The following is a 115,343-nucleotide window of genomic DNA, read 5'->3' as shown; positions in this document are numbered from 1 at the left end:
CCCGCGTTCGACGGTCAGGACGCTGTGATCCACCTCGCTGCCCAGTCTGATGCCGGTGCGACGTTCGAAGAGGTCATTGAGCCGAACATCGTCGGCACAAACAACGTAATCGAGGCCGCCGCGGATGCGGGCGTCGAGAAGGTGATCTTTGCGTCCTCCCAGCGCGTGATGGGTCTCTACGAGGAGGATCATGCGCCGGCCCTATTCGATGAGGAGTACCCATTGGTGCTCGACCACGAAACGCTCCCGAAACCCGACGGCTACTACGGCGCGACGAAAATGTTCGGTGAGCACATCGGTCGGGTCAAGGCGCGCGAACCGGGCCCGCCGTCACAGTTCTTCTCAATCCGCATCTCGAGCGTCCGTCCGGACCCCTATGACCATCCCTATGGAGACGCCGAACGTGGCGTCGGTCGTGGGGACGACTCTTCAGTTGACCCCGAGGACGGCGCGTGGGACCCTTCGCAGACGGGGTCTTGGGAGCGTGGCAGCGAGGAGTACGAGCGGATGGTCAAGCGACTCAAGGCTTCGTGGACATCTCAGCGTGACTTCGCTCACCTCATCGAGTGCTGTCTTGAGAACGGAACCGTCACGTACGACACGTTCTACGCTGTCAGCGACAACACTACCGGTTGGTTCGACGTCGAACATGCGAAGGCCGTACTCGGCTACGACCCCCAGGACGACGGCTCTGAATGGGAGCAGCCACCAGATGTCGAGAACACAGCCAACTTCTGACAGCGTTGAGGCCCGTCATTTAGGGACCGGACCGCAGGTATGCGCTCCCCGCAGCCACGCCACTGAGCGTGATCGAAGTAGCCGAACCGGCGATGTTACCACTATCTCTCTCACGTCAATGGACCGAGCGACTACCTAGGGGATTTCTTTCCGGGGTTCAAAAAGCTTAAGCGCGAGTTTTCCATTACTCGAGATAGAATGGGCGACTGCCACACCGACTGTGCCGTCGAGCAATCCGGCCCGAGCCGACGGCGCGTCCTCAGTGCACTCGGCGGGACGGGGATCGCGGCGACTGCGGGCTGTCTGGACGAGCTTACTGAAGAAGAGGACTGGCCGTCACGACAGGTCGAAATTATCGTTCCCTGGGCGGCCGGCGGCGGCGCCGACACGACGAGCCGCGCTATCGCAGACGCCGCCGAGAATGAGACTGATATTGCCTGGAATGTCACCAACCAAGAGGGCGGCTCTGGCTCTATTGGTAAGAGCGTCGTATCCGACTCTGAGCCGGATGGGCACACTCTAGGTGTCGTCGCCCCTGAAATCGCGCTTTTTGAACACCTGGATATTGCCGATCTCGGTCCTGATGACATTACTCCGCTCGTCCAGTACGTCGAGATGCCGGCAGCGCTCATTGTTCATGAGGACTCCGCCTACGATTCGCTCGAAGAATTCCTTTCCCACGCTGAGGATAATCCGGGTGAGATCCAGATGGCGAACTCAGGGACTGGTTCGTCATGGCATCTCGCCGGCGCCGGGTTCGCCGACGAAGCCGATATCGAAATTGAACACATCGCGTACGACGGTGCTGACAGCGCGATTACAGGGGTCATGAATGGCGAGGTAGACTGTACGACGGTTGGGGCGACTGAGGTCAGGTCGAACGTTGTTGACGGTGACCTCATGGCACTAGGCGTCATGGCCGAGGATGTTCTTGACGCGCTGCCTGAGACGGAACCAATGCATGAACAGGGCGTCGACATTGAGATCGGCTCCTGGCTCGGGCACTTCGCACCTGAAGGAATGGATGAACAACGTCAGTCAGAGATAGTTGACACCTACCAGTCTGCGCTCGACGACGACGCAGTCTCCAACTATTTTGAGGAGAACCACTTTACGCCAGTTGAACGCGGTCCGGACGAATTTCTTGAGTTCATCTATGACCAGTACGAATACTACGAAGGCCTAGTGGAGGATCTTGATGTTGAAATGTGATGACTACGCAAATGCGGAAGCAATAGTTCGAAGCTTCAATTATTAACTTGCTTACACCGATTCTATAGTACTCGTCAGAGGAAACTGCCCACTTTGGAAGTGAGAGTTGATCAAGGGCGGTATTAATCGCTGTTGAGAGTCAAAGAACCGGTTACTAAGTGCTGATTGAAGTTGTCCCCACCACCCCTCGACCGGATTTAGTTCAGATGAATACACTGGTGACCCTACGAAGGCGAGATTGTCACGAACCTAGCAGCTCGTGACGGCCGACGCCTGAAAATACGGCGAGCCATCCAGCGATCGTGTTTAGTTAAGATTGAAACTTGAGGCGAGACGAGTTTCGGCTGGTCAATGGCAGAAATCGCTCGCCTCAGTGGTCGTAGCGACTGGATCAACTTGGAATTTGTGGAGCGAGAGCGGACACTGTGCCGACTAATGGAACTCGGTATTCGACTGCACCTTGCCGAACTATCTCTTTCAAATACCGTTCGAAAACTATAGAAGTTCGGTATCGAACGCTCGCGGACAGCCGTGCACGACTGGGTACACAAGGCCGATCTACAGCCCGCCAACGGTGCGAGTCCGGATCATGTTGCACTCGACGAGACAGTGATCCGAATCAACGGACAGCAGTTCTGGCTGTACGCGGCTATCGATCCCCAGACGAACGGATTCTTGCATGCACGGCTCTTTACGACGACTACAACAGCACTAACGCAACGATTCTTGAGAGAGCTTTGTGAGAAACACGACGTCGAGGACGCCGTGTTTTTCGTCGATCATGCCCAGCATCTAGCAACAGCAATCCAGCGAACCCGGCTCCGATTTCGACCCGAATGACACGGAAATCGGAACGCTGTCGAACGTATCTATAAAGAGGTAAAATAACGCATCTCTTCGCTCAGTGATAACTTTAGTCACGTTGATCCAACAACCGCCCAAACGTGGTTACAAGCCTTCGCCGTCTGGTGGAACTCGCTTAACTAAACACGATGGCATAATCTCAAACAACGAAGTTCTTCCAGTATATAGTGACAAGCAATATCCAGTCGTGGGTGGCTTGACAGCAGGCCAAACTATCGACATCATCCGTCTGATTCGCCATTCCCCTGAATAATAGCGAGCCAAAAGTCCTCGACTTCTTTGGCAAATTTGACGAATTCTTCAGCCTCAACTGGTTTTTGGATATATTCGTCCGCCTCGAGGCCATGAGATTTCACGATCTCTTGCCCGACTTCTGAGCTCGTGAGAACTATCACTGGAATCTCTTTCAGTTCCGGCTCGTTATTCAGCTCCGAGAGGACTTCCATGCCACTTTTTCCAGGCAGCTGGGGCTCAAGTAAAATGAGGTCCGGTTGTGGCACCTCTTCATACTCGCCACGCTGATTCACGAAATCAAGCGCTGCTTCCCCATTAGAAACGGTATGAATAGTATTGAAGATCTTTCCTTGCTCAAAGTTTTCCTCAAAAAGACGGATATCACCATGATTGGGTTCGACTAATAAAATATTGATCAATTCTCCTGTTTCATTGTCACTTCCCCCACTTGGTGAACCCATACCACTGCATTAAGCTGCAAGCTTAAAAGATAAACGTTGATAATTTCTTCGGAGCAACTCAGTTTGTTTTGTTCTGAAGGCGGTGGCAAGGCTTTGTGTCACATGCCGGTGCCCTATGTATCGATTAGCTCGAAGTCAGTTCCGTCGCAGAGAGGACATGAATCCCAGTTTTTGGGAGTGGGATCAGTATCGCTCACCGCTTGTAGAACAAATCCACAGCCTTGGCATTCACTAAAGATGTCCAAGCAAGAGTAGTTATGGTGTCAATTGACATCCTTCTTCTCCCCCAGTAATTTGGTAACAGGAAGCGATGAAGAGAACAGGTTTCATTCGCACAGCTACGGATCGACTGGCTCTCCGAAATCCAGTCGTAATCAATTATCAGTCAACAGGGAGAAAACCAGTATCAGTCAACGAATGAATTCGCCGGTACAGGTAAACCAGACCTGCGAACGTTGCGAGAAACGGTGTGAACGCGACGACAGCGTAGAGGTACCACCAGTAGCGCCGCTCGTGAATCTGATTGAGATACATTCCGTCGAGTGCGAGCGCGATCGGCAAGCCAGGCCACGCGATCAGGATTGCTAGGCCTGCGATCACGCCGAGACCGAGCGGTGGCTCGATGAGAAACATAATCGCCGTCGCGATCGCCCAGCAGCCGGTCGTAATCGCAACCCAGTGCCAGCGAGGTTTGAGGCCTGGCACCGATGGAAGCGACGAGAGAAGGCCACCTTCGTTAGTTGAATCGGTGGATTTGGCGGGCGAAGACGATGGCTCAGACCCACTCTCGTCACGCGTTGGCAGCGGGAGGTATTCCGCGACGAGGTCCTCGGCGCCTTCTTCGCGAATGATGTGAACGAGGCCATCGCCGTCGATCGTTTTGACGTTCAGGTCCCGTGCAAGCTCGAGGCCCTGTCGTGAGAATTCGTTAGTCGTGACGACCAGCACCTTGTCGACGCCGTTCTCTTGATGAGCGAGAGATGCATACTGTTGGATCTCCGGTGAGCCAACGGTCGTGTTCGGTCCGTATCGCTTCGCCTGGATGAGCACCTTCGACTCGTAGGGGTAGGACTTGGTGGCCCGGACGTCGACGCCGCGATCGTGTGTGCCGCCATCGACTGCAGCGTCCCATCCCTTTCGCTTCCAGAGGGCCGCAACGAGTTCTTCGAACTCGAAGGGGTCCATCTGCTGGAGGTAGCGTTTGAGTTCGTAGTCGGTGACGTCGGGAATAAGTCGCGCTTCGGCAGCCTGTGCTTCGGCCACTACAAACCACGCTCACGTTCAGGTTCTGCGCCTACGTCACGTGATTGAGCAGCTTCGTCGTCAGCACGCAATTGGGCGTCGTCTTCGTCCAGGAGGCCAGCATCTGTGAGCCTATCGAGAGGCGTGCGTGAGTAGTCTACGTCGTCGCCACCAAGATGATACTCCTCACCGAGAGCTTTGGCGGCACACTCGCTACAAAGCCGCTCCTCGAGGAGGTCGTCATCGAGATGATCGAGTTCGACAGACCGCCAGCGCCCAGTGCGGGGAGCGTGGCGACATGGTGTTTCTGGCTTGTCTCGTGTGCTCTCTTCGGTGGGGATATGGATCGCCCGGCCCGATTCCGAGTAGGTGGATCGGACCCAGTAGTCGGCGGCTTCGCGGACGGAGTCGACGTTGAGAGCCGATTGAGAAGAGTCAGCCATCGTTCTCCTCATCCAACTCGTCGCGGTCGATCTGAACGGTTCTCTCGTCGGGACGCTCGAAGGCGAGCAGCTGATCGCCGGCCCACACATTCAGTTCAGGTGGGTTATCCCAGTTGATCTCGTCAGAGTCGATCTCAAGCGCCTCAAGGACCTCTTGGGGGATCGTGAGCATCATCACGCTTCCGTCACCTTCGAATCGGATCGAACTCGCGAGCGGGTCTGTCCGGCCGTCGATTCGCTCTTCCACGCCGATCGCGGGAACCATGCCGATCTCCTCGACGGCGTGCGGATCGAACCGGAACGAGCCATCCTCGAGACCGGCCGCGCGGATTGCGTTCGTGATCCGGACGACGACCGATCCCTTTGCCTGTCGGAGCTTAGCAGTCTGAATCTCTCGAATGTCGACGTTCTTGTCTTCGGTCATTGGAGTTAGGGTATGTTTGTGCCATGGATCCGTGTTGCGTCGGCCTTGGGGCAGGGAGGCCGTCAAACCAGAATCCGGTGCGCTGAGTCGAACAGCGACGGCGTCGCGAGGACGCCATCCACCATGGCACCGGTGACGTCGGTCGGACGTGTAATCCTGCCATTGAACGGGCGTCCGTCTGACGCCGTCATGATCACGCGGATCCCATTACATTGACCGATCACGCCGGCGCCGGCATCCTTTTTCCGACTTGTCCTTTCCACGACGTTGCTGGCGATGTGCCAGGTGTATAGACCGAGGTGAGATGACTCACCAGCGGTCTCGCTGGTCAGCATCACGCAGTAGCCGGTTCTCAGTCTTCTTCCTCCTCGAGCAGCGCTTTAGTGTAGCCCTCCAGGTCGTCGCGGTTCCGTGTTTGATCACGAGTTCAGCTAGGCTGGCACTGGAGTGCATACCAGGTACCGCTTCAGTTCGTCGGCGATCTTTGGGTCGACGTCATCCCCGGCTTCGAGCAGCTGGGAGAGCTGCTGACCGCGTTCGTAGCCTGCGACGATGCGGGCTTCTTCCGTCGGCTTGTCAGCACCTCGAATTTCAATCGTGAGTGCCATGGATTCTGTCAGGGTATATTTCGATATATCAATATAATATATGGGAATAACATAAAGGTACTGATCGGCTGCAGGGAGGGCGCCAGATCAGGCGTCCTCAACTCGGAGATTGCCACCGCACTGACAGCGATAGTTGCTAGGGTTCTTGACAATCTTCGAGCGCTGGTAGCGCGGGTCGCGCTTCTCGCAGTCGTCGCAGACTATCCAGTATTTCGGGTCAGCAAAGCGCTCGCAGTGGCGATCGGTGTCAAGTGGATCAACCCACCGGGTGAACGTTGGACCGTGATCGGCTTCGCTGTGCTTGTGGAACTGGTAGGCGTGGATCAGTTCGTGGCGGATCGTCCGGGCGAACTTCTGCCAGCCGTACTCGCGGTATGCGTCCCACGAGAGCCGGATCGTGATCTGATTGTTCGCTCGGTTGTAGCCGGCCTTTCCTGCCGAGCGCTGCATCTGGGTTGATGTCTCCCAGTTGATCGACTCGACCGGCAGCTCGGGGAAGTGTTCGCCGGCGACGTCGGCAGCGTGCGACGCCGCTCGAGCACGTAGCTCCGCTTTAGTCTCGGGTTCGTCGAGCTCGCGTTCAGCGACGCTGTCGGCCGTCTCACTATCGGTAGCGGCCTCGAGTGCGTCAGCGAGCGATAACTGTTCGGGGGACATCGGGCCGTCTATTCCTCTTCGCCGACCCGCCAATCCACGTTTTCATCCGTGTCAACCTCAACGCCGTCGTAGAGTTCAATGACTTGCTCCGCAGTGGCCTTCAGGTCGTCGGAGAGTGGCTTGAATTCCTGATTCTGCGAGACAACGACCGAGCGTGGAACTCCTTCCCACTCGAGTGGCAGCGGGAACCAGCGCTCGAAGGCAACGTTCGCACCGGTATCGACGTAGAGAACGACCGTCTGACCCGGTAGAAGGCTGATATCCTCACTCTCGAGCGTTCGGGCGACAGCGACGAAGCGGGTCTTTCCGTCAACCTGAGCGTCGCCGGGTTCGTCGTGCATCATCTGGATCGTCCCGTAGTCGATCATCTCGACCTCACCCGCCGCGAGGCCTCGGTTCTCGGTCTCTGCTTCCGTTTCCGCGTTGGGTTCTGCAAGTGCCATGGTTCCGGTCAGGGAGTGCCCCTGTAACCATACAATATATGGGTAAGGCAATAAAGGTACCGAATCGCCTGCGAGCCATGATCGACCGACAGTTTTAACACACTTCCAATACAATATATGGGTACAGGGAACCACTCCCTGACTGGATTCCATGGCACCCGAAATTGCGACACAGAACGACGCTGGAAGCACCGGACCGACAATCACCGATATCGACGACCGTAGCGTTCGCGCCCTAACCGAGTACATGAGCGTTCTCGAGGACTTCGACCACGTTCGCGGGGCTGATGACATGTACGTCGTGGTCACCGAGAAGCAGTACACGGTCGACCTCCGCGAAGGGTCGTGCACCTGCCCTGACGCGACCTACAACCTCGGAGCGGGTGAGCAGTGCAAGCACGAGAAGCGGGTCCGCTACGCCACCGGCGACTGGGAGATCCCGGCCGGTGTCGACGAGAGCTCGATCGATCCCGACCTTGGCGAGCACGTCACGCAGAGGGACTAACAATGCCCGAATGCGACAACTGCGGCGCTCACGTGACCGAGCAATATCGGCGCGTTTTCGCTGCGAACGACGGAACGCTGCACGGCTGTCGCGCCTGCCGTGAGCAGGTTGAGATATTCAATGGCGCCGGCGCCGGCCTCAAGACCGACACCCTTCGGCTCTAGCCGCGGCGGTGCTACCTCGATTTTCAGTTTTTAGCACCCAAGAGCGTGCGAGTTCGCGATTTCGAGAGTCGAGTGAGACAGTGAGGGTCGTGGCTCGGTACGCTTGGAGATCGTGATCACCGACGGTCTACTTGGACTCGTACTTCCCGGGTGAGGATGTCCCTCGAGGCCGTTCACGTAGTCGACGTCGATTGTGGTTCCAACACCGGCGCCCGCTCCTCGAGGGGATCGGTCCGACGACTGGTGTGTGCCGGATTCGCCGAAGCGACCGCCCGAATGCTCGCCTACGAGTTCACTGCCGGCTGCGACGAGTCGTTTTCTCAAGACGGGGCCTGACGCTTGTCGTTTAGCGTACTCGAGTGCAGCGACGAGAATCGGTACTTTTAATACAATACCCATATAATATATGGGTACAGGGAGACACTCCCTGACTGATCCATGGCACGGAAAGACGACCTTCAAACCGAACTGACCGAGAACGAAGACGGATTCTGCACGCTTCAGGTGCAGAGCAAGCGCGGCGACGGTACTCGCGACGAGGACCGCGTGAAGGCCACGCTTGGGCGGAACTCGATCGAGGAGATCGAGGAGGACCGCGAGCGGTTCCTCGAGATGGTCGAAGAGACCATGACCGAACGCCGATCGAGCAACCAGAGCGACAGCGAATAGAGCCATGTCGCTCCGTTTCCAGAGCGTTGCCGAGAGTGAGCAGCGACCTGTCGTTGCCGAAGCCCGCGCTGTGACGGCACCTGAACGGCCAGGTGATCGGCAGCACGAGAAGGTCATGCGGAGGCTCCACGAGCGGCGAACGATTGACGAGAACCGTACGCCGGCGCCCGAACCCGATCGCGCTCCGATCCGCGTCGATGACTCCGGCTGTACCGAACGGCAGTTCCGCCAGATGGTGCTCTAGCGGAGGCCCTTTTATGATGAACACTCAAAACTACAACACCAATTTGGATCAAACCGTCGAAAGCGCCGCCCACGAGCGTATAACGGAGGGATTCTGATGGGCGCTGTGACGTTCGAGACGCTGGCATTTGGGAAAACCGCTGAAGAAGCGTTCTCGAAGGCTATCGAGGACGCTCGGAATATGCACGGTCACGGCGGCTACACCGGTACGATCGCTGAGAAAGACACGCTCGAGGTGATACCCGAACGTGAGCACAAAGGTCGGCAGAAACGCACTGTCGCACGCGAACTGATCGAAGAAGGGGACGAGCGAATACAGAGCAAGCGGGGTCCTGCCGGAGCGATCAACTGCTCGGGCACGACCGAAGCGAAACGGTATCGCGAACGCAAGGGCTTGAAAGGCAAGCACGGCGACGTCTGGCTGTTCTTCGGTTGGGCGTCCCGCTGATCTCTTTCTTTTCGAGAGGCGTTTAATAGATCGTCGCACCCGGTCGGCCGATTAATACGGCTTCCTTGGGCGACTGTCTTCGAGCCTGCTGAGCTTAATTCGTGGCCTGTCCGGCGGCATCAATCGGTTAGATCTTTTCCGGCGAAAGAAGGGCTCCCACTGGTTTGCAGCTTGACCGCGTTCAGTATTTCTCTCTTGATGGGGTCTTGCGATCTGGGATCGAAGATCACCGAGCATAGAAACTGCTTGATCGCACCATCTTCTTGCGAAGATTTTTACAGACACGCTGGCAACATCCTGTTGCAGGGCCCACGCTCAAGACAAATTCAATGCCATGGATTCGGTCAGGGATTGTGGGCCCTGCAATTCTAACCGCTGAGACACTTCTCGTGAAATATAGCTCTGCGTCAGCCGTACATCTGACTGAATCACATGTGTGAGCGAGTTCTTACGGGCGGTGAGGAGAGTCGCCGGTACCAAGACTAACAGTTACGATCACCGACGAGTAAGCCGAACTCCTTGAGGAGAAAACGGAGGTCGGCGGCGAGTATGACTCGAAGAGCGAGGCAGTGAGAACGTTCATCACCGAGTATGAACGCCTCACGGAACGGGTGGATAAATTCCAGAACGAACGTAATCGCTTACAGCGGCAACTCGCGGTTACGAACAGTCGTATTGACGAGGTCATTGAGTTAGTCGAGTACGTCGACGAACAGCGAGAGCTCGAGCGTTACCGGGAGCGTCGCGAGCGTATGATTGATCAAGCTGGCATCCTCACTCGAGCGAAGTGGTGGCTCACCGGCGTCCCTGTCGACGGCGGCGAACTCGAGGAGTGATCCGACTTAACCAACAATCGGGGTATCTATTGGCCGATGTTGGTTAAGCCGCCCCGCGGCCGGGGCGTCGGTCGTCGGTCAACTGGTTACTGTTCTCCGGGCCACCGATATGGGCACTGGTGGCAGTCGTAGAAGTGGTGTTTCTTGATCCCCTCGCTCGTTCGTTCTGGCGTCGTGTTCTTCGGCAGCACCTTAGTACCACATTCGGGGCAAGTCTCGGCTCGTTCCACATTCGTTGGCATGTTGTCCGGAAGGTTAAGCGCCCTGGGACCGACCTTTCCTGCAGGTCATTTTCGGGGTTCCTTACCTCCGCAGTCGTCGGTTCTGTGAGTGTGTTTACGGTTCTGTTCCCAATCATCACAAGTCGAACTTTTTCCATCGACGACGTCCTCAAACTCGGTGAATAGGTCCAGCGGACGGTCGACCCGATCACCGAGGATCGATGTCCTTGTTGACAAGAACATGGACGACCGCGTCGAGAACATCCTCGGATTCGCTGAACTCCCGACGGCTCGTCGTCAACGCCTGGTATCCCGCGAACGCGGCCGTCTCGACGCTATCCTCCTGTCACTACTCGTTCGTCTTCAACGTTCTGGACGACTGGCTGAACTGCCATCTCACGCAGTGCTCGGGGCAACGTTGCGCTCGGTGTACCGTTCAACATCGTGGCCTACGCGCTCCTGACGAAGGTCGTCTTTTCACTCACATGGTCGTCGACACCTATGTCGACTATGGGCACAGCGAACTAGCAGGTGCTACATTGGTCACCTCGAGGGTCGTTGTCATATACGTCGTCGGACGACTCAAGCCTACTACGTGATCTCATATAGAAAACCACCAGATAGCTTAAGAATGAAGTCGACTAGTTCGAATATCGTGAATTTCGTAATAACTTTCTTCTTAGGACAGAGGTACTCAATCGGCAGATTTCTTGGCTCAAAGAGCCTGATAAGATCGATACATAAAGATTGGTACGCTGGATGCTAGCCCCCCTACCTCTCGGTTCGTCCGGTTTATTATCTCTCGCATCATCAACCAGAATACGCCTCGTCGGGACGGCCCCCCACCTGATCGCCGTTGGCGCTTGATCAGGTAACGGACTCACAGTCATGAGTGGCGACGCTGTCTCGGCGAGGTAATCCAAACATGACGAACTTAGAACTGCTCTTCGGGATCATCACGGTGCAAGCCCTTGTAATCGCTTCCATTGGGTTAGGATACATGGTAGCGGGCTAAGGGAGCACCTCACCGATCCCTACTGAGATGTAGAGCGGCACAATCAAACGACTTTCGCGTTCCGTTTCTCTGAATTGTTGAACTCGGCAAGAACAGCGCGCTGGTTGAGGCCGTTTACAGGGCCGAGAAGCGTGACACGAGATTGTTGTCCCGTCCTGATCAGCTCAAACCCAACCACCTGCGACGGAACGACCTCGTCGAAGGTGGGTTCGGCTCAGGTACGATGACAGCGGATGGCGCCGAAACGACCCTCTCGATCTACAACGTCAACAAGTTCGCCTACGACACCGTCGTCTCAGAGCTGCCCGACAAGGTCCGGGCTCACGTCGAGGACGTTCAGTTGCGACTACATCACGGGAATAGACAAACCACGGACCAAATCTATAGCCACTTGATCCCCCGATAGCCTGTAAGAGAGGGTGCCATAGAACGATTCTCATAGAGCTGTTTTCATTACTCCTCTCGGTGAACCAGCTGCTACGTAGATGTGCGAATGGAACACTGCGGAAAATGCCGAGCATCCGCGAGCGAAGCGAGCGGTTCACCGCCGGAGCGGGGTGAAACCCCGCGACGGCGGCCTTTTGGCATCAACGGGTTTTGCCGGGGGTTGAGGCTGGCGTCGCAGACGCCAGCCGATGCCCCCGGTAAAAGAGGTTGCTGTACATAGCAGATTGGTGCCGATCACAAGATTGCCTGCTTAACCAACAACGGGTGCAGTAGAGGGGCCCGTTGGTTAACTACGCCGGTAGTAGATTGGGGATCGAACGAGACTCAGTTGCTACGGAGTTGTGTGAGAAAGTGGCTGCTGCTCGAGCGGTGGCCCCAACTGAACGGCCTGGTTATCCTTGGTAGGTTCTGTCGCTGTGAGTGCAGCCGCTAGGCGAAACCATGAGCCGACCATTGGATGCTTAAGTACTCGTAACGGGTCCGGTGGCCAGAACAGCACATTCCCGAGCGGATCGTCGGGATCGCCGTAGCGATCTGGTGGGAGAATCGTCTCGAGCAATGCATCGGCTGCATCGAGGAGCGTCTGGTTCTCCTCGAGGACGGCTGGAGCAACGGGCTCGCGGCGTTCGGTGGTCGTCTGGAACGACAACGTTAGGCGATATCCGTTTTCATCGATACGGATGAGATCGAGCGCCTCGAGTCGATCGCGGTAGTTCCGGACCGTCCGTGTCGAGACGTCTGCTCGGTCAGCGAGTTCACACTGTGAGAGACGCCTTTCAGCTGTGAGCAGTGTCTGAACAATTCGACCAACTGTCGGCGGCAGATCGGAAAGTAACTGCTCGGGCTCGAGTGTTCCCAGTGTATAGCGGAGTTCATCCGGCCGAAGCTCTCGACAGTCGTCTTCGGTAGCGAGTTGCTGCAAGGCTCGAGCAGCGGCGTAGGGTGAGCCAGCCAATCCGTGAAGCAGCGAAACGATCTCTCGAGTCGGCCGGAGGTTCTTGGACTGCAGAATCCGCGTCGTAGCTGCTGCATAGGCCGTCCGGTCGACCGTCGACAGGGAAACGTGGACCGCGAACTCGGGAGCGTCCTCAGCGAGTGCTGCTGGCGTCTCGAGTGATTGCTCGAGTTTCGGGCGGAGTCGATGGACGTCGTCTCCACGAACGACCAGGGAGCCGATGAGCGTCCCTAGCGGGTCGTCGGCATCGACGGTCGGCGAGAGTGCCGTCTGTCGCTTCTCCTCTCGAGCTTCGAACAGCTGGCGGTAACAGGCGAATGCACCGTATTTCGACTGAATTGCCGTCGCAATGCCGATTGTGGTCGCCAGTTCGTTCAGCGAGTTCGTGTCGAGCCCAGACGGTACTCGGAGTTCGCGAGTGACGTCGATTCCGAGAGCATCGAAGAGATGCACAAGCGATCCGGCAAGCCCGTGAGCCGACCGCATGATTGAACCCCGGAATTGATTGCGGTCCTCGTACTCGCCGGCAGAGAGTTTCGCCGTGAGATCCTCGAGTTCAGTTCCCCACTCGATGAACGCCTCACGAAGTGTTTCGCGATCCTCGAGAGCTTCATCCGAGAGCCCACCGATACAGCGAGCATCCCGGAGGATCGCCGGCGGGTCCTCCAACGACTCGAGGCGACTGTCGGTAAGGACTCGGTTGACCAGACGGGGAGAGGCTAACGCGGTCGCGAGACTCACCACGTACTGCAGGGACCCACTGGCCCGAACCGCGACCACGGCCTCTTCGCGATCGCCGTCGAAGCTCACATATCGAGTGTGGTCCGGAGCGTCCGTTCGGTCCTCGAACGGCGCGTCTACGAGGGTGATATCGCCGGCCTCTCCACAGCCAACGGCACCAGCATGTCCTGGACGATCAAGGTAGGCGGTCCGGTAGGGGTTGCTATCTGCACTGCCGTCACCTTCTTCCCCTCGTGTACGCGGGGTTACACGGCACTGTTGGTCGGATGTTCCGGTGTCGCTCACGGCCCCGGTCAGTTCCTGCTGCCGGCCGACTTGGGCGTCGAGCGTGGCGAGTAGCTGTCGGCCGGCCTCGAGCAACTCGACAGTCCGATCATCGGCGGGGCCGAACTCCGCGACGAGTCCAAGCTCGGTGAGCGAGTTCTGCTCGGAGACCAGCAGTTGGGAGATCCGACTGCGATCGACGTCGTGCATTGCTCGTAGTGCGTGTCTCGAGAGCGTCTGGGCGGGTTCGTCCGCGAGTTGTCGCAGGAGTTCGACCTTCCGGCCGTCCGGGTCCAGTACCTCGAGTGCTTGCTCAACTTGGTCCCCAGTCGGATGGTGTGTTTCTCGCCACTCGCTCACGCCGGGCAGCTCTTCGCGATGTTCTCGAGCGAGCCAGTGCTGAGTGCGTCCCGTCGCGGCGACGCGGATATCGAAGCCCGTTGCAAGGATGGCGAGCAGGCGACAGATCGACTCGCGTTTTCGCCGTGGGGTGTCCTCGAACGTGCGGTCGATTGTGATTGTGAGCGTCGGTGGCTGGTCGTCGGAGACGTTGGTGGCAAAGAAATCGGCAGTCGCGAACAGGTCCTCGAGACTCGCATGGCCCTGCCCGAGGTTCGGCACGAGATCAGCGGCGAGCCGCCACGCTTCTCGTCGGTTGCCGCGGGCGACGTCCAGTATACGAGAGCGCAGCCAGTAGGGGATCTGCTGGTCCTCGAGGGCTTCGTAACACTCGGTAACAGTCCGGCCGTCGGCAAACTGGCGGACGGCGCGAATGAATCGGTCTCGAATCGACTGCTGGTCGAACAGTTGGTTCCAGAGTTCGGAGACCGGGTCGGTGTCGATTGCTAGCTTGGCGGCTGGCGAGAGCGGCGGCTGTTGTGTCGGTGTGAGTCCCGCGTCGGTCACAGGAGGCTCACCTCGAATGGGAGTCCGAGTGTGCGCTGGGGGCGTGCTGACTGGCGAGTGAGGTGGCGTGCCATCGAGTCCTGGAGGCGACCGTGAAGAGTGCGGACAGCCGAGCGCAGTGGCTCAGGGACTGTCGGCGCGAGTGCGTGGTCAGGGGATCACCGGGGTGGGACGGGCATCGCCCGTGGGTCGGTGGCCCTGTTGGTGGGTGGACTCGAGTCAGTGAGTTCGGGCTCGAGGACGATGAGTCGGATCTGCTGGGTGGCCAGATCAGCGCGGGTGCCGAGTCGGCACTGCGCGAGGAGTTCCGTACAGCCGACTGTTGGGTGGCGAATGGTGTCGGGACTGCAGGTCAGACAGTAGGGGCGATGGATTGCCCACTGGTCTGTGTCGGCTGGGCGGGCGGCGAAGACGGTCGCGCGGTCGCCTTCCTGGAGGGTGTCCCCGCAGTGTTGGCACGCAGTGGGTTGGGGACCGACTGGGAATCCCTCGAGGAGTTGGATGGGGGTGGTGGCAACTTTCATTGGTCGTCACCCTTGGAGTTGCGGAACGTGGTGGTGAGGCTCGAGTAGAGGTGTTGGGTGGTGAAGCCGCGCTCGGCTTTGACGTACTCGATCCAGTCGTAGATGCGCTGGTTGTGTTTGGCGAGGTTGTAGCGGCAGGTTCGGTCGGTGTTGTGGATGACGTGGACGGTTTCGTCGGTGGTTCGGTAGACGTGATGTGCGTCCTCGGTGTCGATCCCGACGAGAATGTAGTTCGGTCGGTGTTCAGTGCGACTGCGAGCCGAAACGGTTTCGGGTGTGCGTGGTTGAATTGACATTGCTTCTGTAGCACCAGAAGCGCAGGTCGGGTGCTCCAACACCCGGCCGAGAGTTTTCCCGGCCACCTCACGCTTCCATTCCGTGCTATCCCTGCTGGTTACTTAGTTGTTTTGCATACTGCCAAGTGGATGTGGCTTGTCGATAACGCCTGCCATTATACAAAAATCTATTTGTCGGTTCGCAATGTACAATTGACTGGGTGATGCACCAGTGCGTATGGCAATCCAATATACCGAATCAATGAACGCTCTTCTCGACTGGTTCAATGAGCAGCCTTGTTCGTGCGCTACGATCGGCCATATCGAAAACGAACTTGATTGGTCTCGTGAGACGATCCGGAACAATTTGAAGCAACTCGTGGCCGGAAACTACGCTGAAATCCGATACCAACCAACTGGCGAATATCGACTGATCGAGGATCCTCGAGAGATAGACCAATAATTTTGAATTCGGAAAGACACTCGTAGAACGCTCTCGTCAATCAACTAATACTGGGTACGCTCAACTAGACAGCCCCTCCCAGTCCTATAGGTTCTCGTAATTGCTAATCGCAGTTCTCCAATCAACCGGGATTGTAGCAGCCTTTCTCGTTTCGGGATCAGTATTAACTTGGATTGTTTCCGCGGTGGCTGCAATTGTCGTTTCCCCAGAATTAGATTCAGTAGTTCGAATTTCGTACTCCATAGGAATACTGGAGTCACCTAGCTGAGGGACGCGAACTCCGACGTCTACCGATTGATTGGGGGTAATTTCGCTATGATACTCGATCTGTAACATAGCGATGACCGTATGGAGCGTTTCGAAGGGAACACCGACAACATTATCGTAGTAGCCTCCCCGTGCCTCCTCGAGATACTTCACGTATGCAACATTGTTCACGTGACCAAGAGTGTCAAGATCGCCGAATCGAACGGCGATGTTCTGGACGTAGTTGAATTCGTTCATGTGATTCCTATCATTCGTACGCTAGTGTTGGTGGGACATACGATGCAGAGTGCGAGTCGTTTGTACAAATTCAGTGGTTGGATCAAGTTTCTTGGTAATTATAGTCGTCTATTTTTGCGATTGAAGCGGTGCCAATCTTGACCAGGCCTTTAGACAGCTACTTCGGTAAAGATGTAACAGCCCAGTTTCCTCTATGAAGTGAGCATATCAGCTAACTCTTCGGTATCGGAAACGGTGATATCTGGCTGGTGAATCCAGCTACCGTATGGATTCTCGTGCCTATTCAAGAATGCTCCCCGCATTCCGACCGCCTTCGCACCCACAAGATCAAATGTGTGTGCAGTTACGAACACGACTTGATGAGATGAAACATCAAACTCTTCACAACATAGATCATATGACGCTCGGTGTGGTTTGTATGCACCAGCATCAGCAACCGACACTACCCCGTCTAGCTCCGTATCGAAATTGGGACGGACAGCATCAAGCATATCAGGGTCACCGTTCGAGAGGCCAACCAACTTGTATTCCTCACTCAAGCAGTCTAACGCAGCGTCAACATCCGGGTATGGCTGGAGTGTTTTCCACTGTCGGATGACATCACGAATTTCCTTGTCAGGAACGTCGAGACCGATCTGCTCTAGCCGATAGCTGAGGGCCCGACGGCTGATCTCCTTGAACGGGGTGTGGGGCCCCGGGATCAACGAATCGATCATCGAGTCCCGGAAGTGCATAGCCAAATACCGGCGAAGCAAGATCTCAGGATTGTAATCGCTCCCGTGATCGTTGAGCAATGCGCTCAACGCAGGGATTAACGTGGATTCACGATCAAGCAGCGTGTCCCATAGGTCGAATGCGAGCACTTCCGCCTCTTCTTCGATTGTCTCTGCTGCAATATTGGACATGTGTCGATTAAGGTTGTGGTTTGACGAGATATTAAGTTAATGATTGGGGCATTTTCGTGAATGGTCCCACAATGGTGGATAATTGTTTGGAGGTGTCTAATTCAATCACTGATGGCAAATAGATGTGGTAGCTGGGTCACACCGTAGTCTAATTAGTAGTACACTGTATCTGTGGTGCATCTACTTTTGACAGAGCATTCGCTATCGTTGAATGCAGTCTATGCGTAGTAGATTGTAGCGTGATTGCTACTGCTGTCTTGAAAATAAATCTACCATCGGATCAAATCAGTGGATTAGGGATATTTGAGATTGAGCGTGATGTCCTCGGTCGCGCCGATTAGTTTGTCACAATACATTTCTTTTACTTTCCCATTTGTGGAGATTCTGTGTGCTGGCCCGGAGATGCTGATGGAACCTATGATCTGTTCGTCAGCCGATAGGACCGGTGCACCAACCGCGATCAATCCATTAACGGTTTCGCCTTTGTTCATTGCAAGGCCCTCTTCTCTGATCGTCTCGATCTCCGAGAAGAGGACCTTCTCATCCGTGATCGTCTTCTCAGTCTGTGCTGGAAGACCCCAATAATCGATGATCTCGACCATGCGCTCTTTTGGGAGATTTGCTAAGATCGCTTTACCTGAAGCACACATGTGAAGGTATCGAGGCTTTCCGAGCAACGTGTTATTTGGTGCTCCGTATTCACCTTCCGCTTTATCGATATATATCCCACGGCCATGTTCCTCAATCATGAATTGTACGCGTTCATCTGTCTCATCGGCTAACCGTCTCACGTTGGCCTTGATCACGTCCAGTCCTTCCACCCTGCTCTGGGCATGCCTCGCAAAGTGCAGAAAGCGATTCGAGATGGCATACTCCCTATCGATCCTGACAAGGTAGTCAAGTTCTTGAAGCGTAGATAAATGAGCGTGAACCGTACTCAGGGAATAATCAAGTTCTTGGGCGAGTTCGTTCACTCCCCCACGGCCCTCTCTCACAATACACTCGAGTATCCGGAAAGATTTCTCGACCGATTTGATTTGCTTGTTATCCCCTGGTTGCATACTTGGCCTAGACCACGGAAGCAGATAAGTTGTCGAATAGGAATCAAATAATTGCTACTTTGGCCCGTTGCTGGGAAAGTAGTGGTCAGACGGTTCTGCTGATAATCTTAATTGGGGACATATTTCAAGACCTCTGCTGCATACGTGCTCTGTATCTGTGTACGCGATGCGAACGCTGACACGAGCGTTTCTGCTGAAGGAAGCCTACGGCTGGGATCACGAAACAGCACTCTTGGAGTATCTCAAAGACCAGCCAGTGATCCAACAGCAGCTTGGCTTTGAGACGCTTCCCGATCAGTCAACACTCTGGCGGACGTGGCACTGCCGGTTCTCACCTGATCTCCAGGAGACGATTCAGAAGAGCGCACGAACCGTTCTCATCAACGCCAACAGGGACGGCAGCGACGTTCCCAGAGACCCGCTTCGTAACTCTGAGAGCCATGAAGAGACCAGTCCCACCGATCACGAAGTGCTCACCCATGCAAATGAGATTACTGAACAGGTGAGTCATATCGCCTATCCGGTGTTCTCGCTCAATCGCGGAGACAACTGTGAGATCCATCCAAACGCGTTCTGGGATCTTCAGACGTATCTCGGGCTTCGGGAGAACCTGGCAGCGAACGAAGGAGCACGTAGCTTCCTCTATGATTCACAGCGGGATCGGACACCGTTAGGACACGCTCATCGAGCGCATATCCGTGGCCTCTCGATCGAGTCGATTCGAGAGATGTATCACGAGGCGTTGCAGCGGCTTATCGACCGAGTGTCGGAGACGGAAGTTTTCCATCGTGCTGGACTCGTTGCGATCGATACGACCGAAGCAAAGCCGTTCACAGGTGATCGAACTGGCTACGAGGACGAAATTCTTGGCACGAAAGATGGCGAGTACGCTTACCAGTGGGCGACGATACAGTTGGTGGGAAAGGCTGTTCCATTGGCGCTAGATGCTCGGCCAGTCCGAAAGGGAGAGAGTCGTCGCGAGATCGTTGAGGACCTGCTAGACTCCGCGCAGGACCCCGTTCACGTCGATCGTGTGTTAATGGATCGGGCGTTCGATAGTCAGCACATCCTCGAAGAAATCGACCAACGTGGTCTCGGGTATGTTGTTCCAAAGCGGATGTACACGAGTGAACGCGCTCAGGCAAAACGTCTACTCCGGTGGGATCGAGATCGCTATGTCACTGACCGGAAACTCCACTTGGGGAAGAACGAGTAGCATGAAACGACACTGATCTACAGGCGACGGGAAAACGCTGAGAGCACCGATTATACGCAGTACAGTGTCTTCATGACGAACTGCCGCCCAGGAGCAGTCCACTTCTACAATTCGCGGTGGGAGATCGAGAGCGGCTACAAGAGTATCAAGCGGTTCATGGCAGCGACGACATCGAAAAGTTTCGTGCTACGGTTCTTCTACTTCGCGTTCGCCTGTCTGCTATATTCGATTTGGAGAGCTGTCGATCTGCTCGTGCAGATCGAGTTGACTGGCGAGTACGAACAGACACCACTCGTAACGGCGGAAAATACGCTCACGCTGTTGAAGAATGAGACGGGAATCGGGTAAAGAGCCACTCTACCCGCGTGGAAGAGTTGGTTTTGAGTGGCGACACTGGAAGCTACCTCGGAAGAGCGTCGAAACCCTTCTAAAACTAACGGGAATTAGCGACTGAGAGGGTGTCTGAAAGATCAGATAGATTGATTTGTCCGAATTCACCGACGACAAGCCTGCTAAACGGCCTGTAGTCCCATCTTCCACACAATCTCGGAGGATGATTTTGATGCGTGCCTTAATTTCTACTTACAATCTCCTGAATGTTCCCCTCGTGATCCACGCTGCTACCACTCGAGTGTACTGTACGCTTTCGAGCTAATCTAGTGACAACACTGGGCAGTCAGAGCCAGTCATCGGGAAGTTCGTCGGCGTGGTTCTCCATCAACTCCAACAACGGCCGAATTTCCTCGAACTGTGGCCCCTTCTTGACAGTGTTCGTCTCCCGGTTCCACTCGATGAATCCCGCCTCCTCGAGTTTGGGGAGGTGCGTGTGACGCATGTTGATCATCAGTGATTCGAGATCTTTCGCTTCGTGGTTGACGCTGTCGGGGATCTGTGGATCGTGATCGTTCTGGGGGTTGTGTTCGAGCAGCGCGACGAGTACTCGTCGCCGGTACTTGTTTGCCAGGACATCTAGAAGGTTATCCATCGAAGGCGATGATAACGAGTCAGTTGCGGTCATGATTTGGCTTCGCCGTTCTTGTAGGTCCCAGTTGTTCCAGCGATCACTGTGCGAAGAATCTCGGGATCTGATGCAGCGACGCGTGTCGTAAGTTCACCAACCTCAGTTGGTGTCTCTTGTCCAAGAGGGGTGAGCAGAATGTGTCGGTTGTGGGGGTGGCTCAGGATGTTGAGCATCTCGGAGGGCAGTCCATCTTCGGTAGTAGAAGACTGGGCTGACCGCGTGTGGTTGCCTGAATCAGTTCCCTGTCTGTCGAGAGTCACACCCCCTGTTTCTAGATGTAGCGGGGAAAGGGACACTTCGAAGATGTGCGAATGTTGGGAGGGATTAATCGCATTGTTGCGATACCGTCCATAGCGGACGAGTACTACAGACCACTCTATGCATTCGATAGATCGCCTGAGACCTCATTTTGTGAGGGGTGGCATGAACTCACGAGCACGCGATGTGAGTTGGCTAATACGCAATAATCAGATAGGGATACCCTCGAGAAAAATGGATCCTCACGCGTAATCGAATACTAGTTCGAAGATACTGCGCTCGGCACCCCGAAGGTGGTAGTTGAACGTCGACTGTGAGAGGTCGAGCACGTCGGAGAGCTCTTTGCCAGTCTGCACGCGGGGCGACTCAAAGAACCCACTTCGGTAGGCCAACTGGAGAACTTCCTGCTGACGGGGCGTCAGTCGGTCCTCGGACACACCCTGAAGCGTATGTTTCATCTCGGATGAGCGAGTGCGCGTCCGTCGGCCGAGGAGTTCGAGATCCGGGATCGTTTGCTGGACCTGTTCGACGAACCCGCGGACATCAGCCGACGTAGGGAGATCGATGACGGCCGTCGCAGTTCCCGCATCGATGGAGAGCGTACGGATCGTGGCGTTCTGGGCAAGGATGTCTGCGGCGAGCATCGGATCGGCCAACTTCGCTTTGAACATAGCACCTGCGTTGCGGTCAGTGAGGTGATGCAGTTCCTCGATCGCGAGGGACTCCTCACCGGCAGCTAAGAGCTCACTAGCGCCGATATCGGTCGCAGTGAAGAACACGATCATTTCATCGTTTGATCCCGGTACAAGCCCCTCGAACTCGATCGTACAGTCTGTTTCCCAGGCGAGGCGGCACAGTGGGGTTTCTGCGGCCGCCAAACGGAGCGTGAGTTCGATTACAGTATCCGTCCGTCGAGTTTCTCTGGTTTCGACAGTGTGAATCGCGTGTGCAATCGTCTGTCCGAGTTCCACCAGCACCTTGCTATCGCGCTTGTCATACTGAGGCGTTCCGTCGTAGACTTTCAGCACGCCATAGACGAACTCATCATACACGAGCGGGACACTGAGACACGAGCGCGCACCCTGTTCCAGGGCAACCTCGCGCCAGGGGGCAGCCTGCGCATCAGTTGCGATATCATCGATGACCTGCGTCTCTCCGGTTTGAAACGCGGACGTGAATGGATTCCTCTCGCTTCCTGGTCCATCGCCTTCGGTCGTGAGATCGGCCAGCGAACTGCTGTCGATACCCGCCCATGCACGCGGTTCTATCGTTTCGGCATCAGCGTCGAAGTCACCAATCCAGGCGAACTCGAAGAGCGCAGATTCCGCGAGTCGGTCACAAACGGCCTCGTCGATCTCATTGACTGTCTCGGCTTGGACGAGCGCTTGATCGATCTGCCGAATAAGTGTGTTGAGATCGTTGAGTCGCGCCAGTTCCGCGTTTGTCCGTTCCAGTTCCCGTTCGCCGGCGGCACGGTCCCACGCAGTTTCGACGGTCGCGGCCACCGTCTCCACGAGATCGACCGTCAACTCGTCAAATACCTCGGTTTGTGTCGATCCTACACAGACAACGCCGTGTCTTCCAAGTGGCACGAGCACGCGGCTGCAAAGTGACGATGCCGAAGACGCACATCCGAGGTAGTCGAGGTCGTTGTCGATGTCGATATCGTCGCTGATGAACGTCTGCCAGACCTGGTCGGAAAATCCGTCGGGGAGTTCGATCGCCTTCGGGTCTATCTCGGAACTCGTCTGACGGGTATGCTCGTGGAGCTCTCCAGCCTGATCGTCGTATCGCCAGAGCGCGACGTAGTCAGCGTTGAGTACCTCTTGTGTAATCACGGGAACGTGATCGCGGATCTCCTGTACATCGGCGTCGATTAGTTCCCGACTTGCGTCGTTGAGGCGTTCGAGGGAGTCGTTGGTCTGCTTCAGCGCCTGTCGAGATTGGTGGCGCTCAACGGCGATACCCGCGATATAGGTGGCGAAGTCCGTTACTCGGTGTTCCCACTCATTCGGAGTGCGTGGCTCATCGAAACAGAGCATGAACGACCCCACAGGATCTCCTTCTCCGTTCCGGATGGGTTCTGAATGCCCGGCGAGGACGTCGTTCGCGACACAAAGCTCACGCCACTCCTCCGACCATCTGTCATCGGTCATAACGTCCTCGCAGGTGACGCCGTCGCCGCGAAATACTGCCTCTCCGCACGTATCGATCATGAGCTCGTTGATTGGTGCGTCTTCGAGACCTTCCCCCCACGATCGGTGCAGGTCTGGAGCGATAGGCCGCTGGAACGATTCGCGCTCGTCGCCTGCGAGTATGATACTGGCTCGGACACCATCACTCAGCCGCGGAACAGCAGCACAGAGCGCGGAGAGGCACTCCTCGAGTGGCGCACCTGTAGCAATCAGTTCGAGTAGCTCCTTTTGTTCGCTCAGTAACTGCTCTCGTTGCTTGCGCTCGGTAATATCGATACCAGTCCCGTGGACACAAACTGCCCTTCGGTCGCTCCCATCGTCCTCGAAGAACACCTCGCCATTCGTGAGCACCCATCGATTGCTCCCGTCAGGGAGCGTCGCTCTGAACTCAAACTCGTAGTTCCCGCTAGACGCCGGCTCGAACACCTCCTCTAGACGGTTAGCTACCGGTTCGCGGTCGTCCGGATGGACACGCTCCTCGAGCAATTCCGAGGCGACGATTTCCTTGTGCTCGTCGTATCCGAACAACTCGTTCATTCGCTCGTTTCCTCTCACGAGATCCGTCTCGAGGTCCCACTCGAAGACAGCGATGTTCGCGATGTCGGTCGCAAGTCGAAGCCGCTTCTCGTTCTCGCTCAATCGCGTTTCGGCTCTTTTACGTTCGGTAATGTCCGATGCCGTACCGAACCACTCAACAATGTCGCCGTCGTCGCCCAGCATCGGTACGGCTCGGGAGCGTGTCCAGCCCCGGGTGCCATCCACCTGCATCACCTGATGCTCTAGTTCGAACGTGCTTTTCGTCTCAATGGCGTCCTCGATAGCAGTCATCACCCGCTCTTGTTCGTCTGCCGGGATGTACTCCTCCAGCCATGTCTGTCGAGGTTCGTCCGTATCGACGATGAACTCCTGACCAGCGAGATAATACATCTCGGTCCAATCAGGACTCATCCGGTAGACAACGTCGGAGGTCGCCTTCACGAACGCGTCGAGTCGTGCCTCACTCTCGCGGCGTGCTTGCTCGGCCTGTGCCCGCTGAACGGCATCCCATGTGCGATCAGCCGTCACCTTGACCATCTCGACCTCGGCATCCGTCCATTCCCGGGGCTCTGATTCTGTGACAATAAAAAATGCTTTCAGTTCGCCATCCTTGTAGAGTGGCACGCCAATCCAGGCGGTAGTATCTGCCCTCTCATACATCGCTCGTTCCTCGTCGTTTAGTTCCGAGAGGTCACGGTAATCGTCGACCACGAGGGTTTCGCCCTCATGAAACCTCTCGGCGATGTACGCACCGTAATCACTCAAGCGGTGTTCTCCGACAAACGAGGCCACTCCGTTTCGGTAGTAGTCTGCATGGACAACGTTCGTATCGCCGTCGGCGAGTACCTCACCATAGTAAGCACGCTCGACATCCAGCCACTCACCGAGAACGTAGGCCGCCTCGTTCTGGACCTCGACGGGATCGGTGAGCGGCCGGGTCGCGTCCGTCAGTTCGACGCGGAAGGCGTCCAGTGACGCTTCCTTCTCGAGTTCTTGCTCGTGGTGCTTGCGTTCGGTGACGTCGACAACGAACTCCACGTATCCAACCTTGTTCACCTGCCGCGATTCGAACCGTCCCCACCAGCGTGAGCCGTCCGCATCATAGTATTGCTTCTCGTAGGGGACACCGCTCTCCGTTCGCTCGACCTGTTCGACGTGTCGTTCTGAATCCTGATAGAATTCCTCGGGCGTGAGTTCACGCCATGACGTACCTAGTGCCTCCTCGTACTCGAAACCAGTCATCTCCAGAAAAGCGTCGTTCGTGTCGATGATCGTCATCTCGTCCCCCCAGACGATGACGCCGACCATCGTCGAATCAAAGACGGGGTGGGAGCGTACCTGTTCTCGACTCCGCTGGAACCCAGTTCCTGGCGGGTCGCTTTCAGCGGGTCGCCACCACACGCGGCTGTTGGCTCCGACCTTCTTCGTTTTCAGGATGCCGTCGTCGACGAGCGTCTCGAGTCTGTTGTATATGGTGCGCTGGGTACAATCAAATCCCTTAGCGACCTCCGGCGTCGTCACCGGCGTGCTGTGCGGGCCGAGCGTGTCGACTTTATTCAGCACGTCTTCCAATTCTGGGGAGGCCGTCGTCATAGGTGGGCTTGATCGAGCACAGGCAAAAGCGTTCTCTCGATAGAAACGGTGATTTCAAACACCCGGGTCAATCATCTGGGCACCATACTATGAGAAGCAGAAGAGTGAATTCTCGCCTTCACTACCGCTAGGCCGCTATCCAACGTCTATATGGAGTGAAAACCTACGGAATCACCGGCCATGCAGCGGGACAAGTAGAGCGAGGCACGATATGACCGACGAAAACAACCCACGAGCTGACGCCGAACCGGTTGTTCAGACACGCTATTCGAGCGATGAACCCACGAGCGAGGCGGTTGTCCGAGCACTCGCAGTGGTCAAGGGCATTGAGCCGATGGAACTCGATGCTCTATGCGAGTCCATTGATCCTGAGGCACTCGACTCCCTTTTCGGTGATCCGGTGATCAGTGATGAACCACCAACAAGGATCGAGTTCAGCGTATCGGACTACCTAGTCGTTGTCAGCAGTAACGGTCGGATCGCTGTTCTAGAACTCGACGAGCAGTAGCGGACGAATTCACGTCTGCTGTCGCTTGAGGAACTTGAGGAGCGTCTCGATAGCCTCGGCTGAAGCTGCTGATTGGCCGAACATACTCTTGAACCGATGATCGACCCCACCCTCTTCGATGAACGCTTGTGCATCACTGAGCTGTTCCCGAAGAGCACCAATATCGCCGCGATACAGATGCGTCTCGACCATGTCGAGGTCGATTGACGGAATTGCAGCAAGAACATCAGCGAGATCCGTTTTCCGACCACTGTGGAGCTTGGCCGCGGCAAGCACTTCTCCATCAGCTGCTCGTGCGGTCGTTGACCGAGTTCCGCCTGAAATTGTCGTCGGGGAACTATATTTGCGCAGATAGTCGAACGACCACTCTGCCTTGGTTTGTCGGCAACCGAGGCCGTTCACAAGGAGATCTACACCAACCGGGTGAAGTAGTCCCTCGGTTCGTTCGAAGAGTTCGATTTCACGATTGTAGATTGTCTCCTCCGGTGGAACTTCGAGGTCAGACTGACGTTCGAAGCCGCGCGCTTCGAGAAATGCAACGGCTTCATCGTAGTCATCCGGGGCGATGACGAGGTCGAGATCAGTCGAGAATCGCGTTTCGAACTGACTGATCGCGTATCCACCAACGAGGATGAACCCGATATCAGACTGCTCTAGCTCTTCGAGCACTTCGATGAGTGCCTCACTGCGGTCTTCCTGGCTCATATTTAGGCTGGCTCCATACGGTAGCTCGCGTCAGTGTCGATGTCGTCGTACATGCGACCGAGCATGTCGAGTGCGGACTCGAAGGTCGCATAATACTCGTTTGCGAACGCCACGGTTTCCTGGAGTGGGATGACGGGTCGTCCATCAACCATCTCAACCTCGATCTGTGGTCGTGGCTCGAGAACGACCTGGATGGCGCCATCGAGGTCTTCAGCGGGCTGGCGTTCCTCGGCAGTCGGGATTCCGAACCGATCGAAGAACTCCGTCCAGGCGTCGAGGTCGGACTCGCGGACGGCGATGAACAGCGGATAGTCCTCTGGGTTGCGAGCGACCTGGTAACCGCCGCGGGTCCAGACGTAGACCGCATCGATGGCAGTATATGCATATTCCATGCCCGCGAACTGTGGGAGGACATACGTTTCTGAAATTGACGGTGGTGAGATGTCTGCTGCCGCCATTAGGAGCTCGAGACCAGCGTCTCGGATCGTTTGGTCGACAAGCTGGAGGCCATCATCGTACACGACGTATCCCGCTTCCTCGATACGGTTCACGACGCGGCGGATTGTCTCCCGATTTTCGTCGATCTTCCGCGCGACACTCGAAATGGTATCACCTGGGTCGAGCGCGAGGATGACCTTGAGTTCCTTCTCACCACACACTTCGTACATTCTATAGTTGCATAATTCTGTGCAACACCCAAGAGAGTTACTATTCGTGTGAGTCTGCTGACTGAATCTGGCGAGTTGCTGATCTGCTTGTGCAGATTGAATTGACCAGCGAGTACGAACAGCCACCACTCGCAACGGCGGAGAACACGCTCACGCTGTTGAAGAAGGAGACCGGAATTGGGTGAAGAGCCACTCTACCCGCGTGGAAGAGTGGGTTTTGAGTGGCGACACTGGAAGCTACCTCGGAAGAGCGCCGAACCCCTTCTAAAACTAACAGGAATTAGCGGCTGAGAGGGTGTCTGAAAGATCGCCGATAGACTTATTTGTCCGAATTCACCGACAACAAGCCTGCTAAACGGCCTGTAGTCTCATCTTCCCGGGGGAGGCAGAAGTTGAGACTACGTTGACTAATGCATATGGAGGGTACGTTTATCTCGCCACTTTGGTTCATCAAACGCTCCCCTCGACTCAGAACCTCACAAGACACGTAATTTAACGTGATTTGAGTCGTTCGTTCTGTCTTGGCTTGGAGCATGGGAGCGGATTCGTTCAGATATTTTAAGAGGTTATCGTTGTCGACGGTTGTCAGGAATTCTGCCATTAAGGTTAAAATTAAACTGGCTTCAGATCGAATAGGAGAGACGCTTTGTGAGATGCTGAATATCATTTCTCGCCACATGAGATCTGAGTAACTTGAGCCAGTTGCAATACGTTCGGATATAGTTCTAGCAGGAGTTCTCGATACTCGGGGGATATTCTCCTAATCGAAGTTTGAGGTCTGATTGCGGTCGAGCCATACAAGTTAACGCGTATTTAGAGGCCTCCCCGGCGGTAAGACCCCGTGCTGCAGGTTGGGTTACTTCCCCCTCAATAATCCGTGCTGAACAAGCAAGACACATCCCGACTCGACACGAGTATTCTAACGGAAATCCTTCTTTCAAGCACGCCTGAAGAATCGTTTCAGTATCCGATACCGTAATCGAAGTATCTTTCGCAACAAATTCTACGTTATATTCTTCCATAGTACTCCTCTGTTAGTATTTCTGTTGAGCACCGCACACATCATAGAAGTCGGACATGATGGCATCGCGCTTTCGTTGCCATTGGTGGAAGGACTCACTCTTCGTCGGAAACACTGTATAATGGTCCGCCAGTCGGTTTGCGATCTTTCGAATTTGATAAAGCTCGTATAACTCCGACCAATGGCCAAACGTGGACGCTATCGTTTTGAGTTTGAGCCCAAGTCCCATCGAAGGGGTGCCAGACCCGCCAACCGCATCTGCAAGCTGCTGCCCTGGGAGTGAGGCAACGATCTCCGAGAGGGTCTCGATATCGTACGCCGTTCCCCAGATATTATAGAGGTCAATTACTGCGAATCGACTTCCAAAACCAGTCATCACTTTGTGATTATAATCCCAGAGCGCTTGCTCCGAAATGTCGTCCATCGCTATCGCTTCGATGGCTGCTTTTGCAGCCCAGTGTCCCGCTTTCGCGGCACCTCCGATTCCGCCACCGGTCGCTGGATTCACATGTGCGGCCGCATCACCGACTGCCATGTATCCTGGGGCAACTGCTGAGTCGTACGGCCGACGGGTTGGAAGCGCTGCTCCAAGTTTGTTTTTGACGGTTGCGCCGTCGAAGACTGGCTGATTGTGTAGATCTCGTTTTAGCGTTTCAACGAGCTGTATCGGCTCCTCTGTCATCTGAAAACCAAGGCCAACGTTGATCTCCCTTTTCGACCGTGGAAAGTACCAGAGATACCCCAACTCTGTGGTTGGTTTGAATTTGATCGCATCGGCCCAGTCAATGGGCTCTGGCACCTCGATCACCTCTCGGTAGGCAGAACAGAATTGTGAGTAGCGAACGTTCGTATCGAATGTTGACTTCGAAAAATCGGCAGTATCCTGAAGTACCGACAGAGCACCAGCGGCGTCGATCGTTATATCGGCATTGTACGTAATCGGGTCGCCGTTTTGCTTTGCCCGAATACCACAGATTTGCTCGCCCTCTTGGCAGACTTCCGTCACAACGGTGTTGTATTCGATAGTCACTCCGAGTCGTTGTGCCTCCTCGAGCAGAACTTCACCGTATCGCTTTCGGTCGATGACTGATCCAGACCGTCCAAACTCGACTTCAAGTTCTTGGTTTTCGTAGGGATTCTCGAAGATCGCTCGTCTGATTCTCTGGTTTGTGAACGATTCCTCCTTGAGATAGTCGATGTTGATAACATCCGGAAAGGTGCTCTTGCCCTTAATTGCGTCACCGCACGCAATCCGACCGGCTTCGGACTCGCTCTTTCGCTCAAGAAGAACTACGTCAAGTCCAGCATCGGCAGCAGTTGCTGCTGCAAACGACCCAGCAGTACCACCACCGACAACAACAATATCGACACTTCGGTTGTCACTGTGCTTTGCCATAGGATGTAGACAGATGTCTGAATCTCACGGTAAGAGTGTTGAAACACAATGCCACTTCCGACGTGTTTTTCAATATTATTGGGTTCGAAGAATCAGAGTACCTATCTGCAGAGAAACAGAGTTGCGATTGTATGACTGACTTGCGTGAGTTGGGGCTCTCAAGTTATGAGGAAGACGTTTACCGAACGTTACTCGTTTGCGGACCAGCAACAGCAACAGAGATTTCTAGTGATAGTAACGTCCCACGAGGACGTATCTACGATATCCTGAATGGACTGAGTGATCGCCAACTTGTACAGACACGATCACATGAACCAAAGCGATACGCTGCTATCGATCCGAAGACAGCAATTGATAGGCTCCTCTCGGAGCGGTTCTACGAGTTAGAACAAGAATGGTATCGTCTCGAAAACATCGCTGATCGACTCCGTTCAGACCTCTTTTCTCAAGCACCACTTGATGGGAGTATTTGGAGAGGATCTATCGGGAGTAGCAGTATGATTAGAGCGACTCGCGACCGAGTTCAAACTATTGATGAAGACCTCAGTATAGTGTATGGTCTTCCATACAAAAACGCTCAAACAGATGTATTTCTCGATGAGGTTACCCAGATATTTGAGAGCTCTTCTGGTGAAATTAGTATTGACTTCATCTTCAACATTGACGTGCTTGAGGCACTTTCAGGAGTTCTCCCAGATTTGGTTGCAACAACAAACGCTGACGTACAAATCCGAGGAATAAACGAAACGACACTCTCATTTGAAATTATTGACAGCTCGAAAGCAGCACTTGAAATTCCTCACCCTCGTATTGAGAGTGAGCGGTTTGGCTTTGTTGGGATAAGCAACTCCGAGTTAGTTAATGAATTAAATCAGCAGTTTCAGCAGCTGTGGTACAATGCAAAACCAGTCTTATGACTGATTTTCGGGCTTTCCACCGCTATATTCTGTATGACTAAGAGCTGTTTCATCAATCTGCAGACGTACCTTTTTGCTGCGGGTCCTCACTCCCTGCGGTTGCTCGAACTGTTTGCAAAAATCTACGCTAAGCCGCTCGCTCCCACCGGTCATTCACGGGTGCTCCTCTCGTGACGCTACCGCAACGGTACCGCCTCCGTCTGTACTGATCAGTATAGATAGACTCTTGCGATCGAGTCAGCAGCGTTCGCCCAATGGCCTCAACGCAGACTTCGCGACGCGACGTCTTTCGAGCGATCGCAACTGGTTCGTACCGAGAGTGGCCAGCGTACCACACGACAGGATTGTACGACCGCAGCTCGCTCGGGGCACTCGAAGAAGATGTTCAAACAGTCGCATCCGTCTGGTTTGCTCACGAGGCTCACAATTCAGTTGACGAATTCATTTGTGAACTTCCGCTGCGATACGTTGATTTGGCTCCTCATGATCAGTACGACGAGCCAGCAATGTACGAAATGCGAACGCTGGCACGGGCATTTCTGCTGAAAGAAGCCTACGGCTGGGATCACGAAACAGCACTCCTCAAGCACCTCAAAAACCGGCCAGCGATTCGACAGCAGCTTGGCTTCGAGACACTTCCTGATCAGTCAACTCTCTGGCGGACGTGGCACTGCCGATTTTCACCTGATCTCCAGGAGACCATCCAGAAGAGCGTACGAGCCGTTCTCATCAACGCCAACAGGGAAGGCAGCGACGTTCCCAGAGACCCGCTTCATGATTCCGAGAGCCATGAAGAGACCTGTCTTAGCGATCACGAAGTACTCACCCATACAGAGGAGATTGTTGAACAGGTGAGTCATATCGCCCATCCAGCTTTCTCACTCAATCGCGGGGACAGCTGTGAAATCCACTCGAATGCGTTCTGGGATCTCCAGACATACCTCGGGCTCCGAGAGAATCTGGCAGCGAACGAAGGAGCACGTAGTTTCCTCTATGACTCCCAGCGAGATCGGACACCGTTAGGACACGCTCATCGAGCGCACATCCGTGATCTCTCGATTGAGTCGATTCGCGAGATGTATCACGAGGCGTTGCAGCGGCTCATCGACCGAGTGTCGGAGACGGAAGTTTTTCATCGTGCTGGACTCGTTGCGATCGATACGACCGAGGCAAAGCCGTTCACTGGCGATCGAACGGGCTACGAGGACGAGATTCCCGGTACGAAAGATGGTGAGTACGCTTACCAGTGGGCGACGATACAGTTGGTTGGAAAGGCCGTTCCGTTGGTGCTAGATGCTCGGCCAATTCGAAAGGGAGAGAGCCGTCGTGAGATCGTTGAGGATCTGCTAGACTCCGCGCAGGAACTCGTTCAGGTCGATCGTGTGCTGATGGATCGGGCGTTCGACAGTCAGCACATTCTCGAAGAGATCGACCAACGCGGTCTTGGGTATGTTGTTCCAAAGCGGATGTACACAAGCGAACGAGCTCAAGCAAAGCGTCTACTCCAGCGGGATCGAGACCGCTACGTTACTGACCGCAAACTCCACTTAGGGGAGAACGAGTGGCATGAGACGACACTGATCTATAGACGACGGGAGAACGCTGAGAGTAACGATTACACGCAGTACAGTGTTTTCATGACGAACCACCGTCCAGGAGCGGTTCACTTCTATAATTCGCGGTGGGAGATCGAGAGCGGCTACAAGACTATCAAGCGATTCATGGCGGCAACGACGTCGAAGAACTTTGTTCTGCGGTTCTTCTATTTCGCCTTCGCCTGTCTATTGTACTCGATCTGGAGAGCTGTTGATCTGCTCGTACAGATCGAACTGACTGGCGAGTACGAACACACGCCACTCATAACGGCGGAAAACACGCTTACGCTGTTGAAGAAGGAGACCGGAATCGGGTAAAGAGCCGCTCGGTCCGCACGAGAGAGCTGTTTCTGAGTGGCGACACTGATGGATATCTTGGAAGATCACCGAAACTGTTCTGTGAGTAATAGAAATTAGCAGTCAAGGGGGAGTCTGAAGTATCACCGCTGGACCGATTTCTCTGAATTCGCGCTCTCTAGGCCTGCTAGACCTACTGTAGTCTCATCTTCCAGGGGGAGGTAATTTATATATCGGAATATAGTTTACAAACTCCCACATTGGCTCTCGGTATGCTCGAGAAATCCTGAGGCGGCAGAATTCCAATTTCTCGAGGGCCTTGGTTAAACATCGATTTAACCATGGGGACTTACTAGGGTCGACACTGTACCCCACAGACGAATGTCTACTCCGACTGATCGACGGCCTAACTTCCAAGATTCGGCCGTCCACGAGGCAGTCTCTCGCTATCTCGAGCGCTCGATCAAGTCCGACGGCTCGAAAGCGACTATGCGGCCGGCACTCGAGCGATTCGCTGCGTTCTGTGGGTGTGAGGGGATCGACGAGATTTGCGAGCTTGAGGCTGGCGACCTTCGGGAGTTCGGATATACGCTCCGTGAGGATCAGATCGACGGCAAGATCGCGGCGTCGACAGCGAATACGTATTTCGCATACGTACGAGCGTTCCTCTCGTTCTGCGTTCGTGAAGAACTACTTGACTCGAACCCAGCGAAGACGAACAAGGCGACTGAGTACCTCCCGGAGGAGACGAACGACTCCTCGAGTCAGTTCTGGACCCCGGAACAGCGCCAAGCGATCGTGAACTATGCGACCAAACGCGTCGATATGGCGAACGACGGTACGATCCGAACTGATCCAGTGACCGCGTCGCGGGATCGGACGATCGTAGTACTGCTCGCCGAGACTGGCGCTCGAGGTGCAGAGTTGTTCGACGATTCGAAAGACGAGAAACGCGACGGTATTTCGTGGGGCGATGTCGATCTTGAGAAGCACGTTCTATCCGTCTTCGGGAAGTCTCGCCATCTCGAAGAAGTCCCGCTACCGAAAGCTGCTCGCGACGTCCTTGAGCGCCATCGAAAATACGTTGACCCACCGACTGACGAGTGGCCGGTGTTCCCGACCGGCCAGTTTCAGTCGAAACACAGTGTCCTCGAGGCAGAACTCGGTGAAGATCGGCTGCTGAAGACGCTTGAAGAGAGAGGTGATACGTCGAAGACAGCCGTCCTCGACGATCTACTCCGTAAACACGAAATCGCACCGCCGTCGATTTCCAAGGAAGGAGCACGACGAGTGATGAAACGTCTTACCGACGAGGCGAACATCGAACTCGAGGACGGACACGAGTATCTCAAGCCCCACGGAGCACGTCGCGGACTCGGCGCCGAGCTGTACGCGCTCGGCGAATCCGAAAAGGCCCAACAAGTACTGCGTCACAAATCGATTGAAACGACTCACGAGGCCTACAGTGACCTCAAGACGAAAGATCTCGCTAAGTCAATCGACGAAATACGGAAAAAGTGACTTCAGCCTTCTTGAAATACCGTCTCTGTAAAACACTATCGCGAAATGACCGAGTAGTTGAGATCCCTTACTCTCTTTGGAACACACCGCGTAAAGATTGATAGGAGAATTATACATGAATACTGAGGACAAGCGGTTGTACCAGTTATTAGGTTCGCAAGAGAATTGCAAACAGCAGCTTCAGACGACGCTTGACGCGATCAAGGCCGGAAATCGTGATATTCGGGAGATCGATATGATCGTCGCTGAGTGTGCAGATGTGGAGCCGAAACTGGCACTCGACGTAATCAAAACACTTGTGCAGGCGGAGGAGATCCTAGACAGTGATCTTGAACGATCTCTACAGGCAATTGGTGAGACTGATCCAGACCTTGCTACCGAGTTTTTTGAAGAATCAGTTGACAATCCCAACTACACGCAGGAATATATCGCAACGTACCTCCCTCACCTATTCGTCAATAATATCGAAGAGTTGTGTACACAACTAAAGCAGTGGTATGAATCTTCTCCTATGTTTTTTGAACGGGCTGTTGAAAGTCTGCTTGGTGCCTATCACGAGGCTAGGACCGGAAGCAAGGACTTAGAGAACTACGGCGAAACGATCGTAGGCTTATTGACTGACATTGCCGAGATAGAAGGAATAGATACTTCTAGTGCATTGAACGCAGATACGGATGATACACTGGTGAAAGGAAGCTTAATTTTAGATGACTTCCGGCACCAACCAGCGTCGAACCTCGACTCCTATGGTATTGGAGTGGATTACGATACCATCGCGGAGAATGCTACGGCTTATCCACGATTGGGCACTCTGCTTGGTTCTGACTGGGTAGAGAGTTTGGAGTCAGCAGGCTCCTACGACCTTCCTCGGTTTTTATCACATGAAATTGATCGGAGTGACTTTCGAGCTGTGCTTCGACAGCGTAATAATGAGCGGGATTGGTCGCAAGAGGAATTCGAGCTAATCTCTATAGCAAAATTAGTCTATCTGGATCATTGCTGTGAAACGATCGACCTTAACCAAGACTCGATTGGTTCGCTCCGTCAAATGTTGCTCGATCGCGAGAAGTATGGCGACGGTCTCGCGGAACTTGATGTGTGTAATGCGTTGCGACGGGAGTTTGTTGATCATACTGTCACAATGGAGCCAACGGTTGCAGGGAAAGATCCGGATTTTGGGCTCCTCGTTGACGGCGAACAGATTTGGGTGGAAGTGACACGTGCTCGCGAAACAAATGAGAAACGTCTTGTCGGTGTCTTTTCTGCCCCTAGCGGGGAGAGGAGTTACGTTCGGAAGAAGGTAACCGACAAAACTCGTGACCAGATCAGTGCGATCAAGCAAGCGAATCCAGACGATCTGACAATGGTTGTATTGAAAAATGAATTCTCTGCAGTAGATGACAATCTTGTCCGGGAATATGCACTAGGTCCTACGAGGTTCATGGTAAGTAGCGATCTGGATGATCCTGAAGTCTACGCAGTGTCAGGTGAACCGGTGGCGAGGAAGGATAATCATGTCGGATCAACCGACGATGAGGGTATCGAGCACTTAGATATTCTTGCTAATTTCGATTATACCACTAATTTCTACTCGAAGCCCTTCATTTCAGGGCAGGTGTTCGCTTTCAGCGATTCGGTCCCCAATTTGTTGCTTGACCGACTAGGAGAGGCATTCAATGCTGGATCACATGTATATAAGACACCGTTTGTAACAGGCTCCTGAGTTGGTCGCGACCACGATCGGCGAGCGTGAACACCGGTGGTTTGTCTTCGGCGTAGCTTCCTCATCCACATTTCGAGAGACCACGCGAGCGCGACTCTTGGTCGCGCTTGCAGCCTTTCCGCCCTGTGGTGATATAGAGCTCATCGATCTCGACCGGGCCAACGAGATCGAGAGAAGGCGCGTCGAGCGTTCTGGCGAACTGCTCGACGCGCTGGCGAAGTGACTGGCAAGAGACGTCAAGTTCAGCATCTAACTGGCGGATACTCGTGTTGAACCGAAGCAACAAGTAGAAGCGAACAACAGCTTCTCAAGGCCGATCTTGTCATTGAACGTGCGTCCACAATTTTCACAGTGATACCGCTGATATTTTCGATAGCTGCCGTACTTGGTCACCGATTCAGACTGGCAGTGCGGGCACTGGAGGTGAGCGAAACACTTCAACTGGGAACATAGTCGGATGATGCTGACGCATCACCCTTGCCCACTACGCTTTCACAGCGCCAGCTCTGTTCAACCAACAATCTGCTTCCGAAGAGCGATGTTCGAATCAATACTAATTACGGAAGAAGTTCGGTTGGCGGATTCTGTTCATCCCACTCTGTTAGCCAGACAGAAACATCATCATCAACCCATCGGAAGATCGTATCATAGTTTGGTTTTTCAAAAGTCGACTCCAGTTCGGTTACTTTAGTTTCCACGCTGCGTCCTGACGAAGCAGGGAAATATGGATTTGTGAATTGTTGATCGTGTACTTCTACGAACGCATTATAATCACCAGAGTCGAGCTTTTCAAGCTCCACGAGGAACCATCGCCGGACAGTAATATACTGTTCCTTCGTTTTCTCTCTATAGAACTCCGTTCCAGTTAGATCATACTCAGTCATGTCTTCGACTGGATCTTCGTCGAATTTACTCATCTCAACCTTCGAACGATCAATTGGGGAATCTAACAAAACCATAGTCTGATCAGAACTATCATGTCTATAGATATAAATTTGTATGCTTTTTGTATAATAGCCAGATGCCTTACCACCATAGGAGTTGAGCTTTTAAGACCGTCTACAATGCTTTCTTATGATATAGATTATATATGATATTCACATATTGGTAGTGAAATAGGTGGAGGTACGATTGGTGTGTAGTGTTGGGAAAGAGTCGCTGCAACTGGCATTTGAACGCAGGTTTGCGGCATCATTAGCGAAAGAGACGGACTGTCGCTCCGACTCTAAAAAAGTCTAATGGGATCTAATTAATCGTCTTGTTTTGATTCCCTATCGGACAATTCTACAATTTCTAATCGTACGATGTCCTCTTCTAACAATAATACGCCTGATCCTCCTTCTACCCACTCACCTGCGGTTTTATCGAACCAAAGTGGATCGTATAAGTAAATCTCTTTAGATTTGTCAGCACGGCTATATTCAGTCACTTGACCCTTTACTAATTCATCGTCTGAAGTAAGAATTTGAGCAACTGATTGATTTCTTGTTGCTCTTCTCAATACACCTTCCCACGGTTGCCAAGGATTACGCCGGAGTGTTTTGTCCCCCCACATTAGTTTGCGAACTGAGCCGGGTATATCAGAAACTAGTGCCCAAGATAAGATCCCACCAACAACGATGGTAACTACTCCTAATAGACCAACGTATTCTGGATAAAACCGACTACCAAAAAAGATACTTTCTATTCCTTCTGGAGAGGTGATTTGATGTCCTAAAAGCTCCACAGCGGTGAGGAATATTGAATCAATAATTCCACTCAGAACCAAACAAAGAATCACAAACTTAGAATTTGATATCTCCTTTTCAATAACTCCAATAGAGATCGCTATATATGCGGCGACGAACCCCGGTGCAATCAACAAAAGGCTAATAAGTAGATTTTCAGGTGACAAAGCCTGCATCTACTCGTCGTTATCTTTGCTTTGTCTTGCTCGACGTTCTCCTGTTGATCGATTTCCACTCCGAAACCTCGCTGGAATATAACCGTCATCGTACTCGGATGTTTTGGGCCTCTCCTCTTCCTCACCATTCGCTTCAGCGGATTTTTGAAAAATACCTTCTCCCAGTGCTTCTGAGAGTTCACTTCGAAGTTCCTCGCTGTCTCCAGTAACCTCCTCGTGTTCGTTATTCGTGTTGTTGTTATCAGTCATTGTTAGTCTTCGAATTCCCAGCCATCTTCTGTCATATAAGGTGATTCAAAATAGTTGACGGCCTGCCAAAATGGCCGTAGTAGTGGTGTCAATTGTTTCCGAATGTTCTCATTTCTAATAGTCACCACTGGTGTTTCGATGAACGGTGTTTCTATTTCTCTAGGTCTATCAAAACTACCCATTCTGGGTGTATAAACCCCATCCATATTTAAGTAACTGATTGTAGCGAATATTAGATCATCGTCTGACTCTACAACCGTCTCAAGGTACGAGGTTATCAGTTCAGAAAGTGTTCGTTCGAGTGTTTCAGTAGAGATGATTGGTCCCTGATTCTCCTGTTCATACACTAAATCAGTGCTAATCGCTTCAAGAACACCGGTTCGATCAATCCATGTGCAGGCCGTTACATTATTATTGACCGATTTTGATGCTTTGACTCCCCTTGAGCAGAGGCTAACCCTGTCAGAGAAATTTGAATAGGAGGCTCTTTTTATTATTGGGATCTCTGTTGATGATTCTACAAACTCAGCAGCATCGATTCGATCATCGAGATACGGTCCGAAAAAGTCCGCAAGTGAGATATGTACAAGTATGATTCCTTTCTTATTTTCATCAATCTCATATTCTCCATCATTTACACGGTCTATTCTGCGATAATGATAATCTCGAAGTATATCTGGTGGCTCAACTGCTCCAGAACATGCATCGAACAAATCTGTGATAGGTCTTGTCTTCATTTGCAGGCCTATTAGAACGCGATACTATTAACGATTAGTGGAACGACTTGAAAGTAGTATACGACAACAATTCCAAGTGATTAGAACCAGAATTTTAGGTGATGGATTTCGACTGAGTCTTAGATGAAGGGAGTGCTCAACAAGCATATGCAGGTAACGATCGCCGCTCTTTTCTACTAACTCTTTGAGAAGGACTCGAGCGATTCTCTGAGTCGCTACTTTAGTAGAACACCAAGTCATTCATCAGTATTTGTCTGCTGAAATTTTTCACGATCGATCCAGTGAAGTCGAGCATCTAATCTGCCCGCTTTAGATTGATTTTATCGAGCGGTCGTATCTCCTCAAGAGCAGTATTGACGCGCTCATCGTCGGCCTTCATTTGAAGATAGAGGTTCTGACGGTCGTGGTATAGCCTTGAGAGTGTACTCTGAGCGATTCCAGTATCCTTGGCGATGTCTGAGACTCTCGCCACGTAAGAGCCGAGCCAGGGTCTTTCTTGTCTCTAAGAACTCCTCTGAACTGGAGTCGCTTATTGTCTCCAACAATGAACCCACGGTGAACTTGACCTGTCCACTCATCAGCATTCTGTGCAACTCGAATTCCAGAACGAATGCGCTCGAGTTTTTATTGGTGTTCGATCTTCGCGAGATCGCCCATGATGTTCGCAACCATCGTATGTACTGTCGGTTGGAGAGATGGATCATCAACACGAATCGAGAGACCAATATCGAGACTCTCGACGGACGCCTTGGTCGCTGGTACTGACGCAGGCGTAGATCGCTGCTTGAGTCATAGCCTTCTAGGTAGACTGAATAGTGTATAAACGAGAGAGGTTTTGAATAGCCATTAGAAAGGAGTCCCCTTTTGGATATCAATCTTCGGGCCTACTTCTCAATATTCGGCAGTCGTTACGTGGAGATGCTTACTGAACGCTGTGGCGAAATGTTAATCGGAGAGTGGAACGTCTCACTTTAGAGATAGTCAATATGGTCAAAGAGTTGCTGCAGATGGAGAATATGTGGGGTAGACACTCCAATCCGAAGAGCGGGTGGAGTCGAATGGCAGCAGGGTTCGTGGCCGTGGGCGCACTCTACCATCGGAAATGGAATTTGTTGGGGCTCACTCTTCTGTTCTTGATCATCAATCCGATGCTATTCCCCGAACCGAGTGAAGAGTTGGATGACTGGATGTACAAAGTCGTACGAGCTGAAGAACGCTGGAGTAACGACGGTCACCGCTTCATCGGTCTCGGCTACCCGCAGATCCTAAACACCGTGAGTATCCCAATCGGGCTCTATGGCCTCTACGCGGCGTACAAACGCAAGCCTGTCTCAACGGTGGTTTTCACGCTCGCATCACAAGGACTCAACCAGTGGTGTTTGAAGGAGATTATCGAGTACTACGAAGAAGTCGATTCGCAGTAAGAATAGGCCCCATATTTATCCACCGCCCAGAACAATACGTTATCGTTCGTCGGATACTCGTAGAGAAGGTATGCAAACTGTTCTATGACACCCTCTGTAATCGGGTACTTGCCTGCTTACAGGCTGTAAACAAGTCTTATCCTTTAATTGCTAACGCTGAAAGAGACACGGTGAAAACAAGATGAACTGCGCAACCTACATTCGAGCGAGCACGGACAACCAAACAGACGCACACCAACGGAAGAGCATCGACGAGTGGCTACAGGAGAACGGTATCGACCTCGCGGATGTCGATCGGTATGCTGACCTCGGTCAATCAGGCGCGAGTGACGACCGTGAGCAGTTCACCGAGCTGCTCGAAGCACTCGAAGCTGGCGAGTATACGCATGTCGTGTGCTGGGAGATCAGTCGTCTCTCGAGGAAAGGCGCGACACTGCAGCGATTCTTCGACGTCTGCGAAGACACCGAGACGACTGTTGTGATCACGGATGGGAGTGTCGAAAAAGTCACTCCTGACGGCACCGGCCGATTTGTTGCTGATATCATCGGCATGGTCTACCAGCAAGAGCGCCGCACGCTCATCCGGCGGATCGAGGCTGGACAACGCCGTGCGCAACGACAGGGCAAATGGTTAGGTCAAGTTCCGATAGGCTTCCGTCGCGATGACGAGGGATACCTTCAGCCGATCATTGATCCAGACCACGACGCCGGCGAAACGGGATACCTCGAACTCCGGGACGCGCTCGAGCGGATCGACGACGGGGAGTCGTACCGGTCTGTCGCTGAAGGACTCCCAGTCACCCGACAGTCGCTCTCGAATATTCACCAGAACTCCGATCGGCGAGAGTGGTATCTCGAGGCGACGGCTGACAACGACGCCGTGCACGCTGCTCTCGGATCAGTCCGGACGGTGCCGGCCGACCGGAGCTTGGTATCGGACGATTGATTACGATCAGTGTATCGTGCGCTTCTCTTTGAAGCACTGAGTACAAGGTAATCAAGCGGTTTATCCGTGTTTCGCGGATTGTACGGAGTGATGGCACGACCGCCTGCTGGTCGCAGGGGTCGTGCCACTCAAGCGTGTCGTAGGCACTGTCTCCGACTATCCAGATCGGTTTCTCGACGGCGAGTGCGTCACGGGTGACGTGCATTGCCGCCTCTTCAGTACCGTTTGCCATGATCCAGGGATCATCCGCTGTCAACCACCAAAAAGGCAGGCCGTCAGATTTTGAAACGGCTGACCAACCAGGCAAGAAAGACGAGGTGGTTAGCATGATCAACTCTAATTAGGAGTCAACAATCCTGTTGCGATACGAATATAATGTGTGGGGTAAGTCCTACAGACATGAAGAATGTTGACGATCTAATTGAAAGCGCAGGGAAACTCGCTAACCAAGACCATTCAAAGGGGGAGATTGCAGATGAGCTAAATGTCTCTCGAGAAACCGCAGCCTGGTTAGTCGGGCGTAGTGAGACAAACTCCCACTCGGTTCAACAACCAATCAACAGTACCCCACAGGATATCCATATTGATTGGTCAACAATTGGTCGAGATAATAAGCGACTGAGTGCAATCGCTAGCGCAATGACAGATCTACTTGCCAAACATAGCGAGAATGTTGACCTCACGATTGGTATTGAGAAGGCAGGTACACCTATTGCAACACAGATTGCTAGCCGACTTGAAACTGATCTTGGAACATATACGCCAGCAAAGCATCAGTGGGAAGAGGGCGATATTGCAGATCTCACTGGGACGTTCTCACGAAACTTTGCTTCGATTCGAGGTCGCAAATGTTTCATTGTTGATGATACCATCACTAGCGGGACAACCATGCATGAAACCATCAATGCGATCCGTACTGAAGGCGGCGAACCTCTTGCATGTCTTGTTCTTGCCGATAAACAGGGTGTCGACGAAATTGAGGGAGTTCCAGTTTACTCGTTGATCCAACTTATTACTGTTTATAACGGATGAGACAACGTTCCTCCAAACAGAATTTAGTAGCGGCTTTCACTCGAATTAATGATGCAAAGATAGCAATCTCAGACAATCAATTACTCTCAGCGGTTTTATTGGTATCTCTAACGGCCTTTCGTTAGCCCATCCGATTATTGGAGCAAAATGATGGTAATAGCTGCTCTTTGCTCAAATCAGAATGTCACCCCAAAATTCTCCAATTCGTGTTTGAGGTACCCCAGTATGGATTCAGTATTAATTCTACTAAAAGAGAAATTCAGCCGATCAGTATTATCAAACTGCTATTCTCGCCTTCAATACATATAACATCTGAATGCCGATTTAGGAGTGAACCGAGTCAAACATCATAGTTAACCAATCCCCTATATCTAAAATTCATAAACATCGAATTTGGAATGAGTGTTCAAGGGATTTAGAGGGAGAGAATGAGCATTAACAATTACAACTAATCTGGAGTCTAAACCGTTTTCCTCGGTCATATCAGATGATCTCCTCTCTATTAGGGTTATTTTTGACTGGATTTATAAAAAATCATCCAGGGTAAATTGAAAACAATCATACTCGGTAGAAATTAATAATAATAGATCATCGAGTGAATTGTCATGCAACGACGTGGCAATACACGTGGACGGTACGGATCAGCAGTTTCCCGACGAAAAGTTGTGAAAGCAATGGCTGCGACGGGCGTGCTCGCCGGTGTAGCTGGGTGTATGGGCGGCGATGACGACGAACCCGCTGGGAGTGCAGAAGACCTCGAAACGACCGACGAAGAGGACTGGGATGATTTCTCGGATGCCGAAATCACGATCATCACCGAATCATCCTCTGATGAGTACATTGAGTGGTGGGAAACGGTGGGTGGTCGGTTCGAGGACGTTACTGGGGCAACTATCGACTTTGAGTTCGCAGGCCACGGCGATGGGTACCGCGAGCGAATGGCTGAACTCCTCCAGGCCGGGGATCCACCGGAGATCTCCCACATGCCGATCAATGAGGCTGCGGAGTACGGTGATCAGGGCCACCTCGCTGATCACACGGAGGTCGTCGAGTACTGGCAGGACTACTGGAGCGAGGACTACGAAGAGCAACACCGGATGCAGAATCAGGATGACGACGATGTCTACCTGCCGATGCATTCGAACGTTCCCACGCTCTGGTACCGGTCGGACGTGATCGACGAGCCGCCGGAGACGTGGGAAGAAGAGGTCGCGATGGCTGAAGAACACGATGAAGGCGAAGGTGGAACGCGAGGATATACTACGATGGTTGCGGAGGGAGAATGGCAAAATGATATCATGGGCTTCTCCCGTGTGTGGTCCAACGGCGGACAACTCTGCGAGCGCGACGGTGACGATCTCGCCGTCGTGATGGATGAGGGAGATAACCTTGACGCCTGGATCGAAGTCATGGAGCACGAACAGGAGCTCTACCAGTACTCGGATGAAAATCTCGATATGGGCGTTGACGACATGAACATGCGGATTGCTAGTGAAGCATCGTACACCTCCCACTGGAACGGTTCGTACCCGAAACGAGAGGCCATCCAGATGGACGCCGATTTTGCCGCCGATATTCGGCCCACTGCTCCACCGACGCCCGACGGGGACGACCTGATCAGCTGGGGGAACATCCAGGGACAGGCGGCGTTCGAGGAAGCCGAAAACACCGACGCTGCACTCGAGTTCTTGAAGTTCTTGGCACACCCCGAGAACGCGATGGGTTACTACTTCGCGGACGATCTCCACCAGAGCCCACTCATGCAAGGGCTTACTGACACCGACGAGTTCGACGAGCGACTGAACGAGATGCCTGAAGAGTGGGCATTCCCGGAGGACCACAACTTCGACTGGCTGGAGTACGGCCAGGACCTGGCGACGGAAGTCGAACCCCCGAACATCCACGCTGCTTCAATCGCGGCCGATACCGTCTACGCGCAGGCGCAACGCTCGATCCTCGTTGACGGCGAAGATCCCGAGAGCGCGATTACTGAGGTCGCCGACACGGTTCGAGATCACATCAACTAACGTCGACAACTAGTATCAATGTCACACCCGACAAAACATCCCCGACCCGTAAGCGAGCAGAGCTTCAAGAAGCGGGTTTACGAGCGACTGTCCGGACGGAAAGCGCTGATCGCGCTGACCATTCTGCCAGTCGTGCTGATATACCTGCTCGTTCTCGTGTTCCCAATCGTGTGGGCAATCGCAGCGGGCTTTCACGACATCAACACGATCAGTCCCGAATGGCACTGGAGCGGACTGTCAAATTACGCGTCGATACTGACCGATAGCTTCTTCCACTACACGCTGTGGCTCTCGTTTTTGTTTGCCGCCGGATCGATTGTGATCCAGACGGTGTTCGGCGTCGTGTTCGCGCTCATTTTGAACTCGACGGTCAAATTCCAGAAGGTCGCAAGTGCGATTCTTTTTCTACCGTTTCTCGTCCCGACGGCGATCGTCGGATTCGTCCTCATGTGGATGGGGAACAGTAGCTACGGGATCTTCAACTGGATTCTGGTCGACGCAGGCATCCTCGACTCACCACGAGCGTGGTTCGGGAACGCGGATCTTGCATTACCGTCGATCATCGTTGCAAACAGCTGGAAGTACATCGCACTCGTGACGATCATGGTGTACGCGCGGCTTCAGAGCGTCCCGTCCGAACTGTACGAAACCGCCCGTATGATGGGCGCCTCCTCGTGGCAGATGTTCCGGGACATTACTATCCCGAACATCAAGGGTGTCGTCTTCATCGTGACGCTGCTCAACGGAATTTGGATGTTCTTCAAATTCGATTTGATCTGGATCCTCACCGAAGGCGGACCCGGTGATGCGACGACGATATCGGTCATCTACGCGTACGAAGAGGCGTTCCAAGCGAACGCGCTTGGCCGCGCGGCTGCGATGTCGGTGCTGCTATTCATCATCGTTGTTGTCGGTGCGATCATCTACTTCCGTGTCTTCGAACCTGAACAGGAGGTGCGAGTTGAATGAGCGACCGGAACTCTGGTATCGAGGAGTATCGCGGAACGACACCGGTCTGGAGCTGGCTCAGCTACCTGCAGCGACGGCGGGTGGTATCGGCTGTCCGATACGGACTACTCGCGATCGTCGCAATCGTCGTCTTCTTCCCGGTCTTCTGGATGTTCAACTCCGCGCTCCGACCGGTGCAGACGCTCGTCACTACGTCACCGGACATCTTCACGACGAACGTCACACTCGAGAACTACGTCGAGTTGTTCACGGAGACACGGTTCCCGACCTACCTGCGCAACTCGATCATTATCACGAGCGGTGTCGTGCTGTTAACGACGGTTCTCGCGACGCTCGGCGGGTACGGACTGGCTCGGATCAACATTCCGAGAAAGAAGTACTTCGCCCGCGGGATCCTGTTCGGCTACATGTTCCCCGCGATTCTCCTGGCGATCCCGATGTACATCCTCTGGAGTAACATCGGGATGACGAACTCGTTCCTCGGCCTGATGTTGGCGATCTCGGCGCGATCGCTACCGTTCTCGCTGTGGCTGATGTGGCAGTTCTTCCAGACCGTCCCCGAATCGCTTGAGGAGTCGGCGGTGGTCGCGGGCGCCTCTCGGTTCCAAGCGTTCGTCGACGTCGCGTTGCCGATGGCGAAACCGGGGATCATCGCGGTGTCGATCTTCTCGTTCTCGATCGCGTGGGGTGACTACACGTTTGCACTGGTCATCATGTCCGACATCGATCTCTACCCGATCACGATCGGGCTCGAATCGAGCTTTATCCCCGGTCAACACACCGACTGGGAGCTGCTGATGGCTGGAGCGTCGATCGCGGTCATCCCGCCGCTCCTGTTCGTCTTCTTCCTTCAGAAGTACTTCCTCCAAGGATTCAGCCCGGGTGGAACGTAATGACAGGAACGACGAATCGAGCGACCGACCGATATCAACCCAACCAACCATCGATTCACAACCAATGAGTAATATTCAGATCACCGACCTTCGCAAGGAGTTCGACGTCCCAGGCGGCGTCGAGGTAGCAGTCGATGACGTATCGTTCGAACTAAACGAGGGCGAGTTCGTCACGCTCGTCGGACCGTCCGGATGCGGGAAAACGACGACGCTACGATGTCTCGCCGGCCTCGAGATCCCGACGAGCGGATCTATCGAGTTCGATAACGTCGATGTCACCGAAGTGCCGGCTCATCATCGCGGACTGGCGATGATGTTCCAAAACATCGCGCTGTACCCGCACATGACCATCCGGGAAAACATCGCGTATCCGCTGAAACTACAGGGCATTCCCGAGGCGGAGCGTCATGACGAAGCCGAGGAAGCAGCTGAGATCATGCAGATACCGGAACTCGTCGACAAATACCCGGGTGAGCTAAGCGGCGGGCAACAACAACGCGCCGCGCTGGCTCGAACGATAGTTCAGGATCCGATCGCGTTCCTAATGGACGAACCGTTGGCCGCACTCGACGCCAAACTCAAAGTCGAGATCCGCAAAGAGATCCAGAAGGTCCATCGACGGCTTGACAAGCCAACGCTGTACGTAACCCACGACCAAGAGGAGGCGCTGACGATGTCCGATCGGATTGCGATCATGAACGACGGATCTCTAGAGCAGATCGGGACGCGTGAAGAAGTGTACGACTACCCAAAGAATACCTTCGTCGCACGGTTCATTGGGAACCCGTCGATCAATCTCGTGGACGCGACGCTCGAGTCGCTCGACGAGAACGAAGGCACGGTCCAAGTCGGTGAGACGACGATTTCGTTCGAAACGGACGTCCTGCGGGAGGATCCAGCTGATTCCGATATTGTCTTCGGATTTCGACCACAGGGCGTCGAACTCAATCCGAACGCAGCTGATCCAGACTTCGAGGGAGAGCTCCTCCTCTTAGAACCCGTCGATGACCGCGCTCTCGCAACGATTTCGTGGGAATACGGAGAGGTCAATGGACTGGTCCCCACACGCCAGGCTCTCGAAGAAGGTGAGCGAGTTGGAATCACGATCGATACGCGGAACATCTACCTGTTCGATGCCAAGACGAAGGAACTGATCGCAAAATCAAAGGCGCCAGAACACGAGGTCCGTCCGGATCTCGCCGCGGAGTAATTATGGTAGGTGACTCCACTCCGATGCGCTTCGGTGTAATCGGTACCGCAGGGATTGCACAGAAGGCGTTCCTGCCGGCTGTCGAAAAAACCAATCACGAGGTCGTTGCGATTAGCTCTCGGAACGGCAGCCGCGCCAAGACTATCGCCGACGAGTATGGGATCGATCGCTCGTACGGAACGTACGACGCGATACTCGAGGATGAAGCGGTCGACGCAGTGTACGTTCCGCTGCCGAACACGATACACGCCGAGTGGACGAAACGAGCGGCCGACGCCGAAAAGCACGTTCTCTGTGAGAAGCCGCTCGCCGTCGACACAGCGGAAGCACGCGATGTCGTCGATCACTGCACCGAACGCGGTATGACGTTGCTGGAAGGGTACATGTACCGGTACCACCCGCGGACCGAGCGTGCGCTCGCACTGGCGGCCAACGAACTCGAGAACATTCGATCGATCACTGCAACATTCAGGTACCCATTGTACGATCAGCCAGATAACGTCCGCCTAGACCCTGATCTTGCGGGCGGTTCGCTAATGGACGTTGGCTGTTATCCAGTCTCGCTCACTCGGGCCGTACTCGGCACACCAACCCGGGTTTCGGCTCACGCGCTCGATTCCCGTGATATCGGTGTCGACACGGAATTCGCGGGGTTGCTCGAGTACGACGACGCTGTTGCACACGTCGCCTCTGGGTTCGACACGCAGAAACGACAGCGGTACCGAATCGATGCGGCAAACGGCTGGCTCGAAGTCGAGAACGCGTTCGACGTCCCCGATGGGCCGCTCTCGCTTGAATACCGAATCGACGGTCGACACGCCGTCGAGACGTTCGATCCGGTTGATCAGTTCCGACTCGAGATCGATCACTTCACCGATTGCGTTCAGGGCCACGATCGTCCTCGTACTGGTGGGGAGAGCGCCATCGGGAACACACGACTTATCGAAGCGCTCAAACAAAGCGCCTCCGAGGGATGTGTGATCGATCTCTGAGATCACTGCGCCGATTCATCTCGTCTCCTTGGACGTATGACATCGTCCAAAGGGAGTAGTCATCGAGATACTTCGGATTTCGATTAATCACCTCGGTGATCGAGAGATCAAACTGTTCGTTTATCTACCTAACACACAACGACAACAGCCCCAATCACCATGCTTCCTGAACAACGAAAGCAACGCATTGTCGAGCTTGTCTCTGAACGGAATGGCTGTTCTGTTGCGGATATCGCAGAACACCAGGACGTTTCGAAGGCAACCGTTCGTCGCGACCTCCAAGAGTTAGCGAAAGATGGACGAATTAAACGGTCTCATGGAGGTGCAATGCCAGTTACGACAGTCGGCAGTGAGAAGTCATTCAGACAACGGGAAGCACAGAACTTGAATGCTAAGCGGATGATTGCAAAGCGGGCGATCAACGAAATTCATCCTGGCCATGTCGTCTTCTTCGATTCGGGGACTACGACAATGCAGATTGCCAAGGCAGTACCGTCCGATAGGTCTTTTCTTCCCGTCATGAATTCGCCGCTACTTGCACTCGAATTCGATGATCGAGAGGTCAACGTGAAACTGACCGGCGGCAGCTTACGCCATCAAACCAGAGCACTGGTCGGGCCGATTGCCGAGTCTTTTATGATGCGGACGAATTTTGATATCCTCTTCCTCGGGACAAATGGAATTGAGTGTAACGGATTAACGACACCAAATGAGGACGAAGCCCGAATGAAAGAACGAATGATCGAACAGGCTGAACACGTAATTCTTGTCTCTGATAGCAGCAAGTTCGATGAGCGAAGTTTCATTCAATTTGGAGATCTCATAGACGTGGATCTTTTGATTACGGAACGCTATCCGCCAGAATCACTTGCGGACGCATTAGAGAAGGCTGGTGTAACGGTCTGCGTTGCAGAGGAGTCCTAATTGCGATAGCACAGCTGATCTGGCACTGTTTAGTTTAGCACCTCCGCCGGCGTCTGTCTGTTAAGTGACTGATGTGGTCGTTGTGTGTTGTAGTAGTGTACAAACTGCTCAAGCCACTCTCTGACGTTCGCCCGACTGCCCACCCATGAGTTATGGAAGCGGTCAACCCGCATTTTGAGGGTATAAAACCACTTTTCGAGGTGGTTTCGATCGACATAGTCAAGGTGACCGCTCAACCCTAATCGAGAGATAGCAGTCAGATAGCCTGTACCATCGATGAGAAACTCGGTCTCGGAGAGATCATGTTTCTCGGTCAGTCCATGCAGAAACGCAGCAGCTGGATCGGTGCCTCGTCGTCCAAAGAGCGCGACATCGAGAATGAGTTTCGTGTCGAGGTCTATTGTAGCACATATCTAAGATTAATTACCATTAATCATGGCAGCGTTTTCATCAACTGCGACCCGCGACGGCGAAGCCGTCGGCGGGTCTGGAACGGTGTCAGACAGCCGATGTATCCAGTGCCAGATTGCTTGATGAGAGCGTTCAACGCCGAGTGAGCGAAGAGTTGCTTGTGTCTCCCGAAGCGAACAACCGGTCGCGTGGAGCCGGACGGCGACGCCCATCAGGGCGTTCGCCGTCCGCTCACGCTCCCAAGATTCTTCTAAATCCGCCGTGTAAGACTTGCTGAGCAGGTCTGCGAGCTGCATGTTCAAACCAACTCCACGGCCTGCTCGTTCCTCAAACTGCGCTAACTAGACGGTGCCTTCTAACCTGTTACGTGAGTATACTTATTGAACGCTGTGACGGAATGTTAATATGATAGTGGAACCTCCCACTTCCGAGATAGTCGATATGCTCGAAGAGTCGACGGCGATAGAGAATATGTGGGCCAGACACTCTAACCCGAAGAGCGGGTGGAGTCGAATGGCAGCGGGGTTCGTGGCCGTGGGCGCACTCTACCATCGGCAATGGAAGTTATTGGGGGCCACCCTCCTGTTCTTACTCATCAATCCGGTGCTATTCCGCGAACCAAGTGAAGAGTTGGATAACTGGATGCACAAAGTCGTACGTGCTGAAGAACGCTGGACTGACGACGGGTACCGCCTCATCGGTCTCGGCTATCCACAGATCCTAAACACTGTAAGTATCCCAATCGGGCTCTATGGCCTCTACGCGGCGTACAAACGCAATCCAGTCTCAACGTTGGTTTTCACACTCGTATCACAGGGACTCAACCAATGGTGTTTGAAGGAGATTATCGAGTACTACGAAGAAGTCGATTCGCAGTAAGAATAGATCCCATACTGATCCTCCACCCAGAACAATACGTACTTCATCTGTACGTACCGTTCGTTGGGTAATCAAGGAGAGATATGCGAACCGTTTTCTGATACCTTCTATATAAATTTGCTTCTCGAGAGTACCGTCGCTGTCGTCATCCCGAGGCTCATTGACAAGAGTTTTCGAGAGCCAGGACAGCCTCCGCTACTGAATTGAAAACACGAGAGAACGACTTCCCGTCATAGCTCTACCTTGTGGCCAGAGCCACTTAAAGGAAAACTATTGAAAGAGCGATTTCGTTCTTTGACTCGTCATAGAGGCGCCGCTCGTGTACCGTTCGACTGAACGAGCCCTCTCCCTAAAAACCTCGTACCTTAACCAACAAAGACCTCCGCTTCTACCCCTGAACGTTGGTTAACAGAAGCCGCTCTTACGCAAAGCTACGGAAAAGTCAGTGTATCCCGCCGACGTATAGCGGATATGTCTAACACCCAGCCAGCCTTCGGCGGGATGCTTCGAAACCTAATTGACGACGGTATCTTCGAGATTCGGACCGAGCCGCTCGACGTCCTCGTCGAGCGGCGTCTCAAACATCTCTGGGAGCATACACCGTGTCCTCGATGCGGAAATCGGTCGATTAGAACGTGGGAGAACGTTGATCGTGTCTGGTGTCGGAGCTGCCAGTTCAAACCCGCCTATACCTACGGCACGCCCTTCAGCGAGAAGGACCTCACCTGCGGAGAGGTCCTTCTCGCGTTCATTCTTTACGCCGATACTCTGCTCAGTATCAATCAAATTGCGATTGTGCTTGATCGCGCGTACAATACCATTCATACAGCTGTTCGTGACCTGGAAGCCGCGCTCGAGCGCGGCTTCCCGATTGTCTGGAACCGACTCAAACAGCCATACGGCGGCCCGTTACAGGTCGACGAGAGTGGAAAAGTGTGCTCAGGATACAAAGGCCAAGACCCGCCGCGAGCCCGTCCGGGACGCGGCGGGTCGTCTCGGAGTGGGCGAACACGATGGAAGGGACGACACGGGGGACCAATTAACGCTCGTCGCGGCCTGCCGCGACGAGCTCACTGTCATTCGTGCAAAGCAAGGAATCCGCTATGAGGGAAATCTTGAGCCAGTGATTACCGAGGCTGAAGACCTCTCCCAGCGGCTGGGAGAGGTCTGGACAGATGGACTGCAGGCATATCGGTGGATGGAATACGATCACCGGACAGTCATCCACAAAGAGCAGTACATTTCGCCGGACGGCGTCCATATTAACCAGGTTGAGTGTCTCTGGTCACTCTTGCATCCGTGGCTGCGGAAGTTTCGCGGCCTGTCCAAGCACGGCTTGGAACAGGCCGCTCACACCTTTGGCTGCGTCTGGTCATTGAACAACATCGGCGCGTCGCTCTTCGCACTCATCGATTGCTTCGCCCTCGGTCGTTTCCGCAGCTTTGCGTAAGAGCGACAGGAAGTAGTGATGCTCCTATCTTTACTGCTCAGAGATGGGTCCCTATAGCTCGAGATGCGTAGCGTGCTCGGAACAGGAGCCGTCTCGAAGTATTCCCCGCTCAAAATCACAAAAACGAACAGGGGTGGGTGAACGGTAGGTGGGGATGCTGGTGCAACGTCCCATCAGCAAAGGGTGGGGGAGGCCATCCCTTCAGCTGATGGGCAACTGGAGATTGCACCTGTGCCCTTGCGGGCATCCGGAACGATGGTCTGCAAGGGTATTGAACGACTGGATTGTAGAAACAAATTAGAGCGTGTTAACGCGAATTACCTGATCTTTCATCGTTGTGTTATCGCTGAAATACAGTGATTCGCCCTCGATTCACGGGGCAGTTTCAGTCCGGTCGGATAATTTCGTTGAGAGTCGATCAAACCGATCCTGCGCAGATTCCTTCCGAGATTGTGTGACCTCGGGGAGGTACTCCACCTCACAAAGCTCCCCTTCTTCGACAGAAACCTCGAGAATTGCTCCTTCATGCTGGCACTCCTCTGGCAGCTGCGTTACGAGAACGTCAAGCTGATCCACAGTCTCGCCGTCCACTTCGAGTAAGAGCACTGCTGTCTGGTTGTCGACGATCCGGTCAAGCGTTGCAGTGTGGGTTTCGGCCATTAGCCCGCTAATGGTGTTGTAACTACGTTAGTGGGGTGGATGAGCGATTCTTGTGACTCGTCATCAGCAGGCTTCTCTTCGAGAAGGTCTTCAGCATCGGTCGAAGCGTCGTATTGGCTCTCGAGGTCGGAGCTTTCACCGTCAGTCGTTAGCACAATATTCCCGTGGACACCGGTCCAGTAGGTGTCAATCCCTCGATCGGCGTAGTCCTCGAGGACCTCATCATGTGGATGGCCATACTGAGAGTCGTATGCACTCGAGATGATTGCAACCTCCGGGGAGACTTGATCCATAAACGGAGCTGTCGATGACGTCGACGAGCCGTGATGGCCTGCCTGGTATACGTCCGCATCAAGGTCGTCACCGTGTTCGTCGACCATCCGTTGCTCAGCATCGGCTTCCGCGTCGCCGGTTGTGAGATACGAGAATTCGCCGAATTCGATACTCATCGTCACGCTGTTGTAGTGGAGATCTGAACCCGAGTCACCTGCTGGCGGGTTCAGTACGTGAACGTCTGCGTCACCGAACTCGAAGTGGTCGTCCTCTTCGACAACCAGGAGTTCAACGTCGTGTTCTTCGATAGCATCGAGATAGCGCTCGTACGTTTGGCTGGTCGCTGCCACACCAGAATCGTAGGCCGTGCCGACGCCATCGTGTTCAGTCTCGTAGTGTTCGATGATCTCGTCGTGGCCACCAATGTGGTCGGCGTGGGCATGTGTTGCGACGAGATGGTCGATTCGATCGACATCGTGGGCTTCGAGGTAGTCGATCACGTCGGCACCACCTTGCCGCCAATCGCCGGAATCAATGAGCATCGTCTCCCCAGAAGGCTCAATGAGGAGTGTTGCATCAGCTTGGCCGACGTCGATATGGTGAATCTCAAGTTCGCCGTTGGAATCAGGCTCGTCACTAGCTGCGTCTTCTGACTCTGCGTCGTCAGTGTCTTCTGAATCAGTCTCATCGGCTGCCGTATCGTCTTCAGATTCGTTCGGATCTGTGTCTTCTGGCTCTGTGTCGTCAGTATCTTCTGAATCGGTCTCAATCTCGTCAGCTGTTGTGTCGTTTTCAGACTCGTTTGTCTCTACGTCTTCCGGCTCTGCGTCGTCAGTGTCTTCTAAACCGTTCTCAGTCACATCAGCTGCTGTATCGTCCTCAGACTCGTTTGGATCTGTGTCATTTGACTCCGCATCGTCAGTGTCTTCCAAATCGGTCTCAGTCTCGTCAGTTGTTGTATCGTCTTCAGATTCGTTCGGGTCTGTATCTTCCAGTTCGTCAGCGCCGTTTGTATCTGGTTCATCGTCAGTACCAATATCGCTTTCATCAGCACATCCAGCAAGGACGAGCATCGCTGCAACGACTATAATTAACAGGAGTCGTTTCACTAACTCATTAATTCAGTTACTAATATATGATTGTTTGGGTCACCAGATCACTCGAGATAAATCTGACCGAGACGCTCAATCTGATGTTCGACTTTCCTGTGGTTCGAGACCAAAACGGCCTCCCATAGCATCGACCTCGAGCAGATCCGAAACCATCTGAGGGGCCTCCGCCAAGAGGCAAGCGATACACAACGCCTTGTTGTCCTCACACCAGACCACAGCCGCCCGTCGAAACTCGATCGCATCGAGGACGATCGTCTCGTCTGGACGAACTTCGACCAGCTTGTCGACGCCGCTGAATCGATATTAGCGCGGGATCACGGCAGCGCCGAACAATCGCTCGAGATCCCCACCGAACGAGAGGCATTCCTCCTTCGAGAACTCGTTCACTTCCTCTACGAGGAGGATCTTGTAAGCGGTCGCGAGGAGCGCGCCCTCGTCGTTGCCGCTCGCAAAGCCTGGCCCGAGTACAACGCCCATGACCTGTACTTCTGCCAACCGAATCGCTCGTTCAAACCATCCAACTATCTCGCCTTCTACACCGACGGTGAGATCAAACTAATCGTCCCAGCGATCACCAGTACAATCGAGAGCACCGAACTGACCGAAGATGCACGAAGAGGCAACACAAGTCTCACCAGCCCAACGACGTCGACTCGAGGACGGGATCGCGACACTCCGAGACCAGAACGCGGATCGCTACGGAAGCGAGCAGAAGGTCCTGTTCCTCGACCTCGAGCGCGGATTTACGCTCGAGCAGCCGGTCCAGAACGACAAAACGGCGTCCGAGTCAGATCGAACTGTCGCGTTCGTCCAGGGCCACCGGTACGTCTCTGCATCTGCGCTCCCAGACAATCCCACTACAACATCGGTTCTCGAGGCGTGATCCAGAGAACCGATCTCAAGCGGAGCACCCAAGTCACAAATCAAAGCTCTTCTTGACCTGCTATTCCGAATAGGAGCCCTCGTGGGACCCTTCGTGAAGCTCCACGTCTAGTGACTGAGGAGCTAAATCGTACACACGCATCTCTTTGAGTCTTGCAGCACCTCGTTCTGCAAAGAGGGACAGTCCTGTACTGCTCCAATCTGGGAAGATCTGATTCGTCATTACGCGCTGTCCATCATTGGCGAAGATCTCAACCGAAGACCGATCGACAAGAATACGAAGTTCGATAGTCCCATCTTCACGTGGTTCGAGCGGCATGCTCGTTGCATCTTCTTGACCTTCGTCAAAGAAGTCGTCTGCTGGGCCATCAATCGAAGAATCCGTTCGCTGAAACACCAACTGGGGGACATCCTCTGATGGGGACGCATCAGTTACGGGGATATCATCTGGATCTGTATAGTAGGTGATGAGGCTTTCGTCGTTCTCCCCCTCTCGAACGCGGAATCCGAACTCATCGGCACTCTGTGGATCGATCGTAGCATGGATCTCGAGCGAGCGCCCCTCTACGTCTGCCCCTTCCAGGGGATCTCTACCGGGGGTGATCATCTCTGAGGATAACTCAACTACCGGTTCCTGTCGCAGCTCTTCTAGTTCCGCAACGGGACGCTGTCGCAGTTCGACACTATTTGTGCCCTCTTCGAGAGTTATTTCACGCGGAACAGACATGATCCCGCGCCATCCTGTTTCCGGAACGAACTCGATATAGGGCCAGTGAGCCGCCCAGGCGATCTGAACACGTCGGTCAAGAGGCTCGTTATCCCAAGAGATTGCAGCATAGTAATCATAGCCGTAGTCTGCGAGTTGCCGATCCTCGATTGTGAACTCCGATCCGTCGAACTCACCTATAAGATGATCTTCACGCTGATGATCGACGGAGACAGTCAACACCCACTTGGTTTCGTCACTACCCTCGACCGGTAGCTCAAAGAGATCCGGACACTCCCACAGATTTGCTTCAGGTGAGTGCGAGTGATAGTCGTAGACGCTCTCGTTCGCGTCCTCAACAAACTCATTATACTCACTGTTGGTAAACGTACTCTCGTATGTCCAGTTGCGATGATCTTCGGAACTATGAATTTCAATTCCGGGAGGTCGTGTTTCACCGTTGTCATCGCCTTCGTGGACACGGCAAACGACCATGATCCACTTTTGATCCGGTTCGTACCAGAAGACGTTCGGATCTCGGAACTCCAGATCATTAGTATCCAAGACGGGATTTCCGTCATACTCGGTAACGGTTTCGCCGTTATCGGTACTATATGCGATACGTTGGTCCTGAATCTCGGTTTCATCTAAGTACGCACCGGTGTACGAGAGAATCAATGCCTCTTCACCGAATCCAGCCGTATTTTCCGTATCGATGGTCGCAGCACCCGAGAACTTCGCGAGGTTGTTCTCATCATCAAATGGGAGCTTGATACCGTGGTATGTCCAATCGAAGAGATCTTCGCTAGTTGCGTGTCCCCACTGGATGTCTTCCCACCAAGGATCGTGTGGGTGATACTGGAAGAAAAGATGGTAGACACCCTCGTGATAGACTAGCCCGTTCGGATCATTTATCCAGCCTTGCGGTGGTGCAAAATGAAAACCTGGTCTCCAGGGGTCTTCTTCCGATCCGCTTACCGGTTCTGCGTTTTCTATAGCTGAAACACTCGAAGTAGAGCTACCAAGTGCCGTTGTCGCCAGTAGACTCATACCCGTTGCTTGAAGTACACTCCGCCGTCCAAGTTTCGAGGATTCACTTGCGGAATCTTTCCCTCTTTGGAAGTTGTTGTCTCGCATTACGGACAGAACTTCGATGGTTATATATTAACATCTGCCGATAACAATTATTTCTGAATTCATAACCCTAAATAATGATCGGATCACTCACTTGGTCTGAATTCTAATTCTGTATATAGAGTATAGAGTACTGTTGAGTTCAATAGAGCGGAAATAGATCTTGGGCAACCAACTTCACGAATTTGTTCGCTTTTCCTGCTATGATCTCTTAAGCGGCAAGGCTGCCTACGAAGCCCTCAAGATCCAGTAGGTGGACGAGCCTGCATCGGTCCACTCGAGCATGAAGGCGAGTCCCTGGAGGACGTTGGCATCGAAGAAATCAATCTCTCAAGCGTTCACCATCCCGAGCTTTGTCGAGCAGAAATCCATATCCAAGACTCGAGCGACGCCTTCCAAGGGGGAGAGATGGTTACCGTCGGCCCAACTCCACTCTCAAAGCTTACAATCGAGGGTACTATCGACTAAGAACGACACAAACAACGTGCTTATTCTCCAAATCGACAATATAGCTACACCAATGGAGAAGTCGACTCATTGAACTGCCTATCGTCTATCCGCATCAGAGTATGCATGCTGCACGATCAAAACTGAGGGTTCTCGTGAACTGCAAAATCACCTCTGAGATAGCATTTGAGAAATAATATACTGTATGAATAACGAGAGCAGCAGTCTAGCACACGCCAACTCGAATGTAATACTGAGAGAACCCTTACCATCAATTCCTCACTTAGTCCTCTAAGCGGAGCCTTTGGCTTTCACACCTTTTGATCGATCGTCCTTACATTCCACAACCATGGCACAAAAACAAATACGATCAAGCCATTTTAATTATTGGATATGGTTGGTGTGAGCGTGGCTCAAAATAGTCGTTCACAAATGAGGGAAGAATTGGTGAAAGATTCATCGGAATTTAGCCGTCGGAAGGTAATTCAGACAGCAGGGACTGGTCTTCTGGCGACTGTAGCACTCGGCAGTGCCAATAGTAGTGCGTCGGCGACAGAAGGCGTTGCTGAAGATACAGAAGACCCGCATCCGTGGCGGCCAGAGTATCACTTTTCGCCCTCTGAGGGGTGGATGAACGATCCGAATGGGTTAGTTTATCACGAAGGGACTTTCCACTTGTTCTATCAAGCAGGTGCGGATCGACGACGGTGGGATCATGCAACAAGCACAGACCTCATCAACTGGACAGAACACGGAACGAAGGTTCCCGATACTGAATCGATGCAGGCCTTTTCTGGTGGATCAGTCATCGACACCGAAAACACCGCGGGATTCGGTGAGGATGCGCTAGTTGCGATGTATACTGGTCATCATGATGAGGGGTTAGAGGACCAACGGATTGCCTTCAGTACAGATAACGGTGAGACGGTCCAGAACTATGCAGAGAATCCAGTAATTGAGAGCGATGAGGATAATTTCCGCGATCCAAAGCCGTTCTGGTACGAACCAGACGAAAGTTGGAGAATGGTCGTTGGCCGAGTTGAGGAAGCCGAAAACCGGCCGGCAGGAATCGAAATCTACAGTTCGGAAGATCTGATCGATTGGACCTACGAGAGTACATATGTAGACGAAGGCGATAACGGATGGGAATGTCCAAGTTTGTTTGAACATCCAGTCGAAGGAACAGATGAGACAAAGTGGATCATTCCCATTTCGCCGATCGAACTTCGATCTGTCGAATACCATATCGGTGATTTCGACGGAACGGAATTTGTTGCTGAAGAAATCGTGAGGGCGGATTACGGATATGACTTTTATGCTACCCAACGCTGGGGGAATGCACCAGATGACGACGGACTGAACATCACCTGGATGGGGAACTGGGAATACGCAATGGAGGCACCGGATCCAGGTTGGCAAGGAGCGATGACAGTTCCACGGACGATCACTCTTCGAAAGGAGAACGGTTCCCTTGAAGTCCTCCAGCATCCAGCAGAAGAGGTAACTAAAACACGACAAGAAGCGCTGACCGAACTATGTTCAGAGAGGATTACACCGGGTAGAGACCCGTTAGAAGAAGCCAGTGTAGAAGGCCGTACACTCGAGATCGATGCCACAATCGATCCGCAGAGTGCCGAAAAAGTCGGACTCCGTGTTCGAAAGGGAGAAGAGCAAGAGAGTGTAATCACATATGATGCGAGAGAAGAGAAATTACGGTTTGACCGGTCGAATTCAGGCAAATTCTTCGAGGATGGATTCTACGATGAAACAACTACCTCGTTAGAAAGACGTGACGATAGGACAATTAAACTCCACGTCCTTGTCGACCGGTCTTCGGTCGAAATATTTGCTAACAATGGGCAGAAAACAATGACAAATGTGGTCTATCCTGACTGGGAAAGCACCGAGGCCTCTCTGTACTCAGAAAACGGGTCTGCACAACTCGAGCATTTGGTGGCCTACGACCTCTGCACCACTGACAACGTATAATTGTATTTGTCTTAGAAACTACCGACTCAAGTCTCTACTCTATTTCACCGTTATATCCTATATTGAAATATTATTAGCTTTCTCTCATGTTATTAGTCACAAGAGTACCGCTTCCAATGCATCGATTCGCTCCGAATTTCCGAAGTAAGCAGGGGTGTGTTGATGGAGCTCTGTCGGCTCTATATCAAGAACTGATTTCTTACCAGTTGAAGATCGGCCATCAGCGGTTTCAACAATGTGCGCGACTGGATTGGCTTCGTATTGGAGCCGAAGGTCACCCCGAAGATTGGATGTCCGTTCAGGGTATCCCAGTAGTCCGCCATCAAGAAGCAAATGATTGATATCTCCCACCATTGCACCGGTATACCGAAGTTTGTAGTCCCGAGTTAGGTCACTCCAGAATTCCTGAACAGGGGCCGTCCACTCGCTTGTTGAGCCAGCGAACCCACAAATAGTGTTCTCATCAGGGATGATCACTGGAGTTGAATCAACGATTTCACCGTCATCGATCACGTGCCGAGTTACCTTTTCCTCAACAGCCGCAGTCATCGTTACCAGTGGTCCATACAGCAGGAACATGCTAGCAACAAGATCGCGGCCGCTGGCCGGAAGCGGTGCATCGTATACTCCAACAACTGTTCCGACGATGTTGTTCGAGCGAAGATTAGATGATCCATCAAGCGGATCGATCGCAACGCTAAGTCCGTCGCCGACGTCCTCAATCCCTTCCCGCTCCTCGCTGGCAAACGTACCGACCGCCTCAAGCGGCGCCAGTTGGTCGCGGAACTGACGGTCAATCCGCAGGTCCGCTGTCGACTGCACATCACCAGTAGGATTTTTCGTCTCGGTTTTGCCGCGAGCTGCCTGCAACTCTTTGCGTACGTCGGGCGTAACCGCCGCGAGCGCATCCAGAATTGAATTCACGCCGGTCATCTGGCCCACTGTCTTCTCGGAAGCATTGTCGTGCTCGCGTTCGATCCGGGTCGGCGTGTTCCGTTCATGAGAATAGCCTCCGCAAACGTGCGAACAGGCCCTTCGACGGGTCACCGCCGAGCTGTTCGGTCTCGGCCTCGCCCGACGACCTCGTCGTGGATTCCTCGGCGGTCTCGGAGCTATCCGCTCCAGAGGCTTCAATGACACCTGCTTCACCGGCTTCAGCTTGTTGGACGGCCTGTTCGATCAGTCCTGCGGCGTCGTTAACTGCATCCTTGACCGTTCCCTTCACAAGCGGTTTTCCTTCGAATCGATCACGGTTGACTGCCGTATCCGCTGCGACGATAACCGCCTCGGCAGCGTCGATTTCGTCGGCCGTCAGCTCGTTTTCGGCGCCCATCGCGCCCTGGACCTCGACTTTGATGTCGTGGCCTTGGTCTTCGGCAGTCGTCTCGAGGTTCTCCGCTGCCATCTGACTGTGCGCGATACCGGTCGGACATGACGTGACTGCTACGAGTTTCATTGGTCGTTGGTGCTGGTTTGGATTCGTTCGATAACCTGTTCTCTGCTCGCGGCCTCGAGCGCCTGCGATGCGTGGTCTGTTGCCGATTCAGCGTCGACGGACTGAACGGCAGCTTTCACGTCCGGGACGGTAACTGCGCTCATGCTGAGTTCGTCGAGCCCGAGTCCGACGAGGAGCTTGGTCAGTTCGGGATCGCCGGCCATCTCCCCGCACATACCGATCCAGGCATCATTCTCGTGGGCTGCGTCGACGGTGCGAGCGATCGCACGCAACACGGCGGGCTGGCGCGGATCTCGGAGATCCGCGACGCGTTCGTTTTCGCGCGCTGCGGCCATAATGTATTGGGTGAGATCGTTCGTCCCGATACTGAGGAAATCTACGTGCTCGGCGAGCTCCGGTGCAGCAAACACGGCACCGGGCGTTTCGATCATGACGCCAAGCTCGGGAACGGCGTAGTCGACGCCCTCTTCGTCCAGGGTGTCCGCGATCATCCTGACGGTCTCGAGTGCCTTGGCGAGTTCCTCGGGAGCGGCCACGAGCGGGAACATGACCGACAGTCGGCCGTCGCCGTCTGCAGCCGCCCGGAGCAGCGCCCGGAGCTGCGTCTCGAAGAGATCGGCGTCCGGGCCGAGCGACCGACGGATGCCTCGCTCGCCGAGGAACGGGTTCTCCTCGTCGGGCAGATCGAGATACGGAATCGGCTTGTCGCCTCCGATGTCAAGCGTCCGGACAACCACGCGGCCGTCCGAGAACGTCTCGAGTGCCTCGGCGTAGGTCTCGTACTGCTCGTCCTCGTCCGGCGGCGCTTCGCGATCGAGGAACAGAAACTCGGTGCGATAGAGGCCGACGCCGTCGGCACCCTGAGCTTTCGCGCCCTCGAGTTCGGCGGGTCGACCGACGTTCGCTGCGACCTCGACCTCCGTACCGTCGGCGGTCGTCACTGGCTCCTCGCGGATTTCGGTCTCGTGAGTCGTCCGTGCAGCCTCACGGCGCTCGTCGCTCGGATCGACGATGAGTTTGCCCGCCTCGCCGTCGACGACGACCGTCGCGTCCTCGTCGACGTCATGGAGTTCCTCGCCGATCCCGACCACGGCCGGGAGCGCCAGCGATCGAGCGAAGATCGCTGCATGTGACGTTCGTCCACCGGTAATGGTGGCGAACCCGGCGACACGCTCAGGATCAAGCTGGGCTGTATCGCTTGGTGTTAGGCGTTCAGCGAGCACTACCGCTCCCTTCGGGAGATTGCGGAGATCGACCCGCTCGCTCCCGGCGAGTAACCGAACCAGGCGGTCCCGTACGTCTCGAAGATCGTCGGCGCGCTCGGCCATCCGTCCGTCCATCCCCTCGAACTGCTCGATCGGATCGGCAAACGCTTGTTGAACGGCGTGTTCGGTAGGCAACCCATCACCAACCGCGCTCTCGACACCGTCCTCGATCTGTGGATCCTCGAGGAACCGCAGGTGGGCGTCGAAGATTTCTGCTTCTTGCTCGCCGACGCGCTCGGCCGTCCGGTCGCGTTCGGCTTCCAGTTCCGACCGGGCGGTCTCGCGTGCGTCCGCGAATCGTTCGCGCTCTGTCTTGGGATCCACGGTCACGTCGTCAGGATCGGGAAGTTCAGCGTCGGAACTGTACCACACGACTGTTCCCACGCCGGAGCGAGGGGTCGCCCCGGTACCAGTAAGCGTTCGTTCGGTCATTGGTTTAGCCATTGGCGTCAGCGAGTTCGTCTTCAGGTGTGGTTAACACTTGTTCGAGGGCGTCCAGGGTGGCTTCCTCGTCGGGGCCATCCGCAATAAGCCGGACGTCCTCACCGGTCTCGGCACCAAGGCTTGTGACCGCGATCATGCTGCCCGCGGAGATGAGATTTTCCTCATCAGCATGACCGATCTGAACGTCTGATTCATGCTCGTTGGCAGCCTCGACGAACTTGGCAGCCGGGCGGGCGTGCAGCCCCGCCTTGGGAACTATCGTCACGGTGCGTTCGCTACTCATGCTACTGCCTCCTTGAGGACGTCCTGTACATCCTCGGGCGTCTCCGCGTCGTAGAGTGCGTCTCGAGTCTCGTCGTGCATAAGTGCCCGTGAGAGGGTACTCAGAATCGAGAGGTGGTCGTCGGCACCCGACTCGGGGACGAGAATCATGAAGATGAGCCGTGCGGGCTCGTCGTCCATGGATCCGAAGTCAACGCCCTCGTCCGAGCGGGTGAACGCGACTGACGGCTCGACGACGGCATCAGTCTGCGCGTGGGGAATTCCGATCCCCATGCCGACGCCGGTCGTCGTCTCCTCTTCGCGAGCAAGTAACGCCTCAAGCGCGGCCCCGCGGTCTTCGACACGTCCTGCATCGACAAGTAGGTCCAGCAAGTGTTCAATACACGCTTGCTTGTCGGCTGGTGGTGGGTTAAGCGTGATGTGGTCAGTCGGGGCGAGCGTGTCGATACGGTCTTCGTTAAGTGTGTCAGTCATGGTTTCTCTGTGAGTTGTGGAGTGAATGGCGTTACGGTACAGTGCCTCAGTCGTTGCTTTGGACAGCTGCCGGAGTATTCGAACTTGTGTCAGTTTCGACGTCGGCAACTGTTTTTTCGAAATCGGATTTGATTGCTGTCGCGACGATTGCAGTCACGACTGTTCCGAGTGCGATACAGCTGAGGAAGATAAGCATGTTGTTGGACAGCAAGAATACGAAGATCCCACCGTGTGGAGCGGGCATAGTAACGCCGAACCACAGCGCAGTCGCACCGGCGGTTGCGCTACCGATGATACAGCTGGGAATCACACGAAGGGGGTCTGCTGCAGCGTACGGAATCGCACCCTCAGTGATGAACGAGAGGCCAAGCGGTACTGCAGCCTTGGCGTTCTCATACATCTCCGCGGAGTACTTCTGGGGTGCAATGAAGTTCGACAGCGCCATCCCGAGCGGCGGCGTCATACCGGCGATCATGACCGCGGCCATCGGTCCGTAGATCTGGTCTGCAACGAGTGCAACACCGAACACATATGCAACCTTGTTGATGGGACCGCCCATATCAGCGGCCATCATGCCACCGAGGATCGCGCCCAGCAGGAGCGCGTTCGCTCCCTCCATGCCTTCGAGGAAGGTTGTTAGCGCGTCATCGACGATTGCGATCGGAACGCCTAGACCGACGATGACGACTGGAGCCAACAATGCCGTCGTAACCACCGGGATGATCAGTACCGGCATCATCGGATCGATAACAGACGGAACCGGCCAGCCCTTCATCCAACGAGCAACGTACCCGGCGAACAGGCCGGCAACGAGCGCACCGAGGAACCCAGCGACAGCACCGTCAGCCGAAAAGCCAACGAGTAGCCCCGCCGCTTCGATAATGTGTTCTTGTTGAATCACCCACGAGAGGATAAAACCGGGTGCGAGTCCGGGTCTGTCTGCAATGGCGTAGGCGATATACGCCCCCAGGATGGGAATCATCATCGTTAAGCCGAGATCCCCGATCTCGGCCAGATACCACGCGAGCGTACCCTCTGCCTCGAACACCGTCTCGGTAGTCGCTGCCGTAAACGGGAGTTCGGCGATCATGAACGCCACGGCGAGGAAGATTCCTCCGATCGTGACGAACGGAATCATGAACGACACACCGGTCATCACGTCTTCCTTGACCGAGGTGACGTGAGAACGGAGTGCGTTCTCTGCTTTGTCTGCTGATGCCATGCTCTGCTATAGATACCCACCTATTATTCAAAATAGTCTTCGGATACGATTGTTACCTATTGAATGCGCCGGAATAATGCTGGAATCACTCATGTTGCGTTAGGCCAGGATAGTTCAGAACGAGTTACAAGGCTCATATATGACGATAAAGGCGACCTACAGCAATAGGGGCCAAAGTCACCTACGAAAGTCCGCCACGCCGACTACAAGGAACCAATCACAAGTGGTCGCTAGTTATCTGGGCTAGCCTCCCGTGGAGAGATGGGGACATGGCTGGTGGTGTTCGCCACATCATCAAGCGGTGGAATATCTGTCCCCTGGACTGAGACAACACGTGAGGCAACGGCTATCCCCGACTGCAGGGCCTCTCGATCCGTCGCACCTCGATCGAGCGCGGAAAGCACTCCCGCTAGCAGCGAATCACCAGCACCGACCGTATCGACTACCTCAGTATCGAGGGCTGCAGCGTGGAAGCAATCGTCAGGTGTCGACATAATCGCACCGTCGGCACCCAAGGACCCGATCACCCGTTCGTAGCCTGTTTGCTGAAGTTGTTCGATCGCGTCGTAACATTCATTGAGGGTACTAACCGGACGACCCGTCGCCGCAGCGAGTTCTTCACGGTTAGGCTTACAAAGTGCATACGAGGCGTCTAGCTTCTCGAGAAGATCTCCACCGACGTCAACGACAGTCTGCCAGTCACCAGTTCGAGCGATCCGGTCAATGACGTCGGGACCCAGACCTGGCGGGAGGCTCCCGCCAACGACGACAGTATCGGGGCCGTTGCGCTCGACGGTAGCGAGAAGATCATCAATCGAGCCTTCTCTAACCGTCGGCCCATTGTGGTTAATCTTATATTCAGCGTCGTCAGTGAGAATCGTGGTATTGAGCCGCGTTTGGCCCTCAATTTCGACGAAGTCGCTGTTGATCTCTCCATCAGTTAAGCTGTCGCGAACAAACTGGCCAAGAAAGTCACCGACTACGCCCGTCGCAACCGTTTCTGTACCGAGTTCGACGAGATACTTCGAAACGTTGATTCCCTTCCCGCCAGGGTCGATGCGCGCAGCGTCCACCCGTGCGATTTGATCAGGCTCGGGGAGGTCATCGACTCGGAGCGTATGATCGACTGCAGGGTTGAGCGTCACGGTCAGGATCACTGTTCGACCTCCTCAACGACCTCTACATCAGCGTTTTCGAACGGTTCGTACTGTTCCTCTGACAACGCTGTATCGGTGATAAACATGTCTATGTCCTCTAAGTCAGCAAATTTCACGAAACTCTGTTTGCCCAGCTTGGAGCCGTCAGAGACGAGAACAACGCGACCTGCGTTCTCGATCATAAGCGATTTTAACCGACCTTCGTCCTCGTTCGGCGTCATCAGCCCCTCAGACGGTCTAATCGCATTGGTACCCAAAAATAGCAAATCAAAGTTCGTCCGCTGCATGAATCGCTCTGCGCTCGGTCCCGTAAGCGCGCGGGTTTCGTGGCGGAGTGATCCACCGGTGAGCTTCACGTCATTCGCTTGTTCGCCCAGCTCAATCGCAAGAACCGGTGAATTAGTGACCGCGAGAAACGATCTGTCTGTGGGCGCGTTCTTGGCCACCTGCATTGTCGTTGAGCCGGAATCAAAAAACACAACCTGGTTCTCAGTGATCTCCTTGGCAGCCCGTTCGGCGATCTTCACCTTCGCGTTGAGGTTCTGAACCTCTTTCTGACCGTATGTCTGTTCATTCCCGACGGTCGTCACCGGCACTGCGCCCCCGTGAGACCGCTCGATCAACTGTCTGTCCTCGAGATCACTGAGATCACGACGGATCGTCGCTTTCGAGCAATCCATCTCCTCTGCGAGCTCAGTGACGGAACATTCGCCCTCTTCGGAGACCAGTTCGACAATCTCTCGTTTTCTGACTGCCGGTAACATAGGGATTTGCTTGCTCGCTAATAGTGTGCCGGCGTTCATATTTTTATCTGCTCATGATCGTTTCTGCTTGATCCTATGCGATGAACAGCGATATTCGGTCAGTTGTCGGCTTCTAGGCCGTGAGATCACTCGGGAAGTGCCTCGTCGGCAGTCGTACCCTCAAAGACGACCTCCTCAAGAGCATCGAGGATCTGTTCAGGATGCTCGCGTTGCCAGACGTTACGACCGACTGCTAGACCGCTTGCACCCGCGTTCATCGCTGTCTCGACTAGCGAGAGAAATTCACGGTCGTCGGTTTTTGAACCACCGCTCAGAACGACGTTGACGTCGCCTGCTGCAGCCACCGCGTCAGCCATCGCCTGGCCGCTTCGTGGGTATTTTACCTTCGCAATGTCTGCGCCGAGTTCGAGGGCGATCCGAGTCGCGTACGAAATAACCCCGGGCTTGCGGTGTTCCTTGAGTGCCTGTCCGCGCGGATACGACCACATGGCTACTGGAACATTATGTTCGCGAGCTTGCTCCTGTACGTCTCGGAACTCCTCGAACATTTCCGGCTCACAATTGGTTCCAGGGTAAACCGTATACCCGATGGCATCGGCGCCAAGCTCGAGTGCATATTCTACTGAACACGTCTGTGGCGAGTACGGCTCACCCATCCAGAGGCTGCTAGTGCCGTTGAGCTTTGCTAGCAGGTTTACATCATCCTCGTAAGACGGATAGTACGTCTCCGCCAATCCTTTCTGGACTGCAAACCCAGTTACAGCGTCGTGTGTGGCCATTTCGAAGACAGTCTGAGGATCTAGCCTCTCTGGAACGTCACTGAATGCAGTAGGTCCGTGCTCTAACCCATGATCATGTGCAAGAATGATCGACTTTCCGTCCCGCACGAGCGGTGTTTCGGTGAGTTGTCGCATTCGATCAAGAATGAATACGTATACTACCTAAATAGTACCGTATATGATTGTTTTTGTATCGATTCCAATGAGGCAAGGGGGAAGACAAGCAATAATCCGGCAGCTCATTTCCATTCATTAGTTTTGGATACTATATCTAATTATCTATAGTAAATTATAATATGATTGCAAAACTATTTACGTCCTGGCAATGGCAACTCAGATATGAGTAAAACATCACAAAAGAGGGGCGGACCACTCCGGATCGGTCTCAACGGCTTCGGGCGGATCGGACGGAACGTACTACGAGCATCACTCTCCCACGACGATGTTGAAGTTGTTGCTATCAATGACGTGATAGACAACGACGATATGGAGTATCTGCTCCGATACGATTCCGTACACGGGCGGCTCGAGAACGTTACTCGAGACGAAGACACACTCTATATTGGTGATCAAAAGATCGATCTTCTCGCAAAGCGGGACCCAACGGCACTCCCCTGGGACGATCTCGACATCGATGTCGCATTCGAAGCAACCGGGATTTTCCGCACCTACGATGAGGCCGCTCAACATCTCGAAGCCGGTGCCGATAAGGTTCTCATTTCGGCTCCACCAAAAGGCAAAAAAGAGGTAAAAACGATTGTCTACGGCGTTAATCACGGCGAATACGACGGTGAAGACATCGTTTCGAACGCCTCGTGTACGACGAACTCAGTTGCTCCAGTCGTAAAAGTTTTAGATGAGGAATTCGGTATCGAATCCGGACTCCTCACGACAGTCCACGCCTACACAGGGACTCAGAATTTAGTCGACGGCCCTCTCAGCAAGCGCCGTCGGGGCCGTGCGGCGGCCGAAAACATCATTCCTACCTCGACCGGTGCTGCCATCGCTACTACCGAGGTACTTCCAGAACTGGAGGGGAAACTCGACGGAATGGCGATGCGCGTTCCCGTCCCAAACGGTTCGATTACAGATCTCACCGTCGATCTGGAAGCCAATGTTACGAAAGAAGAACTTGCCGATGCGATCCGCAAGGCAGCCGATGAGGAACTCGCCGGAGTCCTTGGATACACGGATGATGAGATCGTCTCTCGAGATATCGTTGATCTTCCCTTCTCCTCGTACGTTGATCTTGAGTCTTCGATGGTCCTCGAGGATGGACTTGTGAAGGTACTAACGTGGTACGACAACGAGTTCGGCTTTTCGAACCGGATGCTCGACCTTGCGATGCACGTAAGCGCTGAGGCCGAAAATCTCAACGTCGAAAAAGCACCGGTTCAATAACCGCTCTGGTATAGCAACCAGGCTTCCCCGCGACGCTAATTGTAGCACCAGCGTTCTCTATTGCGTCCACAAGCGGATCTGGAGGTGGCTGTTCCGTGATTAACAGATCAACATTCATGAGTTAGGATCGTCTGAGACCGATTACGCTCATCGGGTGGAATCCAGGACCGGTTACGGCTATCGGCGTAGACCGATGTCAGGCGAATGATCTTGGTGTCTGCTAACTCCTCGAGGCCATGAACCGTCCAGCCACGGACTCGTGATACCGCGAAAATGGGTGTGAACAACTCCTGTAGGATGCCAACACTATGCAATAGTACAGCAGTGTAGAACTCAACGTTCGTCTCAAGTTTTCGACTAGGCTTGCGCTCAGCTAACTGGCGTACAGCAATATTCTCAAATTCTTCAACACTTTCGAAGAACTTCTGATCATCAACGTCTGAAAGCAACTGCTGGGCGGCATGGGAGAGTTCTCTGAACTGCTCGAGAACAGGATCCACTACGGCCGGCTACTATTCGGGCTCACGTTCGATGAGAGCGGCGAGACGCTTGTTCTTGGAGCGCAGTACAACATCGCTGTCCGGGCTCTGGTGTTCCGGGATACTGGTCCACTCCTGTGAGGCGATCGCCGACTGAGCCGGTCCGAGAATCTCGAAAGTAAACTGCACACTGATCCGGACAGTGAGGTCACCGGTCAGTGCAGCGGTAGCGAAGGGACGAGCCATGGTCTCACTAGCATCTGAACACGTATTGTGTTCCGCAATCCACCGTCAATCTGCGCCCTCTTCGGTCTCGTGTTCTCCCCAGGAAGCGAGCACACGGTCGTACTCGTGAAACTCTTCGCCGTTGTGTTCGGTGACTACAGCGTACATATTCGCAGTTGGAACGCTCCACTGGTCGTGAGCGGCGTCGAATGCATCGCGGACGAACGACCGCTGCTGATCGAATGAACGCCCCGTACGGATGTCCGCATTGAGCATAACCGCGTCATCGCCGGGCTCGAGTCGACCTAACGAGAATGAGCCCTCCTCGAGCGTACGAACCGTAACCGCAACGTGACCCGTCCCTGTCGCCATGCGTTCGGCGTAAAGTTCGGTGATCTCAGTGGTGAACGATCGTTTCTCCGTTGCATCCAGCGACATCGTCGTTTCGAATTGAAGATGTGGCATGGCATATCCTCTCTCGGCGCTCGAAATATATCCTCGGTGTGGTCGGTACTGTGAGTCAATTTGAGAAGTTACCAGGTCATTGGGCTGCTTTGGATTGATACTCGAAAACCTGCTCAACGGGAGCGACAGCGCAGATTTAGAAGAACCACGGGAAAGCGAGCGGACGGCGACGCCCGTTAAGCCGTTCGTCGCCTGCCTCATCAAACCAGTTGTTCGCTTCGAGAGACAACTACGACTTTCGCAGAACTATAGTAGCCACTGAAAGTCAGTGCGCACCTGATCGCACGACGGCTGTGCGATCGGTGTGCAAACAGTTTCAGTTGTTACTATAGGCGTTGAGCAGTTCTCACAGAGCTATCTGTTACTAGTTGTTATAAACTAGATAACAATATTATAGACCCACCGACGGCGCAGCCGTCGCGAGTCGCCACCCATCCAAATCCGTCTGTCAACAAAAGAGGGCCCAATACTTTGGGAGTCCGAATAGCCGCCGATCCTCTACCTCAATCGTCAGCTGCGGTCTCGAGTTCAAACTGCTCGTTCTCAGCAACACTATTCAGAACGATACTGGTATTCGACTGCTTGATATCAGGATCCGTCACCAGGGCCTTGATTTGATCGTTCATATCATCGGTGTCTTTGAACTTGCCGATCGCAATGATGTCGTAGTCGCCGGTAACCTCGTAGACAGACATCATCTGTTCGTGGTCTCGTAGCGTGCCTGTGATCTCACCGAGTGCATTACCTTCGACTTTGAGTTGCATCACAGCGGTTACGTCGTAACCCGCAGCATCGTAGTCGACGATCGGCGTGTACCCCTGGATGACGCCTGCCTCCTCGAGGTCGGAGAGGTGATTCGAGACCGTCGTCACGGACACATCAAGGTCCTCAGCAAGACTCCGCAGGCTAGCGCGTCCGTCGCCGAGTAGCTCATTGACCAACTCCGTATCCAGATGTTCGTAGGTCATTAGATAATACAGCACATACCATGTACTATAACTTTACGAATGTCCACGTTCCTCTACAGAGAAATCAGCCTAAGGCCAGCAACAGAGAAATTTGATTGTGGAGATTGCAAACGGACTATCTCGGTCCATAGTAGTTGACCCATAGCAATAATCGCCCTTTGGAGCCATCTCTTCTCATTCTAACCACAAGGGAGTCGATGTAGTTGGTACCGAAATATCAGGGGTACTATCTAATTCGCCACCCGAGACAGGCGAGACTCAGATGTTCCATCCACCGGACTGAAGGTGCTGCCCGTCTCTCTATTAGAGAAGACCCAGTACTAATGGAGATTTCTGAAAAGCTACTGTGTGTATTTAGTGCCGAGATCGAAGAGCAAGGCGACTCATACGTAATTGAAGTCCCGAAACGCGAGCTCGGTGATGGTGATGTGGAATTAGACAAAGTGTACCGAACAGTCCTCTCTCAAACCCACTCGTCGGCTACAGATTCAGACAACCGATCAGAGCAAAACCAGGAGTCACCTAAGTCCTCCCATCCTGAGCCGCCGGCCACGGAAGGTGAAACACGGACCCTCGAAATCGAGGACATCGGGGAACAGGGCGATGGCATTGCCCGTGTCGAACGTGGATACGTGATCATCGTTCCCGATACGAAGCAGGGAGATCGTGTCAAGGTCAAAATCACCGACGTTCGGGAGAACGTCGCCTTCGCCGAAATCCTCGAGCGCGGGGATCCATAATACGTCAACGCAAACTCGATTCGAAACTCCGAGAGTTTCGACTGGGCTATGTTCTGGCCTGCTGAGATCGACTTAGTAGGTCAACCAAGTCTGAAGAAATTCAAGGGCTAGACAGTTAATCGAAGCAGGACTGCTGTCATCGCCAGCTGGTGGACCGACACTCTTCCTCTGAGTCTGTGAACATCATATTTCGAGGAAAGGTCTCCTCCAGATGCGTTCAAGATCGCTCTAGCTATGCTCCATTTACGAAATACACCCGTCGATTTAGACGTCTGAATAAATACAGTGATTCGAATATCGGACAACTCTATCTAGGTGGTCACTGCTTTGTACATGAGACCAACTTGACCCCCATCCGCCTAGTTCAGTTCGCTCTCCTCGAGTAGCCAGTTATTCCTCGTCTGTTTCCTCACTCCACCTCGAGCTTGCCGTCCAGCCTCGGTATCTGGCCAGTTGCCGCGCTGGTACTCGACAGCGTCCTCAGTGTGGGAATACTCGAGGATTTCTGCACAAGGAGCGACGTCTTCAGCAGTCAGGTTAGGACGCCCGAGGACACAACGGAGAAAACAGGTTATGCTCTATCGGTAGTCAGTTGCGCCATGATCAACCCGGGAGGGCTGGATCTTCCCGTGCTCTTCGAGCTCGTGGGCGTTGAGCCGCCGCTGAAGATCGGCACTTGAGTGGACGACAAAATACGTTTCACAGACGGAACACTTGTCAACAAGCAGATCGTTTGAAGTCATACTTTTGTTCGGATTGGATGTCGTATGTCGACTTATTTGCCCAATATATTTTAACTCATCGTCTTATTGTGCGTTGTTTATTGATATTGTCGACTAACATCCGTGTCATTCCATCAGTATCGGTGGTTGTCACTCGTCTCCTCGAGTTTGGCACTAACCTCAAGCAGCCAGCCGGCTGCCAACGCGCACAATCAGGAAGTTCAATGGACTTAAACAGATTCCTCACCAAATGCCTCCATGTCGTCGATCGAACTCACAGTGAGCCAAAAGAGGATGTTACGCGCGCTAACGAACCTTCATAATGAGTCCGAATGTGCAGTCAAGGGTGAGGATATCGCCGAGCAGATTAATCGCAATCCAGGAACGATCCGCAACCAGATGCAGAGCCTAAAGGCGCTTCAACTGGTCGAGGGTGTTCCTGGCCCAAAAGGTGGTTACAAGCCAACTGCGGCAGCCTACGAAGCCCTTGAGATCCAGCAGATGGATGACCCCGCATCAGTTCCGCTCGAGCATGACGGTAAGCCCCTCGAGGACATTGTCATCGAGGAGATCAATCTCTCGAGCGTTCACCATCCCGAGCTTTGTCGGGCAGAAATCCACATCCAGAACTCGATCGATGACTTCCACGAGGGGGAGACGGTTACCGTCGGTCCGACTCCACTTTCGAAGCTCACAGTCAAAGGAACCATCGACGGCAAGGACGACACGAATAACGTACTTATTCTCCAAATCGACAGGATGGAAACACCAACGGAAAACTAGCTCATTGAACTGTCCGTAGCCTATCCGTCTCGTTCTGTAGTAGTATACCGCACAGTCAAAAAAACAAGCAATGAGGATATGGCCAAAGAATATCAGTGAGGAAAGCGTGTGTAAGGACAATGATTGAGACACCGCCTACCGACAGGAGCAGGCCGACAGGAAACACACCGGAAAACGAGCTCACAACCGATGTTGTCTACGAAGTCGCCAGAGTTTCGAATACGGATCCAATCGATCTGCCACCGCTCTATGGTGCGATCGATCCCGATGCTCTGAACGCGCTCATCGCGGACGGCTGTGACTCTACACTCGAATCGATTACTTTCCAGTACGATGGCTATACCGTTACCGTCAGTGGCAACGGTGATATCACCGTTTCCTCAACCGCCTAAATTTGTGAGAGAAGGCGAGCACGGCACCAACAGTCAGAGTACAGAGCAACAGTTACGACCTCAAAAGACAATTAGTGAAGCCCCATTGCTTCGATCTGCTCCTGATATCGATTCCGAATCGTCACTTCAGTCACCTGCGCGACCTCTGCGATTTCACGTTGTGTTTTCTTTTCGTTGCACAGAAGACTGGCGGCGTAGATCGCAGCAGCAGCGTACCCAGTCGGGGACTTTCCGGAGAGCAACCCCTGCTCTGCGGTGGTATCGATGATCTCTCTAGATTTTGATTGGACTTCCTCACCTGAACCAAGCTGAGAGCAAAATCTCGGAACGTATTCTTTCGGGTCCACTGGTTGCATCTCGAGAGAGAGTTCCTGCGCGATATAGCGATACGTTCGTCCGATTTCTTTCTTGCCCACTCGTGAGACGTCAGCAACTTCTTCTAAACTGCGTGGAATGCCTTCCTGCCGACAGGCAGCATACAGGCAGCCTGTTGCAACCCCCTCGATTGAACGCCCACGAATGAGATCTTCGTTCAGCGCCCGCCGATAGACAACGCTGGCGACCTCACGGACCGACCGTGGCACACCAAGTGCCGAAGACATCCGATCGATCTCACTGAGTGCGAACTGCAGATTGCGCTCACCAGCGTCTTTTGTTCGAATCCGTTCCTGCCATTTGCGCAGGCGCCCCATCTGAGTGCGCTTTTCCGAGGACAACGAGCGACCATAGGCGTCTTTGTCCTTCCAGTCGATCTTCGTCGTAAGGCCCTTATCATGCATTGTTTGTGTCGTTGGTGCCCCAACTCGAGATTTATTGTTTCGTTCCGAGTGGTTGAAAGCCCGCCACTCCGGTCCATGATCGATATTTCTCGTCTCAACAACTAACCCACAGTCCTCACAGACCAGTTCACCTTGATCATCACTCGTCGTAAGCGCACTCGAGCCGCACTCATCGCACGTTTGCTCATTCGCCGACTCCTGATCTTTTTCGGCTGATCTTGATTCGCGCTGACGCGTAGCACGCTCCATATGAAAGGATATATGCCAGAGAGTGTTAAACCCCCGTTTTATCAATAGTAGGTATACGGTCAATACGATTCGTGCAATCCGAACTCTTGAGTTTTTTACTAGAAGAAATCTCCGTTGAACAGACCAGCAACATATTGGCCTTTCCTCTCGGTGAGCTTTGATTTCACGACGTCTACGCCGAGTGAGGAAGTCGTCGTTCGCCGGTCGAGCGGCCCTTATCAATCAATTCTTTGCCGACGTCCTTATCTAGGTTTGAATAAAGACGGTCGTACTGGATGAATTCCTCTTTAATAGCAAAATAGTAGAGTTGGTCGCTCAATCCTAACCGGGAGAGAGCAGTCAGATATCCGCAATCATTGACGAGAAACACCGTGTCGTTGAGGCCATATTTTTTGGTTAATTAATGCAGAACACAGCGGCTGGATCGACGTCCCGTTGTCCGACACTGCAACGGCAAGAATCAATTTTGTCTGGATCCCTATCGCAGCGTATGTACAAGGGCATCCCCCTTGATCTTGATAGTAGCCTCGTTGACAGCGACCCGCTTCGGCTTCGCCTTAATCGGGTTACACCCGGTGTCAACAACCTAATTACTTAGTCCTAAACCGCTCCGTGGGAGCATCCAATACCTAATCGAGTGAGGGGCGGTGTTGTTTCTCGAAGGGAACAACTGATCTGGTAAAGGCTGGCGGCGACGCCTGCTGGGACGTTTATTATCTATTCGTTCTTCCAAAATTCTTCTAAATTCACGTTGTAGCTCTCGGTGAGCAAGTCTGTGAAAATCAGATTAAACCCACTCAGTGACCTGCTTGTTCACAAATTGATTTCCTATATAACACTCATTCTCTGATCCCTTCTCTCTTTAAATTCCGTCGTTAGGTTTCCCTGATTCCTTTAGCTGTTTTAACTAATAGAAAGAATTACAGATGACTTGGTTAAGAGCCTTTCTCCATATATATGTTTGTACTTCTCAAACATACTATTAGATGAGATGATTTGAGGACAGATGTTTGTAGGGCGGCAAAATATAAACTATCGTTGCGTAATATTACTATAGTACGAGTGTAAACTAGGTTTGAAAGTGCGACGACACAAGTGTAATTTACACCACATATTCTCTGGGGCAAAACAGCCTATCGTTTACTGTAGTACATCTGTAATTAGATGGTCAGTGAGGCCCTTGGATTTCTGGCACCACTAGTCTACAGGCACCATTCATTAACGTTAGTGGTAACAGATTCCTTCCCTCTTAGTCTCGTTTTGGAGGTTCAAGCTTGAAGAACCGGCCCACGGGTAAGTCCAGATCTCTGTTTGAGATCTACAAACAGAGAGATTAGGAGAATTGGCTATTGATTTCGATGACGTTTGCAGAGCGGAGAACCTTGTCCGGGAGGTCTTCGTGGTATCGATCGCCAGTCATTCGACTCGAGGGCCCGGAAATACTTATCGCACCAAGTACCTTATTTTGACTGGCTTTTACTGGAGCTGCGACACAGCGTAGTCCCTCTATTTTCTCTTCATCATCATATGCGTATCCTCGTTCACGGATCGTTTCAAGATTGTCAAAGAGTTCCTCCTGAGTAGAAATTGTCTGGTCTGTGAATGCTGGGAGTCCATGCTTTTCGATGATCGATTCAACATGTTCACGCTCGTAGTGGGCTAAAATAGCTTTTCCCAGTGAGATACAGTGGAGATACTCTCGCTTTCCAACGGAGGAAGCCGTTTGAACTGCGCGCTCGCCACCAGTCTTATAGAGATATACTGCACGGCCGTGTTCCTCTGTCGCAAACTGAACCAATTCTCCACACTCCTTGGCTAAATCATCTGCTTCATCAGAAACAACATCGTATATGCCAAGTCGATCCTTGACCTTCTCTCCGAACTCGAGATAGCGTAGGCCCAGTTTATATCGTTCATTATCTCTAATGACATATTCATTTTCGACTAGGGTAGCAAGGTGGCAATGGATCGTTCCTTTCGTCCATTCTAGTTCATTCGCAATTTCAGTGACTCGGGCACCATCGTTCTCCTGAAGAAAGTCGACGATCTCCAGGGTGATTTCAACCGCTTGAATCGTTCTTGGCGAGTTTGTACCCATACTGAGAGTGCTATCCTCCACCAACAAAACTGTTTGCATCACCCAAACAAGATGGTTCAAATAGTATAGGGTCCGGTCCCCCATAGTGGATTCGATAGAGCCCCAGTCTTTCTTCCGGGGTTTGGATAGTAGCATATTTATTAGTGACTCGGGTGGCTCCACCCGACCTTCGCTACAAATTAAAAGCATCTTCAGACGAGCGTAACGTATTTGTGTAGGTGTCACAATCGGATAGATGTACATGTCTGAGCAGCAAGAGCAGGTCATCTCACCGAGAGTAGCCGACGATGTCGACAACTATGTGGGTGGCCAATGGGCTACGCCAAGTGGTGGCGGTTCTCGACCGGTTATGGACCCCGCAACGAACGAGGAACTGGCGACGGTCGAGTTCTCGACGGTAGAGACGGTCAACGAGGCGGTCCAAACTGCCAACAATGCGTTCAAGGAGTGGCGACAGACGCCAGTCACCGAACGAGTACAGTACCTCTTCGATCTGAAAACTGAACTCGAAAAACGAGACGAAGAGATCGCGACCGCTCTGTCCCGCGAGCACGGAAAGACTGTCGATGAAGCACTTGGGGAGGTTCACCGAGGTATTGAGAACGTCGATGTCGCCTGCGGAATGCCGAATATGCTTCGCGAGGGAAGTGGGAATGTCGAGGATGTTGCACCCGATATGGACGAATACGCAGTCCGTCAGCCGCTTGGTGTTTTCACTGCCATCACTCCGTTCAATTTCCCAGCGATGATTCCTCTGTGGTTCCTGCCGTATGCAGTCGCAACCGGCAACACATTTGTCTTGAAGCCAAGTGAAAAAGTACCCCTGAGTTCACAGCTTATTTTCGAAGCAGTCGACGAAGTCGACTTTCCTGATGGTGTCGTCAATCTCGTTAACGGTAGTGTCGATACAGTCAACGCTCTGCTTGAGCACCCTGATATTGAGGGTGTCTCTTTCGTCGGGAGCTCGCCGGTTGCCAGGCACGTCTATGAAACCGCGGCCCAGAACGGTAAGCGAGTACAGGCACAAGGCGGGGCAAAGAACTACGCCGTCGTTACAGAAAACGCCGCAGTCGAAGAGTCTGTTCCGAACATCACTGGTTCGGTCTACGGGAATGCGGGTCAGCGTTGTCTCGCCAATGACGTTGTCATCGGCGTTGGTGATATTTACGATGACCTCCGCGAGCAGTTGATTGAAGCCGCAGAGAACCTTACCGTCGGAGCAGGTGTTAACAGCGATACAGAAGTCGGCCCACTGATTACCGACTATTCACGTGAACGCGTTCTGAGCCTGATCGAGAGTGCACTTGTCGAGGGTGCGGAGTTAGTTCTCGACGGCCGTGACTTCGAACACCCTGATGACGAGTTGAATGGACACTTCCTCGGCCCAACGCTGCTCGAGGGAGTGAGGAGCGATATGGAGGTCGCTCAGGAGGAAATCTTTGGACCGGTTCTCTGCCTCGCATCCGCCGATGATCTTGACGAGGCTATTGATATGGTCAACTCAACCAAATACGGTAACGCCTCGTCGATCTACACCGAATCCGGCAGTGAAGCACGCCAGTACAAGTACGGGGTTGACGCTGGCAATATCGGAATCAACGTCGGTGTCTGTGCACCGATGGGCTTTTTCCACTTTGGTGGCCGAAAGGCATCGTTCTTTGGCGATCTTCACGCACAAGGCGAAGATGCAGTCAACTTCTACACTGAGAAAACAATCCAGATCGAACGCTGGTACAGTTAGAACGAAACGAAATTCCAGCTAAGCAAAATTTTTGATGGGTGTACTCTGAAGAGAGTACCCTATTCAGAGACCGCTCTCAGGTCTAGATGCTGTATCTGAAAATGTTACGGCTACTCGCTGTTAGCAAGCGATTCTGATTGTCGTGCGACCGCAGCCTCGTACCGCTCTTTCGAACTGCGGCTCTCATTGGCAAGATAGGCAGTGTCCTTCCCAACAATCAAGAAGTCGAAGCCAGCTTCAACACGTTCATCTATCTGTTCCCGGTCGACAGTAAGTGTCCCGACCGGCGTATCATGCCGTTCACCTGCTTGTAAGACGCGGTCGATTGCCTGATGGAGTTTTGGCGCATCCCACTCTGCAAAAACACCGAGTGCACCCGAAAGGTCAGCAGGGCCAACGAACAAGGCGTCAATACCATCGACGGCCGCAATCTCATCGACATTTTCGAGACCGGTCTGTGATTCGATCTGTACAATCGTAACGATCGATCCGTTGGCCTCGGAAACGTAATCGACGAATTCCATTCCATATTCCGCTGCACGTCCACTCGCGATCCCACGGTTCCCATCAGGAGGGTAGTTGACAGCTTCGACGAACTGCTCAGCCTCGGCCGCTGATTCAACCATTGGAACCATCACGCCAGCAACACCGATGTCGAGTACGCGTTTGATACGTGCCTGGTCGTTACAGGGGACTCTGACAATCGATTCAGTTGGAGCATCACGCGCGTCGATAGCGCGAGAGACGTTTTCGACTGTTTCGAGGGTCATCGTCGTGTGCTCTGTATCGACAAGAACGAAATCGAACTCAAGCGAAGCGCTGACCTCCGCAACGGCTGGATGACCAATGGAGAGCCAATTCCCAACCGGATGTTTACGGGTTTTGAGTTTGTGTTTCAAATGTCGTGTCATAGCCTCTCACTATCGGTTTCGATCGTTTTGTGAACGACAGGCATCTCAACAAATCGATTGGAGTGGTCTGCTGAGCGGGAGATACCCAGGGGTTTCCCCGCGTCGGGAACAACGGTGATCATATATGAGTCGTATAGTGCTATCATCGGTCAAGAAGCATAAAAATAGCGGTAACATATAATATATCTGATACTAAGGTTTTGACCGCGAGTCAGTGAGGACAGTATCAGATAACAAGTCACCGGAAGCTATAATATCCGCCTCGTCAATCACTGTGATAGTACGGCACGCGGTTGCAACTGATCGTGGCCGGTAACAAATCGGCTAACCGAATACCCATACAATACAACTAATGTACGAAGATTTCGCATCCACGCTTGCAGCGACAATGTGGTCCGATTTCGACGAAGCACCGAACCGAGACGGCCCAACAGCTGAAATAACCGATATCGAGACGCTCGTTATCGAAGGGAACTTTCCGTGGACGATCGTTCTTCTCGAGACCGACGAGGGCGTGACTGGTATCGGCGAGGCGTACCCCTCACCAGGAGTTCATGAAATTATCACGGATTACCTCCGTCCCGTTCTCCTCGGAGAGAATCCTCTTGATGTCGAGCGATTGTACCATCTTATGCGGGAAAGCCTCTCCGGAAGGGGCTCTCAGTGGGGAGTAGGGGCGATCGCAATCAGTGGGGTCGAACTCGCACTTTGGGATGCCGCTGGTAAACTACTGGACCAACCAGTATACCAGCTGTTAGGTGGAAAACTACGTGAAGAAGTTCGCGTCTATGCGGACTGCCACGCAGGAGAAGCAATGGTTGCCTCCGCCGAAGAGGGACAAGAAGAAGCCACCTATGAGCCCGAGGCATACGCACAAGCCGCTCGACTGGCTGTCGACGATGGATTCGATATCATCAAGTTCGATCTCGATGTTCCTTCCGGAAGAGAGATCGACACACTCTCGAGACACTTCGATCCGCCGGAAGTCGAACACAAGAGGCAGGTAGTTGAAGCAGTCACCGACGAAATCGGCCATGACGCAGAGGTGGCGGTCGATCTCCATTGGAACTTCAGCCCGTCGACAGCTAAACGGCTCTGCCGTGCGGTCGAAGGCTACGATCTCGCTTGGATTGAGGATCCGCTCCCACCAGAAAACACTGATGCAATGCGGGAACTACAAGAGTGCGTCGACGTGACGCTGCTGACCGGTGAGAATCGCTATGGTCGCCACGGGTTCCGAGACCTGATCGAAGAACAGGCGGTTGATTTCCTTGCGCCCGACGTTCCCAAGACCGGTGGAATTGCTGAGACGAAAAAGATCGCCGACATGGCGGAAGCCTACTATCAGGCACTCATTCCGCACAACATTGGAAGTCCGGTCGCAACCGTCGCGACTGCCCATGTCGGTGCTACAGTTCCGAACTTCGTCGCCCTCGAATACCACGCTCGCGAGGTTCCATGGTGGGAGGATCTCGTTACACAAGATAAACCGCTTATTCAGAACGGCCGACTCGAAGTCCCTGACTCACCTGGACTTGGAATCGAGCTTGACTGGGACGTCGTCGAGGAGCACCGAAAACACTCTGACCGATAGCTATCTCAGCGGTGGGCCGTTCGGACAACAACGATTTTGGTGGTTCGATCCATTGGTATATGTGTACCAATGGTCAGTATTGATTATATGGCCCATCAGGAGCAGTATAGCCCCCCGGAACTCCTCGAATACGGTGCTGCCGCCGAGCGCAACGGTTTCGAATTTGTCTGGACATCGGACCACTTCCATCCATGGTTTCACACGGACGCCGAAGCTGGATTTGCCTGGTCGTGGCTTGGCGCCGCAACTGAACGATTTGATTTGCCTGTCGGAACGTGTGTGACACCAACAGCCGGTCGGTACCATCCAGCAGATATCGCACAGGCGTTCGCGACATTGCAAACAATGCACGACGACCGTGTTGTACTCGGATTGAGTACTGGTGAAGCAATGAACGAGACTCCATTAGGATTTGACTGGCCGGAGTACCCCGAACGGAGGGATCGACTTGAGGAGTCGCTTGAGTGTATTCGGGCATTATGGGGTGACGAGGAATGGGTCGACTCAGATCTTATCGGTGAAGACGGGTTTGTGAGCTATGACGGCAATCGTTTCGAGCTGAACGAAGCAAAGCTTTACACACTCCCCGAACAGTCCCCTGAGATCCACGTTGCAGCGAACGGGCCAAGCACAGCTCGACTTGCTGCACGATATGCTGACGGTTTTATTACCGTTAAGAAGGGCGAAGAGTACACAGAGCGGCTTTACCCAGCAGTCCGTCGATACGCTGAAGAAGAGGGGAACGACCCGGATGCCATCGAAACAACACTGTTAGTGATCGCATCCTACGACAAAGATTACGAGCGTGCCCTCGAATCAACACGCTCCTGGTGGGCGACGACGCAGAACGTTTTCGACCGTGCGATGGACAATCCGAAGCGCATCGAACAGGAGGGGAAGAAGGCTACCAGAGAACAGGTCGAAGAAAAATTCCTGATCGCCGACGACCCCGCAGAGATTGCAGGCCAACTCGAAGAGTACGCCGAGATGGGATTCGATCGAATCGCTGTCGGGAACACGAGCCCCCAGCCCGAGCAGTTCTTCGAGGTTATGGGTGATGAAGTGATTTCATCAATATAAGTAGGTGGTGAGGAATCAACGAGCAAATTAGAAAATAGAGTATCAAAGTATTATGCCAGACAATCATAAGAAGACCAGGCTGGATTTGGTCATGAGAACCGACGCTTGCTCGTGCGAAGTATTATAATTCTACGGTTCCTATCGACTCTCCGTAATGGCTATCGACACAATCCTTGTTGCTCTGAAGCCAAGCGACGATTACGATTCGCTAACTGATGCTGTCACTGATGTTGCCGGTCCAACAGAAGCGACAGTCGTGCTCGGGGTAGGACACCCGAAAGACGACTATAAGGCTGCGTCTGAAGATTTTGGTGAAAATACAACACCAGACGAACTCGCAACGCGTTCGGACAGTATACAGACTTTCACAACCCGTTTCGAAAAAGAGGGGATCGACTACGAAATTCGCGGTGGAGTAGGAGACACGGGAGAGACGTTTGTTTCTCTTGCAGATGCTACTGATGCTGATCTTCTATACGTACAGGGAGAAGACCGGAGTCCAACCGGGAAAGCCCTGTTTGGGGACACTGCCCAGTCTGTATTGTTGAACGCACCGTGTCCCGTTACATTCGTTCGCCGGTGAACGGACCTACGTTCTTTTAAGTCTAAGCGGAAAGTCTGCTAGACAGGATGATGAGGACTACACACGCAACCGACCGCATCTCATCTTGTAATGTCAAACAGTCATCCGAATGGTCTGAGTGATAGGGTCAGCTCGAGGGCGAATATTTATGATTCACCGTGTCAATCGTTCAATAGAGACAATGCCTAAACTGACCGGTGGCGAAATCATCGCCAAGTACCTCGAGAAAGAAGGCGTAGAGTACCTGGTCGGAATTCCCGGCCATGGAAGCACGAATCTCCTCGATGCGTTCAACGATTCAACTGTTGATGTTATCCAACCACGGCATGAAGAAGGTGCAACTCACCTAGCAGATGGCTACGCACGAGCAAGTGGGGAACCTCTCGCAGTGTTTACTTCGATCGGTCCTGGTGCAACCAATACGGTTACTGGTGTAGCAACAGCCTATGTCGACTCCATCCCGATGATTGTATTCACGGGCGCGCCCCAGACACATGAGTATGGACAAGGCATTCTTCAAGAGATAGAGCGTCAGAAACCCGGCGACTTCCCGAGTGTCATGGAGCCGGTAACAAAGCAAAGTTTCGTCGTGGATAACGTTGAGCGACTCCCGCGAGTTCTTCGGCGAGCATTCCAAATCGCAACGACAGGACGACCTGGTCCCGTTCATGTTGATCTCCCTATGGACGTCCAGGGCGGTGCTGCAGACGTCGAGATTCCGGAACCAGCCGAAACGCGTACCCACAGTCGTCCCGGTGGGGATCCCGAATCAATCTCCGAAGCCGCCGATCTGCTTGCTGAGGCTGATCGGCCGGTTATTGTCCCCGGTGGTGGTTGTATGCTCGGTGAGGCGTGGGATGAGGTTCAAGAACTTGCAGATCACTTAAAAGCCCCAGTTATTCCGACATTCCAAGCGAAGGGAATCATCCCTGAGGATCATGAACTCTTTGTTGGCTATGCAGGCTGGATTGGTTCAACTGCTGGAAACGAACTTGCAAGCAATGCCGATGTCGTACTTGCAATCGGGTGTCGTTTTACTGACTTGCATACGTCATCATTCGAAGACGGAGTGAGTTTCAGCATTCCGCCAAGTAAGCTGATCCACGTCGATATCGACAATGAGGAAATCGGCAAGAACTATCCAGTTGAGGTCGGTATTCTCGGAGATGCGAAGGTTGTTACCCGACAGCTTCAGCAGAAAGTTGCTGATCGAATTGATCCTGTCGATGCAGAAAATAACGAATACTATGACGAGATTCAGCGGCTATGGGCCGAGTGGCGCGAACTCGTCGAGGACCGTCATACGGATGATGTTCCGATGGGTATCTCACGGGCACTCGCGAGTCTGCGAGAGGCACTTGACCGTGATGGAATCGTCGTATCAAGTGCCGGTCAGCCTCAGGAAGTCACGAATCCAGAATTCCCAGTATATGAACCGCGAACGAATATCTCCTGTGGCGGGTTCTCAACGATGGGCTTTGGTGTTTCCGCCGCAATCGGTGCGAAGCTCGCCCAACCCAACAAACAGGTTGTTAACGTTGAAGGTGACGGTAGCTTCCTAATGTGCAATCAGGAACTGGGATGTGCAGTCGAACACAACGTCGACGTTACCTATCTTGTCGTTAACAACGATGGCTGGAAGTCGATTCGGAATCTACAGGTCGACAAATACGGCTGGGACCGCGTCCTTAACACGCCCTTTGAGGAAGGGACAGACTTCGTCAAGATGGCAGAAGCCTTTGGCGTCGATTTCGCCAAACGCGTTGTCAAGCCCGAGGATCTTACTGAAACGCTCACAGATGCGCTTGAGCACGATGGCCCTGCGTTGGTCGAAGCGATCGTTGAACCAGACAACGCTGACTCGGGAGCCATCATCACTGGCGAGTGGGATCTCGCCGATCTTGAGAGGGAGCGGTAGCGGCGGTCGACTGGTTCGGTTCCAGTTTAACCATTTCCTTTCTTGGCTCCGGTATCGTTATACCATATGCATACGAATATTATGGTATGAAATCCCTTGTATTGAACGCCGAATGGGATCCACGATCCGACTACAATATTACTAACGACGAGCGAGAATCCAAAAAAGCGATGAACGCCTCACAGGTGTGGCGTGATCCAGAGCTACGCGTGACCGAACGGGAGCGACCCATCCCAGACGATGATGAGGTACTCGTACGCGTTAGATACGCAGGCGTCTGTGGCAGCGATACCTCAATGATCGCGACGGGCGAAAACGGCTACGTCCACTACTCAGCGTACTTGCGACTGCCGAACGTCACAGGTCATGAGTTCGCAGGCAGGGTCGTCGAAACCGGTGCCGACGCTCGACTGTTTGAAGAAGGTGATCTCGTCACGGCGGAGGTGACCGACTACTGTACTCGCTGCAATATGTGTCGGCAAGGATTTCATGGACACTGTGAAAACTTTGAACAGCTCGGATTCACGCTACCGGGAGCATTCGCGGAGTACGTCGCTGTCCCGGAGAAAATCCTCTGGGACGTCTCATCCCTTCGGGAGGCGTACGATGACGACGACGAACTCCTCAAAGCTGCAGCAACGATCGAACCGTCAACGATTGGCTACTACGGCCTCTTCGGCCGCGCCGAGGGCATTAAGCCTGGCGACTACCATGTCTATCACGGCGCGGGGCCAATTGGCCTTACCGGTATGAACGTCTCTCGAGCCGCGGGTGCAGGAAAAGTAATCGCATTTGAGCCGTCTCCGGAGCGCCGAGAAATCGCCCACGAGCTCGGATTCGAGCATGTCTACGATCCGATCACTCGTGATCCAATCAAGACGGTCAATGAGGTCACCGACCATCAGGGAGCAGATGTTCACATTGAGACTTCAGGTGCGGTCACACAGACATACCCAGTGATCCAGGAGACATTAGCCGAGAGAGCGAACGTAGTTCACATCAGCAACGCCGGCGCAGATCCACAGATGGCACTTCGTCAGCTACAGAGCAACAGCGCACAGCTATACGGCTCGGAAGGACATACGGGCCAACAAGTCTACCCGCGCGTGATCCGGCTAATGGCTGCCGGCAGGCTCGACAATCTGCCGATCGTTACCTCTACGTTCAGTCTCTCGAACGCCGACAAGGCAATTCACCAGGCGGCGGAGCGTGTTGACGGTAAGGTTCTCGTCAAGGTGTGAGCTCAAATGACCGTCTCCGCGCGAGTGAGGGCTGTCTATTCGCCGGGAACGTCCCTTAGCGAAGCGGTAGTTATTTTGCCGAGTGGTGTGAGGAACTATCATGGATATTGAGAGCGAAGCAGAGGTTGAGCTTCCGAACGTCGGGATAGATATTCCGGCCGTGAGCCAGATCGCGTGGGTCGTCGAAGACGTTGAGGCGGCGATGGAACGGTACAACCGCGTTTTGGGGTTCGGGCCGTGGGAGGTTCATCGTATCGAACCGCCCGAACACAGAGAGATGTCGTACCGCGGAGCGGAGACCGAATGTGCATTCGAGATCGGATACGCGACGCTCGGTGACGTCGAGATCGAGTTCGTCGAACCGCTCAGCGGCGAGTCGATTCACCAGGACTTCCTCGAGGCCCATGGCGAGGGAGTCCACCACCTCGCGTGTTTCGAGTCGACGACGTCTATGCGGTCGTCGGCGCCTTCGAAAACGCCGGGATACCCGTGGTTCAAGACGGGAAGTGGCACGACAGACACTACATATACTTCGACACACGCGAGTACCTTGACGGGTTGTACTTCGAAACGCTCGCCGGCGGAGAAGCCGATCCGGAGCCTATCTACACGTATCCAGCGGATAGCACCGAATAGACGGCACCGCTGGACGCGCTATCGCGTCTACGGACACAGACAGACACGATCCCACCGGGACGGTGGATATGCTCTCAGCTGGACAGATCGGGAGCGGTCGGTGCAGCGTCCGATGCAGTGGAGCATGGCCCGCTAACGTGGAAGCCGGAATTAGGAGAGGGACGGCGGATTCAGGTTACGGTTTGACGAGAATCTTGACGTGTTCGGTCTCCGGGTCGAGCAACGACTCGAAACCTCCTTCGATGAGCTCGTCGAGGGAAATCCGTCCAGTCACGAACGTCTCGGTATCGATCGCCCCGTCAGCCAGCGAACTGATGATTGCGTCGAACTCAGTGCGGAACGAGGTCGGCGGGAATCCGTAACAGAATGTCCCGGTGACCGTTCGCTCCGCCATCACGATCTCCTCCGTATTCGTACTGATCTCGGCCTCGCTGAGGCTGCCAACGGTGATGGTTCCGCCGCGACGGGTACTTTGGACGGCCGAGTTGAACGTCTGCTCGAGTCCGGCGAACTCGAACGCGACGTTCACACCGCCTGCCGTCGCGTTCGTGATGGCCTCGACCGGATCAGTCTCAAAGGGATCAACGGTGACGTCGGCACCGAGTTCTGTGGCGATTTCACGGCGACTGTCGTTCGGTTCCGAAACGAAGATGCGCTTGGCACCTGCCGCCTCGGCCGCTCGGATCGCCGTCAGTCCGATGGGGCCACAGCCGAAGACGGCGACAGTGTCGCCCGCTTGCAGTCCGGATCGGCGAACGGCGTGGAGCCCGACCGCCAGCGGTTCGACCAGCGCACCCTCCCAGAGATCAACACCGTCGGGCAGTGCGTGGACCTGTCGTTCGGGGACGACCACGTTCTCGGCGAAGCCGCCGGTACCGGTGTGGTAGCCGATCGAGGCGACGTCGTCACAGCGGTTGTACTCACCGTCCTCACAGTAGACGCAATCGTAACACGGGATGTTGGGGTGGACAGCGACTGGACCACCGACGTTGAGTCGGCCGACGTCGTTGCCGACCTCGCTCACAATACCACTGAACTCGTGGCCAACAATGACCGGACGGCTCGCGCCGGTCCGCGGATGTTCCTCCTTGGGAGTGGCCTCCGGATTTCGGTACTCGTGCAGGTCGGAGCCACAGATTCCACACACTTCGACATCGATTCGGACATCCGTCGGTTCCAGTGGTTGCGGTTCTACTTCGTCGATACGGATGTCTTGTTCGCCGTAGAGACGTGCTGCTTTCATAGTTGTCGTGACCTCACAGGTGGTATCAGTTTCCACTCTGATATGTGATTAATGTTCCCTATCAGTATATAATTTCGGTATCAATCACTCTTGAGCAGCGATTGCGAAACGGGTCTCTCAGTAGGAACATTTTAGTCACAGTCGGTAGCTAACATCAGTATGGAGTTTGGAATCGTCGGTTGCGGAACTATCGCACAGATTATGCATATACCGAACATCGTCGAACTACCCGACGCGAAGCTCGCAGCGATGTGCGATCCGGCGGAAAACGTCACCGAAGAGCTCGGGGAGCGGTACAACGTCGATTCCGAGCGGCGCTACACGGACCCAGAGACGATGATTGCGGACCTCGATTCCGATCTCGATGCAGTTATTGTCACTACACCAATGCAGACCCACGCCGACGTCGTCGAGAGTGCACTCACGGCCGGGCTGGACACCCTTGTCGAAAAACCGCTCGCAGTCACGCCGTCCGACGCCGACCGGCTGGTTGAAGTCGCCGCAGAGAGCGACGCAACGGCGATGGTCGCGTACAACCGCCGATTCGAACTAGCCTACGAGCGACTGGCCGACGAACTCAGCGAGGTAGAACAAATCGATAGCATCACGGCCTACGCCGTGGACGCGGACTTCGCTCAGTCACTACCGGATATTTACGATCTGGTCACACCAGAGCTCGACAAGGCATTCATCGAGCAGAGCAATGAGCGGCGTCTCAAGCAGTGTAAGGAGGCGATTGGAACCAACGACGAGGACCTCGCGGCAGCGTACGACTTCCAGCTCGAGCACATTTGTCATGACGTTAACGCCCTTCGTGGGCTGTTCGGTGACGTCACTTCCGTTGACTACGTCGATTTTGTCCGCGACGGCTACTACGGCACCGCACACCTCTCTTTCGAAGGCGGTGAGCACTGTATTCTCCAGACGGGTGACTCCGAACGCCACTGGCACGAGCAGTTCCTCCGCGTCGACGCACCCGATCAGACGCTGCGCCTCGAGTTCGACCATCCCTTCATCAAATATAATTCGGCGACACTCTCGGTCCGTCAGGGAACCTCAGAGACTGTTGACTGTGAGTACAGCCCGACCCGCGAGGAGAGCTTCAAACTCGAACTGGAAGCGTTCATGGCGTGTGTCCGCGGTGAGCAAGAGGTCCGTACCTCGTTCACCGAGGCCCGCGACGACATCGAGCTGATCACGTCGCTGTTCATGGAGTCATTCGTATAACGTTTCTCAGCGGAGACAGTACGTTTGCAGATCGTCCGGCAAGAGTCAAGGTGGCCTTTCGCGGATCGACTGTCAAAAGAAATCGATTGGGCCTGAATCCCAATCAGCGATCGAACGAAACGACTGATTTTATCGTCTCTTCAGAGTCGGTGAACGCCTCGTCGACTTCGTCCAGACCGTAGATACCACTAACGAGGTCGTCGAGTACCGACTCGGACATTTCGCGCAGCCATTCCGCCGCAGCACAGAAGTGCGACCGACGAGAGTTGACGACACCGAGGATCGCTTTGTTGGCGGTTACGAGGTCCGTGTGGAATTCACCGTCATCGATCTCGAACGTCAACGACGATCCGGGAATCCCCTGGAGCGTCACTACACCGTTAGGGGCGAGCGCGTTCACCGCGTCGATGGCGTGGTTCGGGTATCCAGTGGTCTCGAAGACGTAATCGACCGGTTCGTGTGCTTCCGTGAATTCGGTGACCGAGACTCGCCGCGAGTCAACGTAAACCCCACCGCGGTCTTCGATGACGTCGATCGTTGGATCCGGTCGGTCCCGTCGACCGAGGCAGTACGTCCGGTCAAACTCGTCACCGGTTTCGAGGCGCGTAAGCGCGAGCAGTCCGAGATTGCCGTTTCCGAGTACGAACGCACTCGAGGGGCGCCAGTCGAACGCTGATCGGGCTGCAAACGCCTGCTCGAGGGCCTTCTCGACGAGGCTCGTCGGTTCGACGAAGAACCCGTATTCTGCCCGCGACTCCGGAACGGAAACGAGATACTCTGGTCGACTAGTAAAGTACTCCGCCATGTAACCATGCGCCCCCGTGATTCCGCGTTCGTGGAAACTGCCCGGTGGCGCTATGTCGAGTTCCTCGTTCGCCGCGGCCCTTGATCCATCGTCGGTGGGCCGTCGAACGAGTGGGGCGACGACGTCTCCCTCTGTCAGCCCCGTTCCGTTCGGATCTTCGACGACGCCGACAGCCTCGTGACCGATGACAAGGTGGTCGTCATTGCCAGGGAGGTCGATATTCAATTCGCCGTCGACGATACGCCTGTCTGACCCATCGATTCCGACAGCTAGCGTTCGGATCAATGCTTCACCGGTGATAGGTGTCGGCTCCGCTTTCTCTATGATGCGCAGTGCAGGCTCGCTCGGGAATAGTGCAACAGCGTGCATCTACACGTGTTATTCGTTTCAACCATTATACATAGTTATCGCTCCCTCACATCGATATACGTGCTCCAGTCTACCTCGTCCTTTTGACACCACCGCGCCGAAGCGAACGCAACGGGGTCGCTCGTAATACTCGTCCGGATTACGAAGGAACCACCCCTATCGAGTCCTATCCATAAACAACAACTAACGGACTCGTCGCTACTAGAAGTTACGACTGAGCGGGGTGAGCGCACGGTCAAAACGGAGGGCAGTGCAGTCCGTTGTGTGTCAGTTACAAAACGGTTTCAGGCGACGCCGACTTCCTCGATCTGTCTCTCGACGGTTTCTAAGTTTTCTTCGGAGACAAACGTTGGGCCGGTAGGCGTGTGTTCGGGCGGCAAGATTCCGTACACGAGATAATTCGTGAGGTACTGAGCCGCCAAGTACCCCTGCAGGAAGGGTTGCTGAATGATCTGCCCCAGATTCATCCCGTCTCCGATAGCGTCGGCCAACGTTCCGCTCATATCGACGCCAGCGTGAAACACCTCCCCTTCGTAGCCCTCATCTTGAAGCCAGTCAACCGCCGGTTCCCCACCCGACGGACCAAGCGTATAGACTAGTTCAACATCCTCGTTACTCGCTTTGTGACTCTCAAGCGTACTGATTACACCAGCGGGATCACCTTCTGGTATGTCAACCCAGTCGTGGGTAACTCCTTCGTCATCGAGAACGGTTTCGATTCCCTCTTGCCGGGTTTCAAGCGCGCCGTGACCTGGAGAGTGATTCGCAATTACGACCTCGACCGGTATCGAACCGGTGGTCTCCTCAAAGAGTGAGAGCGTTTCTGTCGCCAGTTGAGAACCTACATCAGACTCGTCTTGTCCAATATAACCGTTCCACGGCATTGATTGCTCATCTTCGGTTACGTTTGCTACCGTGACGAAGATACCCTCTTCCTCCGCTCGCTCAAGTGCACCTTCAAACATCCCGGGGTCGGGTAGTGTAACTGCGAGCGCGTCGACACCTGCATCGATTGCCGCTTCGATGTTATCAACCTGCTCTTCGTAGTCCTCTTCCCTCGGGCCCTGAAATGAAGCCTCGATACCTAGCTGATCGACGGCGGCCTCCCACCCGAGTTCCTGCGTCTCCCAGAACGGATCGGTTGCGGCACTCGCGTGCGGAATGTATCGGATCTCATAGTCGTCAATCTCACCGCCGGCATCATCAGCGTCAACGTCGTCTTCCTCTCCAAGACACCCGGCAAGACCCGCTATGCCGAGGCCACCCGTTGCTGCCATCACTGTTCGCCTCGTCACTCCAGTCGGTTGGAGTACACTCGTATCGCTAGTCGGTTCTTCGGGACTCATACCCATGCTCTATCTTCTCACAGTCGTACATAAACGTTTCGACAAAGGCGATGGGAACTCAGAGTATATTTGGGTCTATCGGTCGGAAAATTCGATTCGAATCCGATTTTTCCAGGAGACTTAGTCTTCCGATTCGCTGAGGCGACAGGCGAAAGGGAGTGTGGTGAGTCCGACCTACCGCAAACGAGCTCGGTTTACAACACTCCCTCGTTCGCGAGCGTCTTCAGTTTGTTCGTCAGATCGCTCGGGCCGTCGATTTCGTCTTTGTCGTATCGGCCGGCAGTCTCCCCCGAATCGAGGAAGTGGAACCGGTCGGCGACCTCGTAGGCGTTGAAGATATTGTGCGTGATGTAGATAATAGCAATATCCTCCTCTTTGGTTCGTTTGACCGTCTTGAGGACCTTCTCTGACTCCTTCACGGAAAGGTTACGAAGTGGCTCGTCGAGGATGAGGAGATCAGCGTCGAAGTGAAGCGCGCGGCCGATCTTAATACTCTGGGACTCACCACCCGAGAGATTCTCCGCAGGAAGCTGGGGATCATTAAGCGACTTCAGTCCAATCTCGTTCAGCACTTTTTCCGTTTCGCTATTGATTTCTTCGAAGTCAATATGTCCAAATCGGTTCGTTGGCTCCTGTCCGAGGTACAAGTTTCGGGCAACGGTCAATGATGGGATCAGATCCATATCCTGATAGACGACTCGAATGCCCTTCTCCAGGGCTTCGTCGGGATTCTTAAAAGTGACCTGTTCCCCATTCCAATATATTTCACCGCCGTCCGGCTGATGGTAACCGACGATGGTCTTGATCAGCGTACTCTTCCCGGCTCCGTTGTCGCCAACGAGCGCCATGATCTCTCCTTTATTTATCTCCATGGAGACGCCCTTGAGCGCCTCAATGGAGCCAAACCGCTTCTTGATACCGGACAACCCAAGTAGCGGTGGCCCATCAGCCGCTGTTGACGCTACTTCGGGGGCTGCTGTTGCCTTTGCTTTGTCAGTCGTTGTCGGTTCTTCGGTCGTCGTGTCTTCTGATTCTGCCATGGTCGGGTCTTCGGTTGCCGATGGGTCTTCGATCATCGTCGATTCGTCCGCCGAGTCTATTTCGTCGCCCGTTGTATTGTCGCTCATTTTGATTATCTATTCTCCTCTCGGATCGTGTTGATATACTGGTTGAAAACCACTGCTCCGACGAGCACGATGCCGACGAAGAACTCAAACCAAGCGGTCGTTGCGCCCGCGACGGTCAGACCCGCCATAAATGTCCCAAATGTGAGCGCACCAAGGAAACCCGCAAGCGGGCTTCCGCGGCCACCGAACAGCGCACAGCCACCGAGGACAGCCGCCGCAATGGCGATCAGTGGCAGCTCCGTTTGTAGGACGGGACGAGCCGATCCGAACCGCGCAACGTGCATAAGCGCTGCGAACGCCGCTGCGGCACCTGTGAGCGTGAACGCGATGATACGTGTTCGAGTGACCTTGATCCCTCGCGCTCGTGCGGTGTCGCGATCGCTACCGACGGCGTACAAGTGATTGCCGAACGACGTCCGGTGGACCAGGTACCACGCACCGATCAGCACGAGGAACAACCAAACGATCATCAGCTCAAAGTTGTAGCCGAGATTGTAGCTGAATATCTGTAGGACTCCGGGATCACTCTCCAGCCTGAGCCCTCCCGAATCGAACAGGAGGAGGAGTAGTCCTCGAATAGTGAACCAACCCCCAAGCGTGATGATAAACGAGTGAATGCCGGTAAATGTGACGAGCACACCGTTCGAGAAGCCGATAAAGCTCCCTAATAGGATGGTAAGGAGCATCCCCACAATCGGGTCGATCCCGAAATTAATGACCTCGATGAAGAACATGGCCGAGAACGCGTAGTTAGCGCCGACGGTCATGTCGAAGTCGCCACCGATCATCAACAGTGCGACCAAGATCGCCACCGGACCGATCAGGGCCGTCTGGCGAAACACGGTCCCCCAAATTCCAGGCTGTGTCATCGTCCCCGGATTTAGGGCCACGAACAGGGCAACAACGGCTAGCCAAGTGAATACCGCTGCTAGTTCAGGGAATCGTATCAGGCTCTGAATGAAAGGATTGGTTATTCTATCGATAGTCTCCGGTCTTGTTCCCAAGCTCATGAAAAGGTATGCGAGGGTCAATCACATAAATGTTGTCCACAAGTGCCACGATCGCATGCGGCGTAATGAATTGCCGTTATCTGAAACATACGGCCGTTCTGCGGGGTGTAGTAGCCTTTCGGTTCGTCCGGCCTCAAGTCAAGGAGTCGGCTTCCAAGTTGCGTGTACCGGACAAATTTGTTGCTCTCAGTAATCGAAATTACTCGAAATCGTTGGAGTCCGGTGGAGTTCCGCCGTCGGCATAGTACTCCGCAAGCGTGCGCTAGCTGGTACTGGATTGGCCTATCTCAGAGCGAAACCCGTTTCCCGGTCTTGTCGCTACGTCGAATCGCGTCGACAACTCGTTGCGTTTGGAAAGCCGTCTTGAAGCTCGGCTCGAACGATGTTGCTCCGTCGACAGCCCGAAGGAATTCATGATTCTCGTGGATGACAGTATGTTCCCACCCAATACTGTGTCCCGCCGGCCACCACGCATCCATATATGGATCCTCATCCCGCGTAACGTTGATCGTCTGGAAGCCATAGTCGTCCTCAAACTGGACCTGCAGTTCGTTCAGTCGCTCGCAATCGAATTGGATCGCGCCATTGGAGCCGATGAGTTCAACAGCGTTGGTATTCTTGTGTCCGACAGCTATTCGCGACCCTTCGAGCATTCCCTGCGTCCCAGACTGGAAAGAGAAGTGAACGGTGTAGATATCGTCGTTCGTTACTGCTCGTCGTTCATCGCTTTCGGGAACGGAGCGCTCCTCGATCTCGGTTGCTAGACGGCCACTAACGTCAGCAATGTCGCCGACCAGCCACTGTGCCAGATCGATCGTGTGCGATCCCTGATCGCCGACCGCACCGGCACCCGCGACATCATCGTTGTTGCGCCAGAGCCAGGGTCCGTCTTCATCAGCTTGCCAGTCCTGAAGGAACTGACCGCGGAAATATCTGAGTTCCCCGAGCGCACCCTTATCGACGAGTTGTTTTGCCAGCTGAAGCGCCGGCACATACCGGTAGTTGTAGGCACATCCAGCAACGGCATCCGACAATCGAGCGGCCTCCACCATCCGCTCAGCCCCCTCAAGCGAGCGCGCGAGCGGCTTCTCACAGAGCACATGAACTCCGGCGGCCAGCGCTTCGATGGTCGGCTCCGGGTGAAGGTGAGTCGGTGCGAGATTGTACAATACGTCCACCGACTCGACGGCATCTTCCCAATCGGTCGTCGTCCGGTCGAATCCGAGTCGATCAGCGGCGTCCGTCAGCGCCTTTTTTTCCCGGCCGACAATAATCGACCGATTGACTTGTGGTGTTTCAGGGAAGAACATCGGGAGACGGGCCAACGCGTTCGCATGGGCAGTTCCCATGAATCCGTATCCGATGAATCCGACATCGAGCGTCATCAATTCGATCCTCGCTGCCGGGGTGCCCAATCGATGTTGCGCTGTTCGCTCCGTCTGGAACCCGTTTCGATAGTCATTGATTGTGTAGTAGCCATCGACACTTCGAGTATCCCTCGGTCCGGCTATAAAAATTTGGGAGGGAAATATTGATCGAACGAACGTTGCGAGCTACTCAGTTGCGGCGATCTACAATCCACATACCGGTCCCGACTCACCGTCGGTCGGTAAGCGCCATCAGGACGTCAACATTCTTCTTAGCATGAATGAGTGGTGGCTCTGTTTGATTCTCGATCTCAACAGTGATGTGTCCGTCGTAGCCGATGTCTCGTAGCGTCCGGTAGATGTCCTCAAAGTCAAGGACCCCTTCTCCAAGGTCCGTAAACGCACGGAAATAATTGATGACGTTATCGAGATGGTACGATTCCGAGGAGAGCGCAGTCGCGTGGTCGTCAAACTCCGCCGGCGGATCAACGTCTTTGAAGTGGATATAGGCGATATCGTCTGCGAACCGCTTGATGCCCTTAACGACAGAGCCGTATGGGTAGTAGTGGGCCGTATCGAACAGCAGTTCGAAGTTCTCTGGGCTGTGCTCCAGCCAGTACTCAATCTCGTCCGGTTGTTCGATCATTGTCGCGCCGTGGTGATGGAGGAGAGGAGTGACACCAGCCTTAGCGGCGGCCGCGCCGATCTCTTCAAGCCACTGAGAGAGGGTTCCATCGTCCTCGCGGTGCCGCTCCGGTGGCAGGAAGCCATAGTACGACGCACCGACCTCACCCGCGAGGGTCGCACTATCGCAGATTCGTTCGACAGCAGCCTCATCGACTGGCCACTCGGTCATCATGCAGTACATCTGGAGATCATACTCTTCAAGCCAAGTGCGGATCGTTTCTGGGCCGACATGTTCTACCTTCTCGGCGCCAATTTCGACTCCATCGTACTGGCAGGCACTGATATCACTAATACCCGTACGGATCGATTCCTCATCGTACATCATTGTTGTGTAGCCAATACCCATGGATTGTCAATGAGAGAGTGGTGATAAATAGATTTGGGTGTTCAGTTTGCCGGTTACGTAGCCATCGACAGCTGAAAATAAAAATGGTGGCGTGAAAGGGCTCTCATGAGCGATCCGGAACGGTTAGGGTACTGTATCACAATGTCACGAATGGAATTCACATATCGACCGATTCAAAAATAACCGACCAAAGGATACAATACGAGATAATGGTACACACATCGATCTGCCTAGAGATGATTTATGAGGACGAACCGTTCGTTGACCGCATTGACCGTGTTGCAGACCATGGCTTCGACACCGTCGAGTTTTGGTCGTGGCACAACAAGGACCTCAATGCGATCAAAACGCGATTAGATGAGCAAGGGGTTTCTCTTGCCGCGATGGGATCGAGGTCCGAAGCTGAAGCGAACCCCGAAGAAATGACCCGAGCATTGACCAATCCAGAAACACGGGCGGAGGCCGTTGAGGATATTGAACGGTCGATTGAAACAGCAAGCCGACTCAACTGTTCGAATCTGATTGTCAGTGTCGGGCCAAATGGGCCCTATACGCGCGGGGAAATGTATGAGAGCATCATTAAAGGTCTTCGAGAAGTCGCCCCAGCCGCCGAATCCGCTGATGTCACGTTGGTGATTGAGCCGCTTAACACCTTAGTCGATCATGAAGGCTACTTCTTGAGTGAATCGAGCACGGGTTGTGACATCGTGCGCGACGTCAATAGTCCTGCAGTCAAGTTACTTTTCGATATCTATCACCAGCAGATTACGGAGGGAAACATCATCAATAACATTACGTCTAATCTGAATCAGATAGCTCACATCCACGCTGCCGATGTTCCAGGACGTCATGAGCCAGGAACAGGAGAACTCAATTATCGGAATGTTTTCACCGTGCTCGACGATGCCGGATTTAATGGATCCGTTGGATTCGAGTTCAGCCCAGCAGACAATGCGGAGCAAGCGTTGACTTCAATCGCTGCACTTTCAGAGTCGCGATAGCATCACCATCCACTGAGTCGCCAGGACAAAGGTACACATATCCTCTGTTCAACAACCCATTCCAAGAGCTTAAGAACATAATCCTTACACCACACGTTGCGTGGTTCTCTCATGGAGCAAACGCAGAACGACGGTGAGTGGCGGCTTACGATGCTCGTCAAGTGCTTGCAGGGGAAAAGCCAGAAATCCAGTAAACCAACCATGATAGATGCGAAAATAGTTAGAAGATTGTCTCAGCTTCACGAATCAGTGAGATACTGCAATAGTTAGTGTGTTTATCGCTGTGTGCAGTGACTTTAAATAGCGCAATATCATATATCCGATCGAAATGGGAACCGTTAGCTTTGATTTTCAGAACGAGACGGTTATAGTCACAGGCGGTAGCTCTGGTATTGGACGTGCCATTGCACTCCGTTTCGGGCGTGCGGGGGCAACAGTTATTAACGCAGATATCCGGTCCGATCCGAAGGATAAGGACGAGACACAGCCGACTCACCAAAAAATCAAAAACGAAGGCGGTACAGCTGAATTCGTTGAAACCGACGTTTCAGAGCCAGATGAGCTCCGGAACGTTATTGGCCAGGCACGGGAGTACGATAGCGTCGATATAATGGTAAATAACGCAGGGTGGTTTACTCGTGCGCCATTTTTAGATGTCGATTCTAGCGAATTCCGGAAAATTCATGAAATCAACACAGCAGGAGTCTTCTTCGGATGCCAGGTTGCCGCACAAGAGATGATCAAGCACGGATCCGGTGGATCGATCATTAATACAGCATCGATCAGTTCGACGCATGCACAGACTGACCAAGCACCGTATGATTCAACAAAGGCAGCAATCCAAATGCTCACTAAAAACGCCGCCTTGGAATTTGCCGATCACGGTATCAGGGTCAATGCCATTGCACCAGGTCACATCGCAACCGAGTTTGGATCAGGGGCCGAAAAGAAAGAGGAGTCAGTAGAGGCCGGAGATCTTACCAAGAGTATCCCTCTAAACCGACCGGGATATCCAGAAGATCTCGATGGGACTGTGTTGTTTCTTGCATCCGACAATGCGGAATACATTACTGGCGAAACAGTTTATATCGATGGAGGATGGCAGACATATTGATCTTGGTATAGGCTTGTTTGGCTCTGTTGAAACCCTCTTCACGTCTTGCGATTCGCTAAGGAGCTAGTTTTCAGTCGGATCCGCGAAACCCGGTGGAAAGAGTAACTCTTCTCAATGTCATCCCTGAAGGATTTCAACGGAGCCGCTTGTTTCATTATTGGCTGTCCAAACTCACCGATTGAAGTCCTTGTCCTGTATACATTCAAACGCCTTACTGGGAACCAACCAAAATCGTACTAGGCCCTTTCCATTCTTTTCCCACCCTTGTTTGTATGTCACAAACGGTTCAGTCACTGGTGGAATTAGCTATAGACCAGCGTGTCAGACCGCATTGGACTTTCCAGCCTGGCTCTGTATGGATCACGAATAATGACTTGGCTGGAAGCGAGTTGTCTCTCTGTCTTTGTGGTTTACTCTTGATTGTTATCATCGATGAGATCTTTGACAAGTACTATACCACCAGGAGCTGGATCACGATTCGACTCGTAAAGTATAGTGAACAAATGTATATTTGGACCAAGTATAGTTCCTCATACAGCTATATTTGAGTGCTTCAAACGGCGTTGGTGATTTCGCTGTCAATACGGAAGCACCTAAATTCCGATGATTCTACTCAAATTCCCCAAATATAGTTCCGACACTCCCCTACTCGGACGGTACGCTATATTTTGTGATAGCGGCACAGAGGCCTATTACAATAGTACTTCCGTAATACATACAGTATGCTTGTTTCACTGATGGTTCATTAATAAACGATGTATGATCAGAATAGGTGCTCTGCTATACAATAGTACAATCGTAAATAGTATGTGCCACTCCTGATGGCACAGTTATATGGTTCATTCTGCCTTTATTCGTGATGTGTTTGTTTTATATTCTACACAACATAGTTTGCGTCTTCCAAACTCTCGTTCAGTTAAATATCAATGAACAATAACGGTTGGGAGGGTTAGCTATGATGATAATTGGCGCGGCCTAGTTTAGCACCTCCGGTAGCGGTTGGTTATTGAGTGACTGGTGCGGTCGCTGTGTGTTATAGTAGTGGACAAACTGTTCAAGCCATTCCCTGGCGCTCGCCCGACTGCCCACCCACGAGGTATGGAAACGATCGACTCGGATTTTGAGGGTGTGAAACCACTTTTCGATGTGGTTTCGATCAACGTAATTGAGATAGCCGCCCAATCTTAATCGGGAGAAAGCAGTTAGATAGCCAGCACCATCGACAAGAAACTCTGCGTCGGAGAGATCGTATTTCTCGTCGAGTCGATGTAGAAACGCAGCTGGCGGATCGGTGCCATGCCGACCAAACAACGCGACATTGAGAATCAGCTTCGTTTCGGTGTCTATTGCAGTGTACAACCAAGACCACTCTCCATTGATCTTGACAGCGGTCTCGTCAACCGCGACCCGCTTCGGCTGCGCCTCAGGCGGGTCGCACCCGCTGTCAGCCAGCCGAGATACCCAGTTCCAGACCGCCCCGTGAGAGCGTTCAACGCCCAATTCAGCAAGAATCGTAGTTGTCTCTCGAAGCGAACGACCAGTTTTGTGAAGCCGGATGGCGAACGCCCTGACGGGTGTCGCCGTCCGTTCGTTCTCCCAAGATTCTTCTAAATCCGCGTCGTGGCTCTCGCCGAGCAGGTCTACGAGCATTTGATCCAACGAACTCAACGACCTGCTCGTTCCTCAAACTGGCTCAACTAGACAGTGCCTGTACGCTGATCACGTAGCCGCTGTGCAACCAGATTCACACCATACTTTAATGACTACTATATTCATAACCAGATATCCACTAAAGTCAGTCACCAGGTGTAGTGTTCGGGATAGTAACTCTGCACAGGAGATTCAATCGCATAGCGGCCTTGTTCTGAACTAAATGGAGAGTTGCGACTCTCAAACAAAGCATTCTCAATACGTTGATTTCGATAGCTAGGTTGGCCAGAGGAACTACCAAAATCGGGTACCATAGACTAGTGCGACCGTTCTCGGACCGTTCTTTCGTTCTTTAAAGTGGATATGTGGATCTCGCCTTCGAATACCACCTGGACACGTACAAGGACACAACCTCGTTCGTTAAAAACCAGGCACACAACACGAGCACGATCAGTTCCACCTTAGGACCTCGGCAGCTCTGTACAACCGCTGGACGTCCGCGCTCGAGGGCGGCTGGGCATCTCTCTCCTCGCAAATCTAGTTGTACTCCTTGCTGATTCTCGGGGTTGGATTGAACGTGGCAATTGCCCGACGCTCGAGATGGCTGTAGAACTGGTCGACATCGCCCCGATAGCGTGCTTCGAGGCGTCAGTCCCAAGATCGGCATCGAGATTGTCGAACGCTGCAAGGACGCAATGAATCTCGGCAGTCCGTTCGGAATCGTCGACGACGCGGTCCACGAGGTTGGCCTGGTCGAGGAGTTCGTCATAGAGTTGCGCGTAGGTCGCGAATCGTGAGCGTTTCGTCGCGACTGTAGTGTCCGCGAGACCTTGTTGGCACTCAAGCACTCGGATAAACGACTCCAACTCATCAATAACAGTTTCGTCATCGGTATCCCACGGATACCCCTCTTTAGGCTCCTCGACGTTCTCCACTAACTCGAGAAATTCGGAGAGAGTCATTTCATGGTGCCCTCGAGGCATGTAAGTGAGTCCACCGTAGCCAAAATCGAGCAAATCCTGATAGTGGGTTTGTCATCAAATTATGACCAGCATGTTACAGTCGAACTCGATTTCGGTGTTCCAGAATTCACGGAGTTCCTCGAGAGATTTGTGCGACCACTGGATCTGCTCACTACTCACGCGCGATCGCCTCGAATAACCCGTTTTCTCCGGCTTGTGGTGATTCTAAGAGTACCATTTTCGTACGGTTCGTTACTCATGACACTCACTAAAAACTATCGCATATTTGGTTGTCGCAGATTCGACAACCAAAATACACAGAATAGGCAGGACATGTGTGTAGAACCGTCGTAAATCGCATGTGGCTATACGAATTCAAATGCGTATTCTCATAGATGTGGTTCGACCGGAACGAGCGGCTGACGTGTTCTAACTGCCGGACAGAGTGGTGAGAAAGAATACGAATAAGTTACACTGTCGAACGCGTTTTTAATTTCATACATTGACACGAGCTCTCGACAAACACCTAGACTTACACTGATCGATCTAGTAAGGCGGCCTAGGATCTCAACTATGCTCCACCAACAGCTCAGCAATAAGCACGTCCTCTCGGTAAGAAGTCTGTCGTTCTTGTCTTTATGAGATGATCGACTCAAAGTCGTCAGCCTAGTCGTACTCGCTTCGATGCTCAAGTGACGATCGACCCGTCCGTATGGTCTCGTACAGGTCGGACCGTTCGGCTGGTCCGATCTTACAAACGAGGCCATAGTGCTCAAGCACTGGCAGTATTGTATTAATATTCTGTCTGGGTTTGTTGGTATCCATGAAGCCAAATCCAGATTTGGTTTTCAGAACTGTTTGGTTAGCAGTAGATACGAAGGTTGAGTGGAATAAGCTGGCGCCTGCCGAGCGATGTTCTTCTTAGGTTCTCTTATTCATGCAGCCAGTGGATCAAAGAATCAATGAGTCAGTGGTTACCAAAGATCAATGAGGTGGGGCGTTTTAGAGGGTGAGGGAATATGAACAGCAAATTTCGTAGTCCATGAATCATGGACTCAGTGAATCACAGAGATGAGGAGTGGATGGGCAGAACCTCTGTGTATAGTGGGACACGGCATCATTTAATCAGTAATTCATGGAATCATTGATTTTCAAATAGTGGACTAATGAAGCAAGGAATCAATGAGTCAATGAATCCCTGAACCAAATCTCGAAAGAGGTGAGAAGCAGAGTCCTCGGTCAGTAATTCAATGATTCATGGATTCACAAATCACAGATTGTTTGAATCAGTGAGTCAATGAACCATGAAAATACAGATAGAGAGGTCAGTTCGTTATCTATAAAAGAGCCCACAAAGCGAGTGAGTTCAATAATTCAAGGATTCTTTGATTCTAAGCCAGCTGGTCAATTCTCCTGGTTATTTGGGGAAGAGAGTGTGAAGGCAGCAAATCAGAGTTAGAACTCAGTATGGAACGTCTGACGTAAATTTATGAGTCTTTGATTCAATGATTGGAACATGTCCGACTCACCGCGTGGATGGGGTGTCACACCGTCAACCAGCATTCCCACGGTTGCCTTTGGAAATCAGAAAGGTGGGACTGGAAAGACAACAGCGACAATAAACAGTGCGGCGGCACTGGCCTCGCGAGGCCACGACGTCCTTGCGATCGACATGGATCCACAAGCCGACATGACAAAAGGGCTTGGGCTCGGTCCAGGAGATGATAACGACGCATCCAACCCAAAGAATGACCTTCCGAACAAGCTCGTCACCGACGACGGAAATCTCCTCGATGTTCTCGTGGACAATCCCCGAACCCACGACACGGCACTTTCAGAGATCGTGATTCATACCAATGAGTACGAACATCTGAACTATGACCTCGTTCCGAGTCACAAGGACATGGGACTGGCACGGGACTGGATGGATGACGCTAGTGCCCGCCTCTCGTTGAAAGTTGCTCTTGAAGAGCTAATTGACGAGGGTTATGATTACGACTTCATTTTGATCGATTGTCCACCAGATCTTTCAGTTCTAACGGACGCAGCGTTTATCGCGGCTCAGAACGTCTTCCTTGCCGCACAAACCCAGGCAACATCACGAGATGCTCTCGACGACCTGTGGGACCAGCTGGAGTCCATTGAGAACAGCCAACAGATCGAGATTGCGATCGTAGGGCTGCTCGCGAATATGTACCGGGACGATGGACAGTCGAAAAAATTCCTGAACGCATTCGATGAGTCATTTGCATCAATGGCACCCATTTTCAAACTCCCTATGCGGGTAGCAATACAGCGCGCATGGGACAATGGCTGCGATATTTTCGAGTGGGAGGACCCGAACGACCAACAAGTAGAGCGTGAGCTCTTCTTGGAGATTGCAGAGACGATGGAACGAGCATTCGACAAAACGCAGGTGAAGGTGTAAACATGCCCCGAGGAATGGACGAGCGATTCGAGAATCCGTCGGACGAAGCGGAAGACCAGGAGCCGGCAACTGACGACCAGACCACAGAAACAACATCGGAAGCGAAAGCACGAGACCGCGAAACGACGGCGGCAGCCAAGGAACCGACCCCTACAAGTAATAGCGAATCATCGGCCAAGAAGACAGAAACAACAGAGGATGAGCCGCTAAATATCCGAGAGGATTGGGATTCAGCCACATTGTATGTTGAGCCGGAACAGAGCGAGGACATCGAGGTTACATTTACTCGGCTGAAAAAACAGTTGAAGCGGGAAGGTATTATACTCGAGAAGAACAAACATTTCTACCGCGCAGTTTTCGAAATCGCGTTCGATGAGCATCGCGAAGAGACCAAAGAAAAAATTCGTGAATTAGCGAAGCAAGACAGGGATCAGTGATTCAATGAGTCAGTGAATCGGTGGATCGCTGAGCTAAGCTCTCCAGAAGACAATGAGGGCGAGAGTCGCTCTCAGAACATTATAATACCTGTTTCGTAAGTCAGCTGGATTCTGCTTGCACCCCCTTTGGTGGTCTTCGTAATCTCACCAATGGCCGAGAGTCCGGCTCGAGAGAGATACCAGTGAGTTTCCCAGGAGAGCGTCGAATTTGGGTTTCGAGAAATAGTAATAGATGAGCACCTATCGATAGAGAACGTCCCACTATATTTGAGACCAACCAGGAGGAGAAGTCACGTTCCCGGAAAGTTACCCCACCCCCTCCCCCCGTCATCGATGTGTAAACCAGTGCAGGTGGGTGGGGGACAAGATACGACGACCACGAAAAACAGCAGAAAACACGCTGTACATGAGAGAGATGGTCTCAAACACACTAATAACAGTCTGATCTACGGCCATCTCTAGCTTGGAAAGTTTTATATAGGAATATTAATAACAGTAACCGTAATAGGTCTAGCCACAAGAGTTGAGAGACTTGTCTCCAACGAATAGGCCACTTCCTTTCTCAAGTGTCTGTTTGTGCTGGTATCCCTGTTCTCATGCTCTCTCCCTCTAATCTAAATGCTTTCATCAGCTTTCAGCCTCCCCTCATCCTGAGATTTACACATCGATGACGGGGGGAGGGTGTCCAGAGAACTTGAGGTGACCCTTTCGCTACCTCGAGGAGATCGGACGAGCAATAATTCTGAGTCAGGAATGAAGAACGCGAGTACTTACACATCGAACACGGGGGGTGTGTTCGGGAACGGCCTGACTGACTGATACAAATTCATTGGTTATGAAATTCCCTCAGCTGGGAGTTGACAACGGTCTGTAGGAGTTCTTCTTGATTGGCTATTGGCTCTAATCGAGTGTCGTCAACAATTCTCTTCATCATCGCTTCAGGATCTCCTGTGAAAGTAAACTCCATATACATTCCGCCACCTCGTCCTCGACTTTTTCGTGAGCTCGAAATAAGTCCATACGTAGAGAGCTCTTTCACGTACTTTACGTAGGTCTCACGTGTCATTTGGTCAGCATCCAGCTCATCAGTGATCCACCGATAAACATTGAATCCGACTGGACTTGGTACAGAACTTCGTGAACGATTCGAGTGACAGGCGACTGCAGCAGTCGCGTACAGTGAGATCTTCTTCTGAGTCGTCAACCCCTCTACAAGCTTCAATGAACGATCTTTATCGATTTCTTCCTGGGACTCACGTACGTGTCTCTCGGTAACTTTTCCGTCACCCCATTCATCTGCGAGATCGCCGGCACCACGGAACAGATCAATTGCTTTCCGAGCGTCTCCGTGGCTCTGTGCTGCAAATGCCGCCACGAGCGGGATTACATCACTTGTGAGTGCATCTTGTCGAAATGCATCACGACGATTCTCGAGAATTTCGCGCAACTGCGTGGCATCGTAATCGGGAAAGTAGACGTCTCGCGGATTAAATGAGCTCTCGGCACGGCCGTCGATATCCTCCATGAACTTTGGATCGTTCGTCAGCGCTGCAACCGACACACGTCCTTCAATCTCATTCGTGTTACTCGCTCGTGACAACTGGTAGAGCAGTTTTGAGTAAGCAGGCTCATCGTTTGCCCGTCGACCAACCAGCAGATCAATCTCATCGAGAATAAAAATGACCGAATCATAATGCTCGTTGATGAGTTTATATAGACGCCGGTACTTGCGCTTCGTTGAGACACCCGTTTCCGGAACCCCGATTTCCGCATTGACGTCTTTCGCAACAGTCTGTACGAGTTCGTAAACTGCTTGATCAAGGGTATTAATAGGTTGACAATTTATATTAATCACACCGAAGCGCTCGCCTTTCGATTGGCAGAGTTCGATGATCTGTTGTGTAACAGCCCCGATGATGAGTGACTTTCCTGTTCCAGCAGGACCATATAACAACATATTCGGGGGGCGATTTCCCTGCAGGGTCGGCTTCAGAAATGAGACAACGGACTTGAGCTGATCGTCACGACCGACTATTCGCTCCTCGTCAATGATGGTGTCTGGCTCGACGAGATCTCGATTGACGAAAACTGATGCCTCTTCATCGTCATCGAGCATATCCCGAATCGACTGTTGAGAGCTGTCGTCACTAGACACCTCATTCTGATCTTGGACCGTATCTGCGACAGTGTTCTTTCGAGCGGCTTCTATTTGATCTGCGTTGGCTTCAGAGTGAGTATCTTCACTAAGAGTAGATTGGTTTATTTCATTCTGATCACTATTGGGCATACGGTCCCTGTACGCTGGAGCATCAAAAAGATAACCCCCGTCGATGTTTATCCGAGGCGTACAGGAAGTATGTCGCTTGTACAACCCAGTTCTCTGATTTCTACGACTGAACCACCTCCGAAGTATATCGGAGAGGGGCCCCCGTTATCGATGTGTAAAGATGGAAATTGCCAAAACTGAGTATCTGCTTTTCAATGCCGTTCTGTCACCCCCCGTCCTCGAAGTGCAAGCCACGCGTCTGACACCCCGACATCGAAGTGTAAATTCAGAGTCCCACTCCCCCTCCCCCCGTCATCGATGTGAAAATAGTGCTTGTTTCGTTCCTTCTTTTATACAGCAGTTCGCGAGTTGGAGGCCGGACTCGAGCGTGGCTTTGCGACTCCCTGAAATCGTCTCAAACACCCATACAGCGACCCGTTACGAATCTAATTCTGATTGGGTCTGTTTGTTTCTCACTATGGGCAGAAACACTCGTAAACTGGTGTGCCTAGCCGTTGTTTCGAGGTAGTCTATTTGATGGACACATAGTGTAGAGCAACAACAGAGCTTCTCTCCGCTAGTTTATTCGTGTATTTCGTCGGTGTCTCCAGGAACAATTGTAAAGTCAAGCGTTCGGAAATCAGAGTCAAACGCAAAAAGGTGTTCTATGTCGTATTCATTAGCGAGAACAGCGCTCGAGTGATCAACAAACGAAATCTGTTGGTCATCATAGCGAGCGAATTCTTTGCAGGTTCGATCGAAGGCACCAGCATCAACTGGTAGAACAGTAAAACTCTCTGACTCCCGAATAGCGCTCAGTGCACGAACGGCGTCACCGTGACCAACCCATCGGAGCAAGAGGGTAGCAAGCTCCGAGAGAACATAGCGACTGGTGTAGAGTGGCCGGTACGTGTATTTTCCCGACCGTATTCCGTCGAACAACTCAACGGCTTGTTCGTGGTTTTCGTCATCAGGCTTGAATCGAGCATAAAACGCACCAGTATCGATGAACAGGGCTGTCGCACCAGGGCTACTCATTCGTCGCTCTCTGGTTCACCATAGAGATATTCGTCCACATTCGACGAAACATCTGTTGGCCCGCCTGCGGCTACGGGCTCGGCGTCCCAAAATGGGTCATCAGGATTGATTTCTTGCTTTTCGGTAGGCTCATCTGGAAGCCACCATACTACGGACCGACCACCTACCTTTTTTCGGCGGACATCCCCACGCTCATGGAGCGTATTGAGCTTATTGAGGATTGCTCTGTTCGAGATGCCCAACTCCGTACTGAGTTCTGTCGCAGTCATGGGCTCACTGGTCCGCCGGAGAATTCCGAGGATGTCCTCAAGCGTGACCTGTGTCACAAATTTCCCGCGATCGTCACGTTCATTGCTCATGTCTCAGGGTACGTCGCCGATCCTCTTAAACCCTATTCACTCGTGTGAACCGGGACTCAGCAACTCCAGTTCACACGTATGAACCGGAAGAGCTGATTGGCGCTCGAGAGCGTTCTAGCATCGTCTGAGAGAACACTCGGATAGAAGACAGAGAACAACAGGGGATAATTAAATCTCAGTTACTGTCGCGTGCTCTTCCTCGAGTGCTTGCGCGTCCTCCTCAAGTAGTGCAACAGTAAGATACGGCGCGTACGACTCGAAGTACTCCACAACGGTTACGATGCGTTCGGAATCAATTGCCTCGAGCGAATCCAGCAGCATGAACGGAACCGTCTCGTAGACGTCGTGAACCAGATATCCTGCAAGCGCAAAGACAAGCCCAGTAACTTCACGCTCGCTTTCGCTGAGGTGGTTGATCGAATCTTCGTAGGCTGCCCCCTCCTCAGTACTGCGGACGATCTTGAGATCGAACGACGATTTCGTTACCTTGCGTCGGCCTTCGCGAACGTCGCGTGTGGTCTGATCGATCCAGATCCGCTCGAGATTACTGTACTCGAGAATCTCCAAGAGGCTCTCCATGTGCTCGTTGAACTCTTCGACCGCACTGTCTTCGATTTGATCGATACGGGTTCGAAGATCGGCTAACGCTTCGGTTGTCTTTTCACGACGATCCTGAAGCCCCTCGCGGTCGTCGAGTCGTTCTTCGATTGACGTGATTTTGTCTTCGACATCATCGCGCTCGCTTTCCTTTCGTTCGATCTCGAACTCGAGCTGGTTGACTTCCCGGTGTTGTTCGAGAATGTCTTCGGAGTCGTCGGTCTCGAGGTTATCGATCTCAGCCTCGAGTTCAGTAATCTCCTCTGTGAAGGCCTCCCGATCGTCCGTGAGATCTTCGATGCGGTTACGCCGGCGCTCGATTTCCTCGTCGATCGACTCGAGACGGCGATTGGCTCGCTGATACTCGGAGCGATTCTCTTCGATTTCGTTAAGCGTCGCTCGTTTCTCCTCGAGTTCGTCATTGATCTCCGAACGCTCGTTGAGCCGCTCCTCGTATACAGACTGGAGCTGTTCGACTGTGGTTTCGATTTGGTCGGTGGCGACCGAGGAACCACAGGTCCAACACGTGACGTTCCCCGAATCGGCATCGGAGAGTAGCTGATCGGTAACGGGGCCGCCATTGTTGTCCGCCTCGTCACCAAGGAACTCTCCGGGATCCTCCAGCAGCTGTTCGTTGAATTGAACCGTCCGCTGAAGCTGCGAAATTTCTTCGTTGAGTTCGTTTTTCTCCGTCTGGAGCGTCTCGATTTCAGCTTCGAGACGATCGAGATTCGCTTCTCCACCTGTTTGCAGCTCCTCGAGGTTGGCTTCGACGTCCCCGTGCTCGTTTTCCAGTGCCTCGATGCTCTCGCGTTCGGTCTCGATCCGGTTGCGAACTCGTTCGAGTTCTGAGCGTGTGTCCCGAAGCTCATTGAGTTTCTCATCGAGTTCGGATTGCTCCTCGCGTCGGGTTTCGACGTCAGTATTCGCGGCCTCGAGTTCTTCCTCGGCAGTTTCGAGTTCGTCGCGGAGTTCTTCGATTTCGTCAATCAGTCGCGTTCGCTTGGCCTCGAGGTCCGGGAGTTGATTCTCGAGGTTATCGAGTTCGTCGAGTTCATTGTCGATCTGCTTCTTTCGTTGCTCGAGTTGTTGGATTTCAGCTTTGATCGCATCGGTATCGACCGGCCGCATGATCAGATCACGCAGGTCATCGCCACGGGCAACAGCTTGGCGAGCTTCGTTTGACTCGAGCAGGAACGCAAACAGATCCGCGATCTCCGGATCGTCGAGATATGGATCGCCTTCAGTAACGATCGTGCCGTTCCGTCGATAAAGCGTCTGCTGGTAGGTTTCCTCACCGAACTCGAGAACGGCTTGGCCCTCTTTGCTGTCTGCTTTGAGGCTTGCTTGATCGCTTCCGAGTGCCGCCATAATCCCCTGGAGCAGGGACGTCCGATTTGTTGCGTTGCGCCCGGAGAGAACGGTCACTCTCTGTTCGAACGATACCTCTGTTTCGTCGATGCCACCGATATTACTGACAGAGAGGCTCGCCTGCTCTGGAGGAGATTGTTCCGTAGCGTGCTGGCTTGTTCCCATAGGTGTAGACAATTGATCCGTAGGTAGGTATTTATTGGTTAGCCAGCGATATGATCCATATCAGCCTTTCTCTGTGATTTGGAGGGCGATTTTGGAGTCGACCTGAATCTACTCTGGATGGAAATCCGTCGGGCATCCCTGAGAGTATGGCGAATTAACCAACAATGCTAAGAAATGCCCCGCCGTTGGTTAACCAATAGATGGCCGATCCGCCGAAGTACATCCTCGAGGGCCTCGAGAAGCAGTCACCAGAGACACTCCGAGAGATTGCACAGATCACTACCGAGATGGCGGACGAAAAAGAGCGCCAGCTCGAAGCAGAACTCGAGGAACAGGAGGTTGCCGACCGGCCGAAGGATCTCGATCGCGACGATGCACCATCTAGAGCCACGTTGACTACGAAGAAAATCAACGGGAACCAGTACTACTACTGGCAGTGGCGAGAGGGAGAGAAAACCAAATCAGAGTATATTCGGCCGGTTGATCCAAAGCGATAGAGAAAGCTGTGAATTTTTGAGCCACTTGCGACCTCTAATAGGTTCTTGGATCGGCAGATTGCTCACGGTAGCGTTCGTACTTCCTTCTGCCCCACTCAATCAGCTCATCGTTCGAACTGAGTATCATAGCGACATGGTTCCCGTCCCCAACTTCATTGTACGCACCGATGGCTACCTTTCGATCGTCATAGAGTCCTATCCCAAGCGTGAGTGATTCTTCGAGACACCTCAGAGTATAGTTATCGCGCTTTGAATTATCCAGCAGATAGTGGAGACTGTCGTTCTGTACAATCTGCTTGCAGACAGTTCTATCAACGATCGGCTCTACCGTTAGTCCTAATCTGGTAATTTGGTAGTACGCTTTGAACAGAGTCGGTTGAAAGACGGAGGTTAGAATCCGAAAGTGGCGAGTACGAGGATCGCAGAGCTTGAGAGCGGCTTCAACTACGAGGCCCGGAGAAGCTGGCTCAGAGAATACAAGCTCTGCATCTGTGAGAGCATGTGCCGGGAAGTCTGTGAACTCTGTTGAGAGGCGTTGCAGAAACGGTGATTTGGCGATTATCTGTTTGCTTTGCTCGAGTAATCTCTGGTAGGCAGAGAGTGCCTTCTCACCCTTTGCTGTAAGACGATAACCTCTAGGCTGGGATTCACACCATCCACATTTTTCAAAGGTCTGAAATGTACGCCAAATCGTTGCACGGCCTGGTGAATTGGAGCTAGCGTTCGCAAACTCACAGGGTTCTGTCAGACCCGCTCTGAGCGACTGAAGAAATTGGAGTGGCCGAGGTGACCGAGAAAGGAAGGCGAGTTGATCCCGAGTGATTCTCTCGAGACAGTCCCTAACCAATTCGAGAGCAAACTTTCCGGCATACGTGAGGACGTGCTGTTGATCTTGATTCAGATTGACGAAGGCGCACTCTTGGAATTCAGAGAGATACTCCGATGCGGTTTTACGGGACACTAACCCTTGATCCGCTATTTTCGATGGGGTAACTGGTCCATCATTGATCATCTGCAAAATGTCAAAACGAGCCGAATCAATATACTTGATTATGTTTTTACGAATAACATCTTGACTTCCAGTTATTGGATTCACAACGACTTCCTCTTCTAATCCTGCACCTTTTTGCATCATATTCAATAACTTGGGCGATATTCCAAATTTTGATTTCCAGCGCCCACTATTGAAAGCAGCGATGAGGGCGGTTGACTTCGCCTCGCTTTTGGTTGAGGATGTGAAATTGTGATTATGTCGGTAGCGAAGAGTGCTCGTGGAGTAGTAGAACTTACTCGACCGGTAAATGCGGTTGTCGCCGGAGTACTGACCTTTACTGGAGCGTTTGTGGCCATAGGAAGCAATGTTATCGGCAGCGTCGGACCTGTTCTCCTCGCTGCTCTTGTCACTGTCCTGGCCACGGCCGCAGGAAATACCATCAATGACTATTTTGACATTGAGACTGACCAGATCAACAATCCTGACCGGCCGATCCCTCGAGGAGCAGTTGCTCCAAGTACTGCTCTCGGTTCGAGTATCGTCCTGTTTGTTGCAGCGGGCGCACTGGCACTCCTACTACCGCTCTTCGCCACTGCGATTGCCCTTCTGAATATCGTCCTTCTCGTCGCCTATACGGAGGTTTTCAAAGGAATGCCAGGAGTAGGGAACGCAGTAGTGGCATATCTTGGTGGGAGTACATTTCTCTTGGGAGGTGCAGCAGTTGGCGATATTGCTGTCCCTGGTGTCCTGTTTTTGTTAGCAGCGTTAGCGACCTTCAGCCGTGAAGTAATCAAAGACGTCGAAGACATGGAGGGAGACCAGCGGGAAGAGATTACTACCCTTCCTCTCGTTATTGGGGAGAAACGTTCGCTCACTCTTAGTACAGGCTTTCTCTGCCTCATGGCTGTTGTTACGCCGGTTCCCTATCTGCTGGGTATTTTGGGAATAGTCTATCTCGTTCTCATGATACCAGTGAATGGTGCGATACTGTATGCCGGATATCTTAGCTTCAGTGACCCCAAAGCGGGGCAGTCCGTCCTGAAATATGGCTCATTCCTTACTGCTGCGGCGTTCATTGTAGGCCGCGCGACTATGATATCCTAAAATCTCGACTGGAGTGACACTAATTAGATATCTTATCGGTGTTTCACAGGAGGTAACAGTGTAACCTCCGGTGAAATGATAACCCTCGCCGATAGATAAACTCAGTGGGAAGGCGATAAGCAAAGCTCGAGAACATCATAGCGTCGAAAGGGGAGAATCCCTAAGCAGTTCTTTCCTTTCGGCCAAGGTACAATAAGCTTTGTCCCGAAACCAGCGGCAGCACTGTCTCGATCAGTGCTGACCCGGTACTGCTTGAGCAGTTCTTTCGGGCGAACGCGATAGACTTTGGTACGGCGGTACCGACCGTCAGCGCTCAATTCGGAGACATGAATGTATATCCATCCACCAAGAGCAGCGGACGATCAGAAGGGTAGACTGCAGAACAGAACCGGCGATATGAACGAGGAGTGGCCCTTGGCAGTGGCTACTCGAGCACAGAACAGAGATCCGCAGGTCCAGCAATAATGTTCCTCGAGACCAGCCTTGCGAAACTCCCCGAGGAACTCGCCGTTGGAACCCAAGAATCTGCTCGCTGCCAGTGGTGTGACAGTGAGCTCAACGAGGGCGATGTCATCACTGTTTTGTTCTCCAAGATAGACGGTGTCGGTCATTGGGAGGTCCATCGGACCTACTGCACAGGGTGTGGCCCCTCGGCCATTGCGGACCCTGTGATTGGTTGCACGAAGTTGCTCGCCCAGTGCCGACTCGATATCCTCACTGACCTCGCAACACAGCCAACCGAACTGGTCGTACTTGAGCCCAAGTTGATCGACTTGAGCGAACCCATCGAGGGCCAGTCAGCTATTGGATCTGACGAGAATACAGATCAAGATACGAGCGCGGAGCCGTTGGCGTCGAGTTCAGACGGCGTTGAGGTCGAAACACTTCCACCTCATCTCGGGACCCCTGCTACTCACCGCCCAACGGTGACTGACTCCAGTGTTAGACTCGAGGACCAACTCGTCCCAAACGGCGGCGCTGAATAAACTAGCTCCTCGATGTCAGATACCCCGTCTGCGATCAACGAGCTTGGTGATTCCATTGGTTCCGGAGCTATCCTTGAATCACAGCTAACCGATTACAGCAGACACAGCGACACGTATCGTTTGCTCATCGACTTTTCACTTCACTTAGTTGGAATGTCTACTGAAGACACTACTACCGACAGCGACGACGCACAGTCTACGACCATCCAGATGTTGACCAAGGAACTTCGAGCACTCCGCTCGAGGGTTGAGGATCTCGAGACTGAAAACGAGGCGCTCAAGCGTCAGGTTGAAACACAGTTCGAACGGATCACCGACCTTGAGGACCGTATCGACAAGAACGACCAGACGCGGACGGACCTCGCAAAGAACGCTAGCAAAGCGAAAGCAGACGCTGAAGAAGCGAAGGAGATCGCTTGCTCTGCCAGTGCAAAGGCTTGTCAGGTCGAAGCTACGCTCGAGGAGAGCGAAAGTGACGACACCGCCAATGAGACATCACAACTACCTAGTGACGTCGAGCCCTCGACGAGTCCGCTGGATTTCTTCGCGAACTGTCGCCAGTACAAAGTGAAGAAACACTTTGTCGACGAGCGCAGCGAGCAGAACACGTACCGTGCGTTGCTCGTGGCAACACGCTGGGAAGAGTTCGCAACTAAACGGACCTCTGGAGACGGCGTTTTCTTCACCCGCGACAACGTGCGGCAAGCCCTGACTGCGATCATGGGTGAGCAGCCACACGGGACGACCATCACCCGAGTCTGGGAGTCGATGGTGGAGCTCGGTGGTTCTGACCTCGAGGAACGAACGCGGCGGATAAGTCCGAAGCAACCAGTCAAGGAAATTCTCTCGATGGAGCTCGAGACTGCGACTGGTTTGCTTGAGGATCGGTATTGCCATCTGGACCTTCTCGAGGAGGGTGTGGCGAGTGCTGGCGGTGTCACGCCTGTTGTGACCCAGCCACCAGCCGGAACCGTGTGAAAACGACGAGAGAATCTATAATAACATAGGAACACGGACACAGGCGGACTTGGTCGTCGGCTCTCCGGTCGACGACGCTGTCTCTTCTAGTGACAACCACGAAAAGAAACCTCCTTATCCAGAAGTAGTAACAGTATGAATTACATGGATTTGGTGGTCGGGCTTGTATTGCCTCTCACAACAGGTGTGACTAAACCTCGTCAACAAACCGGCTGTTGAGGACGTTCTGAAATTGTCCTCGACATTTTCAACCGGGTTGAGCTCAGGAGAGCTTATTGGGATATAAGGCCAATATAGTAGAAACCTTGATCCCTATAACCTCTAAATGGATTTGGTGACATATGGCAGACCCAAAGGATTCTATCGAGATCGAAAACGTGGTTGCATCATCCGGTATCGGACAAGAACTTGCTCTCGAGGGTCTCGCAATGGACCTTGAGGGAGCTGACTACGATCCCGAAAACTTCCCGGGACTCGTCTATCGTACCACTGATCCCAAATCCGCTGCCCTGATTTTCCGCTCGGGGAAGATCGTGTGCACTGGTGCAAAGAGCGTCGAGAACGTTCACGAGAGTCTGAGGATCGTGTTCGAAAAGCTCCGTAGTCTCGAGATCGAAGTTGAGGAAGACCCAGAGATTATCGTTCAAAACATTGTCAGCAGTGCTGACCTTGGCCGGAATCTTAATTTGAATGCGATCGCGATTGGACTTGGTCTCGAGAATATCGAGTATGAACCAGAGCAGTTTCCTGGGTTAGTGTATCGTCTTGACGATCCAGAAGTCGTTGCCCTGCTCTTTGGCTCTGGGAAACTGGTTGTGACTGGCGGGAAAGAAATTGACGATGCAAGAGAGGCTCTTGGCGTCATCGCCAATCGTCTCGAAGACCTTGGCCTGCTCGAGTAAGTTAGAGCCTCTCTATAACTGAAATGTTGTTGCTGCAGCTAATCTTGGTATAGAGCGCGTTATGCATAGGGCAAGCAGTTAACGAAGTAGCGATTGAATCCTCCGATAGCGGTCAAAGTCTGCGTGGTGAATATAGAGTCAATAAGTTGAATTATCGGTAGAAACAATCAGCGGTACCACCACCAAAACTGATATGCCAATTCGATTCATACACCCTTCAAATGCCTCTCTGCTCAAAATGCCGCGGAAGCGGCACAACCACCTCAACCCGGAAAAATAAAGGCAAAAAGAAGTGCGACAACTGTGGAAAGCGGTTCTAACATGCTACTGTGTTCCAAGTGACAAACACAAGCCAGCACTGTCGATAAAGTACTAATCAAACGACGCCGAAACGTGAAACAACTGCGGAACCACATTGTAGCCATGCCTCTATGTTCAGAATGTCGAGAGAAAGGAACCGTCACCATCGCAGCGAATCAGGAACAGAAAGAGGTTACCTGTGATAGCTGTGGAAAACAGTTCAAGCAATAACGCCATTGTGCCCTGATGGCAGAGCAAACAGAAGCAGAAACCGGAGAAACCGAGGAGGAGACCGAGTTACCTTCTACGAAAGAACTTACTCTTGAACAGGCCCGGCTCCGATATCAAGACGAAGAGAATCGTCGCTCAGCTGTTGAAGGAAAAATCGGGACCATCATCACCGTTGATGCTCTCATCATCTCTATCGGTAGTTTGTTCACCGAACGCGGACTATTCATTCTATTAAGCATGGGACTAGCCCTTCTCTCCGTCGGAGTCGGGCTGTGGACAATACGAACACGAGACTACAACCAGCCAGGAAAATCGATTGACGACTTCCTGCAGTATGAGGATTTACCAGTTGAGAATCAACGGAAGCAATTGCTATTTGATTATATTCTAGCAATCGAGGGAAACAAGGGCGCCGAAGATCCCGAAGAGAGGAAATTGGGGAATAAAATGAAGAATGACCGAAAGTATCTTTACTTCGATGTCTGTGTTGGATTGACCGGGCTGGCTCTAGCGTTGATACTGGTAAATCCCGTTATTGATTTTCTACATATGACTAGGTTTTTGTAACACTACTTCTCCCTGAGGGAGACTGTGTCTGGAAAAATAACAGCGTTGGATTCGCATCTGCATGTAACTCAACGACGCCGGAACCGAGCGGAGGGCTGATCCTCTAAGTATCGGCGTCGCTGTTCCATT

General features: G+C 53.1%; 106 protein-coding genes and 10 pseudogenes (1 of these 116 running past the window's edge). 56 read left to right on the top strand and 60 right to left on the bottom strand.

Annotated elements, in window-relative coordinates; all coding sequences use genetic code 11:
• Positions 1-738, top strand: partial view of an NAD-dependent epimerase/dehydratase family protein gene (locus ACFEMD_RS20860; protein ID WP_394743194.1) — the 3' portion only. The gene continues 168 nt to the left of window position 1, outside the view; 738 of the gene's 906 nt are visible here — the last part of the coding sequence; its start codon lies off the left edge, out of view; the stop codon is at positions 736-738.
• A gap of 198 nt (positions 739-936) precedes the next feature.
• A complete protein-coding gene (locus ACFEMD_RS20855) occupies positions 937-1,950 on the top strand; it encodes a Bug family tripartite tricarboxylate transporter substrate binding protein (RefSeq protein ID WP_394743193.1) in 1,014 nt (337 codons plus the stop codon).
• 91 nt (positions 1,951-2,041) lie between these two features.
• On the opposite strand, the pseudogene ACFEMD_RS20850 reads toward ACFEMD_RS20855, so the two are convergent.
• Positions 2,042-2,247, bottom strand: a pseudogene (locus tag ACFEMD_RS20850) (transposase); the annotation flags it as partial.
• Positions 2,248-2,301: 54 nt separating this feature from the next.
• Between ACFEMD_RS20850 and ACFEMD_RS20845 the strand changes: the two are divergent.
• Positions 2,302-2,937 (top strand): annotated as a pseudogene (locus tag ACFEMD_RS20845) (IS6 family transposase).
• Between the two features lie 98 nt (positions 2,938-3,035).
• On the opposite strand, the gene ACFEMD_RS20840 reads toward ACFEMD_RS20845, so the two are convergent.
• From ACFEMD_RS20840 to ACFEMD_RS20805, 8 genes are all read right to left on the bottom strand, one after another.
• Positions 3,036-3,509, bottom strand: a complete 474-nt coding sequence (locus ACFEMD_RS20840) for a response regulator (RefSeq protein WP_394743192.1) — start codon at positions 3,507-3,509, stop codon at positions 3,036-3,038.
• Between the two features lie 381 nt (positions 3,510-3,890).
• Positions 3,891-4,772, bottom strand: a complete 882-nt coding sequence (locus tag ACFEMD_RS20835; RefSeq protein ID WP_394743191.1) for a restriction endonuclease — start codon at positions 4,770-4,772, stop codon at positions 3,891-3,893.
• Positions 4,772-5,194: a hypothetical protein gene (locus ACFEMD_RS20830; RefSeq protein WP_394743190.1), complete on the bottom strand. Its 423-nt coding sequence runs from the start codon at positions 5,192-5,194 to the stop codon at positions 4,772-4,774. The genes ACFEMD_RS20835 and ACFEMD_RS20830 overlap by 1 nt, the downstream gene beginning before the upstream one ends.
• The gene (locus ACFEMD_RS20825; protein WP_394743189.1) at positions 5,187-5,684 is read right to left on the bottom strand and encodes a hypothetical protein; all 498 of its coding nucleotides are present in this window, start codon (positions 5,682-5,684) and stop codon (positions 5,187-5,189) included. Before ACFEMD_RS20825 ends, ACFEMD_RS20830 begins: the two co-directional genes overlap by 8 nt.
• The gene (locus tag ACFEMD_RS20820; RefSeq protein WP_278294023.1) at positions 5,681-5,953 is read right to left on the bottom strand and encodes a hypothetical protein; all 273 of its coding nucleotides are present in this window, start codon (positions 5,951-5,953) and stop codon (positions 5,681-5,683) included. The genes ACFEMD_RS20825 and ACFEMD_RS20820 overlap by 4 nt, the downstream gene beginning before the upstream one ends.
• Before the next feature lie 96 nt (positions 5,954-6,049).
• Positions 6,050-6,226, bottom strand: a complete 177-nt coding sequence (locus ACFEMD_RS20815) for a hypothetical protein (RefSeq protein ID WP_278294022.1) — start codon at positions 6,224-6,226, stop codon at positions 6,050-6,052.
• Between the two features lie 87 nt (positions 6,227-6,313).
• A complete protein-coding gene (locus ACFEMD_RS20810) occupies positions 6,314-6,883 on the bottom strand; it encodes a SprT-like domain-containing protein (protein ID WP_394743188.1) in 570 nt (189 codons plus the stop codon).
• 8 nt (positions 6,884-6,891) lie between these two features.
• Positions 6,892-7,326 (bottom strand): hypothetical protein, encoded by a 435-nt coding sequence (locus tag ACFEMD_RS20805; RefSeq protein ID WP_394743187.1) that lies wholly within the window; start codon positions 7,324-7,326, stop codon positions 6,892-6,894.
• A gap of 151 nt (positions 7,327-7,477) precedes the next feature.
• Here ACFEMD_RS20805 and ACFEMD_RS20800 point away from each other — a divergent pair, with 151 nt between their 5' ends.
• The 8 genes and pseudogenes from ACFEMD_RS20800 to ACFEMD_RS20770 all read left to right on the top strand — a co-directional run.
• Positions 7,478-7,831, top strand: a complete 354-nt coding sequence (locus ACFEMD_RS20800) for a hypothetical protein (protein WP_394743186.1) — start codon at positions 7,478-7,480, stop codon at positions 7,829-7,831.
• Between the two features lie 2 nt (positions 7,832-7,833).
• Positions 7,834-7,995 (top strand): DUF7563 family protein, encoded by a 162-nt coding sequence (locus ACFEMD_RS22110; RefSeq protein WP_449560133.1) that lies wholly within the window; start codon positions 7,834-7,836, stop codon positions 7,993-7,995.
• 156 nt (positions 7,996-8,151) lie between these two features.
• Positions 8,152-8,331: a hypothetical protein gene (locus tag ACFEMD_RS20795; RefSeq protein WP_394743185.1), complete on the top strand. Its 180-nt coding sequence runs from the start codon at positions 8,152-8,154 to the stop codon at positions 8,329-8,331.
• Between the two features lie 102 nt (positions 8,332-8,433).
• Positions 8,434-8,664 (top strand): DUF7389 domain-containing protein, encoded by a 231-nt coding sequence (locus tag ACFEMD_RS20790; protein WP_394743184.1) that lies wholly within the window; start codon positions 8,434-8,436, stop codon positions 8,662-8,664.
• A 340-nt stretch (positions 8,665-9,004) separates the two neighbouring features.
• Positions 9,005-9,355 carry a hypothetical protein gene (locus tag ACFEMD_RS20785; RefSeq protein ID WP_394743183.1) on the top strand — a complete coding sequence of 117 codons (351 nt, stop codon included), beginning with the start codon at positions 9,005-9,007 and terminating at the stop codon, positions 9,353-9,355.
• Between the two features lie 569 nt (positions 9,356-9,924).
• Positions 9,925-10,191, top strand: coding sequence for a hypothetical protein (locus ACFEMD_RS20780; RefSeq protein ID WP_394743182.1), 267 nt, complete (start codon positions 9,925-9,927; stop codon positions 10,189-10,191).
• Positions 10,192-10,672: 481 nt separating this feature from the next.
• Positions 10,673-10,898, top strand: a pseudogene (locus ACFEMD_RS20775) (thymidylate synthase); the annotation flags it as partial.
• A 611-nt stretch (positions 10,899-11,509) separates the two neighbouring features.
• Positions 11,510-11,764 (top strand): annotated as a pseudogene (locus ACFEMD_RS20770) (hypothetical protein); the annotation flags it as partial.
• A gap of 441 nt (positions 11,765-12,205) precedes the next feature.
• On the opposite strand, the gene ACFEMD_RS20765 reads toward ACFEMD_RS20770, so the two are convergent.
• The 6 genes from ACFEMD_RS20765 to ACFEMD_RS20740 form a co-directional block, all read right to left on the bottom strand.
• The gene (locus ACFEMD_RS20765) at positions 12,206-14,740 is read right to left on the bottom strand and encodes a helix-turn-helix domain-containing protein (RefSeq protein ID WP_394743181.1); all 2,535 of its coding nucleotides are present in this window, start codon (positions 14,738-14,740) and stop codon (positions 12,206-12,208) included.
• A 158-nt stretch (positions 14,741-14,898) separates the two neighbouring features.
• Positions 14,899-15,264 (bottom strand): hypothetical protein, encoded by a 366-nt coding sequence (locus ACFEMD_RS20760; protein WP_394743180.1) that lies wholly within the window; start codon positions 15,262-15,264, stop codon positions 14,899-14,901.
• Positions 15,261-15,560: a hypothetical protein gene (locus ACFEMD_RS20755; RefSeq protein WP_394743179.1), complete on the bottom strand. Its 300-nt coding sequence runs from the start codon at positions 15,558-15,560 to the stop codon at positions 15,261-15,263. Before ACFEMD_RS20755 ends, ACFEMD_RS20760 begins: the two co-directional genes overlap by 4 nt.
• Before the next feature lie 526 nt (positions 15,561-16,086).
• Positions 16,087-16,506 carry an acyl-CoA thioesterase gene (locus tag ACFEMD_RS20750; protein ID WP_394743178.1) on the bottom strand — a complete coding sequence of 140 codons (420 nt, stop codon included), beginning with the start codon at positions 16,504-16,506 and terminating at the stop codon, positions 16,087-16,089.
• A 191-nt stretch (positions 16,507-16,697) separates the two neighbouring features.
• Entirely contained in the window at positions 16,698-17,411 is a 714-nt protein-coding gene (locus tag ACFEMD_RS20745; RefSeq protein ID WP_394743177.1) for a haloacid dehalogenase type II, read from the bottom strand.
• A gap of 293 nt (positions 17,412-17,704) precedes the next feature.
• Positions 17,705-18,472 carry an IclR family transcriptional regulator gene (locus ACFEMD_RS20740; protein WP_394743176.1) on the bottom strand — a complete coding sequence of 256 codons (768 nt, stop codon included), beginning with the start codon at positions 18,470-18,472 and terminating at the stop codon, positions 17,705-17,707.
• A 154-nt stretch (positions 18,473-18,626) separates the two neighbouring features.
• Between ACFEMD_RS20740 and ACFEMD_RS20735 the strand changes: the two are divergent.
• Positions 18,627-20,036: pseudogene (locus ACFEMD_RS20735) on the top strand (transposase); the annotation flags it as partial.
• A gap of 328 nt (positions 20,037-20,364) precedes the next feature.
• On the opposite strand, the gene ACFEMD_RS20730 reads toward ACFEMD_RS20735, so the two are convergent.
• Both ACFEMD_RS20730 and ACFEMD_RS20725 read right to left on the bottom strand, forming a co-directional pair.
• Positions 20,365-20,673, bottom strand: coding sequence for a DUF7344 domain-containing protein (locus ACFEMD_RS20730; protein WP_394743175.1), 309 nt, complete (start codon positions 20,671-20,673; stop codon positions 20,365-20,367).
• Between the two features lie 536 nt (positions 20,674-21,209).
• Positions 21,210-25,292 (bottom strand): GAF domain-containing protein, encoded by a 4,083-nt coding sequence (locus ACFEMD_RS20725; protein WP_394743174.1) that lies wholly within the window; start codon positions 25,290-25,292, stop codon positions 21,210-21,212.
• A 211-nt stretch (positions 25,293-25,503) separates the two neighbouring features.
• Here ACFEMD_RS20725 and ACFEMD_RS20720 point away from each other — a divergent pair, with 211 nt between their 5' ends.
• Positions 25,504-25,800 carry a HalOD1 output domain-containing protein gene (locus ACFEMD_RS20720; RefSeq protein WP_394743173.1) on the top strand — a complete coding sequence of 99 codons (297 nt, stop codon included), beginning with the start codon at positions 25,504-25,506 and terminating at the stop codon, positions 25,798-25,800.
• A 9-nt stretch (positions 25,801-25,809) separates the two neighbouring features.
• On the opposite strand, the gene ACFEMD_RS20715 is transcribed toward ACFEMD_RS20720, so the two are convergent.
• From ACFEMD_RS20715 to ACFEMD_RS20695, 4 genes are all read right to left on the bottom strand, one after another.
• A complete protein-coding gene (locus tag ACFEMD_RS20715) occupies positions 25,810-26,505 on the bottom strand; it encodes a nucleotidyltransferase family protein (RefSeq protein ID WP_394743172.1) in 696 nt (231 codons plus the stop codon).
• A 2-nt stretch (positions 26,506-26,507) separates the two neighbouring features.
• The gene (locus tag ACFEMD_RS20710; RefSeq protein WP_394743171.1) at positions 26,508-27,173 is read right to left on the bottom strand and encodes a helix-turn-helix domain-containing protein; all 666 of its coding nucleotides are present in this window, start codon (positions 27,171-27,173) and stop codon (positions 26,508-26,510) included.
• A gap of 725 nt (positions 27,174-27,898) precedes the next feature.
• Positions 27,899-28,195 carry a 2Fe-2S iron-sulfur cluster-binding protein gene (locus ACFEMD_RS20700; RefSeq protein WP_394743170.1) on the bottom strand — a complete coding sequence of 99 codons (297 nt, stop codon included), beginning with the start codon at positions 28,193-28,195 and terminating at the stop codon, positions 27,899-27,901.
• Positions 28,196-28,207: 12 nt separating this feature from the next.
• Positions 28,208-29,590: a geranylgeranyl reductase family protein gene (locus tag ACFEMD_RS20695; protein WP_394743169.1), complete on the bottom strand. Its 1,383-nt coding sequence runs from the start codon at positions 29,588-29,590 to the stop codon at positions 28,208-28,210.
• Between the two features lie 131 nt (positions 29,591-29,721).
• Between ACFEMD_RS20695 and ACFEMD_RS20690 the strand changes: the two genes are divergently transcribed.
• From ACFEMD_RS20690 to ACFEMD_RS20675, 4 genes are all read left to right on the top strand, one after another.
• Complete coding sequence (locus ACFEMD_RS20690; RefSeq protein ID WP_394743168.1) at positions 29,722-30,507, top strand: TrmB family transcriptional regulator; 786 nt, start codon at positions 29,722-29,724, stop codon at positions 30,505-30,507.
• Positions 30,508-30,761: 254 nt separating this feature from the next.
• On the top strand, positions 30,762-32,420 hold the full coding sequence (locus ACFEMD_RS20685; RefSeq protein ID WP_394743167.1) for a transposase: 1,659 nt from the start codon (positions 30,762-30,764) through the stop codon (positions 32,418-32,420).
• Positions 32,421-32,888: 468 nt separating this feature from the next.
• Entirely contained in the window at positions 32,889-33,920 is a 1,032-nt protein-coding gene (locus ACFEMD_RS20680) for a tyrosine-type recombinase/integrase (protein WP_394743166.1), read from the top strand.
• Between the two features lie 115 nt (positions 33,921-34,035).
• Positions 34,036-35,643, top strand: coding sequence for a hypothetical protein (locus ACFEMD_RS20675; protein ID WP_394743165.1), 1,608 nt, complete (start codon positions 34,036-34,038; stop codon positions 35,641-35,643).
• 1 nt (position 35,644) lies between these two features.
• On the opposite strand, the pseudogene ACFEMD_RS20670 reads toward ACFEMD_RS20675, so the two are convergent.
• The 5 genes and pseudogenes from ACFEMD_RS20670 to ACFEMD_RS20650 form a co-directional block, all read right to left on the bottom strand.
• Positions 35,645-36,105 (bottom strand): annotated as a pseudogene (locus ACFEMD_RS20670) (IS1/IS1595 family N-terminal zinc-binding domain-containing protein); the annotation flags it as partial.
• Between the two features lie 95 nt (positions 36,106-36,200).
• Positions 36,201-36,560, bottom strand: a complete 360-nt coding sequence (locus ACFEMD_RS20665) for a hypothetical protein (RefSeq protein ID WP_394743164.1) — start codon at positions 36,558-36,560, stop codon at positions 36,201-36,203.
• Positions 36,561-36,892: 332 nt separating this feature from the next.
• Positions 36,893-37,546 (bottom strand): DUF6338 family protein, encoded by a 654-nt coding sequence (locus ACFEMD_RS20660; protein WP_394743163.1) that lies wholly within the window; start codon positions 37,544-37,546, stop codon positions 36,893-36,895.
• Positions 37,547-37,795 carry a hypothetical protein gene (locus ACFEMD_RS20655; RefSeq protein WP_394743162.1) on the bottom strand — a complete coding sequence of 83 codons (249 nt, stop codon included), beginning with the start codon at positions 37,793-37,795 and terminating at the stop codon, positions 37,547-37,549. It lies immediately after the preceding gene.
• A gap of 2 nt (positions 37,796-37,797) precedes the next feature.
• The gene (locus ACFEMD_RS20650; RefSeq protein WP_394743161.1) at positions 37,798-38,532 is read right to left on the bottom strand and encodes a hypothetical protein; all 735 of its coding nucleotides are present in this window, start codon (positions 38,530-38,532) and stop codon (positions 37,798-37,800) included.
• 986 nt (positions 38,533-39,518) lie between these two features.
• On the opposite strand from ACFEMD_RS20650, the gene ACFEMD_RS20645 reads away from it, so the two are divergent.
• Entirely contained in the window at positions 39,519-39,956 is a 438-nt protein-coding gene (locus tag ACFEMD_RS20645; RefSeq protein ID WP_394743160.1) for a DUF6653 family protein, read from the top strand.
• A gap of 181 nt (positions 39,957-40,137) precedes the next feature.
• Positions 40,138-40,902, top strand: coding sequence for a recombinase family protein (locus ACFEMD_RS20640; protein WP_394743159.1), 765 nt, complete (start codon positions 40,138-40,140; stop codon positions 40,900-40,902).
• Positions 40,903-40,952: 50 nt separating this feature from the next.
• On the opposite strand, the pseudogene ACFEMD_RS20635 reads toward ACFEMD_RS20640, so the two are convergent.
• Positions 40,953-41,122: pseudogene (locus tag ACFEMD_RS20635) on the bottom strand (IS5/IS1182 family transposase); the annotation flags it as partial.
• 179 nt (positions 41,123-41,301) lie between these two features.
• Here ACFEMD_RS20635 and gfcR point away from each other — a divergent pair.
• The 7 genes from gfcR (at position 41,302) to glpR (ACFEMD_RS20600) (ending at position 48,949) form a co-directional block, all read left to right on the top strand.
• Positions 41,302-41,934, top strand: coding sequence for a transcriptional regulator GfcR (gene gfcR, locus ACFEMD_RS20630; protein ID WP_394743158.1), 633 nt, complete (start codon positions 41,302-41,304; stop codon positions 41,932-41,934).
• Between the two features lie 713 nt (positions 41,935-42,647).
• Positions 42,648-43,961, top strand: a complete 1,314-nt coding sequence (locus tag ACFEMD_RS20625) for an ABC transporter substrate-binding protein (RefSeq protein ID WP_394743157.1) — start codon at positions 42,648-42,650, stop codon at positions 43,959-43,961.
• Between the two features lie 18 nt (positions 43,962-43,979).
• Positions 43,980-44,930, top strand: coding sequence for a carbohydrate ABC transporter permease (locus tag ACFEMD_RS20620; protein ID WP_394743156.1), 951 nt, complete (start codon positions 43,980-43,982; stop codon positions 44,928-44,930).
• Positions 44,927-45,823 (top strand): carbohydrate ABC transporter permease, encoded by an 897-nt coding sequence (locus tag ACFEMD_RS20615; RefSeq protein ID WP_394743155.1) that lies wholly within the window; start codon positions 44,927-44,929, stop codon positions 45,821-45,823. Before ACFEMD_RS20620 ends, ACFEMD_RS20615 begins: the two co-directional genes overlap by 4 nt.
• 64 nt (positions 45,824-45,887) lie before the next feature.
• Positions 45,888-47,033, top strand: coding sequence for an ABC transporter ATP-binding protein (locus ACFEMD_RS20610; RefSeq protein ID WP_394743154.1), 1,146 nt, complete (start codon positions 45,888-45,890; stop codon positions 47,031-47,033).
• A gap of 2 nt (positions 47,034-47,035) precedes the next feature.
• Positions 47,036-48,025, top strand: coding sequence for a Gfo/Idh/MocA family protein (locus ACFEMD_RS20605; RefSeq protein WP_394743153.1), 990 nt, complete (start codon positions 47,036-47,038; stop codon positions 48,023-48,025).
• Positions 48,026-48,184: 159 nt separating this feature from the next.
• Positions 48,185-48,949, top strand: coding sequence for an HTH-type transcriptional regulator GlpR (gene glpR, locus ACFEMD_RS20600; RefSeq protein ID WP_394743152.1), 765 nt, complete (start codon positions 48,185-48,187; stop codon positions 48,947-48,949).
• Between the two features lie 29 nt (positions 48,950-48,978).
• On the opposite strand, the pseudogene ACFEMD_RS20595 reads toward glpR (ACFEMD_RS20600), so the two are convergent.
• Positions 48,979-49,656 (bottom strand): annotated as a pseudogene (locus ACFEMD_RS20595) (IS6 family transposase).
• Positions 49,657-49,765: 109 nt separating this feature from the next.
• Here ACFEMD_RS20595 and ACFEMD_RS20590 point away from each other — a divergent pair.
• Positions 49,766-50,239, top strand: coding sequence for a DUF6653 family protein (locus ACFEMD_RS20590; RefSeq protein WP_394743151.1), 474 nt, complete (start codon positions 49,766-49,768; stop codon positions 50,237-50,239).
• A gap of 471 nt (positions 50,240-50,710) precedes the next feature.
• Positions 50,711-51,689: pseudogene (locus tag ACFEMD_RS20585) on the top strand (IS1595 family transposase).
• Between the two features lie 372 nt (positions 51,690-52,061).
• Here the strand turns inward: ACFEMD_RS20585 and ACFEMD_RS20580 are convergent.
• The 3 genes from ACFEMD_RS20580 to ACFEMD_RS20570 form a co-directional block, all read right to left on the bottom strand.
• Positions 52,062-52,349 carry a DUF3006 domain-containing protein gene (locus tag ACFEMD_RS20580; RefSeq protein WP_394743150.1) on the bottom strand — a complete coding sequence of 96 codons (288 nt, stop codon included), beginning with the start codon at positions 52,347-52,349 and terminating at the stop codon, positions 52,062-52,064.
• Positions 52,349-53,392 (bottom strand): ComEC/Rec2 family competence protein, encoded by a 1,044-nt coding sequence (locus ACFEMD_RS20575; RefSeq protein ID WP_394743222.1) that lies wholly within the window; start codon positions 53,390-53,392, stop codon positions 52,349-52,351. The genes ACFEMD_RS20580 and ACFEMD_RS20575 overlap by 1 nt, the downstream gene beginning before the upstream one ends.
• A 645-nt stretch (positions 53,393-54,037) precedes the next feature.
• A complete protein-coding gene (locus ACFEMD_RS20570) occupies positions 54,038-54,211 on the bottom strand; it encodes a hypothetical protein (protein ID WP_394743149.1) in 174 nt (57 codons plus the stop codon).
• A gap of 130 nt (positions 54,212-54,341) precedes the next feature.
• Here ACFEMD_RS20570 and ACFEMD_RS20565 point away from each other — a divergent pair, with 130 nt between their 5' ends.
• Positions 54,342-54,617, top strand: coding sequence for a hypothetical protein (locus ACFEMD_RS20565; RefSeq protein WP_394743148.1), 276 nt, complete (start codon positions 54,342-54,344; stop codon positions 54,615-54,617).
• A gap of 60 nt (positions 54,618-54,677) precedes the next feature.
• On the opposite strand, the gene ACFEMD_RS20560 is transcribed toward ACFEMD_RS20565, so the two are convergent.
• Complete coding sequence (locus ACFEMD_RS20560; RefSeq protein ID WP_394743147.1) at positions 54,678-56,459, bottom strand: glycoside hydrolase family 32 protein; 1,782 nt, start codon at positions 56,457-56,459, stop codon at positions 54,678-54,680.
• A 220-nt stretch (positions 56,460-56,679) separates the two neighbouring features.
• On the opposite strand from ACFEMD_RS20560, the pseudogene ACFEMD_RS20555 reads away from it, so the two are divergent.
• Both ACFEMD_RS20555 and ACFEMD_RS20550 read left to right on the top strand, forming a co-directional pair.
• Positions 56,680-56,997: pseudogene (locus ACFEMD_RS20555) on the top strand (TrmB family transcriptional regulator); the annotation flags it as partial.
• A gap of 299 nt (positions 56,998-57,296) precedes the next feature.
• Complete coding sequence (locus ACFEMD_RS20550) at positions 57,297-58,892, top strand: glycoside hydrolase family 32 protein (protein WP_394743146.1); 1,596 nt, start codon at positions 57,297-57,299, stop codon at positions 58,890-58,892.
• Positions 58,893-58,988: 96 nt separating this feature from the next.
• On the opposite strand, the gene ACFEMD_RS20545 is transcribed toward ACFEMD_RS20550, so the two are convergent.
• The 9 genes from ACFEMD_RS20545 to ACFEMD_RS20505 all read right to left on the bottom strand — a co-directional run bounded on the left by ACFEMD_RS20545 (position 58,989) and on the right by ACFEMD_RS20505 (position 66,870).
• A complete protein-coding gene (locus ACFEMD_RS20545) occupies positions 58,989-59,939 on the bottom strand; it encodes a class 1 fructose-bisphosphatase (RefSeq protein ID WP_394743145.1) in 951 nt (316 codons plus the stop codon).
• A complete protein-coding gene (locus ACFEMD_RS20540; protein ID WP_394743144.1) occupies positions 59,890-60,348 on the bottom strand; it encodes a PTS fructose transporter subunit IIB in 459 nt (152 codons plus the stop codon). The genes ACFEMD_RS20545 and ACFEMD_RS20540 overlap by 50 nt, the downstream gene beginning before the upstream one ends.
• Positions 60,345-62,045: a phosphoenolpyruvate--protein phosphotransferase gene (ptsP, locus tag ACFEMD_RS20535; protein ID WP_394743143.1), complete on the bottom strand. Its 1,701-nt coding sequence runs from the start codon at positions 62,043-62,045 to the stop codon at positions 60,345-60,347. Before ptsP ends, ACFEMD_RS20540 begins: the two co-directional genes overlap by 4 nt.
• A gap of 4 nt (positions 62,046-62,049) precedes the next feature.
• Positions 62,050-62,340 carry an HPr family phosphocarrier protein gene (locus ACFEMD_RS20530; protein WP_394743142.1) on the bottom strand — a complete coding sequence of 97 codons (291 nt, stop codon included), beginning with the start codon at positions 62,338-62,340 and terminating at the stop codon, positions 62,050-62,052.
• Positions 62,337-62,813 carry a PTS sugar transporter subunit IIA gene (locus ACFEMD_RS20525; protein ID WP_394743141.1) on the bottom strand — a complete coding sequence of 159 codons (477 nt, stop codon included), beginning with the start codon at positions 62,811-62,813 and terminating at the stop codon, positions 62,337-62,339. Before ACFEMD_RS20525 ends, ACFEMD_RS20530 begins: the two co-directional genes overlap by 4 nt.
• Positions 62,814-62,859: 46 nt before the next feature.
• Positions 62,860-64,035, bottom strand: coding sequence for a PTS fructose transporter subunit IIC (locus ACFEMD_RS20520; RefSeq protein ID WP_394743140.1), 1,176 nt, complete (start codon positions 64,033-64,035; stop codon positions 62,860-62,862).
• A 230-nt stretch (positions 64,036-64,265) separates the two neighbouring features.
• On the bottom strand, positions 64,266-65,192 hold the full coding sequence (pfkB, locus tag ACFEMD_RS20515; protein ID WP_394743139.1) for a 1-phosphofructokinase: 927 nt from the start codon (positions 65,190-65,192) through the stop codon (positions 64,266-64,268).
• Positions 65,189-65,956 carry an HTH-type transcriptional regulator GlpR gene (glpR, locus tag ACFEMD_RS20510; protein WP_394743221.1) on the bottom strand — a complete coding sequence of 256 codons (768 nt, stop codon included), beginning with the start codon at positions 65,954-65,956 and terminating at the stop codon, positions 65,189-65,191. The genes pfkB and glpR (ACFEMD_RS20510) overlap by 4 nt, the downstream gene beginning before the upstream one ends.
• Before the next feature lie 125 nt (positions 65,957-66,081).
• Entirely contained in the window at positions 66,082-66,870 is a 789-nt protein-coding gene (locus tag ACFEMD_RS20505; protein ID WP_394743138.1) for a class I fructose-bisphosphate aldolase, read from the bottom strand.
• Between the two features lie 204 nt (positions 66,871-67,074).
• On the opposite strand from ACFEMD_RS20505, the gene gap reads away from it, so the two are divergent.
• The gene (gene gap / locus ACFEMD_RS20500) at positions 67,075-68,136 is read left to right on the top strand and encodes a type I glyceraldehyde-3-phosphate dehydrogenase (protein WP_394743137.1); all 1,062 of its coding nucleotides are present in this window, start codon (positions 67,075-67,077) and stop codon (positions 68,134-68,136) included.
• 107 nt (positions 68,137-68,243) lie between these two features.
• On the opposite strand, the gene ACFEMD_RS20495 is transcribed toward gap, so the two are convergent.
• On the bottom strand, positions 68,244-68,636 hold the full coding sequence (locus tag ACFEMD_RS20495; RefSeq protein ID WP_394743136.1) for a citrate/2-methylcitrate synthase: 393 nt from the start codon (positions 68,634-68,636) through the stop codon (positions 68,244-68,246).
• On the opposite strand from ACFEMD_RS20495, the gene ACFEMD_RS20490 reads away from it, so the two are divergent.
• Positions 68,598-68,756: a hypothetical protein gene (locus ACFEMD_RS20490; RefSeq protein WP_394743223.1), complete on the top strand. Its 159-nt coding sequence runs from the start codon at positions 68,598-68,600 to the stop codon at positions 68,754-68,756. The genes ACFEMD_RS20495 and ACFEMD_RS20490 overlap by 39 nt on opposite strands.
• 150 nt (positions 68,757-68,906) lie before the next feature.
• Here the strand turns inward: ACFEMD_RS20490 and ACFEMD_RS20485 are convergent, their stop codons facing one another.
• Positions 68,907-69,278 (bottom strand): tautomerase, encoded by a 372-nt coding sequence (locus tag ACFEMD_RS20485; protein WP_394743135.1) that lies wholly within the window; start codon positions 69,276-69,278, stop codon positions 68,907-68,909.
• Between the two features lie 530 nt (positions 69,279-69,808).
• Positions 69,809-70,273: an HTH-type transcriptional regulator Lrp gene (gene lrp, locus ACFEMD_RS20480; protein WP_394743134.1), complete on the bottom strand. Its 465-nt coding sequence runs from the start codon at positions 70,271-70,273 to the stop codon at positions 69,809-69,811.
• 323 nt (positions 70,274-70,596) lie between these two features.
• On the opposite strand from lrp, the gene ACFEMD_RS20475 reads away from it, so the two are divergent.
• The 4 genes from ACFEMD_RS20475 to ACFEMD_RS20460 all read left to right on the top strand — a co-directional run bounded on the left by ACFEMD_RS20475 (position 70,597) and on the right by ACFEMD_RS20460 (position 72,910).
• On the top strand, positions 70,597-71,013 hold the full coding sequence (locus ACFEMD_RS20475; RefSeq protein ID WP_394743133.1) for a TRAM domain-containing protein: 417 nt from the start codon (positions 70,597-70,599) through the stop codon (positions 71,011-71,013).
• A 485-nt stretch (positions 71,014-71,498) separates the two neighbouring features.
• Positions 71,499-71,693 (top strand): hypothetical protein, encoded by a 195-nt coding sequence (locus ACFEMD_RS20470; RefSeq protein WP_394743132.1) that lies wholly within the window; start codon positions 71,499-71,501, stop codon positions 71,691-71,693.
• Between the two features lie 300 nt (positions 71,694-71,993).
• Positions 71,994-72,518, top strand: coding sequence for an Rrf2 family transcriptional regulator (locus ACFEMD_RS20465; RefSeq protein WP_394743131.1), 525 nt, complete (start codon positions 71,994-71,996; stop codon positions 72,516-72,518).
• Positions 72,519-72,637: 119 nt separating this feature from the next.
• Complete coding sequence (locus ACFEMD_RS20460; RefSeq protein ID WP_394743130.1) at positions 72,638-72,910, top strand: HalOD1 output domain-containing protein; 273 nt, start codon at positions 72,638-72,640, stop codon at positions 72,908-72,910.
• A 71-nt stretch (positions 72,911-72,981) separates the two neighbouring features.
• On the opposite strand, the gene ACFEMD_RS20455 is transcribed toward ACFEMD_RS20460, so the two are convergent.
• Both ACFEMD_RS20455 and ACFEMD_RS20450 read right to left on the bottom strand, forming a co-directional pair.
• Positions 72,982-73,938, bottom strand: coding sequence for a transcription initiation factor IIB (locus ACFEMD_RS20455; protein ID WP_394743129.1), 957 nt, complete (start codon positions 73,936-73,938; stop codon positions 72,982-72,984).
• A 1,333-nt stretch (positions 73,939-75,271) separates the two neighbouring features.
• The gene (locus ACFEMD_RS20450) at positions 75,272-76,036 is read right to left on the bottom strand and encodes an IclR family transcriptional regulator (protein WP_394743128.1); all 765 of its coding nucleotides are present in this window, start codon (positions 76,034-76,036) and stop codon (positions 75,272-75,274) included.
• 241 nt (positions 76,037-76,277) lie between these two features.
• Here ACFEMD_RS20450 and ACFEMD_RS20445 point away from each other — a divergent pair, with 241 nt between their 5' ends.
• A complete protein-coding gene (locus tag ACFEMD_RS20445; RefSeq protein ID WP_394743127.1) occupies positions 76,278-77,777 on the top strand; it encodes a CoA-acylating methylmalonate-semialdehyde dehydrogenase in 1,500 nt (499 codons plus the stop codon).
• A 110-nt stretch (positions 77,778-77,887) separates the two neighbouring features.
• Here ACFEMD_RS20445 and ACFEMD_RS20440 read toward each other — a convergent pair whose 3' ends face one another.
• Positions 77,888-78,688, bottom strand: a complete 801-nt coding sequence (locus ACFEMD_RS20440) for an HpcH/HpaI aldolase family protein (RefSeq protein ID WP_394743126.1) — start codon at positions 78,686-78,688, stop codon at positions 77,888-77,890.
• 352 nt (positions 78,689-79,040) lie between these two features.
• On the opposite strand from ACFEMD_RS20440, the gene ACFEMD_RS20435 reads away from it, so the two are divergent.
• The 6 genes from ACFEMD_RS20435 to ACFEMD_RS20410 all read left to right on the top strand — a co-directional run bounded on the left by ACFEMD_RS20435 (position 79,041) and on the right by ACFEMD_RS20410 (position 85,876).
• Entirely contained in the window at positions 79,041-80,282 is a 1,242-nt protein-coding gene (locus tag ACFEMD_RS20435) for a mandelate racemase/muconate lactonizing enzyme family protein (protein ID WP_394743125.1), read from the top strand.
• 69 nt (positions 80,283-80,351) lie between these two features.
• On the top strand, positions 80,352-81,362 hold the full coding sequence (locus ACFEMD_RS20430) for a TIGR03557 family F420-dependent LLM class oxidoreductase (RefSeq protein ID WP_394743124.1): 1,011 nt from the start codon (positions 80,352-80,354) through the stop codon (positions 81,360-81,362).
• A gap of 154 nt (positions 81,363-81,516) precedes the next feature.
• A complete protein-coding gene (locus tag ACFEMD_RS20425) occupies positions 81,517-81,945 on the top strand; it encodes a universal stress protein (RefSeq protein ID WP_394743123.1) in 429 nt (142 codons plus the stop codon).
• Between the two features lie 181 nt (positions 81,946-82,126).
• A complete protein-coding gene (locus tag ACFEMD_RS20420; protein ID WP_394743122.1) occupies positions 82,127-83,863 on the top strand; it encodes a thiamine pyrophosphate-binding protein in 1,737 nt (578 codons plus the stop codon).
• 86 nt (positions 83,864-83,949) lie between these two features.
• Positions 83,950-85,104, top strand: a complete 1,155-nt coding sequence (iolM, locus tag ACFEMD_RS20415) for a scyllo-inosose 3-dehydrogenase (protein WP_394743121.1) — start codon at positions 83,950-83,952, stop codon at positions 85,102-85,104.
• Positions 85,105-85,204: 100 nt separating this feature from the next.
• Positions 85,205-85,876 (top strand): VOC family protein, encoded by a 672-nt coding sequence (locus tag ACFEMD_RS20410; RefSeq protein WP_394743120.1) that lies wholly within the window; start codon positions 85,205-85,207, stop codon positions 85,874-85,876.
• A gap of 39 nt (positions 85,877-85,915) precedes the next feature.
• Here the strand turns inward: ACFEMD_RS20410 and ACFEMD_RS20405 are convergent, their stop codons facing one another.
• Positions 85,916-86,983, bottom strand: a complete 1,068-nt coding sequence (locus ACFEMD_RS20405) for a 2,3-butanediol dehydrogenase (RefSeq protein WP_394743119.1) — start codon at positions 86,981-86,983, stop codon at positions 85,916-85,918.
• Between the two features lie 159 nt (positions 86,984-87,142).
• On the opposite strand from ACFEMD_RS20405, the gene ACFEMD_RS20400 reads away from it, so the two are divergent.
• Positions 87,143-88,210, top strand: coding sequence for a Gfo/Idh/MocA family oxidoreductase (locus ACFEMD_RS20400; protein WP_394743118.1), 1,068 nt, complete (start codon positions 87,143-87,145; stop codon positions 88,208-88,210).
• Between the two features lie 103 nt (positions 88,211-88,313).
• Here the strand turns inward: ACFEMD_RS20400 and ACFEMD_RS20395 are convergent, their stop codons facing one another.
• The 6 genes from ACFEMD_RS20395 to ACFEMD_RS20370 all read right to left on the bottom strand — a co-directional run bounded on the left by ACFEMD_RS20395 (position 88,314) and on the right by ACFEMD_RS20370 (position 95,267).
• Entirely contained in the window at positions 88,314-89,384 is a 1,071-nt protein-coding gene (locus tag ACFEMD_RS20395; protein ID WP_394743117.1) for a glucose 1-dehydrogenase, read from the bottom strand.
• A gap of 284 nt (positions 89,385-89,668) precedes the next feature.
• On the bottom strand, positions 89,669-90,661 hold the full coding sequence (locus ACFEMD_RS20390; protein ID WP_394743116.1) for a substrate-binding domain-containing protein: 993 nt from the start codon (positions 90,659-90,661) through the stop codon (positions 89,669-89,671).
• Between the two features lie 263 nt (positions 90,662-90,924).
• Positions 90,925-91,857: an ATP-binding cassette domain-containing protein gene (locus ACFEMD_RS20385; protein ID WP_394743115.1), complete on the bottom strand. Its 933-nt coding sequence runs from the start codon at positions 91,855-91,857 to the stop codon at positions 90,925-90,927.
• Between the two features lie 5 nt (positions 91,858-91,862).
• Positions 91,863-92,867, bottom strand: a complete 1,005-nt coding sequence (locus ACFEMD_RS20380) for an ABC transporter permease (protein ID WP_394743114.1) — start codon at positions 92,865-92,867, stop codon at positions 91,863-91,865.
• A gap of 287 nt (positions 92,868-93,154) precedes the next feature.
• The gene (locus tag ACFEMD_RS20375) at positions 93,155-94,252 is read right to left on the bottom strand and encodes a Gfo/Idh/MocA family protein (protein WP_394743113.1); all 1,098 of its coding nucleotides are present in this window, start codon (positions 94,250-94,252) and stop codon (positions 93,155-93,157) included.
• A gap of 211 nt (positions 94,253-94,463) precedes the next feature.
• A complete protein-coding gene (locus ACFEMD_RS20370; RefSeq protein WP_394743112.1) occupies positions 94,464-95,267 on the bottom strand; it encodes a sugar phosphate isomerase/epimerase family protein in 804 nt (267 codons plus the stop codon).
• A 236-nt stretch (positions 95,268-95,503) separates the two neighbouring features.
• Between ACFEMD_RS20370 and ACFEMD_RS20365 the strand changes: the two genes are divergently transcribed.
• Positions 95,504-96,268 carry a hydroxypyruvate isomerase family protein gene (locus tag ACFEMD_RS20365; RefSeq protein ID WP_394743111.1) on the top strand — a complete coding sequence of 255 codons (765 nt, stop codon included), beginning with the start codon at positions 95,504-95,506 and terminating at the stop codon, positions 96,266-96,268.
• Between the two features lie 328 nt (positions 96,269-96,596).
• Positions 96,597-97,382 carry an SDR family NAD(P)-dependent oxidoreductase gene (locus ACFEMD_RS20360; protein WP_394743110.1) on the top strand — a complete coding sequence of 262 codons (786 nt, stop codon included), beginning with the start codon at positions 96,597-96,599 and terminating at the stop codon, positions 97,380-97,382.
• A 975-nt stretch (positions 97,383-98,357) separates the two neighbouring features.
• Here the strand turns inward: ACFEMD_RS20360 and ACFEMD_RS20355 are convergent.
• A complete protein-coding gene (locus ACFEMD_RS20355; protein ID WP_394743220.1) occupies positions 98,358-99,032 on the bottom strand; it encodes an IS6 family transposase in 675 nt (224 codons plus the stop codon).
• 635 nt (positions 99,033-99,667) lie between these two features.
• On the opposite strand from ACFEMD_RS20355, the gene ACFEMD_RS20350 reads away from it, so the two are divergent.
• The 3 genes from ACFEMD_RS20350 (at position 99,668) to ACFEMD_RS20340 (ending at position 102,859) form a co-directional block, all read left to right on the top strand.
• A complete protein-coding gene (locus ACFEMD_RS20350) occupies positions 99,668-99,829 on the top strand; it encodes a hypothetical protein (RefSeq protein WP_394743109.1) in 162 nt (53 codons plus the stop codon).
• Between the two features lie 1,681 nt (positions 99,830-101,510).
• Positions 101,511-102,422 (top strand): ParA family protein, encoded by a 912-nt coding sequence (locus ACFEMD_RS20345; RefSeq protein WP_394743108.1) that lies wholly within the window; start codon positions 101,511-101,513, stop codon positions 102,420-102,422.
• A 14-nt stretch (positions 102,423-102,436) separates the two neighbouring features.
• Entirely contained in the window at positions 102,437-102,859 is a 423-nt protein-coding gene (locus tag ACFEMD_RS20340; RefSeq protein WP_394743107.1) for a hypothetical protein, read from the top strand.
• Between the two features lie 826 nt (positions 102,860-103,685).
• Here the strand turns inward: ACFEMD_RS20340 and ACFEMD_RS20335 are convergent.
• The 4 genes from ACFEMD_RS20335 to ACFEMD_RS20320 form a co-directional block, all read right to left on the bottom strand.
• Entirely contained in the window at positions 103,686-104,975 is a 1,290-nt protein-coding gene (locus tag ACFEMD_RS20335; protein WP_278293979.1) for an orc1/cdc6 family replication initiation protein, read from the bottom strand.
• A 732-nt stretch (positions 104,976-105,707) separates the two neighbouring features.
• A complete protein-coding gene (locus tag ACFEMD_RS20330) occupies positions 105,708-106,163 on the bottom strand; it encodes a type II toxin-antitoxin system VapC family toxin (protein ID WP_394743106.1) in 456 nt (151 codons plus the stop codon).
• On the bottom strand, positions 106,160-106,522 hold the full coding sequence (locus ACFEMD_RS20325; RefSeq protein WP_167939447.1) for a helix-turn-helix domain-containing protein: 363 nt from the start codon (positions 106,520-106,522) through the stop codon (positions 106,160-106,162). Before ACFEMD_RS20325 ends, ACFEMD_RS20330 begins: the two co-directional genes overlap by 4 nt.
• Before the next feature lie 168 nt (positions 106,523-106,690).
• The gene (locus ACFEMD_RS20320; RefSeq protein ID WP_394743105.1) at positions 106,691-108,655 is read right to left on the bottom strand and encodes an archaea-specific SMC-related protein; all 1,965 of its coding nucleotides are present in this window, start codon (positions 108,653-108,655) and stop codon (positions 106,691-106,693) included.
• Positions 108,656-108,855: 200 nt separating this feature from the next.
• Here ACFEMD_RS20320 and ACFEMD_RS20315 point away from each other — a divergent pair, with 200 nt between their 5' ends.
• Positions 108,856-109,152 carry a hypothetical protein gene (locus ACFEMD_RS20315; RefSeq protein ID WP_394743104.1) on the top strand — a complete coding sequence of 99 codons (297 nt, stop codon included), beginning with the start codon at positions 108,856-108,858 and terminating at the stop codon, positions 109,150-109,152.
• 34 nt (positions 109,153-109,186) lie between these two features.
• Here ACFEMD_RS20315 and ACFEMD_RS20310 read toward each other — a convergent pair whose 3' ends face one another.
• Positions 109,187-110,284: a helix-turn-helix transcriptional regulator gene (locus ACFEMD_RS20310; protein WP_394743103.1), complete on the bottom strand. Its 1,098-nt coding sequence runs from the start codon at positions 110,282-110,284 to the stop codon at positions 109,187-109,189.
• A 117-nt stretch (positions 110,285-110,401) separates the two neighbouring features.
• Between ACFEMD_RS20310 and ACFEMD_RS20305 the strand changes: the two genes are divergently transcribed.
• From ACFEMD_RS20305 to ACFEMD_RS20285, 5 genes are all read left to right on the top strand, one after another.
• Positions 110,402-111,250: a geranylgeranylglycerol-phosphate geranylgeranyltransferase gene (locus tag ACFEMD_RS20305; protein ID WP_394743102.1), complete on the top strand. Its 849-nt coding sequence runs from the start codon at positions 110,402-110,404 to the stop codon at positions 111,248-111,250.
• A gap of 464 nt (positions 111,251-111,714) precedes the next feature.
• The gene (locus ACFEMD_RS20300) at positions 111,715-112,236 is read left to right on the top strand and encodes a hypothetical protein (RefSeq protein ID WP_394743101.1); all 522 of its coding nucleotides are present in this window, start codon (positions 111,715-111,717) and stop codon (positions 112,234-112,236) included.
• Between the two features lie 12 nt (positions 112,237-112,248).
• On the top strand, positions 112,249-113,214 hold the full coding sequence (locus ACFEMD_RS20295; protein ID WP_394743100.1) for a hypothetical protein: 966 nt from the start codon (positions 112,249-112,251) through the stop codon (positions 113,212-113,214).
• A 341-nt stretch (positions 113,215-113,555) separates the two neighbouring features.
• A complete protein-coding gene (locus ACFEMD_RS20290) occupies positions 113,556-114,116 on the top strand; it encodes a TATA-box-binding protein (RefSeq protein ID WP_394743099.1) in 561 nt (186 codons plus the stop codon).
• 546 nt (positions 114,117-114,662) lie between these two features.
• The gene (locus tag ACFEMD_RS20285; protein WP_394743098.1) at positions 114,663-115,214 is read left to right on the top strand and encodes a hypothetical protein; all 552 of its coding nucleotides are present in this window, start codon (positions 114,663-114,665) and stop codon (positions 115,212-115,214) included.
• Positions 115,215-115,343: the final 129 nt, after the last annotated feature.

The sequence above is a fragment of the Natronococcus roseus genome (assembly GCF_043677095.1).
GTDB classification, from domain to species: domain Archaea; phylum Halobacteriota; class Halobacteria; order Halobacteriales; family Natrialbaceae; genus Natronococcus; species Natronococcus roseus.
Note: the sequence above shows the minus strand (reverse complement) of the source record. Positions and strands in the feature narration are given on the sequence as shown.

Bases quoted from the DNA above. Each gene is read 5' to 3' on its own strand.
- ACFEMD_RS20370 (WP_394743112.1), bottom strand. From the start codon at position 95,267: ATGGGTATTGGCTACACAACAATGATGTACGATGAGGAATCGATCCGT.
- ACFEMD_RS20680 (WP_394743166.1), top strand. From the start codon at position 32,889: ATGCGGCCGGCACTCGAGCGATTCGCTGCGTTCTGTGGGTGTGAGGGG.
- ACFEMD_RS20645 (WP_394743160.1), top strand. From the start codon at position 39,519: ATGGTCAAAGAGTTGCTGCAGATGGAGAATATGTGGGGTAGACACTCC.
- ACFEMD_RS20540 (WP_394743144.1), bottom strand. From the start codon at position 60,348: ATGAAACTCGTAGCAGTCACGTCATGTCCGACCGGTATCGCGCACAGT.
- ACFEMD_RS20420 (WP_394743122.1), top strand. From the start codon at position 82,127: ATGCCTAAACTGACCGGTGGCGAAATCATCGCCAAGTACCTCGAGAAA.
- ACFEMD_RS20660 (WP_394743163.1), bottom strand. From the start codon at position 37,546: ATGCAGGCTTTGTCACCTGAAAATCTACTTATTAGCCTTTTGTTGATT.
- ACFEMD_RS20295 (WP_394743100.1), top strand. From the start codon at position 112,249: ATGTCAGATACCCCGTCTGCGATCAACGAGCTTGGTGATTCCATTGGT.
- ACFEMD_RS20720 (WP_394743173.1), top strand. From the start codon at position 25,504: ATGACCGACGAAAACAACCCACGAGCTGACGCCGAACCGGTTGTTCAG.
- ACFEMD_RS20360 (WP_394743110.1), top strand. From the start codon at position 96,597: ATGGGAACCGTTAGCTTTGATTTTCAGAACGAGACGGTTATAGTCACA.
- iolM (WP_394743121.1), top strand. From the start codon at position 83,950: ATGAAATCCCTTGTATTGAACGCCGAATGGGATCCACGATCCGACTAC.
- ACFEMD_RS20290 (WP_394743099.1), top strand. From the start codon at position 113,556: ATGGCAGACCCAAAGGATTCTATCGAGATCGAAAACGTGGTTGCATCA.
- ACFEMD_RS20745 (WP_394743177.1), bottom strand. From the start codon at position 17,411: ATGTCCAATATTGCAGCAGAGACAATCGAAGAAGAGGCGGAAGTGCTC.
- ACFEMD_RS20855 (WP_394743193.1), top strand. From the start codon at position 937: ATGGGCGACTGCCACACCGACTGTGCCGTCGAGCAATCCGGCCCGAGC.
- ACFEMD_RS20725 (WP_394743174.1), bottom strand. From the start codon at position 25,292: ATGACGACGGCCTCCCCAGAATTGGAAGACGTGCTGAATAAAGTCGAC.
- ACFEMD_RS20830 (WP_394743190.1), bottom strand. From the start codon at position 5,194: ATGGCTGACTCTTCTCAATCGGCTCTCAACGTCGACTCCGTCCGCGAA.
- ACFEMD_RS20715 (WP_394743172.1), bottom strand. From the start codon at position 26,505: ATGAGCCAGGAAGACCGCAGTGAGGCACTCATCGAAGTGCTCGAAGAG.
- ACFEMD_RS20620 (WP_394743156.1), top strand. From the start codon at position 43,980: ATGTCACACCCGACAAAACATCCCCGACCCGTAAGCGAGCAGAGCTTC.
- ACFEMD_RS20520 (WP_394743140.1), bottom strand. From the start codon at position 64,035: ATGGCATCAGCAGACAAAGCAGAGAACGCACTCCGTTCTCACGTCACC.
- ACFEMD_RS20435 (WP_394743125.1), top strand. From the start codon at position 79,041: ATGTACGAAGATTTCGCATCCACGCTTGCAGCGACAATGTGGTCCGAT.
- ACFEMD_RS20300 (WP_394743101.1), top strand. From the start codon at position 111,715: ATGTTCCTCGAGACCAGCCTTGCGAAACTCCCCGAGGAACTCGCCGTT.
- ACFEMD_RS20810 (WP_394743188.1), bottom strand. From the start codon at position 6,883: ATGTCCCCCGAACAGTTATCGCTCGCTGACGCACTCGAGGCCGCTACC.
- ACFEMD_RS20340 (WP_394743107.1), top strand. From the start codon at position 102,437: ATGGACGAGCGATTCGAGAATCCGTCGGACGAAGCGGAAGACCAGGAG.
- ACFEMD_RS20505 (WP_394743138.1), bottom strand. From the start codon at position 66,870: ATGCGACAACTCACCGAAACACCGCTCGTGCGGGACGGAAAGTCGATC.
- ACFEMD_RS20335 (WP_278293979.1), bottom strand. From the start codon at position 104,975: ATGCTCGATGACGATGAAGAGGCATCAGTTTTCGTCAATCGAGATCTC.
- ACFEMD_RS20345 (WP_394743108.1), top strand. From the start codon at position 101,511: ATGTCCGACTCACCGCGTGGATGGGGTGTCACACCGTCAACCAGCATT.
- ACFEMD_RS20550 (WP_394743146.1), top strand. From the start codon at position 57,297: ATGGTTGGTGTGAGCGTGGCTCAAAATAGTCGTTCACAAATGAGGGAA.
- gap (WP_394743137.1), top strand. From the start codon at position 67,075: ATGAGTAAAACATCACAAAAGAGGGGCGGACCACTCCGGATCGGTCTC.
- ACFEMD_RS20375 (WP_394743113.1), bottom strand. From the start codon at position 94,252: ATGACGCTCGATGTCGGATTCATCGGATACGGATTCATGGGAACTGCC.
- ACFEMD_RS20615 (WP_394743155.1), top strand. From the start codon at position 44,927: ATGAGCGACCGGAACTCTGGTATCGAGGAGTATCGCGGAACGACACCG.
- ACFEMD_RS20795 (WP_394743185.1), top strand. From the start codon at position 8,152: ATGTCCCTCGAGGCCGTTCACGTAGTCGACGTCGATTGTGGTTCCAAC.
- ACFEMD_RS20695 (WP_394743169.1), bottom strand. From the start codon at position 29,590: ATGGCAAAGCACAGTGACAACCGAAGTGTCGATATTGTTGTTGTCGGT.
- glpR (WP_394743152.1), top strand. From the start codon at position 48,185: ATGCTTCCTGAACAACGAAAGCAACGCATTGTCGAGCTTGTCTCTGAA.
- ACFEMD_RS20665 (WP_394743164.1), bottom strand. From the start codon at position 36,560: ATGAGTAAATTCGACGAAGATCCAGTCGAAGACATGACTGAGTATGAT.
- ACFEMD_RS20530 (WP_394743142.1), bottom strand. From the start codon at position 62,340: ATGAGTAGCGAACGCACCGTGACGATAGTTCCCAAGGCGGGGCTGCAC.
- ACFEMD_RS20805 (WP_394743187.1), bottom strand. From the start codon at position 7,326: ATGGCACTTGCAGAACCCAACGCGGAAACGGAAGCAGAGACCGAGAAC.
- ACFEMD_RS20815 (WP_278294022.1), bottom strand. From the start codon at position 6,226: ATGGCACTCACGATTGAAATTCGAGGTGCTGACAAGCCGACGGAAGAA.
- ACFEMD_RS20800 (WP_394743186.1), top strand. From the start codon at position 7,478: ATGGCACCCGAAATTGCGACACAGAACGACGCTGGAAGCACCGGACCG.
- ACFEMD_RS20365 (WP_394743111.1), top strand. From the start codon at position 95,504: ATGATTTATGAGGACGAACCGTTCGTTGACCGCATTGACCGTGTTGCA.
- ACFEMD_RS20565 (WP_394743148.1), top strand. From the start codon at position 54,342: ATGCACGAAGAGGCAACACAAGTCTCACCAGCCCAACGACGTCGACTC.
- ACFEMD_RS20405 (WP_394743119.1), bottom strand. From the start codon at position 86,983: ATGAAAGCAGCACGTCTCTACGGCGAACAAGACATCCGTATCGACGAA.
- ACFEMD_RS20570 (WP_394743149.1), bottom strand. From the start codon at position 54,211: ATGGGCGTTGTACTCGGGCCAGGCTTTGCGAGCGGCAACGACGAGGGC.
- ACFEMD_RS20785 (WP_394743183.1), top strand. From the start codon at position 9,005: ATGGGCGCTGTGACGTTCGAGACGCTGGCATTTGGGAAAACCGCTGAA.
- ACFEMD_RS20355 (WP_394743220.1), bottom strand. From the start codon at position 99,032: ATGCTCGTAGACCTGCTCGGCGAGAGCCACGACGCGGATTTAGAAGAA.
- ACFEMD_RS20760 (WP_394743180.1), bottom strand. From the start codon at position 15,264: ATGAAAGTTGCCACCACCCCCATCCAACTCCTCGAGGGATTCCCAGTC.
- ACFEMD_RS20710 (WP_394743171.1), bottom strand. From the start codon at position 27,173: ATGTACGAAGTGTGTGGTGAGAAGGAACTCAAGGTCATCCTCGCGCTC.
- ptsP (WP_394743143.1), bottom strand. From the start codon at position 62,045: ATGACCGAACGAACGCTTACTGGTACCGGGGCGACCCCTCGCTCCGGC.
- ACFEMD_RS20410 (WP_394743120.1), top strand. From the start codon at position 85,205: ATGGATATTGAGAGCGAAGCAGAGGTTGAGCTTCCGAACGTCGGGATA.
- ACFEMD_RS20430 (WP_394743124.1), top strand. From the start codon at position 80,352: ATGGTCAGTATTGATTATATGGCCCATCAGGAGCAGTATAGCCCCCCG.
- ACFEMD_RS20650 (WP_394743161.1), bottom strand. From the start codon at position 38,532: ATGAAGACAAGACCTATCACAGATTTGTTCGATGCATGTTCTGGAGCA.
- ACFEMD_RS20580 (WP_394743150.1), bottom strand. From the start codon at position 52,349: ATGGCCGAAACCCACACTGCAACGCTTGACCGGATCGTCGACAACCAG.
- ACFEMD_RS20685 (WP_394743167.1), top strand. From the start codon at position 30,762: ATGGCCTCAACGCAGACTTCGCGACGCGACGTCTTTCGAGCGATCGCA.
- ACFEMD_RS20560 (WP_394743147.1), bottom strand. From the start codon at position 56,459: ATGCGAGACAACAACTTCCAAAGAGGGAAAGATTCCGCAAGTGAATCC.
- ACFEMD_RS20730 (WP_394743175.1), bottom strand. From the start codon at position 20,673: ATGGATAACCTTCTAGATGTCCTGGCAAACAAGTACCGGCGACGAGTA.
- ACFEMD_RS20640 (WP_394743159.1), top strand. From the start codon at position 40,138: ATGAACTGCGCAACCTACATTCGAGCGAGCACGGACAACCAAACAGAC.
- ACFEMD_RS20655 (WP_394743162.1), bottom strand. From the start codon at position 37,795: ATGACTGATAACAACAACACGAATAACGAACACGAGGAGGTTACTGGA.
- ACFEMD_RS20475 (WP_394743133.1), top strand. From the start codon at position 70,597: ATGGAGATTTCTGAAAAGCTACTGTGTGTATTTAGTGCCGAGATCGAA.
- ACFEMD_RS20395 (WP_394743117.1), bottom strand. From the start codon at position 89,384: ATGCACGCTGTTGCACTATTCCCGAGCGAGCCTGCACTGCGCATCATA.
- ACFEMD_RS20305 (WP_394743102.1), top strand. From the start codon at position 110,402: ATGTCGGTAGCGAAGAGTGCTCGTGGAGTAGTAGAACTTACTCGACCG.
- ACFEMD_RS20790 (WP_394743184.1), top strand. From the start codon at position 8,434: ATGGCACGGAAAGACGACCTTCAAACCGAACTGACCGAGAACGAAGAC.
- glpR (WP_394743221.1), bottom strand. From the start codon at position 65,956: ATGTTACCGGCAGTCAGAAAACGAGAGATTGTCGAACTGGTCTCCGAA.
- ACFEMD_RS20840 (WP_394743192.1), bottom strand. From the start codon at position 3,509: ATGGGTTCACCAAGTGGGGGAAGTGACAATGAAACAGGAGAATTGATC.
- ACFEMD_RS20465 (WP_394743131.1), top strand. From the start codon at position 71,994: ATGTCGTCGATCGAACTCACAGTGAGCCAAAAGAGGATGTTACGCGCG.
- ACFEMD_RS20385 (WP_394743115.1), bottom strand. From the start codon at position 91,857: ATGAGCGACAATACAACGGGCGACGAAATAGACTCGGCGGACGAATCG.
- ACFEMD_RS20310 (WP_394743103.1), bottom strand. From the start codon at position 110,284: ATGCAAAAAGGTGCAGGATTAGAAGAGGAAGTCGTTGTGAATCCAATA.
- gfcR (WP_394743158.1), top strand. From the start codon at position 41,302: ATGAAGAATGTTGACGATCTAATTGAAAGCGCAGGGAAACTCGCTAAC.
- ACFEMD_RS20445 (WP_394743127.1), top strand. From the start codon at position 76,278: ATGTCTGAGCAGCAAGAGCAGGTCATCTCACCGAGAGTAGCCGACGAT.
- ACFEMD_RS20330 (WP_394743106.1), bottom strand. From the start codon at position 106,163: ATGAGTAGCCCTGGTGCGACAGCCCTGTTCATCGATACTGGTGCGTTT.
- ACFEMD_RS20320 (WP_394743105.1), bottom strand. From the start codon at position 108,655: ATGGGAACAAGCCAGCACGCTACGGAACAATCTCCTCCAGAGCAGGCG.
- ACFEMD_RS20690 (WP_394743168.1), top strand. From the start codon at position 29,722: ATGACTGACTTGCGTGAGTTGGGGCTCTCAAGTTATGAGGAAGACGTT.
- ACFEMD_RS20750 (WP_394743178.1), bottom strand. From the start codon at position 16,506: ATGAACGAATTCAACTACGTCCAGAACATCGCCGTTCGATTCGGCGAT.
- ACFEMD_RS20440 (WP_394743126.1), bottom strand. From the start codon at position 78,688: ATGACACGACATTTGAAACACAAACTCAAAACCCGTAAACATCCGGTT.
- ACFEMD_RS20700 (WP_394743170.1), bottom strand. From the start codon at position 28,195: ATGGAAGAATATAACGTAGAATTTGTTGCGAAAGATACTTCGATTACG.
- lrp (WP_394743134.1), bottom strand. From the start codon at position 70,273: ATGACCTACGAACATCTGGATACGGAGTTGGTCAATGAGCTACTCGGC.
- ACFEMD_RS20590 (WP_394743151.1), top strand. From the start codon at position 49,766: ATGATAGTGGAACCTCCCACTTCCGAGATAGTCGATATGCTCGAAGAG.
- ACFEMD_RS20605 (WP_394743153.1), top strand. From the start codon at position 47,036: ATGGTAGGTGACTCCACTCCGATGCGCTTCGGTGTAATCGGTACCGCA.
- ACFEMD_RS20525 (WP_394743141.1), bottom strand. From the start codon at position 62,813: ATGACTGACACACTTAACGAAGACCGTATCGACACGCTCGCCCCGACT.
- ACFEMD_RS20400 (WP_394743118.1), top strand. From the start codon at position 87,143: ATGGAGTTTGGAATCGTCGGTTGCGGAACTATCGCACAGATTATGCAT.
- ACFEMD_RS20380 (WP_394743114.1), bottom strand. From the start codon at position 92,867: ATGAGCTTGGGAACAAGACCGGAGACTATCGATAGAATAACCAATCCT.
- ACFEMD_RS20625 (WP_394743157.1), top strand. From the start codon at position 42,648: ATGGGCGGCGATGACGACGAACCCGCTGGGAGTGCAGAAGACCTCGAA.
- ACFEMD_RS20325 (WP_167939447.1), bottom strand. From the start codon at position 106,522: ATGAGCAATGAACGTGACGATCGCGGGAAATTTGTGACACAGGTCACG.
- ACFEMD_RS20740 (WP_394743176.1), bottom strand. From the start codon at position 18,472: ATGCAACCAGGGGATAACAAGCAAATCAAATCGGTCGAGAAATCTTTC.
- ACFEMD_RS20490 (WP_394743223.1), top strand. From the start codon at position 68,598: ATGGGAGAGTTCTCTGAACTGCTCGAGAACAGGATCCACTACGGCCGG.
- ACFEMD_RS20315 (WP_394743104.1), top strand. From the start codon at position 108,856: ATGGCCGATCCGCCGAAGTACATCCTCGAGGGCCTCGAGAAGCAGTCA.
- ACFEMD_RS20820 (WP_278294023.1), bottom strand. From the start codon at position 5,953: ATGCTGACCAGCGAGACCGCTGGTGAGTCATCTCACCTCGGTCTATAC.
- ACFEMD_RS20460 (WP_394743130.1), top strand. From the start codon at position 72,638: ATGATTGAGACACCGCCTACCGACAGGAGCAGGCCGACAGGAAACACA.
- ACFEMD_RS20455 (WP_394743129.1), bottom strand. From the start codon at position 73,938: ATGGAGCGTGCTACGCGTCAGCGCGAATCAAGATCAGCCGAAAAAGAT.
- ACFEMD_RS20610 (WP_394743154.1), top strand. From the start codon at position 45,888: ATGAGTAATATTCAGATCACCGACCTTCGCAAGGAGTTCGACGTCCCA.
- ACFEMD_RS20425 (WP_394743123.1), top strand. From the start codon at position 81,517: ATGGCTATCGACACAATCCTTGTTGCTCTGAAGCCAAGCGACGATTAC.
- ACFEMD_RS20755 (WP_394743179.1), bottom strand. From the start codon at position 15,560: ATGTCAATTCAACCACGCACACCCGAAACCGTTTCGGCTCGCAGTCGC.
- ACFEMD_RS20390 (WP_394743116.1), bottom strand. From the start codon at position 90,661: ATGGCAGCAACGGGTGGCCTCGGCATAGCGGGTCTTGCCGGGTGTCTT.
- ACFEMD_RS20450 (WP_394743128.1), bottom strand. From the start codon at position 76,036: ATGGGTACAAACTCGCCAAGAACGATTCAAGCGGTTGAAATCACCCTG.
- ACFEMD_RS20675 (WP_394743165.1), top strand. From the start codon at position 34,036: ATGAATACTGAGGACAAGCGGTTGTACCAGTTATTAGGTTCGCAAGAG.
- ACFEMD_RS22110 (WP_449560133.1), top strand. From the start codon at position 7,834: ATGCCCGAATGCGACAACTGCGGCGCTCACGTGACCGAGCAATATCGG.
- ACFEMD_RS20285 (WP_394743098.1), top strand. From the start codon at position 114,663: ATGGCAGAGCAAACAGAAGCAGAAACCGGAGAAACCGAGGAGGAGACC.
- ACFEMD_RS20485 (WP_394743135.1), bottom strand. From the start codon at position 69,278: ATGTCGCTGGATGCAACGGAGAAACGATCGTTCACCACTGAGATCACC.